Source organism: Paenibacillus sp. UASWS1643 (genome assembly GCF_008693195.1).
GTDB lineage: Bacteria > Bacillota > Bacilli > Paenibacillales > Paenibacillaceae > Paenibacillus > Paenibacillus amylolyticus_B.
In genome coordinates this window covers 115,344-230,686 of record NZ_VXKZ01000108.1, presented here as the reverse complement: position 1 = coordinate 230,686, position 115,343 = coordinate 115,344, and the positions used below count along the sequence as shown (strand labels likewise).

General features: G+C 44.9%; 110 protein-coding genes (2 of these 110 cut by a window edge). 32 read left to right on the top strand and 78 right to left on the bottom strand.

Annotated elements, in window-relative coordinates:
- The 3 genes from FE296_RS15530 to licT all read right to left on the bottom strand — a co-directional run.
- Positions 1–926, bottom strand: the 5' portion of a protein-coding gene (locus tag FE296_RS15530; protein ID WP_150365525.1) for a glycoside hydrolase family 1 protein. The gene continues 538 nt to the left of window position 1, outside the view; only the first 926 of its 1,464 coding nucleotides appear in the window; it begins with the start codon at positions 924–926; its stop codon lies off the left edge, out of view.
- Between the two features lie 49 nt (positions 927–975).
- Positions 976–2,895 (bottom strand): beta-glucoside-specific PTS transporter subunit IIABC, encoded by a 1,920-nt coding sequence (locus FE296_RS15525; RefSeq protein ID WP_150365524.1) that lies wholly within the window; start codon positions 2,893–2,895, stop codon positions 976–978.
- A gap of 131 nt (positions 2,896–3,026) precedes the next feature.
- Entirely contained in the window at positions 3,027–3,881 is an 855-nt protein-coding gene (gene licT, locus FE296_RS15520) for a BglG family transcription antiterminator LicT (protein WP_124116337.1), read from the bottom strand.
- A 271-nt stretch (positions 3,882–4,152) separates the two neighbouring features.
- Between licT and FE296_RS15515 the strand changes: the two genes are divergently transcribed.
- Positions 4,153–5,175 carry a hypothetical protein gene (locus FE296_RS15515; RefSeq protein WP_150365523.1) on the top strand — a complete coding sequence of 341 codons (1,023 nt, stop codon included), beginning with the start codon at positions 4,153–4,155 and terminating at the stop codon, positions 5,173–5,175.
- Between the two features lie 232 nt (positions 5,176–5,407).
- Here the strand turns inward: FE296_RS15515 and FE296_RS15510 are convergent, their stop codons facing one another.
- From FE296_RS15510 to zwf, 4 genes are all read right to left on the bottom strand, one after another.
- Entirely contained in the window at positions 5,408–6,508 is a 1,101-nt protein-coding gene (locus tag FE296_RS15510) for a metallophosphoesterase (protein ID WP_150365522.1), read from the bottom strand.
- Between the two features lie 245 nt (positions 6,509–6,753).
- Positions 6,754–8,172 (bottom strand): NADP-dependent phosphogluconate dehydrogenase, encoded by a 1,419-nt coding sequence (gene gndA, locus FE296_RS15505; RefSeq protein ID WP_124116334.1) that lies wholly within the window; start codon positions 8,170–8,172, stop codon positions 6,754–6,756.
- Between the two features lie 60 nt (positions 8,173–8,232).
- The gene (gene fsa, locus FE296_RS15500) at positions 8,233–8,898 is read right to left on the bottom strand and encodes a fructose-6-phosphate aldolase (protein WP_091020607.1); all 666 of its coding nucleotides are present in this window, start codon (positions 8,896–8,898) and stop codon (positions 8,233–8,235) included.
- A gap of 35 nt (positions 8,899–8,933) precedes the next feature.
- Positions 8,934–10,457, bottom strand: a complete 1,524-nt coding sequence (gene zwf, locus FE296_RS15495) for a glucose-6-phosphate dehydrogenase (RefSeq protein WP_150365521.1) — start codon at positions 10,455–10,457, stop codon at positions 8,934–8,936.
- A gap of 112 nt (positions 10,458–10,569) precedes the next feature.
- Between zwf and FE296_RS15490 the strand changes: the two genes are divergently transcribed.
- Positions 10,570–11,454, top strand: coding sequence for a LysR family transcriptional regulator (locus FE296_RS15490; RefSeq protein WP_076328475.1), 885 nt, complete (start codon positions 10,570–10,572; stop codon positions 11,452–11,454).
- A gap of 97 nt (positions 11,455–11,551) precedes the next feature.
- On the opposite strand, the gene FE296_RS33390 is transcribed toward FE296_RS15490, so the two are convergent.
- The 7 genes from FE296_RS33390 to FE296_RS15465 all read right to left on the bottom strand — a co-directional run bounded on the left by FE296_RS33390 (position 11,552) and on the right by FE296_RS15465 (position 16,272).
- The gene (locus tag FE296_RS33390) at positions 11,552–11,740 is read right to left on the bottom strand and encodes a chemotaxis protein CheW (protein ID WP_223868898.1); all 189 of its coding nucleotides are present in this window, start codon (positions 11,738–11,740) and stop codon (positions 11,552–11,554) included.
- A complete protein-coding gene (locus tag FE296_RS33385) occupies positions 11,734–12,117 on the bottom strand; it encodes an ATP-binding protein (protein WP_223868897.1) in 384 nt (127 codons plus the stop codon). Before FE296_RS33385 ends, FE296_RS33390 begins: the two co-directional genes overlap by 7 nt.
- Complete coding sequence (locus tag FE296_RS33380; protein ID WP_223868896.1) at positions 12,086–12,403, bottom strand: hypothetical protein; 318 nt, start codon at positions 12,401–12,403, stop codon at positions 12,086–12,088. The genes FE296_RS33385 and FE296_RS33380 overlap by 32 nt, the downstream gene beginning before the upstream one ends.
- Positions 12,404–12,819: 416 nt before the next feature.
- Positions 12,820–13,500: a hypothetical protein gene (locus FE296_RS15480; RefSeq protein WP_124116331.1), complete on the bottom strand. Its 681-nt coding sequence runs from the start codon at positions 13,498–13,500 to the stop codon at positions 12,820–12,822.
- 138 nt (positions 13,501–13,638) lie between these two features.
- Entirely contained in the window at positions 13,639–14,235 is a 597-nt protein-coding gene (locus FE296_RS15475; RefSeq protein ID WP_150365520.1) for a cupin domain-containing protein, read from the bottom strand.
- 138 nt (positions 14,236–14,373) lie between these two features.
- Positions 14,374–15,330, bottom strand: a complete 957-nt coding sequence (locus tag FE296_RS15470; RefSeq protein ID WP_223868895.1) for an aldo/keto reductase — start codon at positions 15,328–15,330, stop codon at positions 14,374–14,376.
- 135 nt (positions 15,331–15,465) lie between these two features.
- The gene (locus tag FE296_RS15465) at positions 15,466–16,272 is read right to left on the bottom strand and encodes a helix-turn-helix transcriptional regulator (RefSeq protein WP_223868894.1); all 807 of its coding nucleotides are present in this window, start codon (positions 16,270–16,272) and stop codon (positions 15,466–15,468) included.
- A 394-nt stretch (positions 16,273–16,666) separates the two neighbouring features.
- On the opposite strand from FE296_RS15465, the gene FE296_RS33375 reads away from it, so the two are divergent.
- The 4 genes from FE296_RS33375 (at position 16,667) to FE296_RS33360 (ending at position 17,970) form a co-directional block, all read left to right on the top strand.
- Complete coding sequence (locus FE296_RS33375) at positions 16,667–17,059, top strand: hypothetical protein (RefSeq protein ID WP_223868893.1); 393 nt, start codon at positions 16,667–16,669, stop codon at positions 17,057–17,059.
- Positions 17,056–17,259, top strand: coding sequence for a hypothetical protein (locus tag FE296_RS33370; protein ID WP_223868892.1), 204 nt, complete (start codon positions 17,056–17,058; stop codon positions 17,257–17,259). The genes FE296_RS33375 and FE296_RS33370 overlap by 4 nt, the downstream gene beginning before the upstream one ends.
- A 132-nt stretch (positions 17,260–17,391) precedes the next feature.
- Complete coding sequence (locus FE296_RS33365) at positions 17,392–17,718, top strand: hypothetical protein (RefSeq protein ID WP_223868891.1); 327 nt, start codon at positions 17,392–17,394, stop codon at positions 17,716–17,718.
- A 48-nt stretch (positions 17,719–17,766) separates the two neighbouring features.
- Positions 17,767–17,970, top strand: a complete 204-nt coding sequence (locus tag FE296_RS33360; protein WP_223868890.1) for a hypothetical protein — start codon at positions 17,767–17,769, stop codon at positions 17,968–17,970.
- A gap of 58 nt (positions 17,971–18,028) precedes the next feature.
- Here FE296_RS33360 and FE296_RS15455 read toward each other — a convergent pair whose 3' ends face one another.
- The 5 genes from FE296_RS15455 to FE296_RS15435 are packed head-to-tail and all read right to left on the bottom strand — an operon-like array spanning position 18,029 to position 22,656.
- Positions 18,029–18,775 (bottom strand): GntR family transcriptional regulator, encoded by a 747-nt coding sequence (locus FE296_RS15455; RefSeq protein WP_190945252.1) that lies wholly within the window; start codon positions 18,773–18,775, stop codon positions 18,029–18,031.
- On the bottom strand, positions 18,762–19,775 hold the full coding sequence (locus FE296_RS15450; RefSeq protein WP_124116327.1) for a sugar kinase: 1,014 nt from the start codon (positions 19,773–19,775) through the stop codon (positions 18,762–18,764). The genes FE296_RS15455 and FE296_RS15450 overlap by 14 nt, the downstream gene beginning before the upstream one ends.
- Complete coding sequence (gene dagF / locus FE296_RS15445) at positions 19,768–20,523, bottom strand: 2-dehydro-3-deoxy-phosphogluconate aldolase (protein WP_150365518.1); 756 nt, start codon at positions 20,521–20,523, stop codon at positions 19,768–19,770. Before dagF ends, FE296_RS15450 begins: the two co-directional genes overlap by 8 nt.
- Positions 20,520–21,629 carry a DgaE family pyridoxal phosphate-dependent ammonia lyase gene (locus FE296_RS15440; RefSeq protein WP_150365517.1) on the bottom strand — a complete coding sequence of 370 codons (1,110 nt, stop codon included), beginning with the start codon at positions 21,627–21,629 and terminating at the stop codon, positions 20,520–20,522. The genes dagF and FE296_RS15440 overlap by 4 nt, the downstream gene beginning before the upstream one ends.
- The gene (locus FE296_RS15435; protein WP_263364212.1) at positions 21,607–22,656 is read right to left on the bottom strand and encodes an amidohydrolase/deacetylase family metallohydrolase; all 1,050 of its coding nucleotides are present in this window, start codon (positions 22,654–22,656) and stop codon (positions 21,607–21,609) included. Before FE296_RS15435 ends, FE296_RS15440 begins: the two co-directional genes overlap by 23 nt.
- Before the next feature lie 271 nt (positions 22,657–22,927).
- Here FE296_RS15435 and FE296_RS15430 point away from each other — a divergent pair, with 271 nt between their 5' ends.
- On the top strand, positions 22,928–25,258 hold the full coding sequence (locus tag FE296_RS15430) for a helix-turn-helix domain-containing protein (RefSeq protein WP_150365515.1): 2,331 nt from the start codon (positions 22,928–22,930) through the stop codon (positions 25,256–25,258).
- 74 nt (positions 25,259–25,332) lie between these two features.
- Here FE296_RS15430 and FE296_RS15425 read toward each other — a convergent pair whose 3' ends face one another.
- The 4 genes from FE296_RS15425 to FE296_RS15410 all read right to left on the bottom strand — a co-directional run bounded on the left by FE296_RS15425 (position 25,333) and on the right by FE296_RS15410 (position 29,995).
- Positions 25,333–26,349 (bottom strand): glycoside hydrolase family 130 protein, encoded by a 1,017-nt coding sequence (locus tag FE296_RS15425; protein WP_150365514.1) that lies wholly within the window; start codon positions 26,347–26,349, stop codon positions 25,333–25,335.
- Between the two features lie 91 nt (positions 26,350–26,440).
- Positions 26,441–28,051 carry an extracellular solute-binding protein gene (locus FE296_RS15420; RefSeq protein ID WP_150365513.1) on the bottom strand — a complete coding sequence of 537 codons (1,611 nt, stop codon included), beginning with the start codon at positions 28,049–28,051 and terminating at the stop codon, positions 26,441–26,443.
- Between the two features lie 38 nt (positions 28,052–28,089).
- Positions 28,090–29,001: a carbohydrate ABC transporter permease gene (locus FE296_RS15415; RefSeq protein ID WP_124116320.1), complete on the bottom strand. Its 912-nt coding sequence runs from the start codon at positions 28,999–29,001 to the stop codon at positions 28,090–28,092.
- 16 nt (positions 29,002–29,017) lie between these two features.
- Positions 29,018–29,995 (bottom strand): ABC transporter permease, encoded by a 978-nt coding sequence (locus tag FE296_RS15410; protein ID WP_150365512.1) that lies wholly within the window; start codon positions 29,993–29,995, stop codon positions 29,018–29,020.
- 714 nt (positions 29,996–30,709) lie between these two features.
- Here FE296_RS15410 and FE296_RS34050 point away from each other — a divergent pair.
- Positions 30,710–30,979, top strand: a complete 270-nt coding sequence (locus FE296_RS34050; protein ID WP_150365540.1) for a CPBP family intramembrane glutamic endopeptidase — start codon at positions 30,710–30,712, stop codon at positions 30,977–30,979.
- Between the two features lie 85 nt (positions 30,980–31,064).
- Here the strand turns inward: FE296_RS34050 and FE296_RS34045 are convergent, their stop codons facing one another.
- The 3 genes from FE296_RS34045 to FE296_RS15390 all read right to left on the bottom strand — a co-directional run bounded on the left by FE296_RS34045 (position 31,065) and on the right by FE296_RS15390 (position 34,314).
- Positions 31,065–31,388 carry an FAD-dependent monooxygenase gene (locus tag FE296_RS34045; RefSeq protein ID WP_223868889.1) on the bottom strand — a complete coding sequence of 108 codons (324 nt, stop codon included), beginning with the start codon at positions 31,386–31,388 and terminating at the stop codon, positions 31,065–31,067.
- Positions 31,389–31,486: 98 nt separating this feature from the next.
- Positions 31,487–32,839 carry a glucoamylase family protein gene (locus tag FE296_RS15395; protein ID WP_150365510.1) on the bottom strand — a complete coding sequence of 451 codons (1,353 nt, stop codon included), beginning with the start codon at positions 32,837–32,839 and terminating at the stop codon, positions 31,487–31,489.
- A 407-nt stretch (positions 32,840–33,246) separates the two neighbouring features.
- Positions 33,247–34,314, bottom strand: a complete 1,068-nt coding sequence (locus tag FE296_RS15390; RefSeq protein ID WP_150365509.1) for an ankyrin repeat domain-containing protein — start codon at positions 34,312–34,314, stop codon at positions 33,247–33,249.
- 179 nt (positions 34,315–34,493) lie between these two features.
- On the opposite strand from FE296_RS15390, the gene FE296_RS15385 reads away from it, so the two are divergent.
- The gene (locus FE296_RS15385; RefSeq protein WP_150365508.1) at positions 34,494–37,985 is read left to right on the top strand and encodes an SIR2 family NAD-dependent protein deacylase; all 3,492 of its coding nucleotides are present in this window, start codon (positions 34,494–34,496) and stop codon (positions 37,983–37,985) included.
- Between the two features lie 73 nt (positions 37,986–38,058).
- Here the strand turns inward: FE296_RS15385 and FE296_RS15380 are convergent, their stop codons facing one another.
- The gene (locus tag FE296_RS15380; protein ID WP_105599305.1) at positions 38,059–38,322 is read right to left on the bottom strand and encodes a DUF6809 family protein; all 264 of its coding nucleotides are present in this window, start codon (positions 38,320–38,322) and stop codon (positions 38,059–38,061) included.
- 129 nt (positions 38,323–38,451) lie between these two features.
- Between FE296_RS15380 and FE296_RS15375 the strand changes: the two genes are divergently transcribed.
- Together FE296_RS15375 and FE296_RS15370 are read left to right on the top strand one after the other, a co-directional pair.
- Positions 38,452–38,661 (top strand): helix-turn-helix domain-containing protein, encoded by a 210-nt coding sequence (locus tag FE296_RS15375; RefSeq protein ID WP_105599306.1) that lies wholly within the window; start codon positions 38,452–38,454, stop codon positions 38,659–38,661.
- An 82-nt stretch (positions 38,662–38,743) separates the two neighbouring features.
- Positions 38,744–39,724 (top strand): serine hydrolase domain-containing protein, encoded by a 981-nt coding sequence (locus FE296_RS15370; RefSeq protein ID WP_150365507.1) that lies wholly within the window; start codon positions 38,744–38,746, stop codon positions 39,722–39,724.
- Between the two features lie 98 nt (positions 39,725–39,822).
- On the opposite strand, the gene FE296_RS15365 is transcribed toward FE296_RS15370, so the two are convergent.
- Both FE296_RS15365 and FE296_RS15360 read right to left on the bottom strand, forming a co-directional pair.
- Positions 39,823–40,845, bottom strand: coding sequence for a serine hydrolase domain-containing protein (locus tag FE296_RS15365; RefSeq protein ID WP_150365506.1), 1,023 nt, complete (start codon positions 40,843–40,845; stop codon positions 39,823–39,825).
- A 145-nt stretch (positions 40,846–40,990) separates the two neighbouring features.
- Positions 40,991–41,584, bottom strand: a complete 594-nt coding sequence (locus FE296_RS15360) for a TetR/AcrR family transcriptional regulator (RefSeq protein ID WP_190945250.1) — start codon at positions 41,582–41,584, stop codon at positions 40,991–40,993.
- A gap of 184 nt (positions 41,585–41,768) precedes the next feature.
- Here FE296_RS15360 and FE296_RS15355 point away from each other — a divergent pair, with 184 nt between their 5' ends.
- Positions 41,769–42,707, top strand: coding sequence for an alpha/beta fold hydrolase (locus FE296_RS15355; protein WP_150365504.1), 939 nt, complete (start codon positions 41,769–41,771; stop codon positions 42,705–42,707).
- A 146-nt stretch (positions 42,708–42,853) separates the two neighbouring features.
- Here FE296_RS15355 and FE296_RS15350 read toward each other — a convergent pair whose 3' ends face one another.
- Positions 42,854–43,540, bottom strand: coding sequence for a DUF1361 domain-containing protein (locus FE296_RS15350; RefSeq protein ID WP_223868888.1), 687 nt, complete (start codon positions 43,538–43,540; stop codon positions 42,854–42,856).
- A 72-nt stretch (positions 43,541–43,612) separates the two neighbouring features.
- Entirely contained in the window at positions 43,613–44,167 is a 555-nt protein-coding gene (locus FE296_RS15345; RefSeq protein ID WP_190945248.1) for a hypothetical protein, read from the bottom strand.
- Positions 44,168–44,283: 116 nt separating this feature from the next.
- Between FE296_RS15345 and FE296_RS15340 the strand changes: the two genes are divergently transcribed.
- Both FE296_RS15340 and FE296_RS15335 read left to right on the top strand, forming a co-directional pair.
- A complete protein-coding gene (locus tag FE296_RS15340; RefSeq protein ID WP_411860584.1) occupies positions 44,284–44,925 on the top strand; it encodes a spore coat protein in 642 nt (213 codons plus the stop codon).
- A gap of 242 nt (positions 44,926–45,167) precedes the next feature.
- On the top strand, positions 45,168–46,121 hold the full coding sequence (locus FE296_RS15335; protein WP_150365501.1) for a hypothetical protein: 954 nt from the start codon (positions 45,168–45,170) through the stop codon (positions 46,119–46,121).
- Between the two features lie 99 nt (positions 46,122–46,220).
- On the opposite strand, the gene FE296_RS15330 is transcribed toward FE296_RS15335, so the two are convergent.
- The gene (locus FE296_RS15330) at positions 46,221–47,156 is read right to left on the bottom strand and encodes a sigma-70 family RNA polymerase sigma factor (RefSeq protein WP_150365500.1); all 936 of its coding nucleotides are present in this window, start codon (positions 47,154–47,156) and stop codon (positions 46,221–46,223) included.
- A gap of 33 nt (positions 47,157–47,189) precedes the next feature.
- Positions 47,190–47,636: a carboxymuconolactone decarboxylase family protein gene (locus tag FE296_RS15325; protein ID WP_150365499.1), complete on the bottom strand. Its 447-nt coding sequence runs from the start codon at positions 47,634–47,636 to the stop codon at positions 47,190–47,192.
- A gap of 405 nt (positions 47,637–48,041) precedes the next feature.
- Between FE296_RS15325 and FE296_RS15320 the strand changes: the two genes are divergently transcribed.
- A complete protein-coding gene (locus tag FE296_RS15320; RefSeq protein WP_150365498.1) occupies positions 48,042–49,088 on the top strand; it encodes an aromatic ring-hydroxylating oxygenase subunit alpha in 1,047 nt (348 codons plus the stop codon).
- Positions 49,089–49,639: 551 nt separating this feature from the next.
- On the opposite strand, the gene FE296_RS15315 is transcribed toward FE296_RS15320, so the two are convergent.
- The gene (locus FE296_RS15315) at positions 49,640–50,413 is read right to left on the bottom strand and encodes a cupin domain-containing protein (protein ID WP_150365497.1); all 774 of its coding nucleotides are present in this window, start codon (positions 50,411–50,413) and stop codon (positions 49,640–49,642) included.
- Positions 50,414–50,564: 151 nt separating this feature from the next.
- Entirely contained in the window at positions 50,565–51,614 is a 1,050-nt protein-coding gene (locus FE296_RS15310) for a leucine-rich repeat domain-containing protein (protein ID WP_150365496.1), read from the bottom strand.
- A 108-nt stretch (positions 51,615–51,722) separates the two neighbouring features.
- On the opposite strand from FE296_RS15310, the gene FE296_RS32765 reads away from it, so the two are divergent.
- Positions 51,723–52,028: a hypothetical protein gene (locus FE296_RS32765; protein WP_190945247.1), complete on the top strand. Its 306-nt coding sequence runs from the start codon at positions 51,723–51,725 to the stop codon at positions 52,026–52,028.
- A gap of 96 nt (positions 52,029–52,124) precedes the next feature.
- On the opposite strand, the gene FE296_RS15300 is transcribed toward FE296_RS32765, so the two are convergent.
- From FE296_RS15300 to FE296_RS15270, 7 genes are read right to left on the bottom strand one after another with little or no spacing between them, the layout of a single operon-like run.
- Positions 52,125–52,736, bottom strand: a complete 612-nt coding sequence (locus FE296_RS15300; protein ID WP_124116302.1) for an SMI1/KNR4 family protein — start codon at positions 52,734–52,736, stop codon at positions 52,125–52,127.
- Complete coding sequence (locus tag FE296_RS15295) at positions 52,736–53,179, bottom strand: hypothetical protein (protein WP_150365495.1); 444 nt, start codon at positions 53,177–53,179, stop codon at positions 52,736–52,738. The genes FE296_RS15300 and FE296_RS15295 overlap by 1 nt, the downstream gene beginning before the upstream one ends.
- A gap of 32 nt (positions 53,180–53,211) precedes the next feature.
- Positions 53,212–54,513 carry a PQQ-binding-like beta-propeller repeat protein gene (locus FE296_RS15290; RefSeq protein WP_150365494.1) on the bottom strand — a complete coding sequence of 434 codons (1,302 nt, stop codon included), beginning with the start codon at positions 54,511–54,513 and terminating at the stop codon, positions 53,212–53,214.
- Between the two features lie 21 nt (positions 54,514–54,534).
- On the bottom strand, positions 54,535–55,269 hold the full coding sequence (locus FE296_RS15285; RefSeq protein WP_150365493.1) for an SMI1/KNR4 family protein: 735 nt from the start codon (positions 55,267–55,269) through the stop codon (positions 54,535–54,537).
- Positions 55,270–55,314: 45 nt separating this feature from the next.
- The gene (locus tag FE296_RS15280) at positions 55,315–55,872 is read right to left on the bottom strand and encodes a hypothetical protein (RefSeq protein ID WP_150365539.1); all 558 of its coding nucleotides are present in this window, start codon (positions 55,870–55,872) and stop codon (positions 55,315–55,317) included.
- A complete protein-coding gene (locus FE296_RS15275; protein ID WP_150365492.1) occupies positions 55,872–56,522 on the bottom strand; it encodes a hypothetical protein in 651 nt (216 codons plus the stop codon). Before FE296_RS15275 ends, FE296_RS15280 begins: the two co-directional genes overlap by 1 nt.
- 39 nt (positions 56,523–56,561) lie before the next feature.
- The gene (locus FE296_RS15270) at positions 56,562–57,170 is read right to left on the bottom strand and encodes a hypothetical protein (protein ID WP_150365491.1); all 609 of its coding nucleotides are present in this window, start codon (positions 57,168–57,170) and stop codon (positions 56,562–56,564) included.
- A gap of 290 nt (positions 57,171–57,460) precedes the next feature.
- On the opposite strand from FE296_RS15270, the gene FE296_RS15265 reads away from it, so the two are divergent.
- From FE296_RS15265 to FE296_RS15255, 3 genes are all read left to right on the top strand, one after another.
- Positions 57,461–58,444 (top strand): multicopper oxidase domain-containing protein, encoded by a 984-nt coding sequence (locus FE296_RS15265; RefSeq protein WP_223868887.1) that lies wholly within the window; start codon positions 57,461–57,463, stop codon positions 58,442–58,444.
- A 56-nt stretch (positions 58,445–58,500) separates the two neighbouring features.
- Positions 58,501–59,187 carry a Crp/Fnr family transcriptional regulator gene (locus tag FE296_RS15260; protein ID WP_190945243.1) on the top strand — a complete coding sequence of 229 codons (687 nt, stop codon included), beginning with the start codon at positions 58,501–58,503 and terminating at the stop codon, positions 59,185–59,187.
- A gap of 190 nt (positions 59,188–59,377) precedes the next feature.
- The gene (locus FE296_RS15255) at positions 59,378–59,803 is read left to right on the top strand and encodes a YlbF/YmcA family competence regulator (RefSeq protein WP_150365489.1); all 426 of its coding nucleotides are present in this window, start codon (positions 59,378–59,380) and stop codon (positions 59,801–59,803) included.
- Positions 59,804–59,941: 138 nt separating this feature from the next.
- Here FE296_RS15255 and FE296_RS15250 read toward each other — a convergent pair whose 3' ends face one another.
- Both FE296_RS15250 and FE296_RS15245 read right to left on the bottom strand, forming a co-directional pair.
- On the bottom strand, positions 59,942–60,664 hold the full coding sequence (locus tag FE296_RS15250) for a ZIP family metal transporter (RefSeq protein ID WP_091017873.1): 723 nt from the start codon (positions 60,662–60,664) through the stop codon (positions 59,942–59,944).
- Between the two features lie 138 nt (positions 60,665–60,802).
- The gene (locus FE296_RS15245) at positions 60,803–61,531 is read right to left on the bottom strand and encodes a YwiC-like family protein (protein ID WP_223868886.1); all 729 of its coding nucleotides are present in this window, start codon (positions 61,529–61,531) and stop codon (positions 60,803–60,805) included.
- 71 nt (positions 61,532–61,602) lie between these two features.
- On the opposite strand from FE296_RS15245, the gene FE296_RS15240 reads away from it, so the two are divergent.
- Entirely contained in the window at positions 61,603–62,304 is a 702-nt protein-coding gene (locus FE296_RS15240; RefSeq protein ID WP_124116292.1) for a Crp/Fnr family transcriptional regulator, read from the top strand.
- Positions 62,305–62,426: 122 nt separating this feature from the next.
- On the opposite strand, the gene FE296_RS15235 is transcribed toward FE296_RS15240, so the two are convergent.
- From FE296_RS15235 to moaA, 6 genes are read right to left on the bottom strand one after another with little or no spacing between them, the layout of a single operon-like run.
- Complete coding sequence (locus tag FE296_RS15235; protein WP_124116291.1) at positions 62,427–63,938, bottom strand: nitrate/nitrite transporter; 1,512 nt, start codon at positions 63,936–63,938, stop codon at positions 62,427–62,429.
- A complete protein-coding gene (gene narI / locus FE296_RS15230; RefSeq protein WP_124116290.1) occupies positions 63,939–64,664 on the bottom strand; it encodes a respiratory nitrate reductase subunit gamma in 726 nt (241 codons plus the stop codon). It lies immediately after the preceding gene.
- Positions 64,661–65,323 carry a nitrate reductase molybdenum cofactor assembly chaperone gene (gene narJ / locus FE296_RS15225; protein WP_190945241.1) on the bottom strand — a complete coding sequence of 221 codons (663 nt, stop codon included), beginning with the start codon at positions 65,321–65,323 and terminating at the stop codon, positions 64,661–64,663. The genes narI and narJ overlap by 4 nt, the downstream gene beginning before the upstream one ends.
- A gap of 14 nt (positions 65,324–65,337) precedes the next feature.
- A complete protein-coding gene (gene narH / locus FE296_RS15220) occupies positions 65,338–66,807 on the bottom strand; it encodes a nitrate reductase subunit beta (RefSeq protein ID WP_150365487.1) in 1,470 nt (489 codons plus the stop codon).
- The gene (locus tag FE296_RS15215; protein ID WP_150365486.1) at positions 66,797–70,549 is read right to left on the bottom strand and encodes a nitrate reductase subunit alpha; all 3,753 of its coding nucleotides are present in this window, start codon (positions 70,547–70,549) and stop codon (positions 66,797–66,799) included. The genes narH and FE296_RS15215 overlap by 11 nt, the downstream gene beginning before the upstream one ends.
- A 57-nt stretch (positions 70,550–70,606) precedes the next feature.
- The gene (moaA, locus tag FE296_RS15210; RefSeq protein ID WP_150365485.1) at positions 70,607–71,611 is read right to left on the bottom strand and encodes a GTP 3',8-cyclase MoaA; all 1,005 of its coding nucleotides are present in this window, start codon (positions 71,609–71,611) and stop codon (positions 70,607–70,609) included.
- Between the two features lie 319 nt (positions 71,612–71,930).
- On the opposite strand from moaA, the gene FE296_RS15205 reads away from it, so the two are divergent.
- Genes FE296_RS15205 through FE296_RS15185 form a run of 5 tightly spaced genes read left to right on the top strand, consistent with a single transcriptional unit; the run spans position 71,931 to position 74,725 of the window.
- Positions 71,931–72,164: a DUF2249 domain-containing protein gene (locus FE296_RS15205; RefSeq protein ID WP_036613358.1), complete on the top strand. Its 234-nt coding sequence runs from the start codon at positions 71,931–71,933 to the stop codon at positions 72,162–72,164.
- Positions 72,165–72,181: 17 nt separating this feature from the next.
- Positions 72,182–72,556 carry a hypothetical protein gene (locus tag FE296_RS15200; RefSeq protein WP_124116285.1) on the top strand — a complete coding sequence of 125 codons (375 nt, stop codon included), beginning with the start codon at positions 72,182–72,184 and terminating at the stop codon, positions 72,554–72,556.
- Positions 72,543–73,148 (top strand): DUF2249 domain-containing protein, encoded by a 606-nt coding sequence (locus FE296_RS15195; RefSeq protein ID WP_124116284.1) that lies wholly within the window; start codon positions 72,543–72,545, stop codon positions 73,146–73,148. The genes FE296_RS15200 and FE296_RS15195 overlap by 14 nt, the downstream gene beginning before the upstream one ends.
- Before the next feature lie 13 nt (positions 73,149–73,161).
- Positions 73,162–74,394: a hypothetical protein gene (locus FE296_RS15190; RefSeq protein ID WP_150365483.1), complete on the top strand. Its 1,233-nt coding sequence runs from the start codon at positions 73,162–73,164 to the stop codon at positions 74,392–74,394.
- 31 nt (positions 74,395–74,425) lie between these two features.
- The gene (locus FE296_RS15185; protein WP_036613395.1) at positions 74,426–74,725 is read left to right on the top strand and encodes a metal-sulfur cluster assembly factor; all 300 of its coding nucleotides are present in this window, start codon (positions 74,426–74,428) and stop codon (positions 74,723–74,725) included.
- A 221-nt stretch (positions 74,726–74,946) separates the two neighbouring features.
- Here the strand turns inward: FE296_RS15185 and FE296_RS15180 are convergent, their stop codons facing one another.
- The 9 genes from FE296_RS15180 to FE296_RS15140 form a co-directional block, all read right to left on the bottom strand.
- Complete coding sequence (locus FE296_RS15180; protein ID WP_150365538.1) at positions 74,947–75,288, bottom strand: cupin domain-containing protein; 342 nt, start codon at positions 75,286–75,288, stop codon at positions 74,947–74,949.
- Between the two features lie 142 nt (positions 75,289–75,430).
- Complete coding sequence (locus tag FE296_RS15175; protein WP_150365482.1) at positions 75,431–77,389, bottom strand: ABC transporter permease; 1,959 nt, start codon at positions 77,387–77,389, stop codon at positions 75,431–75,433.
- Positions 77,364–78,134, bottom strand: coding sequence for an ABC transporter ATP-binding protein (locus FE296_RS15170; RefSeq protein ID WP_017687815.1), 771 nt, complete (start codon positions 78,132–78,134; stop codon positions 77,364–77,366). Before FE296_RS15170 ends, FE296_RS15175 begins: the two co-directional genes overlap by 26 nt.
- Positions 78,135–78,326: 192 nt before the next feature.
- Complete coding sequence (locus tag FE296_RS15165) at positions 78,327–79,325, bottom strand: sensor histidine kinase (protein WP_124116280.1); 999 nt, start codon at positions 79,323–79,325, stop codon at positions 78,327–78,329.
- The gene (locus tag FE296_RS15160; protein WP_150365481.1) at positions 79,322–80,035 is read right to left on the bottom strand and encodes a response regulator transcription factor; all 714 of its coding nucleotides are present in this window, start codon (positions 80,033–80,035) and stop codon (positions 79,322–79,324) included. The genes FE296_RS15165 and FE296_RS15160 overlap by 4 nt, the downstream gene beginning before the upstream one ends.
- A gap of 83 nt (positions 80,036–80,118) precedes the next feature.
- A complete protein-coding gene (locus tag FE296_RS15155; RefSeq protein ID WP_150365537.1) occupies positions 80,119–81,093 on the bottom strand; it encodes a diacylglycerol kinase catalytic domain-containing protein in 975 nt (324 codons plus the stop codon).
- Positions 81,094–81,164: 71 nt separating this feature from the next.
- Entirely contained in the window at positions 81,165–82,208 is a 1,044-nt protein-coding gene (locus tag FE296_RS15150) for an SPFH domain-containing protein (RefSeq protein ID WP_150365479.1), read from the bottom strand.
- A gap of 198 nt (positions 82,209–82,406) precedes the next feature.
- Positions 82,407–86,783, bottom strand: coding sequence for a glycosyl hydrolase 53 family protein (locus FE296_RS15145; protein ID WP_190945239.1), 4,377 nt, complete (start codon positions 86,781–86,783; stop codon positions 82,407–82,409).
- A 254-nt stretch (positions 86,784–87,037) separates the two neighbouring features.
- A complete protein-coding gene (locus tag FE296_RS15140; protein ID WP_150365477.1) occupies positions 87,038–87,754 on the bottom strand; it encodes a YceI family protein in 717 nt (238 codons plus the stop codon).
- A 192-nt stretch (positions 87,755–87,946) separates the two neighbouring features.
- Between FE296_RS15140 and FE296_RS15135 the strand changes: the two genes are divergently transcribed.
- Positions 87,947–88,633, top strand: a complete 687-nt coding sequence (locus tag FE296_RS15135) for a response regulator transcription factor (protein WP_036613325.1) — start codon at positions 87,947–87,949, stop codon at positions 88,631–88,633.
- A complete protein-coding gene (locus FE296_RS15130; protein ID WP_150365476.1) occupies positions 88,618–90,084 on the top strand; it encodes a HAMP domain-containing sensor histidine kinase in 1,467 nt (488 codons plus the stop codon). The genes FE296_RS15135 and FE296_RS15130 overlap by 16 nt, the downstream gene beginning before the upstream one ends.
- Positions 90,085–90,180: 96 nt before the next feature.
- Here the strand turns inward: FE296_RS15130 and FE296_RS15125 are convergent, their stop codons facing one another.
- Positions 90,181–90,993: an AAA family ATPase gene (locus FE296_RS15125; RefSeq protein WP_124116273.1), complete on the bottom strand. Its 813-nt coding sequence runs from the start codon at positions 90,991–90,993 to the stop codon at positions 90,181–90,183.
- 343 nt (positions 90,994–91,336) lie between these two features.
- Here FE296_RS15125 and FE296_RS15120 point away from each other — a divergent pair, with 343 nt between their 5' ends.
- Positions 91,337–91,489, top strand: a complete 153-nt coding sequence (locus FE296_RS15120; RefSeq protein WP_074095586.1) for a DUF1540 domain-containing protein — start codon at positions 91,337–91,339, stop codon at positions 91,487–91,489.
- Positions 91,490–91,689: 200 nt separating this feature from the next.
- Positions 91,690–93,147: a 4-hydroxyphenylacetate 3-hydroxylase N-terminal domain-containing protein gene (locus FE296_RS15115; RefSeq protein ID WP_150365474.1), complete on the top strand. Its 1,458-nt coding sequence runs from the start codon at positions 91,690–91,692 to the stop codon at positions 93,145–93,147.
- 16 nt (positions 93,148–93,163) lie between these two features.
- On the opposite strand, the gene FE296_RS15110 is transcribed toward FE296_RS15115, so the two are convergent.
- From FE296_RS15110 to FE296_RS15100, 3 genes are read right to left on the bottom strand one after another with little or no spacing between them, the layout of a single operon-like run.
- Positions 93,164–93,730 carry a nitroreductase family protein gene (locus FE296_RS15110; protein ID WP_150365473.1) on the bottom strand — a complete coding sequence of 189 codons (567 nt, stop codon included), beginning with the start codon at positions 93,728–93,730 and terminating at the stop codon, positions 93,164–93,166.
- A gap of 52 nt (positions 93,731–93,782) precedes the next feature.
- On the bottom strand, positions 93,783–94,589 hold the full coding sequence (locus FE296_RS15105) for a hypothetical protein (RefSeq protein ID WP_150365472.1): 807 nt from the start codon (positions 94,587–94,589) through the stop codon (positions 93,783–93,785).
- Between the two features lie 5 nt (positions 94,590–94,594).
- Positions 94,595–95,047 carry a flavodoxin gene (locus FE296_RS15100; RefSeq protein ID WP_150365471.1) on the bottom strand — a complete coding sequence of 151 codons (453 nt, stop codon included), beginning with the start codon at positions 95,045–95,047 and terminating at the stop codon, positions 94,595–94,597.
- A 293-nt stretch (positions 95,048–95,340) separates the two neighbouring features.
- On the opposite strand from FE296_RS15100, the gene FE296_RS15095 reads away from it, so the two are divergent.
- From FE296_RS15095 to FE296_RS15085, 3 genes are all read left to right on the top strand, one after another.
- Positions 95,341–96,204, top strand: coding sequence for a class I SAM-dependent methyltransferase (locus FE296_RS15095; RefSeq protein ID WP_017687801.1), 864 nt, complete (start codon positions 95,341–95,343; stop codon positions 96,202–96,204).
- A 2-nt stretch (positions 96,205–96,206) separates the two neighbouring features.
- The gene (locus FE296_RS15090) at positions 96,207–96,938 is read left to right on the top strand and encodes an RluA family pseudouridine synthase (protein WP_150365469.1); all 732 of its coding nucleotides are present in this window, start codon (positions 96,207–96,209) and stop codon (positions 96,936–96,938) included.
- A gap of 336 nt (positions 96,939–97,274) precedes the next feature.
- Positions 97,275–97,619, top strand: coding sequence for an MGMT family protein (locus tag FE296_RS15085; RefSeq protein ID WP_124116454.1), 345 nt, complete (start codon positions 97,275–97,277; stop codon positions 97,617–97,619).
- Positions 97,620–97,729: 110 nt separating this feature from the next.
- On the opposite strand, the gene FE296_RS15080 is transcribed toward FE296_RS15085, so the two are convergent.
- The 15 genes from FE296_RS15080 to FE296_RS15010 form a co-directional block, all read right to left on the bottom strand.
- Entirely contained in the window at positions 97,730–99,241 is a 1,512-nt protein-coding gene (locus FE296_RS15080) for a DHA2 family efflux MFS transporter permease subunit (RefSeq protein ID WP_124116268.1), read from the bottom strand.
- Entirely contained in the window at positions 99,238–99,684 is a 447-nt protein-coding gene (locus tag FE296_RS15075) for a MarR family winged helix-turn-helix transcriptional regulator (protein ID WP_036613308.1), read from the bottom strand. The genes FE296_RS15080 and FE296_RS15075 overlap by 4 nt, the downstream gene beginning before the upstream one ends.
- 275 nt (positions 99,685–99,959) lie before the next feature.
- Positions 99,960–100,400: a MarR family winged helix-turn-helix transcriptional regulator gene (locus FE296_RS15070; RefSeq protein ID WP_124116267.1), complete on the bottom strand. Its 441-nt coding sequence runs from the start codon at positions 100,398–100,400 to the stop codon at positions 99,960–99,962.
- Positions 100,401–100,628: 228 nt separating this feature from the next.
- The gene (gyrA, locus tag FE296_RS15065; protein WP_150365468.1) at positions 100,629–103,091 is read right to left on the bottom strand and encodes a DNA gyrase subunit A; all 2,463 of its coding nucleotides are present in this window, start codon (positions 103,089–103,091) and stop codon (positions 100,629–100,631) included.
- A 12-nt stretch (positions 103,092–103,103) separates the two neighbouring features.
- Positions 103,104–105,083, bottom strand: coding sequence for a DNA topoisomerase IV subunit B (gene parE / locus FE296_RS15060; protein WP_091029012.1), 1,980 nt, complete (start codon positions 105,081–105,083; stop codon positions 103,104–103,106).
- A 76-nt stretch (positions 105,084–105,159) separates the two neighbouring features.
- Entirely contained in the window at positions 105,160–106,149 is a 990-nt protein-coding gene (locus FE296_RS15055) for an ABC transporter permease (protein WP_150365466.1), read from the bottom strand.
- Positions 106,142–107,107, bottom strand: a complete 966-nt coding sequence (locus FE296_RS15050) for an ABC transporter ATP-binding protein (RefSeq protein WP_124116265.1) — start codon at positions 107,105–107,107, stop codon at positions 106,142–106,144. The genes FE296_RS15055 and FE296_RS15050 overlap by 8 nt, the downstream gene beginning before the upstream one ends.
- Positions 107,108–107,977, bottom strand: a complete 870-nt coding sequence (locus FE296_RS15045) for a GDSL-type esterase/lipase family protein (RefSeq protein WP_150365536.1) — start codon at positions 107,975–107,977, stop codon at positions 107,108–107,110. It lies immediately after the preceding gene.
- A gap of 295 nt (positions 107,978–108,272) precedes the next feature.
- Positions 108,273–109,079, bottom strand: a complete 807-nt coding sequence (locus tag FE296_RS15040) for a CAP domain-containing protein (RefSeq protein ID WP_150365464.1) — start codon at positions 109,077–109,079, stop codon at positions 108,273–108,275.
- A gap of 317 nt (positions 109,080–109,396) precedes the next feature.
- Positions 109,397–109,855, bottom strand: a complete 459-nt coding sequence (locus FE296_RS15035) for a GNAT family N-acetyltransferase (protein ID WP_017687788.1) — start codon at positions 109,853–109,855, stop codon at positions 109,397–109,399.
- Positions 109,845–111,032, bottom strand: coding sequence for a formate-dependent phosphoribosylglycinamide formyltransferase (gene purT / locus FE296_RS15030; RefSeq protein ID WP_150365463.1), 1,188 nt, complete (start codon positions 111,030–111,032; stop codon positions 109,845–109,847). Before purT ends, FE296_RS15035 begins: the two co-directional genes overlap by 11 nt.
- Before the next feature lie 252 nt (positions 111,033–111,284).
- On the bottom strand, positions 111,285–112,307 hold the full coding sequence (locus FE296_RS15025; protein ID WP_150365461.1) for an NAD(P)/FAD-dependent oxidoreductase: 1,023 nt from the start codon (positions 112,305–112,307) through the stop codon (positions 111,285–111,287).
- Positions 112,308–112,369: 62 nt separating this feature from the next.
- On the bottom strand, positions 112,370–113,359 hold the full coding sequence (locus FE296_RS15020) for an ABC transporter substrate-binding protein (RefSeq protein ID WP_150365459.1): 990 nt from the start codon (positions 113,357–113,359) through the stop codon (positions 112,370–112,372).
- Positions 113,360–113,478: 119 nt separating this feature from the next.
- Positions 113,479–114,993 carry an AraC family transcriptional regulator gene (locus FE296_RS15015; RefSeq protein WP_190945237.1) on the bottom strand — a complete coding sequence of 505 codons (1,515 nt, stop codon included), beginning with the start codon at positions 114,991–114,993 and terminating at the stop codon, positions 113,479–113,481.
- A 349-nt stretch (positions 114,994–115,342) separates the two neighbouring features.
- Position 115,343, bottom strand: a 1-nt sliver of a protein-coding gene (locus tag FE296_RS15010; RefSeq protein WP_124116258.1) for an ABC transporter ATP-binding protein. 1,850 nt of this gene lie beyond the right edge of the window; a 1-nt sliver of its 1,851-nt coding sequence is all that appears in the window; its start codon lies beyond the right edge, outside the window; its stop codon straddles the right edge of the window (only 1 of its three bases is visible, at position 115,343).

Genomic DNA, 115,343 nt, shown 5'->3' with positions numbered 1-115,343 from the left:
TGTTCATCCCCCGGTTCCATGGCAATGGTAATCCCGTTCTCTGCCCAGTACCGAGCCATGAATGTTGGGTAACTACCACGAACTTGTACATCCGTATGCAGCAGGTTCAGCTGGTTATCGATCTGTGCTTGCAGCACATCCTCTGGCTTCGATGTCGCCGGGTAGTGAATCATGCGTGCAAGCATACATCCGATCTGGAAGTTCGGGTTAATCTGGCGTGCTTTTTCTGTTACCAGGCTGCTGGCTACAAATTGATGGTGAAGTGCCTGATAGGAAGCCTGCATCGTATTCTCCACCCGGTCTTCAATAATACCTCCGCCTGTGAACGGTTCAATAATGGTCGTGTTAATCTCATTAAACGTCAACCAGTATTTTACTTTGTCTTTGTACCGGGTCATTACGGTTTCCGCATATCTCACAAAATGTCCAATCACTTCACGGCCAGCCCAGCCGTTATATTTCAGTACAAGTGCCATAGGCATCTCATAATGCGAGAGGGTTACCAGTGGTTCGATATCGTATTTCCGGAGTTCATCGAACACTTCGTCATAGAAACGCAATCCCTCTTCATTTGGCTCGGCATCATAACCATTCGGGAAAATACGCGGCCAGTTGATGGACAGTCGGAATGTCTTGAAGCCCAGCTCGGCGAACAATGCAATATCCTCTTTGAAACGGTGATAAAAATCAATCCCGTAACGCTTCGGATAACCTTCCGCGCTATGATGTGCCATTGCTTTCTCAACCGTCGCACTGGTAACATGCATCAGTTCTCTAAGGTTGGTGTAGTCCTTTTTCTCAAAATAAGGAACCATGTCGGCCGTCGACCATCCTTTGCCGCCAGCGTCGAATCCACCTTCAGCCTGGTTGGCGGCAATAGCGCCGCCCCATAGAAAACCTTCCGGAAACCCTTGTCGATTAATCATTCGTATCTCTCCTTCTTTAGTTGATATTGTTAGTCCTAAGACGGACAGTCTAGATTTCAGCTTTCAAGACGTCTTCACCCATTGTGATTTCGCCCAATTTCACAGGTAGAACCTGCTTGTAATCTGCCGTATTGGTAACAACCATAGCGGTTGTAATATCGTATTCTTTTGCAATCTCGGCCAGTTCAAATGTGAGTAACTTGTCTCCTGCTTGTACACGTGCTCCTGTAGCAACATGTGCATCGAAGTACTGCCCACGCAGCTTCACCGTGTTAATTCCAACATGAATCAACAATTCCATTCCGTTATCACTGCGGACAACGATCGCATGTTTTGTTTTGAACACATTCATGATGGTACCTGTCACTGGAGATACCAATTCGCCCACCGTTGGAACAAATGCCACACCTTTCCCCATCAATTCATCACCGAATGTTGGATCGTTGACTTCTTTGAGCGGGATGGATTTACCTGTCATCGGTGCAACAGCTACTGCATCACTCGTTGGTGTTGGATCGCCCATGTCTTCCACGTTCACGGTTGCGGCGTTATTGGAAGTTACTTTCGCTGGTGCAGAAGAAGCACCTGGTGAGAATTGAGCTAACGCCTCTGCGTCTCCTTCTTCTTCCTTAATACCAAATATCGTAGACATGATTGCACCCACGATAAAGGCCAAAATCATCCCCCCAAAGGAATACCAGAATGTCTGTCCGATCAGGGAAGGAAGTCCTGGGAGACCACCGTTACCCGCAAGTACATACGCTTTCGCGCCAAAAGCAAGGGCGAATCCGCCACCCACTGCACTACCAATCATGGCTGCGGCAAATGGTTTTTTATACTTCATGTTAACCCCGTACATAGCCGGCTCCGTTACACCCATGAGTGCCGTGAAGCTCGTTGATAATGCCACGGTTTTGAGTTTTTTATCTTTTGCCCGGAAGAATACGCCGAGTGTCGCACCAGCCTGACCCATATTGGAGATAAAGGTCAGTGGCAAGAATTTATCAAAGCCCAGTGTAGCGATATTACTCAGGATGATCGGCACAAGTGCATAGTGCATTCCTGTCATAATAATGAGCGCCATCGCACCGCCAAGAACAATACCTGCAATCAATCCGCCTTCATTCAACAGCCAGTTGATGCCGCCAGACAATCCGCTACCTACAAATGTACCCAATGGACCGATCGCAATCAGCGTTACCGGAACCATAACAAGTAAGGTAATCAGCGGCACAAGCAATAGCTTGAGTGCAGCAGGGATAACGCGGTCAACCCATTTCTCAACATAGGACATCAACCATACTGCAAGAAGAATCGGGATAACCGATGAAGCATAACTTACTGCTGTAACCGGGATTCCCAAGAATCCAACCGATTCACCGCTAGATAACAATGCTGTCATGTCTGGATACATGAGTGCTGTACCTAGTGCAATCGCAACAAACGGGTTACTGCCAAATTTACGAGCAGCGCTGACTGCTATCAGTAAAGGCAGGTAATGGAATACGCCGTCACCGATGGCTGAAAGAATACGATACGTATCCGTTCCGGCGGACATCCAACCTACGGACACGAATAGTGCAAGTAATCCTTTGAGCATACCTGCCGCAGTAATCGCTGGAAGCATTGGGGCAAAGACACCTGCGATTGTTTCAAAAATTTTCAGCACGACATTTTGTTTTTTATCCGACTTTGGCTCTTTGTTTTCTGCACTTTGCTGGATTGCCGGATTTTCCTTCACCATGGCATCGAATACTTTTGCCACATCATTACCGATAATGACTTGGAATTGATCGCCGGAAATATTCGTGCCCATGACCTTATCCAGTTTCTTGAGTGAGCCGTTGTCAACTTTCTCGTTGTCTTTTAGATCAAAGCGCAAACGTGTGACGCAGTGATAAACTGAGTTAATATTGTTTGTTCCCCCAACGGCTTTAATAATTTCCTGCGCCGTTTCCTGATGTTTCATGATGTTTTCCTCCTCATTTTTCCAATAAAAAATACCCGAACGAATATAGCGCAAAATGTGGCGCCATCTCATTCGGGTATTGCCTGATTGAACAGTAACAAGCCCATAGGGTATACAGTTGTAATTTCATACTATCGCGTGGACTTCTCGTCCCGCTTGGTTTTCATCAGACGTTCCAAATGGAGCGTTAGATATAACTGCTCCGAGTGAGTCATGTCATACTGATAGTTCTTATGGATAAAAGTCTCGATCTTGCCAATACACTTGAATGTCTCCGGATAGTTTTTCCGAACCACTTCATATAAATACTCCTCAGCATCATCATGTGAAGAATGTGTAATGACACGCTGACAGAAATATTTCAAATGGGTGATGAAGCGGAAATAGTTGACGCTATCTTCATCCAATTCGACGTTGAAGTGATACTTGATGATATTCATAATCTCCTGCAACAGCTGCATCAGATGAGTGACATCGTTCATGGAATCATTGACTTCCGCATTGATGAAATGCAAGGCAATATTACAGATTTCATCTTTGGGAAACTCAATATCCAGTCTTTCCTTCAGCAAGGTCAGTGCTTCTCTGGCCACATCATACTCCGCCTTATAGAAGTGCTGAACTTCCCAAGAAAGTGGATTACGAGTAATCATTCCTTTTTCCAAGCGCTGAACAGCAAAGTGAATGTGATCAGACAGCGAGACGTAGATCCCGTCACTGATGGTTTTGTTCAATTGCGTTCGTGCCAGTGTCACAATATCATCTGTTGCCTGCAGAATCTCAATCGGCACTTCAGCTACGATGGATTTGAATTTCTCATAGATCGATGCATCCTGAAGACGAAATACCTTCTCAATCCGCTCTTCATCAATCTCATCGCCTGCTTTGAACTTAAATCCGATACCCCGGCCGAGGATCAGCAGTTCCTGATTTTTGTCATCCACGGTACTGACAATATTGTTATTAAATATCTGTTTAATAATCATTATGGACCCACCTGGTTTTTTTTGAGGAATAAAAAAGGGCAAAACCAAAACAGAAATAATAAAATCATTTCCATAGTGGTTTTGCCCGCATTACCGGTAACAAGCCTCGGATATAATTTATCATAACCTGAAAACGGTGTCAACCCAAAATACTACCGCTCTATTCCACTTTTTTAGAACATATGCAACATTTACCTTCTATGTTATGTTGAAATGAGATATATCCTTTGATATTTAATAATATGACCCATACTATTCAGGAGGATTCACTTTGAAAAAAATCACTTCGTTTACCGCCGTCATTGCTGCCATCTCGCTATTGTTATCAGCTCCGCCCACCTTGGCCGCAAAATCCAATGAACTCTCGTTAATAGAGAATTACAAGTCCGCTGACCAGCTGGATCGGAAGACACAACAACTTTTGAGTGATGAACTAGTTAAACTCGTGGGGAAACAGAACATTCAATTCACCACAATAGACACATCATTTGATCCATGGGTCATTAACGGAACTATTGATGGAACCGGGTTCGCCTATTTCACACAAACATACGATCCTGATACAAATCGTGTCGCGTCCACCCATATCATGTATGATAACGCTGATCTGAATAAAGTCATGGATAATGCGCTGCGCCTGAAGCTTGATGCCTTCCTAAAAACATTTGAAGATGAAGATATCTTCATTAAAGGTGGTTTCTGGCGTTTCAAAGCCAATGATCCGGAACATGGACATTTACTTCAAAACTACTGGGTCATCTTTGGACCAAGTCAACAACTTTACATCGATGTGGATAAAGGTAATCAAATGTCGGCAATTCTGCAATATAAAATCGATGATTCCTATGCCTGGATGACAAACATAGCACGAAATTCACTCAAAACACTTGGAATACCCTCAGTAAAAGCTTTTGATTACACCTTATTTACCGTAGAAGGAAAAGATATGTTATGGCAGTATAGGGATGACGACAATCTAAATTACGTGCATATCGGCAGCAAGACCGGAAAGGTATGGAAAGTCACCAACGAACTAGGTATCAACTGGAAAAATGATGCTGATTTCAAAAAGTCTTTTGCGAAGCCCAAGCTCAGCAAAAACAAAGCACTATCCATCGCTGTACCTACAGTCAGATCTATATTTGGTATTGAGCTAAAAGGTTATTCCGTTCGTATCCAAGAAAACGAATACACCTTCACGAAAAAAGGAGCCACAACGCTTATCGGTAAAATCAATACAAAAGGCGCATTTTATTCGTTTGAAGCTATTCCTTCAAAAGGGGTAAGAGACTAACTTACATAATAAAAAACAGGCGGCTTGAAGCTCCGATTTCCGGGACATCGAGCTGCCTTATGTTAATATGAACTCCTTAATCATTCAGCACCCATTTAAAATTGCATAAGAAATACTCCGCTTTTATGACGACAGTCGATTTGATCTTGTCATCATATAAGCGGAGCCGGTATCATCAATCTACGCTTGACGTGCTTATAAGGCAGCCCTTCTCTCGAAGGGCTTTTCATCATTATTGGAAGGTCACATTAATTTGTACAATCTCCGAACGGCTACTAGTACGAATTGGAGGTCCCCAGAAGCCAAATCCTGAGGTTACGATGGAGTGCATAGAACCTTTTTGCAGATAACCCCAATCATTCTCGTAAATCGCCTGTGTGATGAACTGAGCAGGCGCAATCTGTCCACGGTGGGTGTGACCAGATACGACCAGATCTACATTGTTTTGCTCCGCAATATCCAGATCATACGGCTGATGATCCATCATTAGTACCGGTTGGCTCAAGTCAGTACCTTGCATTAACGTAGCTACTTCTGCGCGATCCTTCTCTGTTCGGTCTTTCCGTCCAATCAGAGTGATCTTGTCATCCAAAACGATTTTGTTATCGTACAGAACTTGCATGTTGCTCTTCTCCAGCGCAGCAATCAGATCTTCAATCGGACCATCGAACTTATCGTGATTCCCGAGAGAAGCATAGACGCCGTATGGGGCCTGAATATCACTGATAATATCGGCAATTCCGCTATTGAGGTACATATCCAGATTGTCATCAATAATATCTCCAGGATACAGCACCAGGTCCGGCTTCAATGCATTAATCTCCTCCACCATGCGTTTGGCATGTGCAGGACCAGACAGAAGTCCGAAGTGCATATCGGCAGCCATGACAATGTTGAGCTTGTCTACACCTTCTACTTTTTTATCAATCTGGATATTATATGTTCTGACTACCGGGCTGTAAGCGTTATAAATTCCATAACCTAATGTGGACACTAATAACACCAGCGTAACGACTCCCGCCCATTTCTGTGTGTGATGTCTAGGAATACGGGTTAATCTCAGCAACCACATCATAAGGTGAACGACGGGCAGGATCAGTAATAACAACGAAAAGATCGCCAGCCAGTAAGAACCGATGATACCGAGGAACGAGATGCTTCCAAATACCCGTGCCAGAATGAAGGAAACGGCAAGGAATACAAGCGCTATAATATACAACCATCGAAATCTGGCGGACACAACTGGTTTCATCCAACTCCAACCGCTCCAGCCTATGTAGAACACTAATAAACCGTATACGACCAAAAACAATATACCTGCTAATACAAACATGCCCGGTCTAACCTCCACGTCAATAAGTTGTATTCTGAATTTTCATCACGGACACAGGTCCGTCTGAACAAGTATAACGTAGTTGATGAGTCAGATCATCTGTTTGCCAAACCCAGATTCGTACATTTTATTACAATTTGATGATATTCAAATTCGAACCAAAACGAGAAAAAGCATTCCCGCAGCCGCCCTGAATAGTTAAATTCAAGGACAACTGCAGGAATGCTATATTTTCGGAATTAAAATTACTCGTTTGTGTCCATCCACTGGAAGTGGAATGAACCTTCTTTGTCCACACGTTTGAATGTGTGAGCACCGAAGTAGTCACGTTGTGCTTGCAGCAAGTTTGCTGGCAAACGCTCTGTACGGTAACTGTCATAATAAGACAGTGCGCTGGAGAATCCAGGTACTGGAATACCTTGTTTTACAGCAGCCGCTATAACTTCACGCCATGCGCCTTGATAAGATTCAACGATGTTTTGGAAGTAAGGATCCAAGAGCAGGTTTTTGAGTTCTGCATCTTTGTCATATGCTTCTTTAATGTTTTGCAAGAACTGCGAACGGATGATGCAGCCGCCACGGAAGATCATGGCAATGTTACCGTATTTCAGATCCCAGCCGTATTCATCGGAAGCTGCACGCATTTGTGCAAATCCTTGTGCATAGGATACGATTTTACTTGCAAACAATGCTTTACGCACGTTCTCGATGAACGCTTTTTTGTCGCCAGAGAATGCTTCAGTTGCTGGTCCACTCAGGATTTTGCTAGCTGCTACACGCTCGTCCTTCATGGCAGACAGGAAACGGGAGAATACGGATTCCGTAATCATGGACAATGGAACGCCGAGATCCAGCGCACTTTGGCTTGTCCATTTACCTGTTCCTTTTTGTCCAGCCGCGTCCAGAATAACGTCAACCATTGGTTTTCCTGTTTCTGGATCGTATTTGGAGAAGATATCTGCCGTGATTTCGATCAGGTAGCTGTCCAGCTCCCCTTGATTCCACTCCGTAAAGATCTCATGTAACTCTTCAACGGAAACGTTCAATACGGATTTGAGCAAGTGATAAGCTTCACCAATCAACTGCATGTCTCCGTACTCGATACCGTTATGCACCATTTTCACATAGTGTCCGGCACCGTCTGGTCCGATGTATGTGCTGCAAGCGTCATCGCCGACTTTAGCGGAGATAGCTGTCAGAATCGGTTCTACCAACTGATAAGCACTTTCTTGTCCACCTGGCATGATTGCCGGGCCTTTCAGGGCGCCTTCTTCACCACCGGATACACCTGCTCCGATGAAGCGGAAACCTTTTTCTTCCAGTTCTTTACTGCGACGTTGCGTGTCAGGGAAGTAAGCATTACCTCCATCGATAATAATGTCGCCTTGATCCAGATGAGGAAGCAGTTGTTCGATCGTTGCATCTGTTGCTTTACCTGCTTGCACCATGATCAGAATTTTACGCGGAGACTCCAGGGATTCCACGAATTCTTCAATAGTGAACGCACCTGTTAGGTTTTTACCTTCTGCTTCTTTCAGAAGATCGTTCGTTTTCTCCGGGGAACGGTTAAATACCGATACCGAGAAACCTTTGCTTTCAATATTCAAAGCTAGGTTTTTACCCATTACTGCCAATCCAATAACACCGATCTGTTGTTTACTCATTATGTCCTCCCAATACTCCATTATTTATATAGTAAGTTAAAACGAATGAATGGTTATAGTTTATTGTACTGTTTTTTTCCAGTCAGCGGCAAATTTGTCCATACCTTGATCTGTCAGCGGGTGTTTGGAGATTTGTTCAATGACGGAGAATGGAACGGTTGCGATATGTGCTCCCGCCATTGCTACACGTGTAACGTGATCCGGATGTCTTACGGAAGCCGCAATAATCTGTGCATCTAGGTTATGTGTACGGAACAATTCAGCAATTTTGGTAACCAATTGTACGCCATCCTCAGAGATATCATCAAGACGTCCCAGGAATGGAGATACATATGTCGCACCAGCACGAGCAGCCAGAAGCGCCTGATTCACAGTGAAGATCAACGTTACGTTGGTTTTCACACCTTTTTTGGTCAAGTAACGGCAAGCTTCAAGTCCTGCAAGTGTCATTGGCAATTTGATCGTAATGTTTTTGTCGCTGTTGTTAATTTTGATCAATTCGTTCGCTTGTGCAATCATATCTTCAGCAGTAAGGGCATCTGGTGTCACTTCCGCAGAAACAGACTCCACTTCAGGTACCAAACGCAAGATTTCTTCAATACGATCTTCGAATTTCACGCCTTCTTTGGCTACCAAAGATGGGTTTGTTGTTACACCAGACAATACACCGATTTTGTATGCTTTTTGGATATCTTCCACGTTAGCTGTATCGATAAAAAATTTCATGATTTAATTACCTCCAGATATAATTTTTTTATGGTTTAGAGATTCGCATTAACCGCCAAGGGTATGCTATTTGTAACTACAGACTCCTGATCCGCCGGCTCATCAAACCACCAGTGGTGACCATCTTCTTCAAGCATAACATCTGATTCTGTCGGTCCATAACTTCCTGCAGGATACAGGTGAAGTGGCAGCAGATTTTCCTGGAATGCATCCAGAATGGGTTGCACCCATGCCCATGACAATTCTACTTCATCCCAGTGGGCAAAGAAAGTAGGATCTCCCAGCAAAGCATCACGAATCAGATTCTCGTAAGCTTCCGCAAGGTCACCTTTATCCGGAGAAAGATCGATATGAACCGGTTTGAATTCACCTTTATTCTCAGGATCACTTGCATTCAGTTGCAATGTCATACTCTGATCCGGACTCATCTCAATGACGAGCAGGTTTGGCTTGGAACCCTTGTTTTTCAGCACATTTGTCTGTCCTGAAGGTTCTTTGAATTCAATCACGATACGTGTTGATTTCTCCTTCATTCTTTTACCCGTGCGAATGTAAAACGGAACACCACGCCAGAAGAAATCATCAATTTGCAATTTGGCAGCAATAAATGTGTCATTCATCGTATTCTCGGCTACACCCGGTTCAGCAGTATAAGCATTTACCGGTTTACCTTGAATGCTGCCTTCTGCATACTGTCCACGGATGATGTTTGCGCCCACAGTTTGCTTTTGTAACGGCTGGATCGATTCCATGATGTGCTTTTTCTTCAATCCAACTTTTTCGGAAGAACTGTTGTATGGAAGCTGAATCGCCATCATCATGAGCAATTGCAACATATGATTCTGGAACATGTCTCGCACTGCACCTACATGATCATAATAGGATGCACGTTCTTCGACACCTACAGTCTCATTCGCCGTAATTTGCACATTGGAGATGTAACGGTTGTTCCATAACGCCTTCATGATTGGGTTACTCTGATGTAACGTCTCCAGGCGCTGTACCATCGGTTTGCCCAAATAATGGTCAATCCGATAAATCTCTTCCTCCGTGAACGATTCGCTTAATTTGCGATTAAGGTCTCTAGCTGACTGCAGGTCGTGACCAAATGGCTTCTCAATGACGAGACGTTTCCAGCCCTCTGTGGAACCCAGCCCACTTTGTTGAATGTTCTCGGCAATCGGTTCGAAGAATTCCGGACCAACCGAGAGATAAAACAAGCGGTTGGACGGAATGCCAAGCTCAGCTTCTCTTTGTTCAACTAATCCCAACAGCTTTATATAATCTTCCTTATGGCTTATATTCAATACACTGTAGCGGAAAGCTTTCACAAATGACTTCACAACTTCAGGATCAGCTTGGCGTCTGGAAAATTCATTTAATGATTTTTCCACTTGTGCCTGAAAGAATTCATCAGACCACTCTCTACGCCCCAGACCAATCAATGAGAAGGTTTCAGGAAGCTTCTGCTCAAGATATAAGTTATATAAGGCAGGATATATTTTTCTTTTGGCTAAATCGCCAGTAGCACCAAATAAAACAATGGTAGTTGGTTCCATCTCACCGTTCTCCTTCCAAGTAACTCTGGTTTCTTTGTTGTAGTTACACTATAATACGTTTTATAGCTATACAAGTAATTAATATATTTCACAGGAGCTATAGACCACATCTATGACAACAAATTACGAACTATATAAAGTCTTTTATTGGGCCGCCAAAACGGGAAGTTTGACACAGGCTGCGAAAGCACTGTATATCACTCAACCCAGCGTCAGTCATGCCATTAAGCAATTGGAAGAGAGCTTTGGTCTTACCTTGTTTTATCGAAATTCCAAGGGTGTAGCGTTGACACAGGAAGGTGCCAGTCTATACTCCTATATTGAACAATCCCAGATTCTGATCTCACTTGCGGAAGAAAAAATGGCCGCACTGAAGAATCTAGATAATGGTGAACTCCGGATTGGTGGCAGTGACTCCCTGTTCAAGCATTACATGCTGGCGTATCTAGAGGAATTCCACACTTTGTACCCTAACATCAAGCTACATCTGAGTCATGGAACTACGCCGGAAGTGATTACCTTTCTGAAAGAAGGCAAGATTGATCTCGGTGTTGTTCGGATGCCCATTGTTGATCCACAGCTTGAAGTCAGGGAAAGTATTCAGTTAAAAGATTGTTTTGTAGCTGGAGAACGTTATGCTCAGTTGAAGGGTAAAGTCATGACACTTGAGATGCTTCTGGAGCATCAACTGATCCTCTTCTCCCGGAACAGCCGTGTTCGAATGGCTATAACCGAGTTGTTTAACAGCTATAATTACACGTTGAAACCTGAGATTGAGGTTGGTAGCGTTGATCTGTTGATTGAGTTTGCGCGTCGAGGACTGGGGATTTCCTATGTCACACGTGAATTTATATCCAAAGAGCTGGAGGAAGGTTCTCTTTTCGAAATTCAGCTTGATGTCCCGCTCCCCCCTTCCCATGTGGGGATTATGACCAAACGAAATATGCCGATCTCTCTGGCTGCCAACCGGTTTATGGATCTCATTTTCAAAGCCTGAGTGGCCACAATGTCAAAAGGTACAACAAAGAGCCCCACCATCCAGTCATGGATGATGAGGCTCTTTGGCCTGCATAATGTTTGTGTTTATCTAACGATTAAAGACTCACCAGATAGGACGCGTCCAATATAAGGGCAACCTTACCATTACCGAGGATCGTTGCTCCAGATAGATGGTTCATCGCTCCCAGATACGTACCAAGCGTCTTAATAACGACTTCCTGATTTCCTATAATCTCATCTACCGCGTAAGCTGCAATTTTATCAACGGAACGCACAATCACCATCTGAATACTTCAGGTGAAATTCGAACAATCTCAGCAACATTATACATCGGCAAGATTAGCACACGACCTGATACTTTAACTAACAAACCTTTAATAATCGCCAATGTGAGTGGTAGACGAATCGTAAACGTGGTGCCCACACCAACCTCCGTATCAATATCAATGATACCGTTGAGCCGCCCGATCTGACTACGCACGATGTCCATTCCAACACCGCGCCCCGATACTTCACTAACAGAAGAAGCTGTGGAGAAACCGGGCTCAAATATGAGATGGACAGCTTCCTGTGTTGTTAGGCGTGCAGCCTGTTCCTCACTAATGATACCTTTGCCCAAGGCGGAAGCTTTAATCTTCTCGCCATTCGATACCTTTGCCATCATCCGAATAACGAATGACAACATGATTTTCTTCATGAAACGAAGTTAAGGTAATACGTCCTTTGGACGGCTTATCGTTCTCCGCCCGAACCTCTGCACTTTCAATGCCATGATCAGCACTGTTACGGATGAGATGGATCAGTGGGTCACTCAATTCTTCAATAATCATCCGGTCAAGCTCAGTCTCTCCACCTTGAATAACTAGTTCCAGATCCTTACCAAGCTTCTGCGATAGGTCACGAACCAATCTCGGGAAGCGACTGAATAGTTGAGCAATAGGTAACATCCGGGCCAGTTGTATTCACGTTAGGCAAGCTTTGTTTCGTTTGCTCTGTTTCAGAGGTCTGCCTTAAGCTGTTGTGTGTCCTTTGACGTTTTACACTTACATATATACGTATATTCAACATTCTGCATTGACTTTCACATACATCTTCATACAAAATTTCATGTAATATGGTCTTCTTATATTTACATAAGAAGTTGTATAGGTCTTACGTCTAACAAATATCATTTTCCAGCGTAAAAATTATGTATTTCGCTGTACACACTCAACATTTCAAGACTTAAGTCTAATAAATACTTACACATACTGAGTCCATTTTCCCATAAAAAAAAAAAAACCAAAACCAAATCAACAAAGTTTGGTTTTGAAGCGAAAAAACACACTTAAAATTAACATAAAACCCGTTTAAAACTAATTACTTATATGTTATATAACTGCTCCAGTTCCATTAAGCGGTCCTTAATCCTGTGCGGAATAATATCAAACAGATTAGCCCACGTCATGAACATCTCCGGTTTTAGTAAATATTCTTCGAACTCCATGGTAGGTACAAACGCTTTGGTCTGCAGATAACGCTCCACCTGAGCATCGATCTGTTCATTCGTTTCAAAATAATCTTGAAACAACTCATTCACAAGTAGCCCATCACATCCAGCTTCGGCACCTGCTGCACTATACAGGTTTGGCAATAACTCAAATACAACTGGAAGTGGTGAGAAAGCATGTTTGCCAGGCTGAGAGTACAGACATACATGATGTCCAACCACATTGACCCGTTCCTTCAATAATCCGCGCAGCACTTTCCCATGAAAGCTGGCTTCACAGTCTACTACCTCTCCGTCATGGCCCACATAAACCCATACATGCTCCATTTCATACAGATGTCCAATCTCATAATCCCACCAGATTGCATATTCAATTACGTATTGTACTGCTTCGGTCGGAAACTTAATATCCCTTCTGAACGATGGTGAAGGCCCAGATTGATGCAACACAGAAATACCAACAAAATCAGGATAAAAAGGTTCGGCTATGTCAAACATCAAAATAGGTGCATAACTCATTGCAGTTTCAAGCGTTTTCATTTCTGACATGTTCATTCATGAGTCCTCCGTTTTTGTTGGATGTTCATACTATTACTATACTAACGATTATTACATCAACACGTCAAAAAACCTGCAACTGTTATTCTCCAGTTACAGGCTCTGTACTTATTATAATGAATAAGGAATTTTGAATTATGATTTCAGCTTATCGGATGGTGAAACAGACGTCTTGGAAGGTGAAGTCGATTGATCAGAAACCTGCGTATCACACCCTATTGGAGGGCCCAAAATGGCATCATTTTTAATAGATGCAACAGCTCTCGCATATGCCTCTTCATCTAAACAGTACGCGCGGTGAGCCACCTCCGGCGGTGTAGCTGCCAAGAAATCCGCTCCAAACACAATATCAGGCGTTGGTTGATCAAAAATAGTTAATAAATATACATCTTCTGTCTCAGCGACAAACCAGTGAAACCAGCCTTTAGGAAATACCACAACCTGACCTGGTTTCAGGCGATATGTCAATCGTTCACGCGTAAACGGATTGAAGACTGACGCTGTAATTTCACCGCTGATAACTACAACCATCTCCGTGACATTGGTGTGCCAGTGTGGCTGTACAATAATTCCTTTGCTTAAGTACACGTTGAAGAAACCATTTGCAATGGTCGGCAGCTGTTCTCCAAACAACTGGGTTACATAGTTGCGTGCATCCCTCTGATAATTGACAACCGCATTGGAATCGGCAGCTAGCGGAACATTTGGAGCTTGCAAAATCGGATTCATCATACGATCATTTCTCCTCCTTGAGCATACATCTCATTGTTGTACTGTATGCCGGAGAATAGAAAGATAATACCGTTGACACATGTTATATATTGTTTTTAATCCTGAACATTAGGTTTCTTAGAATCATGTATAAACAAACTAGACTTGACCAGGGAATCTGCCTCCGGCTGCAATGCCCTGGGGTGATATGCGATCGATCTGGTTCATCTCATCATCCGTAAGCGAAACCTGTAGCGCTCCTAAGTTCTCGTGAACTCTTTCCAAGTTCCGAGTCCCCGGGATCGGAACGATATGTTCTCCCTTTCCAAGCAACCAGGCCAGAGCAAGTTGAGAGACCGTGCATCCTTTTTGCTTAGCCATCTCTTGGATCAATCCAACAACCTCCAAATTTTTCTGAAAGTTCTCACCTTGAAAACGCGGATAGTGACGACGATAATCATCTTCCGCCAAATCGTCTATAGATCGGATCTGACCAGTCAGGAAGCCACGTCCCAATGGACTGTATGGAACCAAGCCAATGTTCAATTCATGCAGGACAGGCATAATCTCATCCTCAAGTTCTCGACTCCACAATGAATATTCCGTCTGCAACGCTGTAATCGGATGAACAGCATGTGCACGCCGAATGATCTCTACCGGTGCCTCGGACAAACCAATATATCGAATCTTCCCCTGTTGAACCAGATCGGCAAGGGTGCCTACCGTCTCTTCAATGGGTGTATTCGGATCAGGACGATGCTGATAATACAGATCGATATAATCCATTCCCAGATTGTAGAGACTCGCATCTACTGATTTTTTGATGTAGGCTGGATCTCCCTTTGGGCCCTGCGTGTGTGTTATACCAAATTTGGTGGCAACAATTGCCTTGGATCTTCGACCTTGAAGCGCGCGTCCAAGCAGCTTTTCATTCCCTCCAAATCGCTGTTTTTCATACTCTCCGTACAGATCCGCCGTATCAAACATGGTAACTCCTGCATCCAGCGCACCCTGAATGGTATGTACCGATTCGTCATTATCCGGCATCATCATCACACCCAGGCCGAGCCCAGATATACGTAATTTGTCATTGCCTAACGTTCTTGTCTTGAGCATGAGGCTCCCTCTTTTCATATTAAAATAGAAACGATAAATAGATACGTTTGAGCTTAAGTTCATTCTATTTCAATACCAAGAACCCAACCACACTCTGTTTATGCTAGTAAAGAAAGTACCAGTTTGATTAACTTTCTATATGGCAACAGGAACGTAAATACAACAATGAATGCCTGATTGGCTGTTCAGATTATTCATGGAAAAGATATCGTATGCATGCACAACACCATCTGCCCGATCCGTCGTTTCAAGCAGGACACGATTGACTTGTTTTAATTCAACCTGGTGCAGGTTCCAGATCGTTCGGAAGTCTACACTTTCTTCACTCAATTGTTTCACGATTCTGCTAAATTCGGGGTCACTCGGATACTTGTCATAATACGTACGGAATACGGCTACCGAGTGCCGCGCGAATTCCTCCCAGTTGTGCATACGCTCCCTGAGCACTGTATCCAGAAATAAAATCCGCATCATTAGACGCTCATTCATATTCATCGACGAGAAGTTGAAAAGGTTCGTATCTGCAGCTTCATTCCAGGCAAGTACCTCAGAACGTTCATTGGTAATAAAGGAAGGCTGAGTCAACTGGCCAATAATGCTCTGCCACCCTGGCTCCAGTTGCGAATACGAAGCAAGGAATTCATGTTCCGTATTAGGGTCCCATAAGTCAAATAGATGACTCTTCTCTTCCAGGGTTAAACGGAGCGCATTCGCTATACTCTGCATCACTTCTCGTGAAGCTGCCAACTCCCTACCTTGTTCAAGCCACGTGTAATACGTTGCACTGACACCAGCCAATACCGCTACTTCTTCCCGCCGTAGACCAGGTGTTCTTCGCTGTCCATAAGATCCTGACAATCCAACTTGTTCCGGTTGAATGCGGCTTCTCCGTGATTTCAAAAACTCACCCAGTTTTTTGTTACGGCTCATACTTGTATCCATAGACATCGTTCCTTTTTATAAAAGTATTCAAGCCTATTCGACTCTATCCCAAAATGGTAGTCTCTGAATGACTTTGATATATTTCATCTATTATTAGTTCTACAGAATACTTGGTTTACAAGTAGCTTAGCATCGAATGGTGCAGAACGAAAGGAGCATAACATGATCCCCAATGTTGGAGATGTGTACTGCGTGTACGCCGAAAAATCACAACAATATACAGCCTGCCAGGTAGCTGGACTGAAAGAAACGAGGGTAAAACTTCCGACACGCTTGCCTCTGTTCTTCAGTTGGATTGGACTGGTGATCAACTGCCTATTGAAATGCAGCTTCATCAGATGAAACCGCTGATCTGTAACTTCTATTTCTGGCATGATCGCTTGCCCATAGTTTCGTGAGTGCTCATGTTCCTTCACAGTATGTGCTTGCATGCAACATCCCTCCTCTCTACACCGAGGAAACGAATACTTATCGCGGAGGCTGGCCGATCGGAGAAAGTCTCTATCTCCAGCGCGAATGGGAACGTATCGATGCGATCCGAAGAGCACAGTTCAAACAAGCTGCGGATGATGACAAAGAAATCATGTTTGGCGATCGTGTAATGCGGCGCAGTACGAGTACACTCCATGATTTCAGCCCTAAATCTTCTGAAGATGTAGTCGAACTCGCAAAACTACCTTGTCTGACACATATTGAAATGGATGGATATACGGAATCAATCTTTCCATTTATAGAGACAACCCGTTCATTAATGAACTTCATATCATACATCATGGTCAAACGATGATCGATATCAGCAACAGTCACCTGACCAAATTTATTGTGGATGTCAGCGGGTTGAAGGAGTTAATTTTGAACACAAAGATGAAGAACCTGAATTTTACAGGTGAGGTGTCTCCTGATCTGCGTATCGCGGCTTATGAAGACGGTAAATGCCTCACTCTCAATGTTCCATCGGGCCTGCCACAGGTTACGGGTATCTCATGACTTGCAGGTCTGTATATCAGAGATATCACGGAACTCAATCTGGAGCCACTTGTGCAGTATTATCCTGAGCTTTCAGAGTTACGATTGTGGGGTAAACCCGGCAATGTATCCCATATAGATTCGATTCAGCATTTGGCAAATTTGCAAACCTTCACTACATATGACCTGTTCGGTTTTAATGGGGAACAATCCCCTGATCCAGATCAACTTCCGAAGTTGGCTACGCTGTGGCTAACCAGCCTGCCAGCGAATGCAGCCAAATCGATCAAAACAAGATATAAAAAATTCGCTGCTGCCGGACTTAATATGGAAATCACCAAAGCACGCAAACCCGAATGGCTTGCGGAGAACCTGAACAATCCGTTTCGGGATTGGGATGGGCTGGACCACATTAAGGCAGCTCACGCCAAAAAAGCAGCTCAATTGTACAAGCAGTGCTTGAAGGAAATACGTCAGTAAAGTCAAGATTTTAACAATCAGGAAGCTGTGCACAAACAGCTCGTCTCCATGGCTGAGAACTACACACAGACCTTCAACAAGATGGATGCCAAGGCCGGCTTTATTGAAACTGTTGAGCGGGAAGAAATTTATGTTGTTCTAGCAGAGTTACTGAATCAGTTACAGGAGAATTTGGAACTGCATCAAGATGATTTGATTAAGGTCAATCACGAGGAATTATATGAGGTATTTGATCGTTTGAGGGATTTCTAGTTTACGCAAAAAGGGTCCTGTTATGAACATTACAGGACCCTTTTTTGCACCGCCGACCTCAAGTGTCGTAACTGACCAGATAATGATGAAGTTCCGTGTTATAACAGCCGATACTGTGCTCAATTAATCTGCCTTCTCCGTCGAAGGAGTTACGGAGGCGCTTAAGCACATGCGTCCCCGGGGGGATCTTCAGTAGCTGGCATACCTCAGGAGCTGCCAGCTCCACAAAGAAACGGTCTTTGAAGTTCTCCAGCAAAATGTCGTTCTCCTCCAGTGAGTCATACAGAGATTGAATGTCTCCATTCATCTCTTCCATGCCTCCGCCGGGCAATGCAGCTGCTGCCAAGAAGTGTATCAGATGAATATAAGGTTGTCCGTTAAGAATGTAGAGCCTTTCAATCCGCTGGCAATACGGCCTGTAGCGACCATATTCCTCCGTTCCGGTATCATTGGTGAGTAAACGGGAATTCAGAACTTTCTTTTCCAGCTTATGGCCCTCTTCTACGAGCAGCTCCGTAAACCGTTTGCCCTTTGAGAGCTTCTGATGAGAGGTATTGCGCAACACAATCGTTCCAACACCGCTTTTTTTCTGCACGTAACCTTCCTGGGACAGCTCTTGGACCGCACCGCGGACTGTCATTTTGCTGACGCCAAATTCTTTCTCCAGCTGCGGTTCGGAGGGGATGATGCTTCCGAGAGGATATACGCCATGTAGAATCCGATCTTTGAGAATTTTTTGGATTTGCTGATATAAAGGACCTTGCTTGCGCTTCAGAGACACTCGCTGTTCACTACCTTTCAACATCTGAGGTATGGTCCGACAGCGCCCGGAGCACCTCATTCTCGGTAAAAAGCGCTGTATCACCTTGAGTGGTATGGGCCAGCATCGCTGCCGCCACTGCCATATTAACCGTATGTTCCTGTGGATATTGCTGCAATTCCCCATGGATGATGGTGCTAGCAAACACATCGCCGGCACCAATCCGGTCGTACACCGGGAACGTCAACTTGCGGGAAAATACGAACGTACCTTGATGATAGATATATCCTGTCAAGGAATGCGTATGGTCAGCGTTAATCTCACGGTGAGTTCCTGCTACCGTTCCGATTCCGAAGCGCTGTGCAACTTCAGGAATCGCTTGCTTCATCTGTGTTATTCTATCATATTCTCCGGTTCCGATGCCAAGAATACACTTCGCATCCTTCTCATTCATTAACACCAGATCTGCCAGCCCCAGCAGTTCCTCATAATGCGGGCGGGCCTTGACATAACCATCTGTCCCCCATAACGCAGGACGGTAATTACAATCAAACACAACCTTGCCTCCAGCACTTTTCACTTCCTCCGCAAGCTGTTTCATCTGCTTGCGCACGCCATCATTCATAGCCAGCGTAATGCCACATAAATGAAGAACGTCGATCCGGGACGCAAGATCTCTCATATCATAATTGGCCGCCTCCGCAGTATTGAAACTGCTGCCCAGGCGGTCTGTGTAAGTGACTCTGCCTGGACGGGCTCCAAAACCATTCTCCAGAAAATACATCCCAAGGTGTCTACCGCCCTGTCTAATAAGAGAGGTATCCACCCCAAGCTTGCGCAGATAAGCGAGAGCCGCTTCGCCCACCGGAGTTTCCGGCAAAGTCGTAATAAGAGCGCCGTTATGGCCGTATCTGGCTAATGCTGCCGTTACATTCACCCCGCTGCCGGAAAAAGTATATTCCAGCCTGCTGCTCTGGACCAGCGTTTCGTATCCTGGAACCTGCAGCCGCATCATCACTTCACCAAAAGCAGCAACCCTAGGCATATCGGTCCACCAGCGATTTCATTGTTTCGAGCAGTCTGCGGACATCCTGTACGTTCGTATTCCCGGTCTGCGTCTCAATAATTGAAGAATAGACATGTGGTATAACCTGAGGTACGCCTGCCTGAAGTGCAATCTCTAGAATGGGTCCAAAGTTGTCCAGATCGATTCCGCCTGTAGGCTCCAGAGCAAAAGCCGCTTCTCCACAAGCCTTGGCAACAGCACGATACTCCTCTTCCAGCTTTAACCCCTGCATCGGATAATATTTGAGCGCGTTCCCTCCCATGTCACGAACCAGTGCAATGGCGGCATGAACGGGAACAATGGCCTGCGGAGTGGTTACTGAACTGATGGGGCCAGTCGATATATTTACATAGCCTGGCTGCCCGCACGGAGATACCAGGCAGTTAATCCAACTATCTTTAGGTCCCAGACTGGCACGGGTTGCCCCGACTGCCGGGAATACCTGATTGATATGGCTTCCCGGATAACTCGCTGCAATCTCCGCCACAACTGCAGCCTGACGGCTATCTCCGGCCCCGAGTCCGATAGATACGGCATCTTGAATAGCCTGACCATATTCAGTCATGGCAACTACAGCTTCTTCCGACGTAGCATAATTTTTGGAGAGCACACCAATAAGTACATATCCTTCCGCAGCCTCGTACACATCCTTGGCGTTCCCGATACTCCCGGCCAATACATTAATTGCGGCCCTGTTCTTATACAGACACTGCTGAATATGACTCATTCTGGTTTACCTCCCACGATTTCATGTATTCTGCTGACGATGACCTGCATATCATCCCCTTGTAGCGACCTTGGATCAATATCGAAATAACCCTGCTTGACGCCATAGTCTCGGGTATATACCGCAATTGCACCTTCACGTAGCTGGTCATTCACTTTCTTCGCATCCACCCCAGCAAGAGAGGAATCAATCTGGACACGCCCCCGGAAAATCGATCTACCGGCTTCATCCTGCACGATGCTGACCGAAACACCAGGAAGTCTATCCAGTGGCTGAAGAGCCTCCAGTGTCTGCTTCTCTCGTTCACTATTATCCGCTTTGTCCTGGTATTCCTCTAGCGCTTGAAGTAAGCCAAAAATGGTCTCTTTACCAACCTTCATGCTGCGGCCAATCCCGTGTAGCTGTAACTTAAGCCACTCCACGTATTTATTTTTGCCGACGACAATGCCGGAAGTAGGGCCTTCAATAGCTTTCGACCCGCTGTAAATGGCCAGATCCGAAAGTTGGATATATTTGTACAGATCCTCTTCCGCTGCCGCATCAACAATCAGCGGCACCCCTCTACGCTGCGCAACCTCCCATGCCTCTTCCACAGAAATCATGTTCTTCTGGACAGCGTGATGGGATTTAACATAAAAAATGGCTGCAGTGTGTTCACCGATCGCCTGATCAATATGTTCCTTACGGCCTTCATTGGCATACCCGACTTCTACTACCCGGCCGCCGCCAAGGAATATCATGGTTTCGACCGGCGCTCCATATTGCACATTATGGCCCTTTAGCATAATAATTTCATTTTTCAATATCGGCTCCTGGTGCAGACGAAGGCTGAGACGTGGATCTCCGGCAGTCACAATGGCTGCCACTGACAGCGCTATACCACTGGATGCGGAGTTCACCACAACCGTGCTTTCCGAACCAAGTAACTGTGCAATATATTCTCCGGATTTGTCCACAAGATCCGCAATTTCCACGTACTGCTGTCCGCCCTGTTTCATCGCATCCATGACTGAATCCGTTGGTGCGGAAACGCCAAGGATGCTCATCCTTCCACTGGCATTAATAACACGCTTCAATCCATATTTAGCCTGTAATGAGTGACCCATTAGCAAAGACTCCTTTAGCCTCAATATAGTGTTGCGTGACCCGGACATCACCTTCCGAGTCCTTAAGTTGCTTTTCGCCTGCTTCCAATGAAAATAAAGTCAGGTTCGCCTGTTGTCCCACCCTAATCTGCCCGAGCTCCGGCTTACCGAGCCACTCCGCTGGACTTCTTGTAACCGCACGGATCACCTCTTCCAGACTGTAGCCGAGGTACAGAAATTTCGTCAGCACATTCGACATACTGTATACCGGACCATTCATACGGTTGCCTCGGTAAATGTCAGTACTGATTGTATTCAGCGCAATTCCTGCAACCTTGGCCTGTTCTGCAATCCGGAAGGAGAAGCTCGCTGTGCCATGCCCCACATCCAGATGAACTCCCCGAGCAGTTGCATCCAGTAGTTCTTGCAGCGGTGTGCCGTCCGCATGAAACAGATTGTTGGACTTGCCATTAAGGTAATGGGTGATTACATCGCCAGACTGTAGTAGCTCCAGCACATCAGAAATCGCGGGCGGAGCAGAACCGATGTGAACCATGAGTGGAAGCTTCGTTTCTTCCGAGAGTGTGCGTGCCAACTTGAGTGGCTGTATGCCGCTGTCTTTGACGACACTTTGGCTGATGCGGGCCTTCAGACCAACAATGAAATCAGGATAAGCCGCTGCCGCCTCCAGGACCTTGCCCCGGTCAATCCATTCCAACTGCGACAGTTCATCCGTCCGTTCGAGCCCGATGCTTGAAATGTTCAACAGAGCAAATACTTGTGTAGCAGCCTGTAGTCTTGCGGTATAAAAAGCCCCAATTCGATCTGCACCGCAGCTTCCGGCATCTACAAGCGTTGTTACCCCCTGCTTCACACCAATTTCGTCGATATCATCGCCATAGGGATCAAGCTCCTGGACGGCATGCACATGCAGATCAATCCACCCACTAGACACATATAACCCTGAACAATCCAGCTCATTTTCTCCTTCAACCTGTCCTGGCGGTGTAATGGCGGTGATGATCCCGTCCTGAATGGCGATATCCATAATTCGCCCATCAACAAGCTGCAGATTGCGCAGCACATTCTCTGTGCCCACTCATCCCATCTCCTTTTTCAACCCCGGTATACAGGCAAAATCCAAAAAATGATTCATGAAATCTGTACTTCCAAATAGGCAAAAATAAGCCTGATGAGCTACTTTATTCTAAAGATTATAATGTTATAATGTTTATACTAGCACAAGTGTAATCCAGAAGAGAACACTATTTTTAATTCAAAATTTTTAATTCGAATATCTAACATTGGGGGACTGCTTCATGGCAAATTCGGCACTCAAGCCATCCTTGCTCCACAGATTCAGGCTCAGCTGGAATCATTTCAAATCAAGGCTTCTGCTGAAATATGCCTTTTCTTACATTCTCATATTTCTTATTCCTCTGACAGGTGTAACTATTTTTGTATATGAAAACGCTGTCAAAGGATTGCGAGTGGAGATTGAACAATCAAATGTCAATCAGCTTAACCAGGTGAAGAGCACTATAGATAACCGGATGAATGAACTTCAGGAAATAGCGGGGAGAATCGCCTATGACAAACACCTGACCCCTTATATGGTACAGCATCCCTATTACAGCTTGGAGGCGATTCAGGCGCTGGCCAATTACAAAGCTAGCAGCAGCATTGCAGAGGATCTGCTCCTCTATTTCCATAACGATTCCAACATCTATTCATACCGCGGTCTGGCTAATCTTGATGTCACCTTTGATAGTCTCTATCAGTTCGAGCATTGGAATCCGGAAGAATTGCGGCAGGACTTGAATGAGACCAGGCAGCCCCTGGTCCGTCCCGCTGAGAACGTGAAGGTTAATTCCCGAATAGAGTCAATGCTTGTCATGCTTGTGCCTGTTAAACCGAATGACCCGTTTCCCTATGGGACCGTTGTTTATTTAATGAAAGAATCCAACCTTACGGGGGTCATGGATTCGATTTTGAGTGATTTCTCAGGAAGCAGTTATATTTTCAGTTCCTCCGGAGAGGTGTTGACCGCGAACAGCCATGGCATCAGCCTTCCCCAGGACGAAATTGAGCATTTAGCTACACTTGAGCCCGGTATTCATAATTTGAAGATGGATGGAGAACAATACTCCGTTGTTTCTGTACAATCTGAAGAAAATGGCTGGACCTATGTGACCACAATGCCAAGCTTCCAATTCTTCAGCCGTGTCGCCCATGTCCAGACCCTGATCTTGATCGTCTTCTGTATTACAGTCATTACCGGCATAGCTGCTGCGCTGCTGTTAGCCAAACGGCAGTACCATCCGATCAGGGATTTGATGGACAAGATGAGAGGCAGCGGCGATGATGCTTCCAAGCTGCGCAATGAATGGGAATGGATACGACAGACGCTCCACAATTACAGTGCAAAAATTGATTTTCAGGAGCCCTTCGTCCGTAATCAGTGCATGTTGCTGTTACTCAAGCACGGCAAGCCGGATGATCCGGAGATTGAGCAAATGATCCTGAGCGCCGGATTCCGGCATCCTCAAGGACAAGGGCTCTATTTCTCGGCTATATTGTCTTGGGATGATACGTTGTCTGACGACATGTCCTGGCAGGAACGGCATCTGTTGCAGGATATACTCAGCAATGTGTGTCTTCCAGGTACCGGTGCTCAGATCTTTGGTGTAGAATTTTCGGTCAAGGACCAGTTTGCCCTGATTATTTCACTTCCCGGCGATGCGGACAAGCCGATTCAAAGCCAACTGGAACAGGTCATTGAAGCCATTCAGACGGTGATCCGCGAGCACTCGCAGCTATCTCTGAGTATAGGTGTCGGCATGGCCTATGGGGACTTGGCCCGGCTTAACCAATCCTTCATTGAAGCCGCTGCAGCTCTGGAGCACCGGATCATCCGGCGCAGCGGTCAGGTGACTTATTTCGAGCAGCTTGCAGAGCTGAATTCTTCTACTTCCGAGAGCTTTTGGATTCCGCGCAAATCCATGCTGAAACTGGAGCAGAGTCTAAAGCAGGGCAACGAATCAGTAGCTGTCCAAATGATTACCGATGCCATTCATACGATCCAAGACGAGCCGTTGCAGGTTCATCTACTGCGCTGCATCTGTTTCGATCTGCTGAACGCTTTTCTACGCACCGCCTCCGAGCTTGGTATGAACGAAGTGTTCGCCAATATACCGGAGTTAACTTCCTTTGAAACACTTGAAGAGTTGGAGAGTCGTTTGCTCTGTCTGGCCGCTGACATTTGCGCGAAGGTGGAGCTGAATACGAAGACAAACGAGTCTACGTTAATGGATGACATTCTCGCTTACGTGGATCAACAGTTTGCAGATTACACACTCAGCCTGGAGCATGTGGCACTTAAGTTTGCCATTTCAACTTCTTATTTAAGCCGGAGCTTCAAAGAGAAGACCGGCCGCAATTTCTCACAATACATCTGGCAGCGACGTGTGGATGAAGTCATGCGGCTGCTGGAGAACACTAGCGCACCGCTCAAAGAAATTATCGAACAGGTCGGTTACATGGATACGCCAAATTTCATCCGCAAGTTCAAAAAAGAAATCGGTCTGACGCCAGGGCAGTATCGCAAAGAACATGCCTTAAGAGGAGCTACTATTAAAGGACCTGTTTAAATTGGCGGAGCTTCCGCCCCTTCTGTACTACATTCTTGTATTTGAAGATACCGCTTCATTTATGGTTTATTTAGCTACTGCCCTTCCTGGAGGATGTGCCCTACCAGCTCGTCCAGCGGAACAGTTGCAAGGGCAATCGCCGTATCTGTTACCCCGTAATAAATATAGAGCAGTCCATCTTTGACCACATTTCCGGTCGGGAAGATGACATTTGGGATCTGGAACCCAAATTTCTCATAGTACGTCTCTGGCTCCATAATAAAATGATGTGTCCGGGCAATGATTTTCTCAGGCTGCTCCAAATCCAGCAGCATGGCCCCCACACGGTAGACAATGTCCTCATCGACGCCATGATAGAGTACCAGCCAGCCCTTGTCCGTACGGATCGGGGGCGTAGAGCCCCCAATCTTCCGCGATTCCCAGGACAGGTTCTGCGCGGTAGCTAACAGCTTGGGCTCTTCCCAGTTCACGAGATCCTCGGAGTAGGTAATCCACATGGCCGCCTTATCCGTACCGTAGGCTTCTCCCACATATTCCTCAGGGCGGCGCAGCAGTACGAATTTACCGCCTATTTTCTCAGGGAACAGAATGTTGTCCCGGTCATTAATATCAAGAGGTGTCGTGTCCGCTACATACTCCCAATCCAGCAGATTATCTGATTTCAAAATGGAGGACCGGGTTAGCCAATGTCCCTCCTCGTCTCCCCACCCGTCCGGATATTCCGGAATAGAGCGAAGAGGGACGCCTGCCCCGGTAGGGTAATAACTCATGGCACAGGGGCGAAGGGCGTAGTTCAGGTAGAAGGTTCCGTCAATTTTGACAATCCGCGGGTCCTGTACACTACCATAAGGGAATCCCAGCATGTCTGGCGTCACAATTGGCTCATCCTTCACGTGGGTAAAGTTCACCCCGTCTTCACTCTCTAGCAGACCCAAGTAATTTTTGCATGGAGTTAGGGAACCAGCAGTGCGCTCAATCATATAAAATTTACCGTTATCGATGATGACCGCAGGGTTGAAAACCGTAACCTTACGCCATTCATAGTCGCCCGGGACAACAATGGGATTATTCGGATGTCTCGTGATTTGCATGTCTATTCCTCCTGCATCTGCATGAATGTTCAGGGACGCGTTGTATCCTTATATCTCATTTTTAACAGCAACTTTCTTCGCATGGACCTGATTAGTTGGATTTCCAACGATCATAGGCAGCCTGATTGATTTCAACCATACGCTCTCCGCCCATTTTTTTGACGGTCGCCACATAATTGTCCCAACCCGTAAGCGGCTCGGCTCCAGTGATGAATTTCGCCTCCATCTGATTCACATATGTCTTCAAATCAGAATTCAGGCTGCTGATTTCGGTCTGTTCTTCCACGGTAAGGAACAGAGTGGGAAACGGAATCCGTGCGCCTTTATCGAGAAGCTTCTGCTTGGTCTCCTGCTCTACCCAAAGGTCAAAGTCTGTCTTCAGCCCCTTATTAATATCATCCATGGACAGGGTTGGAGCGGGAATGCCGTAGTTAGGTGTCAGCGTTGCCCGATAATCTTCCATTTCCTTACCATCAGGTACCGGCAAGTAACGTTTGACCCGGTTATCTTTGTCAGTGTACTCCCAGAGAGTGCCCTCTGGACCTTTATTGAAGAACATGGCACCTTCATACGAATAGAGATAATCCACCCAGCGCATAGAGGCTTCCGGCGCAGGATTACTCTGCGTGATAGCAAAGGCGCCGCTTGTAATCCCCCTGTTCTTTGCAATCGCTGGAGCAGCAACTGATTCACTGTGGACAGGTGCAAACATCGGATCCGCCGTCGAAGGTTCTCCACCTTTGCTCATGTAGGCATGCCAGTCCGAAAAGAGGGCGATTTGATTGTTCTGTGCTTTGGCCTTCTTTTGCTCCGCTGTTTGTGAAAAGCTCTCATGATCCAGCAGATCTTCAGACCACAGGCGGTTCATATAAGTTAAATACTCCTTGTAACCTTCTTCAAGTGGTGTATAATGCACCTTGTCCGCATCGTCCACATAAATTTCTTCTTCATAAATGCCGAAGGCACCAAGCAGCCATGTACGGATATCGCGGAGGTTCGCAGCGGGTGTTGTCACCGAGGAAATCGGAATTTCATCGGCTATACCATTGCCGTTGGGATCTTCCTCTTTCACACGTTTCAGATAGGTATACAGCTCCTCTGTCGTTTCGGGAAGTTTATCGATATTTAGTGCCTTCAGGAAGTCCCCGTTATACCACATCGGATTGCGATACCAGTGCTGGCTAAGTTCTACTACCGGCAAGGAATAGATGTGCCCGTCCGGTGCAGTGATTGATTTGCGGACATCTGGATTCTCCTCCAACAGCGCCTTGAAATTCGGAGCATACTCTTCGATCAGATCCTCCAGTGGAATGAGGATACCCTGCTCTCCATAATTCATCTGCTCTGCAGTTGTCAAACCGGCAGCATAGAGGATATCCGGGTAATCCCCACTGGCGAGCACCAGATTTTTCTTCGTTTCGAAGCTATCCTTCGGTGCATTCTTGTATTCCAGCGTAATACCGGTCTTCTCCTGCATCTGCTGGAGCACAGCCATGTTCTCCCAGTTCTGAATCCCTACATCTGGCGCCATAAGCGACAAAGTAACGGGTTCATTAACAATCGGGAAACCTTCATTGTTCACAGCGACTTTTCCGAGATTGTTGTTCGCTTCACCTTCGTTTGAACTGCTGCAGCCTGCCAGTAATGTAATAACTAAAGCCGAAGATAGCAAAAGCTTCCATGACTTGCGCGTGGTTGGCATTTATAATTCCTCCCTTGATTTCATCCCATTTTAACTGTTTAGCCTTTAACAGAACCTATCATGACCCCTTGGACAAAGTAACGCTGCAGGAATGGATAGATTGCCACAATGGGCAGTGTGGAGACAACAATGACTCCATATTTAATCAGGGATGCCGTTTCTGCCTTATTATTCATGGCGGTCGCCACCTCGCCGTTAATGGATGAGCCCGTCGTTTCCGCTGTCATTTCCTGAAGAACAAGGATCTGACGCAGAACCATCTGCAGCGGATACTTCGCTTCATCATTTAAATAGATCAGGGACGGGAAGTAGCTGTTCCAGTGGCTAACCCCATAGAACAGGGCCATAACTGCTACGATCGGTGCCGACAGTGGTAGAACAATGCGAATGAACAGCTTTAGGTTCGTACAGCCGTCAATGTGCGCTGCTTCCTGAAGTTCTTTCGGAATGGTCGTCTGAAAAAAGGTGCGGGCCACGACGATATTCCAGACCGAAGCGGCCACCGGCAGAATCAATGCCCACATGCTGTTCATGAGTCCAAGGTTCTTAACCAGCAGATACGTCGGCACTATTCCGCCACTGAAGAACATCGTGAACAGAATGAGGCCCATGAACAACTGGCGCCCGACAAAATCAGATCTGCTGAGCGCATACGAGGCCGGTAGCGTGACGGCGAGATTGAGCAGAGTGCCTACAACTGTGTAAATAATGGTGTTCCAGTAACCACTCCATATCTTCGGGTTCTCAAATACTAGCTTGTAGCCGTCCAGTGTTACATTCTTCGGAAACAACCACATCGCTCCCGAATTGACGTCCTGCGGCGAACTGATTGAAGCGCTGAGAATATAGATGAGCGGATAGAGAACAACCAGCAGTGAAAGACCTAAATAAATATAAGTGCTGATCAGAAAAAGCTTGTCCCCCCTGGATTCTTTCATCGCAGTAACCAAAGACTTCAACTCCTTTCTACCAGAGGCTGTTCTCACTGGTGCGTTTGGCGATCTGGTTGACTGTAACAAGCAAAATAACGTTGACTACCGAGTTGAACAATCCGACAGCCGTAGAGAAGCTATACTGAGCGTTCACCAATCCGGCGCGGTATACATAGGTGGAAATTACATCGGATGCTTCCATATTGAGTGAATTCTGCAGCAGCAGAATCTTCTCGAAGCCAAGACCCAGTATATTACCCATATTCAAGATCAGCATGATCGTAATCGTGGGTAATATCGTCGGCAGATTGATATGCAGCACCCGTTTAATTCGGCTTGCTCCATCCATAATGGCTGCTTCATGGAGCTGGGGATCTACGCCAGACAGGGCTGCGAGATAAATAATGGTTCCCCACCCGGTGCTCTGCCAAACGCCGGAGAATACATACACCGTCTTGAACCATGCAGGATCAGTCAGAAACTGTGCTGGTTCAAGACCAATGAATTCGATGAACCTGACAATCATTCCGCTTGAGGGTGATAAAAAGGTAATGATCATACCTGCCATGACAACTACAGAAATGAAATGGGGTGCATAGGTGACCGTCTGGACCGATTTCTTGAACGGGCCGTTGCGGACTTCATTGAAGGCCAGCGCCAATATGATAGGCAGCGGAAATCCGATGGCAAGTTCATAGAAGCTGATACTGAATGTGTTCCAGAGCAGATCCCAGAAAAAATAAGAATTGAAGAACCGTTCAAAATGATCAAAACCAACCCATTGGCTGCCTGTAATTCCTTTTGAAGGTACGAAATTCTTAAAAGCAATCTGAATGCCGTACATCGGACCATAATGAAAAACAAGGAAATACAACAATGCGGGAAGCATGAACAGATAAAGCTCCCAGTTTTTCCAAATTCTCTTGCCAAGGGAGTTCTTCTTCAATGAAGGATTTACGGATACTACTGTGTGACTCTCCTTCACTCTCTCACTCCTTTCTATGTCTTTCATTACCTACGGTTATGTTGCTGCTTTGCATTCTTGCTGACTCCCTTTTTGGTAACGCTTACAATCCGAAGTATAGTTAAACGAAGATGACACGGTAAATATGTAGGTTCTGCATTGTCACGAATAGGGTGTGTAAAACCGCGCTACTGCGGCACTTTCCGTCCAGCCCTGATGTGGATGGTTGCAGATGGAGCAAGGCTGTACATATGTGAATTACGAACCTCCTCCACGTTGCAAAAGAAACATATTGTGATCACCGAGCAAGAATTCAAACGTTTGTTATGAGTAACTGATCAATACTTTGATAAAAAAAAGCTGTTGCGGAGGACGCTACGTCACAATCTACAATGAAAAAAATGTGATAAAGGAGTTTTCATTATGTCTGAGACCCATGCAAAGGAACATTACAAAATACTGTTGATCGCATTACTAACGCAATCAGCTTTTCTATTTATTGGATTTATTTTTATTGGTTTATTTAAGTGGGGAGAAATGTTGCCATTTATAGCTTCCTTATTCATGCCAAACAAGATTAGTATATTATCCGTAATCATCTTTGGTCTTATTTTCAGTTTTTTTATTACTTCGATTGTTCTAATTACATTTATCAGAACAAGAACTGAACTCCCTAAAACCGAGGGGTCAGATATGATTAAAAAAATAATGATCCAACCCAAGTGGTATAGCTTTAACGGCGATAGGTGGTATATTTGAAGAATTCTTTTTAGAGGTGTCCTGATCGGATTATTTATTGGAAATTCATTGTTCGTGGATTGGCTCGTCATTCTAATAAGCACTTTTCTATTCTGGATAATACACATTCCTCAATATAGAGGAGCTACGGGTGTCCTTATAGTTGTGTTTGTGAATGGTTTGATTTTTGCACTGCTCTTTTATTTTACGGGGTCGTTAATTCCCCCAATCCTTGCACATGTCATTTATAATATTTCTATTGGAATTATTCTGGCACGAAAATACAAGAACTGATTATTTGAAAAGAGGGACGTTAGATGCGATTAACAGTGAGTAAATTTGCAAAGCTGGCGGACACAACAGTTCGTACGTTAAGACATTAATTACCAGAATCGTATGGAAAAGTGCCCACGGTGTTTATAAGACGACGTGACTCGTACATGACAAGTGCTCTCTCACAATTTATGGAGCTAGCGGGCATCACTGATTGAGCCACTGGACGGCGCTCCTCATTGTACGTGTCGAATAAGGCGGTGTCCGCTCCGTTTAGGATGGCCGCCAGCTTCCAGCCGAGGTTGTACAATACCTTTTCTTTTTCCGGATACACTGTCGGTGATCGGGGGATCACCCTGCCTTCACCACTACCTGTAACGTAAATTCCATAATCTAATCGATACGACTTCATTATCAATGGTAAACGCAAAAACGGAACGAAGCATGCTGATAACCTGCTTCGTTCCGCCCATCTTTTTATCTTCGTCCCATTTCGTTAGTGAACTTGCTCTAATCTAAAGCAACCCTTTATTGAATGGAAAAAACTTCTTTTTTCAATAATTCTTCTGGCGTCTGCCCTATCACATCACTGTGAAAATAATCGCGTATAACGCCATCTTGAAGATAGTTGGCGATCGACACCATAATCATCCCTTGATCCAGTGCCAGATAAGCTTTTGCGAGTTCTCCCGTTTCAACATTGACTGAGTCATAGAACCCATACTTGCCAAACATTTTGAAGTTTTTTAAAGCTTTAATGTTCTTTCGAACAGCTTCAGGGGCATAATCCAGGGCAAGGAATGTTGCGTGTGCTGTAACCGTTGCTCCATCTTTGTAACCCGAGGTTCCTAACGGCGTTGCTGCAAACTCACTGTAACCTGTCGGAGTTGCAGAAGGTGAAAAGCCCCATGCGGCATAGCCTTTTTCTTTGGCATATTCGATCTGCAATTCGACATGACGCTGGTTGTTCAATCCCAAAGCTTGAGTACCCAACTCTTTTTCCTTTATGACCATACCGGGCATAAGAGCTTCAAACATGCTACCTCCCCAGCTTGGCACGAACTTTTTATCCTTGTATACATAACTTCCTTCAAACACATCCACTCCATCGTACTTAACAGATTTGCCTTGAGGAATCTGAGCTTGCCAATCCCATTCTTGAGGTAATGTGCGATACATCTTCCACCAATGCTCTTGGGGAACATCACCTTTCCCAATGGCAATATAGCTGCCTACACGTGGTTCCGTGTAAAACATTCCATAATGGTGATCCGTCAGTGCGCCTTTAGCCACATCATAGCCTCCGCGGAATTGACCGACTTCAGGATCATATAACGGAGTATAATTCATATTTTCGACCAACTCGCTTGTTGCCCCATGAAGTTCTTCATAGGCTTGCCCAACAACAATTAAACCAGCGGATAACCAGCCATTATCGACTTGGGATATAAATTGCCCCCAATCTTTCTTCACTGAACCGTCATCTGTGTTATACCAATTATAAAATAGGCCGTTCCACTTTTCTAACTTTTCGAGGGAATTAATAGTCGTTTGCAGGCGAAGTACTGCTTCTTTCTTCGAAATGATACCCAATTGTTGCGCTGAAACGGTGCTCATCATATACATGGCGATGTTCGTGGGCGAGGTACGTTTAGCTTCTTCTGTCCCGTTTTCAGTGAGCCGAACTTCATCGTAAGTCAAGCCGGTGTTCTGATCCGTATAGTCCTCAAAAAACGAATAAGTTTTATATGCAATCGCTTTCAGTTCTGCTCGAAATCCAATTAAATTGCTTGAGTCACCTGCTGAGGCCATAGGAGTTAAAGCTAAATTAGCGAACAGACAAAAAGTTAAAATGAAGCTGAATTGTTTTACTTTTTTCATGATTTTCTCCCCTTCAAATGGATTCGAAACGTTTCGTGTATATGTTATCATAATTTTCCCATTTCCGTAAACAAGAAAAGTAAAACGCTTACAAACACTGATTACCATAAAGAGAATTTATAAATATAAATTCGAAACGTTTCATTAAGTAAGCCAATCTCATTTTCATTGGAACTGAGTTGGTCTGGTTCAGGATGGGGATGGGTGAGATAATATCAAAGCAGCATACATGGTATTTGTCGCCGCGGTTATAACATAATTCGGTATTTACCATTTAAAACTTTATCACACACTATCATACTTTTTTTCATATGATATTTTTTCTATATTAGAATGTTCATAATAGTAAAAACCTCTTCCACATGTTAATAGGAAAGAGGTTAATAGAATTTCCGTATACAATCCATCTATTTCAGGGTACCTTCTATAGCTGCAACAGGATCTGCCAAGAATTCTTCAAATGTAGCTATCGTTCCATGTTCTTGATGTTCAATATCCGCATATCCCATCATTTTTTTGCTCGGACTCCAGACAATCAGCATATGTGAGTATTGATCGATGTCCGAGGAAATACGCAGTAGCTTCTGCCTGCCCATTTTCATCTCCACGGTATCGATCAGATGAAAGAATTCTATATATCGGATGCCTGATTCATTATCTGGCAAATCCATTCTTCGGGGTCCACTAGTTAGAAAATCAATAAGTTGCTGTGGAAGTTTATAGGACTTCAATGCATGCAATTTGTTGCTCATATCATGAAATTCTTGAGGTTCATGCCCCTTTAGGTATTCAGCCATTTCTTCATTTTTCTGACTCACTGCAATCGTGTACGCTCGCTCTCCATCCTTCTCCTGAATGGTCACATCTGCTCCCTGGTCCACCAGATATCGAACCATCTTCATGTTATTAAGTCTTGCAGCTACCGTGAGAGGTGTCGCCTTATACGGGTATACCATATCCGGTTCATTGTAATTGACGTCCACTCCTTGATCCAGCAAGTACTGGATTGTCTTCATATCGTGATCAGCTACCGCTTTGCGTAACGTTTTCCCTCCATATTTACGAATACCCAACCCCAGTTCATTTAGCACGGTTATATTCTTTTTGTTACCATAGTAGGCTTCATCATATGCACTGGATTTGACCCGATTAAGGCCATTTAACTTGGCTCCTTGCTGGTACAGGTATCGCACCATTTCTTCTCCACAGTATCTAACTGCCTTCAGGATCGCCGGATTATTTTTGACATTCAGATTAACTCCATGCTCGACCAACAACTTAACCACTTCCAGTTGATTGCAGATTAAGGCAAGGTCTAACGGCGTTAATGCTATGTATTTGCTGAGTGTGATCTCTTCTTCGAGACCCATGCCCTGCTTAATGAATTGTTCTACAGCACCGGTATCTCCCTCATATATTGCCCTAGCTTGATCAGGAAGCGTTTCGAACGATCCTTGATTTCCGATTTTGAACAAAGGTGCACCCTCCTACTACTAATCAATTTTATATTTAGTTGAATTTATGAATGGGATATAATATAAAATAGTATTATTATAACCTATCACTAATTTAAGAGAATTGTCGAATTCTCATATTAGAAATATAAATTTTCATTTAAATATTTTTAAAAAATACATATTCTAGGAGAATAACTATGACCAAGGATGTTGAAGAATTCTTTCAAGAAAATCTTGATATGTATCCTCATTTCAAAAAAATAAGAGATAGATTGTGGTCAGATGATGGAAAAAGCAGAGTTACAGTAATGGTTGGTGCTGGGTTTAGCTTAAATGCTAAAAAGATTGAAGATTCTTTTAATGGCATGGCCCTCTGGCATGATATTAAAGATGAACTAACTAAAAGTTTGAGCCACAAAGGAGACCTTAGCAATGTAGATGTATTAGAGATAGGTCAGTTATATGTTAAAGAGTACGGTAGAACCAGTCTAGATGAAGCTCTTAAAAATGCTATACCAGATAACAATTACGAACCTGATAGCCTCCATTTTGATTTATTAAAACTACCTTGGAGCGATATTTATACAACTAATTACGATACTCTTTTAGAACGTGCTAAAAGCCATGTACATGAGAGAAATTATCAAACTATCTATGATATAAGTGACATTCCAAATTCAGTTCAACCTCGTATCATTAAGCTTCATGGTAGTTTCCCTGCAAATAGACCTTTTATTTTCACGAAATCGGATTATGATAATTATCCTGTAAAATTTAGTCCATTTGTAAATATGGTTCAGCAGTCAATTATGGAAACAACTTTTGTATTAATAGGTTTTTCAGGAGATGATCCTAACTTTAGTAACTGGACATCATGGGTGTCGGAGAATTTAGGCGAGCACATGCCTAAAGTATACATGCTTGGTTATGATCAAGAGCATCGTGGAGTTGAATTGGAGAAGAAGGGGATAACATTAATCGACTTTACAAGATTATACTCAAGCAGTTCAAATCCTTTTAATGATATGTATACAGATATATTCCGTTTCCTAATGAACGAATCAAAAAAGAAAAAAAATGAATGGCCACATCGTATATTAGATGGAAGTCTTAATAATTTTATTTACAATCGTAAAAATTATCCTGGCTGGGTAGTATTACCGGATAGCATACGAAGATCAAATGCCCTCAAGTTGCATAATCTCAGCAATCATTTTTTCAGTAACTTTAATGAAGACAATATTAGCCAAAAAAAAATAAATTTAATAAATGAATTTCTCTGGTATTTTAACATATTTTCAATACCTCTTGATTTTAATAAACATCGAATTCTCGAAAGTATCATAGGAAATTTTGTCTCATCTAACGATTCAGATATTAACCTAAATGAAATAAAACTTGTTCTCCTTAGAGAAGCTAGATTGGATTTTGATCAAGGTAAGTTCAATCAGTATTTTGATATCTTAAAAGACAGTAAACTGAATTCGGAGCAACGACACCTTCTTCAGTACGAAACCATTCTCAATTTGTTAGCACTAAATAAGGTCAGTGAAGTACTAATTGAATTAAACAATTGGCAGGTCACGGATAATGATTATGAATGGAATATCAAAAAAGCTGTGATTTATTCTAATATAAAGCAATTGCAAGTTGCAGAAAATTTACTCGAACTCAGTTTATTAAAAATAAAAAAATTATTAACAATTGATAATGAAAATTATAGATTACTATCTCTTGAAAGTGTAGTGCTCCATAATTTAGAACGCATTACTAATAAACGTGGTTACTACTCAAAGAGATTACGTGAAATTAATTCTCATAGCTGCAATTCAAACAGTGAACTTGAAAGAACATGGTTATCTGTTAAAGATTATAATTATGATTTAGGTAACAAAGAGACTTTTGGATTTGATCCCAGAACTAGAAAGTCTAGTTCAAAATTTGGTGATTTTATGAGTCAAGAAATTTTAGACTCTTATGCGGCTTTAATTTTACAGGAAGAACTTGGACTCTACTATATACGTAAAAGATTTGAAATTGCACATAAAAACATTAGCATTATTCTTCCCAACTTCTCACTGACAAAGGGATTATATTATGCAAACAATAAAGATATTGGAGATATTTTCACTAGACAATTTGTTTATTACCTTAAATCTCCTCAGTTAGTAATAATCGAGTCTATACTAATTAATTCCCTTATAGAATCTTCTCCACTAGTTCCAGTTGAACATGCAATAGAGATTTTATCACGTGTATATTTTGCATTCTCTTCAGAAAAACAAATACTTTTTGATGAAATGATTTTCGAGCTAATTGAAAACAAAAAAATTTATAGTATATCTGAGGTTGAGCTTTATTCGAACTTAATTCAAAGATTAACTTTCTCGAAAACATACCATTTAAAGAAAACTTTCTTTGAAAAATTACTAGTGGCTCTTGATAATAATTTCGTTGAAAATAGCTTAAATTATTTCTTCGATCCTTTTCTTATATTTTTATCAATTAATGACTTAACACCAATTAAATTAGAAATAAAAGAGGAAATAAAATCTAATCTACTCGAAAATGCTAATGAAGAGAGCGCACTAATAAGGTTAGTTTTTCTTTATCAAACGCAAAACCTGACAACAGAACAAGAGCATCAACTAGCATTAATTATTAACTCATTGCCCTCTAATCGTTCTTTCGGTTTTAGTAATTTTGTATTTCAAAGTACTTTTGAATTTATTTTTGACTCCATTAATTTAAAACAAAGAGAACCACTTCTGATTATTCAAGATTTTATCATTAATAAAGAGATCCCGAAGTTTACAAATAATGGGGTGATAAGTGACGGTTCAGCATTTGATAATTATTTTAAAGAATTCTCATCAATTATAAATAAAACTTTAGAAAAAAATAAAGAGATCCCAATGGAAATACTCGCGGAATGGCTAAGTAAATTCTTTTATTGGTGGGACTCTCAAAAAGCATTTTTATTAGGAACAGAGAATGAAAGAAATTGGTTAATTCGTTCACCAGATTACTTAATATTATTAGTTCAATATCTCAGTTACACTATTCTGAAAACAATTCCTTTGGATTATTTAGATAGTAAGCTTAAAGAAAAATTAAGCTCCCTTATTAATGAGATATATCACTGTAAAATTTATTGTTTTGTCTACCTTCTTCCACAAGCAAAGAGGCTACATTTAGATTTGAATTTTACAACAAGTTATGCTGATTTGATTTGGAAATTTCCCGATGATTCAATTAAACATGCTCTACGTGCATTACCTAGCTATTTAGAGTTAATTATAGAAGGCCATATTGATGAAGAACCTACTACTCTCTTAAATCAATTATTTGAAATATTAAAATACGGATCACATACAATGAAACTAGCAGCTTGTGATGCTATCCTTCAAACTATAAAATCAAAACCATTGATTTTTTCTAAAGAAGATTGCGTGTTTTTGATTGAATTCTCCAACAATAACATTGATTTTATTATCGAGAACGATGATTTAATCTTGTCTCAAGATGAGTTCGAACTACATGCAAGTATTTCATCTTTAGTCACTCAATTGATTATTATGAAAAGTGAAGACGTTGGTACCGAACTGGATCATTGGAAAGAAATCATTAAAAATCATCGTTTACCGGAGATTAGAATAAACTCTGATCACTTTATTAAAACAAGTTGATCCCATAAAAGCCTACTCTATGCGAGTAGGCTTTTTATATAAGTATTGATTTCTAGCTAATTCTTACCTACTCTCATTGAAAAACTTCGTTCGTAACTAATGTCCCTATTTTAAATCCTGTCACAAATGCCTCACAAGAATTAGTGGAATTAATATTATCTATCATGTCTAATAGTTCCTCCAACTGTTTAAAGTCACCCTCCGAAAGCTTTTTCTGAAATTTTTCGATGTAACCTGTAATCTCCTTATTAATAGATCGATACTCCGAACCTTTAGGAACAATATTCTCTTCTGGTCTCAGATTACCATAATAGATTTCTTCTAATATGCTTTTCATTTCAATCCCTCCCTAATAATCTTTTCACAGTAAAAACTCATTAATTAGCTCGGTTTAATTTTATGCGAAAATTGCATAAAAATCAATATGCAGTTTCCGCATAGAGTAAGCTGATCAAGGGTGATATCTATGTATATAAGAATTCGTGATCTAAGAGAAGATAAAGATCTGACTCAACAACAAATGGCTAAGATGCTGAAAATTTCTCAAACAACATATTCTCGTTATGAAACTGGCGCTTTAGATATTCCAAGCTTTGTTCTTATCAAGCTGTCTGAATTCCATAATGTGAGTGTAGACTACATACTGGGACAAACTAACAATCCCAAACGATGTTAAGTCTACATCCTTCAAATGCTCTAGAGCGATAACGTGCTATCACAAAATCTCTATTACAAATCAACCGTACAGAAAGGACACTATGAATCCTTCATCACTGTCATCCAAGTTACAACTTATCATTCCGCAGCTGGATCTGCGAAGCTGCCTCGTCAGTGTACGCGGTGAGCTTATGTACGAACACTACCGCAACCAAGAGGCTGCGACCGATATTGCAAAAATCAATTCCTGTACCAAGAGTGTGCTATCCGCACTCATCTGTATAGCGATGGATAAAGGCTTGTTGCCTGAGGCATCAGCCCCAATCTCTACCTTTTTCCCGCAGTTGACATCCGATCCTGACCCGCGTAAACCAGCAATCACACTGGAACAACTGCTCACCATGACAGCCGGATTCAACTGGGATGAGTTCGGCGGGCAGAATTCATTTCCTCGCATGACCCGTACCGATCATTGGGTGGATTTTGCGTTGGAACAACGGTTAAGTCATGTACCGGGTACACATATGGAGTACAACTCAGGAGTGTCACAGATCCTATCCGCCATCCTGATGCAAAATGCAGGTATGAATGTAGCCGAGTTCGCAGAACGTTATCTTTTTGAGCCGCTGGAAATTAAGGACTATGAATGGGAAAGCGACCCCCAAGGTGTACACACCGGCGGATTCGGACTTAAGATGTTACCCGTAGATTTGCTAAAATTCGGTCAGTTGTTCTTACAGCAAGGGATGTGGGAAGGGGAGTCTCTCATTTCCAGTCAGCTCGTTACCCGTTCAACGCAGCCATTCATTACAGTCAGCCCACCTAATTACGGCAGTTATGCTTGGCATTGGTGGGTCGATGTCTATCCGAATGAAAGGTCTGTTGCCGAAGATATTGATGCTGAAAACGACAGACCCAATCTCCATTATTATTACGCGCGAGGATTTGGGGGGCAGTATGTATATATTGTCCCCGAGCTGGAACTTGTTACGGTGTTAACCAATGACAGACGAAAGAAAGAGAAACCTCCGCTGGATGTTTTCCCTCGATTAATCGCCCCTGAGCTATGGAAAATGTTATAAATGCAGGCCGCTCTTTTATGTTGTTCGACCACTGGTTAGACCAATGAACCCTCAACCTGTTGTAGGATAACCAATCCATAGGCTGAGGGTTTATTTTGTTATGCCAATGCTTCTTCGATGGCAACCGTGATTGGATACGGACCAGACTCTTGATTCGAGAGCACAACCAGTTGTAGATCATAGTCCGGATACACGGAAGACATGAACGACACCCCTGGATCAAACCCCATGACATGAAATTTGAAAATCCCTTCCCCCTTGCGGTCAATCCAGATCCCCTGTCCATAATACTCTTCATCCTCTTGATGAGCATGTGGAGTTAATAACTGCCGTGTTGTCTCAGCATTCAACAATTGGTGACCCAGCAAAGCATCCCAAAATCGAACCATATCCGGCGCTGTAACATAGGCCCCACCATCTGATCCGCCTTTGACAGGAATGGAGAACATATTGTTGTTCCAAGAGCCATCTTCATGATCGATATATCCTAAAGCGGTGTTACGCGGAAGCTGATCTGTTACGAAATAACCGGAGTCCTTCATGCCAGACCTTTTGAAAATGTATTCTTCCACATAATCTGTAAACGACAGTCCTGAATGCTGTTCCGCGATTAGCCCTAGCACAATGAAACCCGCATTGTTGTAGTGAAAACGTTCACCTGGAGCAGACTTCATCGGTAACTGCTGAAACATGGGCAGAAAGTCACTTAATCGCCGCATCGCGTAGACGGGTCTGTCTTTCCACAATTCTGAAAAGTCTTCCATCACTTCTTCATCAAAATAATCCGGAATGCCTGACATGTGTGTTAACAATTGATGAATGGTAATTCCTTCGTCCCACAGCGGAAATTCCACATTCAACACATCCGTAAGCTTGGAATCAGCAAATAACTTACCCGCTTCAATTAGCTGGCATACACTCACTGCCGTGAAGATCTTACATCCTGATGCAATTCCGAACCGTGTGTCCACCTGATTGGCAAGCTCTTCACTGCGATTCGCATAACCACGTTTCATATTCAAAAGGGTTTTCCCGCCTTGTTGGAGTAATACAACACCCGAAAAATTAACGCGTTCCATAACTTCTTCTACTTTTGTTGTCAGCTCTAATACATTTAACATTTTGTTGTTCACCTACTTGTCTATGTATTCATTACATTCTCATTCTTAATTCTTCGTCATATCCTGCATACCTGCCAAATTTCCATAAAAAAGAAGGGCTACTCCCTTATAAAGAGAAATACCCCTTCTTCAGACAACGTAAGGATTAAATTTCACAAAGCATGCTCAAATGCTGTTCAATCACCTGTTCCACTCGTTTTACCGTAAGTCTATCTGGCTGCATTAACATATGAATGGCGAGTCCATCCACAAGAGCATATAACTTCTCTATCTCCATCTCGGCATCCAGTTCAGGATGTGTCATCCCCCGCTTCTGCAACTCCTGTATTACCCATTGAACCGATCGATACATCCCTTGATGCATCTGATCACTTAACTTTTTTAATTCGGGGTACACCAATAATTTGGCTGTAAACGAAAACCAGACCTCCATTTCCATCATTCTGTCTTCATCCAACGGGAGAAATTGCAAGAGCAGATTCTTCATATCCTGCAGTTCAGATCCACTCATCTGTAACGCCTCCACCCTTTTCTGTACCCGTTCCGCAAAAAGGTTCATGCAAAAGGTGAACAATTCAGCCTGTGTGGCAAAATAATGACGCATGGAACCTACAGAAAGTCCCGCTTCCTTCGCTATATTCCGAACTGTAGCATGCTCCAGTCCGTGCACTTGAATGACCCGGATTGCTGCATCAGCAACGATTTTCCTTTGAGCTTCATGATCTACGATTTTTGGCATGACAACATTATACAACAAACTTCTCTTTTTGTAATACACTGTGCTATAATCTTTTTAATACATTGTACTAAAATATAAAAACATCTGTAGGAGAGGAATTCATAAGATCATGCATACAACTACCCCAGCCTCAACTCGCAAGAAATTCAGAGTTTTCACCTTCATAGTAAGGTTATTCTGCACAATGCTACTACTGATAGGTGCCGCTTTCCTCTATGAGTGGTTTGCTTCGTCGCAGGCCAAAAAGGACTTTCCACCTCCAGGTACACTCGTTCAAGTCGGCGGTTACCAACTGCACATTCATAAACAAGGCAATGGCTCGCCGACCATACTTATGGAGGCTGGAAGTGGTGAGACGAGTTTGTCGTGGAGAGACATTCCTGCGGCACTCGCCCAACATGCAACGGTGGTCACATATGATCGTACAGGATATGCCTGGAGTGAATCTGCCCCTACAGAACGTACAGGTTCGAATATCGTCAAAGAGCTACATGCAGCTCTGGAGAAGGAGAATATTCAGGGACCTTACGTTATGGTAGGTCATTCCCTTGGTGGTATGTATGCCAGACTCTTTGCACAGACCTATACAAGTGAGGTTCAGAGCCTTGTCCTCATTGACGCGAGACCTGAAGATGATGAACAGAATACAAAGGCTTTGTTGGAACAGGCTCAGTTTCAGGGAAACCCGTCTGCCTCCTTCCTATCCTTACTGAAGTTATCCGGCGCTTTCAGATTATTTCCAGACTTTTTGCTGGATGGTCTGGTTGCCAAGCAAGATCGGGATACTTTTGTTAATGTGATTGCCACCCCCTCCTTTTTTCATGCCAAAGAAGAAGAAGCCTTACTCGCCCATTTAACAGAAGATGCCATTCGTGGCCAAAATCTTGGATCAATCCCTGTGCGTATCATTGCACGCGGACGTCCTCAAAACTATGCTAGTGCAGGGATTCCAGTTGAAATTGGGCAGAGGCTCGAATCCATATGGCAATCGGGACAGCGTAACATGTTGAATATATCGAAGGATAGTCAGCTCATTGTGGCCAACCGCAGTGGACATATGATTATTCACGATGAACCTGAACTGGTTGTGAAAACAATCCTAGCGTTAATCTCTGGTAAGTAAAAGTAAGATGTTTTTTCTCAGTAGATCCAGGTCTCGTTATAATGTTAAAGGGCTGTTCCAATAGCCATGTGTATGACTTGGAACAGCCCTTTAAGCAATATATTAAGATTAGTTCTATTTGGTTGCATGCCTCAAGGCAACAAAATTTAGCGCAACGCTTGTAGGTCAACCTCAGGACTTCCTGCACTTTTCTGCGTTTCACGGGAAGACCTCGTATTAACCAGGTAATACAGTGTGGCGTAGATTGTAATGATAAACGTGCCAAAGAATAGGCAAAACGCAAGAGACGGACGGCTTACACTTTCGCGCATCAGTTCAATCAGCGTCTCGCGATTCGTCAGTGCATCCCAGCTATTCAGTCGATATACACGTCCAAGCAATACCCCGTAACTTCCCAAAGCACAGCCAGCCAGTACAAAGATCCAGGATGTCCAGCGTCCAATTCGGTGATAGATCACTTCCTGAAGCTGATACATCGACAGGAATCCAAGTAGAAGTCCAGTCCAGACAAACATTAATACAACACTCAAGTCGTACCAATACGTGTAGTCCACTCCGTTCCCACCATAATACCGGGAACTTCTTGCTGTCAGATGAACCAAATCCGTAACAATGTAAGAAGAGTTCGGGAAAAATAACAACCACAGCAGCCCACTTGCGACTGCAAGCCATGCGGACCCTTTCCATTTCACATCAGATAGCAGATAGGATGCATAAGAGAACACAAAAGGAATCCAGCCCAAGAACAGATTCCAGATCAGGAAGCGGAAATAACGCTGATCCAGCCAATCTGCGGCTACATAGTACAATCCAAGCGTTACTATTGTGACCACACTAAGGAAAATAAATATGTGAATATAATTCAGTTTTCTCAATGATTCTGACCTCACTTGATAAAATTCAAATTAATTTCGAAAATAGCGGATGATTTCTTCCTTGTTCTTTTCAACACGTAAATTCAATCCACGTTTATCCTTTAATCCATACTGCTGTAGTTCATGGCCTGGATCAAGCACCAACGGTTTAGTCGCCACATCGACAAGCAAGTCCATCGTCAATTGATAGGTTTCCCGTAACTTGTCCATCGGCAGAGAAGATTCATACCGTTTAATGAGCTCAATAAGACGTTCAGCATACACGAGACGAACCATACTGTCCGCACTCTTCAATTGTCTTGAGGAAAATTCTGTAATTGCCTTAATTATATTGGGTTCTGTCCGATGTTTGGCAATCAACGCAAGTTCATCCACCGCATCCCAATTCATGATAGACAGCTCGGAGCTTAATTGTTGAATTCGCTCCCCTATCCATTGTTCCTCTAACTCTTGGGGTACGTCCCATCGCTTATATTCTGCATACACACCTTCTCGATGCATTTGTATAGCGCTTCCGTAATGTTTGAAGAACAAATCCTTTGCTACACCCCAATCGGTCTCTTCCATCTTTAACCACCACCACACCTGTTCCTATTTGTGCGTATACTCCTAACACATTACATAAGTTTACTACTTTCCAAGCATACTAGAATCATACCATTTACCAAAGGAGAATCAAATTACCAATGAATCCGAATTCGATGAACCCACAGAATTTAGTACAACCTACTTTAAACGCAAATCCCAATGTTACGCCTAACATGAATCATGGCGGTCATGAGATGTTCGATGTGCATGAGATCCTGTCCTCCACCATTAATGTGCTGGATCAATATATGATCTTCCGTACATTCGTGCAGAGCCAGGAACTGATTGGCATTCTGGATCGGCAGTATAACTTCATTTTATCCCAGTACAATCTGACAGCAGAGTGTTTTGCATCCGGACAGAAGCCTCATCAAGAGACAGCTACCTATATGATCCCCAACATGGTACCACCGGTATATGGCCTTAAGCCATCAGCACCGAAAAAACCAAACCAGAGCTTGGCCGATGTAAAGGATGCCGGGATTAGCGGTCATATGCTGGGACTGATCAAGTCACATGCGAGTCTGCTCGGCATGTCCTGTAGCGAGATCACAAATGGAACGGTTCGCCGAGTCATCGCTTCTCAGATCCAGCATTTTATCGAGATGGCCTATGAAATTTTCATGTTCCAGAATAAAAACGCCTATTACCAAGTACCTCAACTCACCCCAAGTGATACACAACAGATGCTTCAGGCATACATTCCAGCAACCGGAGCACCTCAGATGCCTAACAGCAATAAACCACTTCATTAAGTTAGAAAATAAAGTCTGAACACCTAGAACAGTCTCTTCAACCCATTTGGGTTTTAGGGGCTGTTTTTTGGTTATTTACAATTATTTTCCTACTGAAGACTCTTGATTCGGTTACCAGAAACTGGTTTAATCAATGACAAACCCGTACTTAGTCCACATACGGATCATACATATAAAAAACGGTGAAATGCCGTTAAACGAGAATTCAAATGGCTTTTTCTTCATTATGGGGAGGTATACGAATGAGATGGAAGCAACCTGCTAAACTTGGTTTACTGGCTATGGCTCTCGGCTGTACTGCCATCGGCTCAACACTTACGACTTCAACAACGCTCGCTGCACCTGTTCCCGCTTCCAAAGCGGTGTATCATCAATTCCAAACGTTTCGAACGGAAGCAGTGAAATCCACAGCGAGTGTGGCTAAAGCACGTAAATACCTGATGAATCATATCGACAAAGTCGGTCCTTGGCAGGCAACATTAATGACCCTGCAATTGGAGAACATGCAGAACGTGAAATTGGCTGATATGGATTACCAAATGTATACGGAACAATTTCAACAGGCCATATCTCAAGCCCATGAACAACTTGGTTACGAACAGAAGCTTACATATAGTCGTCTGCTCAAAGAAATTAAAGATCCGACAGCGAAGAAACTTCTGCAGGAAGCTTCTGATCTCGGGTTCAAACTGGAAACCAGTGAAGGTTTGTATTACCCCATCATCAATTATGAGATATACAAAAAGTTCAAACCTTTTGTTAAGGCTGATATTGCTGAGTACATTGATATTATGGCTACCGAGTCCAACCAAATGACGACTTCAGATGGTGGCATTATCATCTCTTGGAACGAATTAATCCAGCGTGCATTGGAGAAAGAAGCCTTTTTGAACAACTTCCCGAATTCCAATCGCACATCAGCAGTGAAGCAAGGGTTATTTGTGGATTATCTGTTCTACGGAAGTGACAACACGCCTGCTTATGATTGGTACACGGACGAAGAAATCCGCACCATGGACCCTGAGGTGAAACAAGCTTACGAGAAAGCTTTGGCTAAGCGTGAGCCCAATACGGATAGTGTTATTCTGGACACTATGGAAAAGATTTTACTGGTTCTCAATCAGAACAGTGATGAGCTTACACCTGAAGTCAGAGCAATCATTGAACCTGTTCAACAACAATTTGCCCGGGAATAATTGGATGCTGAATCGCAAAATGTGAATGCAAAAAAAGCGGCAGTCCTCGAGAAAGAGGTTGCCGCTTTTAAGTTTACATATCAAGTCCTTACGTTTGGATCAAAGAGTTGAAGTGTCTATTGATGTAAGTTTGTTCGGATTTACGACGAGATACACGCCCTCAATCCTCTCTCTGGAAGCGTCCAACTCCAAACAGAGTACCTCGGACAACTGCCCTTCTTTCATCAAAGCGAGTTGAAGCTCGCCATTGATCCACATGGGCACCCATTCTCTTTCACGCAATCGCGTAAGGACTCGCCGTGAGGTCAGGAGTGCAAGCACACCTTTGTGAACGTTCATTGTTCTCATAACCGTATGCACAACGCCACCGCCATCTGCTGTAAACACAGGCTGATCTGCCAGTAACTCCAGCATGGCAGAGACGTCATGACGAAGGAAAGCCGTTGTAAAACGGCTCAGCAATTCACCCTTGGCTATCATATCCGCATCACTCTGCTCGATCAGTGGAAGTTTTTCAGGCAAGTTTCGTCTGGCGCGGCTAAAGATTTGACGGCAGTTGCTCTCCGTTTTGCCCAGCCAATCCGCTATTTCGGAATAATCATATCGGAACGCTTCACGAAGGACAAAAACAGCCCGTTCCATGGGCGATAGACGCTCCAACATGACCAGATAGGCGTAGGAGATCAGCTCTTTTTTCTCCATCGTTTCCTCCGGCATGTTCGCCTCTTCACTGTCACCCATCGGCTCTGGCAGCCACTCACCAACATAACTTTCCCGCTGATTACGGGCGGAATTTAGCAGATTCAAGCTTCGGTTCACAACCAATCTGGCGATGTAGGACTTGGGATTACGAATATCCTGAGCAGACGTGCTCTGAATCCCCGCAAAGCAATCCTGCACAATATCTTCAGCTTCTACCACACTGCCCAACATGCGGTAGGCTATTGAAAATGCATATTTTTTATAACGAATATACAACTCACCAACATCCAGAGAAGACACATCTGGCTCATTGGCGTGGAGATTGGAATTCATAAGAATGGCCCCCTCTGGCATGGTGCGTGTATTTTAGTTAAAGCAACCCGGATACATCCCTGTTGTAATCGCAATCCGGTTCCAGTTGTTAATCGTGTTAATGGCCAGGATCAGATCCACCAGTTCGGATTCACTGAAATGTTCACGGACCTTATCGTACAACGCAATTGGTACACCGTGTTCCGAGATACGGGTCACCGCTTCAGCCAGCTCCAGCATAACACGTTCTTGATCCGTGAAGAAAGACACTTCACGCCACACACTCAGCAGGAGAATATGATCCGCATAATCTCCCAGTTTCATCAGATCTTTGGCATGCATATCGAGACAAAAGGCGCAACCATTAATCTGGGACACGCGGATTTTTAACAGCTCATACAATACTTTATTTTCAAATTGCCCGGATATATATTGCTCCATCGCCATCATCGCTTTAAAAGCGCCTGGACTCACTGCTCTGTAATTCGTTCTTAAATTCATTTCTCATTCGCCTCCGTCATTTGGTTTACATACTGTAGACAAATGACGGCCGGGATCTGTGACATTCTTTGCGAAAATCTTTTTATGCCACAAGAATGGTTGCTCAACTAACGAATATTCACACTGCAAATTCTAAACAGTAAACCTCCATAAAGCCATCAATCAGTAAAAGAAATAACATACTGAATGTCTGTCCTCATTCTATAAAATTAACATCTACCTTAAGAAAAATCCGCGTTTTTCCGTATTCATGTACGTTTTTTACTGTACTGTTTGTGATTTCAACCAAAAGTAGGTTGGAATTATTGATATTTTGACCAAAAGAGTAGTAACATACGGCTAACCAAGTTAACTTTTCTGACATGAGAAGAGAAACGTTAATCATATCGGCAAGGAGTGTTTCCTATGATAACTTCCAACGCAAACCTTAATGTGACGTCCGAATTGCCTAGAGGCTGTACCTTCACCGCTGAAGACTGGCATGTATTATCCCAATATTGGTATCCGGTAGCCCAAGCAACCGAAGTAACAGACAAACCCCTGGCTGCTCAATTACTCGATGTGAAGCTTGTTCTTTATCGCAGTAATGATCAGGTTGTGGTAGCCAAGGATCTTTGTTTTCACCGCGGGGCTCCACTTAGCAAAGGCTGGGTAGAAAATGGCGAGATTGTCTGCCCTTATCACGGTTTCCGTTATAATTGTGAAGGAAAATGTACCGCAGTGCCTGCGCACCCAAGCTCCAAGATCTCGCCCAAGCTCAAACTCATTGTGTACCCGGCAGTTGAACGTTATGGCTTAATATGGGCCACTTTGGCAGGAACGGAAGAACAGATCCCCTCCTTCCCTGGATGGGATGATCCGGATTATATCAATATTTTGCCACCCAACTTTGACATTGCTGGTTCCTCTGGACGACAAATGGAGGGATTCCTGGATGTATCCCATTTTGCCTATGTACATACCGAAACGTTTGGTGACCGAAACAACACAGAAGTTCCCCAATACAAAGTGAAAACCGAAGGTAATGAGTTACTGGTCGAGTATTGGAGTACGGTGAGTAACTATGGCAAAGGGCAAGATCTTGTGGCACCTGAAGGTTTCCAATGGCTGCGCGAGTTTCGAGTGTTCCCACCTTTTGCGGCTTCTCTTACGGTACATTTCCCAGGTGAGGACAAGCTGAATATTCTGAATTGTGCTTCGCCGATCTCTGCCCGTTATACACGTCTATTCTGTCCAATCACACGCAACTTTGACAAAGATGCTCCGATTGAAGACACAATCAAGTTCAACTTGCAGGTATTCGAAGAGGACCGCGAGATGGTCGAGTCACAGAAACCGGAGGATCTGCCCCTTGATTTGCATGCCGAGGCCCACATTCCCGCAGACCGTACTTCGATTGCTTATCGTCAATTGTTAACGGAGCTTGGCTTGGGACGAAATTACACATCGTAAATTAAATCATATATAAGTTCAACTAATGAATATATTTACACTGGCAGTCCGATGGAAAAATAACTCTCCGTTATCGTGTAAATGTTTAGTTGAACTTATATAGGTGTTCTTCAACCTCAGGCAATCTATCGATGATGGATGTCAGCGCCTAAAAAGTCTTGAAGTACCATCCTGCGGACTCTGGGGGAATGGGTTGAAAATTTTCTAAGGAACTCAGGACATCTTATTTGGCCTCTAGGTCCTCATTTAAAGGAACTCCAGACATGTTATTTCCCATAATCCCCGATATAAACACCTCAAACGGCTGTTTATTCTGATATAAGGTGTCTCAGATTCTTTAGATTTCTGGGCACGCTTCTAATCCTTGATTAAGACGCCTACGATTCGTTAACACTCCATGCTCCGGACATGTTCAGGTATGCATCGGCTTTCAGCAGGTTTGAAGACATCCTTAATCAAAAAAAGAAGCGTTCCTTTGCGGACGCCTCTTTTGCTTTACCTAATTCAACTGAAGTACCTATGTGTATTTGATAAACGTTGCCTAATAAACGTCATCTTTCCTCTTGAATATTCGTATTCACAGGAAGCTCTCTATAATACGGGCAACCCGGTTCGTGGATAATACGTGGATCAACCCAAGTGCCCCAGTAAGGAAGACGGTTTACGTAAGGTTGCATATTGGGCTGAGTATTTGGTTGCATGTTTGGTTGCATATTTGGCTGTACATTAGGCATTACGTACGGCTGATGATTCACATTCGGAGCACTGTTAGAGATGGGGGCAGTGGAAGTCATACAATCTGCCGGCGGGCCAATAATCACTGTTTTTTGAATGGGAGCCAGCGCTTCTTGAACTTTTTTCTCATCTAGACAGTACGTATAAGCCAGAAGTTTGGTAGGTGTAAGTCGCAAGATGTCTGAGCCAAATATCGCTTCAGGCACCGGTGCATCGAAGATCGCCAGTAGATGCGTTTGATCTGCAGTAGCCACTTCATAATGCCACCAGCCTTGGGGTACATTCGCCACTTGCCCCGGAGTAATCGGGAAATGAAGCAACTCATTGGTAAACGGATTGATGAGGGACACGACGGCAGAACCGCTGATGCAATACACCAGTTCGGTTGCATTCTGATGAATATGTGGTTCAACCACATTGCCCGTGTTAAGGAAAATATCCAGTAAAGAAGTATTGCCCAGTGTGTTTAACTGGTTGATGGAAAGAGAGTTTATATAGTTATCCTCATCCTTCTTGAATAACGGGTTATTGCTCAAATCGTAAGTAAATTCGGTGGTGGGTAAAATGTAATCCATGGTTGAGGTTGCCAAAATAAAACGCCTGCCCTTCGCTCTCGGTTTAGGTCATAACCTATATGCCAGCTTATGCCCAGCGCCCAGATACGTGAGCCCATTTCCGCCAATTTTTCATCGCACAACAAATATCCCTGACTCAGATACACGGAGCAGGGATATTTGGCTATTATAATTCTTCTTCGTCGGAGATGTCCTCCCAACTGATCCCTAATGGAGTACTGTTCAAATTTACACTCTGAAGCCAGGTCATTCGCTTGACTATGTCCGGCATTCCTTCGATTAAACTATTCGTTATACTCAGATAACGCAGTTTCTTCAACTGCTCCAGTTCGGGTGGGATTTCACGAATGCCAGAGTAACTTATATCCAGATTCACAAGTTCACTCAATTGGCCAATCTCGGCTGGAATATGTTTCAGACCAAGATCCGACTTCTCCTTTGGCTTCCACCCGGTAGGAACATGATAAGAACTACCGCAATAAATTCTTAGCTCTCGAAGTTGTTTCAATTTTCCAATGTCTTGGTGAATACCTTCCAAATCCGCCGTCATGATCTCCAATTCTTCCAAAGATGCCAGTTCAAAAAGGGCTGGAGGAAGGGTGTAAACATCCTGCTCAAAAATCGTCAAACGTTTCAAGTGCTTCAATTCCCGAATTCGTTCCGGAATCTCTTTCAAGAAATGTGAACTAATATTAAGCACATCGGTCTGATGCCTGATTGCATCCTCCAACAGTCGATGAATATCTTTCTGACGATCTAACTCGAAGAACAAACCTGGAATACGCTCCATTAGCTCAATTGCTTCTTCTTGTGTAATGTGCATGCCATACATATGCTCATGAGCAACCGTGTAGAAGTAATCGCTCCCATCCTCTTTCAGAAAACAAAGATCGTCCGGCAATGACGGATATAACCAGTCATGAAAGCGATTGGCTTCCTTCTTAAGGACCTGCCCGGAATCAGGCGTGCAACGATATATGTAATAGATGCCCTCTGAGTACATAGCGCCACTTTGCATCATCATTTCTTCCATCGTACTCTTTTCAATCAGATACGGCTCAAGTCTCTGTAACACTTTGGCAACACTCTCAGGTGTATCTCCCTCGACATACTTTCGGTCAACCAGCATAAAACGATCTGTCTTCTCGATCAATTCGTCAATCAACAGTTCATAGGCAGTTCCTCTTGGATCGGTGTGAAAAGCTACGGCTACCATATGCTCCCCCTCATGACTCTATATTCATTATTCTTCAATCTGCTGTATCACCTGCAACCACTGTGGCATAGGCTGATATCATCAATCCAGTTATTGGAGGCTTGTTACATGGCATACGGCCCTGGTTCAGTATCATCCCCGCAACCTGCGGGTTATCCTTACCCTTATTATCCACCACCGCCACCGTACCCTTATCCTTACCCCTATCCATACCCGCCCATCGTTCCTGTTCCACTTCCATTTCCGATCGGTGGCCCTTGGTGGCATGGTGGCTATCCCGGCGGTGGTTACCCCGGTGGACACCCTGGTCATTTCCCAGGAGGTGGCTATCCCGGTGGACCTCACGGCGGTCCAGGTGGACACGGAGGACCTCCTGGCGGAGGATTTCACGGACATCGTTTTTTTCAGTGGTAAACAAGTGATTCATTCAAAGTCCAGGTTCAGATCAGATGAAGAAGCTGCTTCAGCAGCTTCTTTATTCATCTAGAACTATCCTCTAATCGTTTAGATTTAATATGTGATCTCATCCATCACCTTCAGATTTCGGTTCGACATGTGGAGGAGATCCGTGAAGGTAGGTGTAAGGTAATAAACAAAGTCCGGATCATGCACGTACATAATAATCTGTCCATACGTCCCTTCCTCCGTTGGATCAAAATCGAGCATCAGATACAGTGAACCTCCCGCGATCGTTGCAAATGGAATCCATGGTTTGTGGAACAGGTACGGCTTAATCTCAGGGTCCAACTGGCTGATCTCTTCCGCAGAATAATACTCTTCCAGCTTCTCATCCACTTCACAGAAGTATTGTTTGGTCTCTCGAATCTCTTCCAATGACATCATATAAAATGGCGTACAACGCCCAGCCTCAGCATCACCCGGGTACAGCACATGCAACCCATAGCCACTGCCGTCTTTGCCTTGGTAAAAGGTACGAAAATCGCCAGGCAGCCGGACGCCATACTCCTTTTCGAATACTTCGAGGCTTTCCTCGGATGCACCTTCCCCATGTTGATATTGTTCAAACAATTGGCGAATCTCTTGATCCTGTATTTTCTCATCCAGCAAGCGATTCAGCTCGTCAATAAGTACGTTTAATGTTACATTCGATTCCGGTTTCACTAGACCTCCCCTTTCTTAGCTCCGCCATTCTCTTCTTGCACATATTGATGATAGCCCCAAAACGCTTCTTCTTCTCCGCCACCTTCGATCAGAATCATAACTGCATAAGATAACAAATTAAGCCATTGTTCCATCAATGCCACCTGTTCGTCCGAAATGAGGTTGTTGCTGCGAAGCATACCCTCAGGTTCAATAGCCCAAGCACGTGCCATATGAGTAATTCCCCATAGACATGCCATGACTTCCCGATCCAATGAAGGCCGTGCAAGTTCTGGTGCCAGAACCCGCAGTATCTCCATCAACTCATGAAAATTCTCTTCAATTAAATGTCCACGAAAGGGCCGCAGACTGCGAAGAAAACCGTTCTCCATCTTGGGATGACTCAGATCATCATAGGAAAAAGCATGACATTTTAATAACATTACTGCCTCTTCACGTTCCATTCCTTCACCCCTAACTAGGTCAAAATGCTAACTCACCAGCGCAGAGGTTCTTCTCCACGCCACAATACATACCGCTCCAACTCACGAAGAGTGCCTGTACCGATCCCGTACTCGTCCATTTCTTTGGAACGAAGATCGAGCACATGCAGCATGCCACCATACGTGCCAACTGCAAGTTTGGACTGCCCTGGCGATACGGCGAGAGAATAGATGGTACTTCCCACAAAATGACGCCATACTTCCTTACCCTCGCCATTTACACAATATAGATAACCATATGCATCCCCCAGCACCATGCCTGCCTCTATTTCCACCGCTGCATACACTCGTGCATTCTCATCCATGACCGGCCAATCTTCCTTCGTTTCGTTACCTGCGATTGATTCCAGCAGAACCTGTATCGTGACCCCGTTATAGAAATGACATGCGTTAAACCAGACGGTCTGGTTATCACTGGTGAATGCCGCATAATGAGGATAGCTTGATTCCGGATAGAGGGAGTATGTCTTGTTCAGCTGGCGGTCCATCACCATATGATTGCTCCCTTGGCTACCATATGCAATCCATCGACCATCCCGAGAGACCGCTACATGTCCCATGTCTAACTGTGTATCCTCTAGCTCATATTCTTCGATCTCTGCCAGATCGGGATGAAGCAAGGTCACTTGATCTTGCGTTACCAGATATATCCCGTATCGTGAATGTATGAGTAGTGCTCTGCCTTCATCCATAGGTATAAGTCCTTCAAGTGTCCGTTCGGGATGCTCACAGTCTGCAAGTGATTCAATCCGAGGTAATGACGACTGTATCCGGGCTTGAATATCTTCCCATCGATATGTCGCTATCTCCTGCCCTTCCAACCTGCGATCTGGCTGACGAATGACACGAATTCCATCCGGTCCTGCAAGCGCATAGTCCAATCCGTCTGATGAGCAACCTGCAAAAGTATATGGAAAGATCAACTGCCATCCGTGTTGATCCATCGTATATATCTGACTATTCTCCGTGAAGATACCCGTATTACATACACACGTTTCCTCATTCAGATAACCTACAACTTTGACCGCCTGCATGGAAGCCTGAAACGCCTCATTCAGTGGCCACGTCGCTGCTGGCAGCTCACGTCGGAGCACCTCCAAGTCACCGTGGAGATTGGCCTGTCTCACCATATGGAATACTTTAATACTCATTCCGTTTCTGGAGTCTCCCTCCAGCTCGGATTCATCCGGTTGCTCTCCCTCCATGCTTCTCTGGACAAATGCATTGACATCCCTTGCATAACGCTTGCCTTCATTGCGCCATTGTTCCGCGATGTCTTCCTTTAACCAACTCATCTGTTCCCCTCCACTCTGCATCTATTCATATGCCGTACAATGATGTGCCTGCAAGAACAAACTGATTTCGTTATCCGTCGCCTCCTCCGCACCATTCTTTTCTTCATAGAACAGGGCAACTTCTCTCCCCGTTGCATAGTTAAATCGTAAATATCCTCCCATCGACACCATGAACATCTTGCAAATGTACTCATTCTCCAACACAGCATCCCACTTAAATTCTGTTTTGCATGTATCGGCGAGCTCCTTCATGGAGCTTCCCTGTTCCGTCCCTGAAAAATGGTAAAACGTATGTTTCCGAAGCTCATTCCACGGTTCAAAGTATAGTGGCGTTATTGGTTTATCCTGATGGTAATACCCACAATAGATCCGGTCCAGCGTTTCGCCAAATTCAGTCTCCGAGCATGTCCATAAGGTGATATTCTCATCATGACGCGGTAGCCACAACAGCCCCTCAACTTCCGGATGAACAGCAAGGAAATCTCCATCTACAGAACTGCCGATGGAGATGCACTGCTCAAGTTGATGCTGACTTATAGGCGAATCATCCGTATGTATCCAAAAATCATATTCAACAAAAGGCTTCAGCACTTCCGGGTCCGGCCTCTGCACATTCATCCATCCCGTGTATGTACCCTCTCCGTATTGTTCAATCCAGGTCCGGTATGACAAAGGCAGCGAGATGGCGTGCTGTTGTTCAAAGTGATCCAGTTCCTCTGTTGGAACCGGCTTAAGTACACGGGATACCATATACATTTGTCGACATCTCCCATCTCAGGTTGGTTCATTCGTTTTCAGAATCTAAGCCAGTTCTTCCTGTACAATTTCAGTCCATACGCCTTTACGATTCAGAATGCGAATGGCAAAGGCATCATATCCATCACGCTTGACCTGATCAAAATCCATGCGCTCTCCCGTAATCAGTTCATACGTACCATGCTCATCTACATCTTCGCCAAACTCTTCATCCCAAGGCACATTGTAGTAAGCCGTCAACTCTACTTCAAATATGTCCTCTCCTTCAACATCCAGGTAAGGACGAAGGGGTCTGTCATGTAGTGCGTCTTCCGAATAGGTCTCACATAACATGGCATCATATCCGTGCTTGGCAGTATCAATGAGCAGATAACGCTCACCCGTGACCGTATGCTCCGCATATACAAGAAGCGGTGTCGAATCATGCCAAGTAATCACATCATCTTCGGTTAAGTCACCATAATAAAAAATATGGAATTTATCATGACCATCACTCGTTTGAAGTTTGCCTTTCCACTCCACTTCATCGGACTTTTTGTCCTCTTCCTTCCTAATTAATCCTTCCAGATAAACAGGTCCGTGTTGTACACCGTACTCATTCATCATCTCGCCTCCGATTTGTTCATTCGAATAGTAACTACTTTGTGCTCCTCATCCACGTTCAGTTTCACATCGATGTTTAGCTTGTCACGGAATAGCGCCGTAATATTGATATAAGGATCGCGAGCAGCTTCGCTGCCACTCCCACTGGTACGGCTCATTCCCTGATGAATAATGGATTGTACGAGCAGTTTATCTCCCTTGCCAGTGTTATCGTAGGAGTAAATCACCTGCCCATCCTGATCATACAGATTCAGAACGGTTCTAAAATCATTGGCGTTCTCGTACTTTTTCTCGGTCTGTACATAGGCGTGGTCCGTGTGTTCATAGTTTACAGTACCTTCCAGATACGGATTATCCCCACCGGGCTTCACTTCATACTCCCGATAGGCCAGATTAAACAGGTATTGGATATGACTCATATCGATCCGGTAATAAAACTGACGGTTATCCTCTTGTTTATCCATCGCTGCAAAACTGTTAATCAGCGGCCAGGCTTCATAGGACTTCCCTTTAACATCAACCGCGAGAGCATAGTCAGATAAGACTGTCTGTTTTTGAAATATGCCATAAGTCTGTAAAATAAAATAAGCAGGAATCATCAACATACCCAGAATGATTGCAAAAATAGTTAATTTAAATCGTAGTTTCATGTCTTCTCTCCTTGCGGCTTTAACTCTTCAATTTCATTCTCATCCAGTCTTGTGCTGAAGCTTTGACAGTATACGCACAACCACATCCCTGTTCTTCGCATCCTTGATATAAGCCGGAATACTATGTGAAGCCGTTCGTATAGGCATATTTCCGTATTTCACACGCAGATCTGCGGAGACATAAGCGATAAGATAATTCAGATGCTCCCTATTCACAGCCCATATTATTTTTCCTCTAAAATCATCCAGGAAGTATAATTCCAGCTCAAATACAGGATCCTTCCCTGCACGAATCTCGGAAAAACACCTTTGGTATGTCGGCTTGGCGTGTAATTCAACCTGATTAACAGAACCACAATGCGGACATTCTACATGCGTTGATCGGTGAGACGTCTTCTTCTCGTCTGTGACTTCCACGTTGAACCAGCGTTCACATACAGCACAATTCCCCTTGGCTTTATATTGATACACTGGTTCTTCAAAAGCTTGAACGTAACATTCGAAACACTTCCATCCCAGTTGATCATTCTGTTGTTCAATCGTAGCGTGCCCACCGCATTTGGGACATTTCACATCAATCCGCTCTCCCCGTCGAAGAACCGAATAGAAACTGTACTTATACGCACCTTCATCTTCGAAACGTTTCATCCTGTATCCACCCTTCTCCTGGACTATGACACACACCGCGTCAGAATACTCAACATTTACCAATCCATCTCTCTAAAATTATATGAAACTCCGTTCCTCAGCACAAGAATTGAAGGAACAATGTTGGAAATACGTCTAATACGACATACCCAAGTGTGTGCCTCATCACACCCGTCCCCACCTCAATAACGTAATCTATAACTAAATAACTACTGAAATGAAAGAAAAACTGCTTTTTAGATTGTGAAAAACATCACTTGAGTAAAGGTTGTGCAACTATGTTCTCCTTAATGAATGTATATAAATGGTCACTCGTATTCGCTATATTCACAGCAACTCTCTCTCACTGTAGTTCCACTGATACGGTTAAACCTGTTCACGAAGAAGTTTCCTCCTCCTCCTCCTCTGCGGTCAGTCAATCCCCGGTGGACCCTATCATTCGCAGAGAAGGTACTACGGTATATATTGAAATGACGGCCCAGGTTACAGATGTCGAAATCTCCGAAGGAGTGATCTACAACGCTTGGACATTTAATGGTACCGTGCCTGGCCCCATACTTCGTGTGACAGAGGGTGACACACTGGTGTTCACTCTAAAAAATAAAGACTCCAGCCTGCCTCACTCCATGGACTTTCACGCTGTACATGCGGCTCCCAGCAGCAAATTTATCGATGTTATGCCAGGCGAGGAAGGCACGTTCACCTATCCCACCTCCTCACCCGGTGTATTCATGTATCACTGTGGAACCAAACCGGTTCTTGCCCATATCGCAAACGGGATGTACGGCATGATTATTGTGGAACCCAAGGCTGGATACCCTTCTGATCACTTGGTTGATCGTGAGTATACCCTTGTTCAGAGTGAATGGTACAAAGAACATGATTATGAAGCTTTTTTGAACGGAGAACCGGATTATGTCGTATTTAACGGCAATGATTATGGATTAGTTAAACATCCCCTGTTAGCCAAAGTAGGAGATACGGTGCGGATCTATGTCAGTAATGCCGGCCCCAATGAAGTCTCATCCTTCCACGTTGTAGGTACAATTATGGACCGTGTATATACCGATGGGAATCCTCGCAACATCCAATATGGAATACAGACGGTTATGCTTCCTGCAAGCGGTGGAGCTGTCGTAGAGTTCACCGTGACGGAAGAAGGCGATTATGCGATTGTAACCCATCAGTTCAACCATGTAGCCAAAGGCGCTGCCGCTGTTCTGCGTGTGACCAAGGATGGTACTGATCATGGTGGACCCGCGATGTCTCACTGAGACATGACAATAAATAATGGCTATACCTATCCTGAACAATTCGAGGTGATTAAATGATGATCTGTACACACGAAGCGAAGGATGCCTGTTTCTCCAAAGTATCTCTGTTCCAGCATCTTGATCCAGCCGAAGCTGCATTGCTGACCTCCCTTTTGCATACCCGCAAATATAACAAAGGCGAAGTTGTCGTCCAGGAGGGAGAACGCTCAGATACGCTTTATGTGGTTCATCAGGGATGTGTGAAGTTATCCAAATACAATGAAAATGGCAAGGAACATATTATCCGGTTTCTGTTTCCCGGAGATTTCTTCGGACAAGATTCCCTGTTACACCAAAAACCACATGCCGCGAACGCCGAAGTTCTGGAGCCTTCGGCCATCTGCTCCATCAGCAAGCATGACTTTGACCAGTTACTGGAACATGATCCGAAGCTTGCTTATCATTTCCTGCTTGCCATTTCCAATCTTCTCCGTGAAACAGATGAATGGAACAGCTCACTCAGTGCGATGACAACGGAACAGAAGATTGCCAAGTTGCTTTTGTATTTTCATACCCGAAATCATGCAAGGCATGAGATCCGTTTGCCTGTTTTCAAAAAAGATATGGCACTGTTGCTCGGTATCACCCCCGAAACACTTAGTCGTAAACTCGCCACGATGCAGACCCAGGGACTGCTTCAGGTTACAGGAAACTGCATTCTTATTCTTCAATTGGAGCAGCTCAGGGAAATGGTTCCGTTCTGAACTAAAGATTATTTGCACTAACACCACGAGAGCAGAATGACCTTCCCATCAATGTTAACGTGTGAATGATTAGTTCAGCTTATATAGCTTTGGGACAAGTATTATATTTCACATTGGATGTGAGTATCGTCACAGTGAAGCTTAGCGTTACAGTATACAGTTAAGAAAAGATCTACAGGAGGTTTATACGATGAATACGGTTGTTAAATTGGACAAACAGATCATTATGCACAAAATGCAGGAGCTATGTTCACTGCTATTACAAGATGAAGGCTACAAAGAGATGCGGGACATGATTGATCAGTTTGCAGCAGATGAGCAAGCCACAGCCCAGTATGAGCGTTTTATGGAAAAACACCAGGCACTGGAGGAAAAAGAACGGCAGAATATTGAGTTGCTTGCCTCTGAAATTCAGGTGTATGAAGAGGAAGAACGTGCTCTTTATGATCATCCCCTCATTCGTCGGTTTATCTATGCTCAACGGGAATTCAGTCAGCTACATCAGCAGATCAGTCACTATTTCACGAAATCTGTGGAGTTGAATCGCCTGCCCGAATCCAATGAACTAGGTAAGGAAGCTTGCGGGTGCGGAGGCAGCTGTTCCAGCAACCACTAAGAACGTCCTTTGTTTAATAATAAAAAGAGTATCCGATCAGAAACCACTCTGTTCGAATACTCTTTTTATATAAATCAACTAATATCTACACGACAATGTAGGTATGTAGAGGACAGTGACTAGCAACTGGTTCTGTCTCTACAGATCCAACAACAGCGATACGAGCAATCCCATGGATGCAATCAAACCCACAACTGGCCCGCCCTCTTCAAAGGCTTCAGGCATCATCGTCGAGCAAATCATGGCAATGATTCCGCCACCTGCAAATGCACCAATTGCTGCACCCATCTCCTCAGGAAGCTGCTCGAGAAACAGATATCCACCTAGAGCTGCAAGCGCGGAGATCAATAGTACACTCAGCCACATTAGTATAATTTTGCCACGACTGTACTTGCCCTGTAGTCCAACCGTACTGGACAGACCTTCAGGAATGTTGCTGACAAAGATCGATACCACCAGCACCACACTGACACCGTTGCCAGCCAGCAAGCTGGCTCCAAGCATAATGGATTCCGGAATAGCATCCATCACCGTGCCTGCAAAGATACCCAGGCCGCTTTGATTCGAGTCTCCTGACCTTCCCGAGCGTTTACGCCCTGCCCCTCCCTTTGCAGAAACGAGCAAGTCAAACAAGGTATATACGACGGCACCCGCCGTAAATCCAATGGCTGTAGGGATAATCCCTCCATCATTCAGCGCATCTCCGAGTAGTTCAAAGGTAGCTGCGCCGATTAATGTACCTGTCCCAAAAGCCATAATCCAGCCAATGACTCGTTTGGGAATCTTCAGAAACAATGCTGCGAGTGCGCCTATGACAACCGCTGAGGCAGAGATGCCGCCCCACATGAATGCAGTCCACATCTGGGCCGACCCCTCTCAAGTTCAATTATGTTCTATCATTCCATTAACCTTGGCTGACGAATCAAAAACATTCCTGCGACGTTGTGACCTATATCACCTGCTGTGTTCAAAAATCACGCTATGATGAAATGATGCGAATTACAATAGAATAGACCACAGCAAGAACTGAACGGCTCCAATAATTTCGATGATACCAACCTTCATAGGGCGGAGTGTCCTGCCTGCATAGATGAAGGTTCGCACAGCGGAGTAGACATACGCCAAAGACATCCATGGATATCCTATCGCCATCGGTATGATGATTAGAAGGATATGTACCATGCGAGTTAGCATCAGCCAACGCTTATTCGTTCGCTCTCGAAAGACCGATTTCACAAAGAACGTACTTCCTGTAAAATGTAAGAAAGAAAACAAAACTACGATCGCCATTCCATAGTCCCAGTGCCCGCTTCCTACGAGATAAGCAGCTGCTCCCCCTAGAGAAAATACGAGCATGGCACACAGGTCATTGGTAAGCGAGCGTTCTACTTTGTGTCTAACATGCCAGATGTTCACCAGCAACAAGCCAGCCAGTACCGGGCCAAAGAATAACAGTGAGGTATGGCCAAGAACGGGCGGAATCAGGCAGATGAGAGCCACTGTACCGTAAATGGCAGCCCATTTGTAGAGACGCTGCCGATTGGCATTTTTTTTCAAAGACTGCAGTAAAGGATACGCAGTTAGATATAGTCCAAGCCAGGCTACAAATAAGGGCACATGCAGCCATTGCGGCCCACTTGCAACCATACCTACCAGAAAAGGTACACTAACCATGGCCCAGCCGCCATGTTCATGGGGGATAACGATTGAATGCGTATTGGTTTTCACTTCACAGTTAACCTCCTAGGATTGAATGATGTCGAAGTTCAGAAATATGAACACAGAGAGGAAAGATTCTCATGAGCAGGGTAAACAAAGATTCAGCAGCTGAGTTTTTACAACAGTTCCCCATCTTTCAGGACCTTAGTCCAGAAGAATTAAAGCAGGTCGAAGATATCGCCATTTCCAGAAGCATTCATAAGAAAACGGTCATTTTTAGCGAAGGTAGCGAAAAAGAAGCTGTTTTTTTCATTCGTACCGGCATTGTAAAAGCATATAAAACGGATGAGAACGGACATGAACAGATTGTCTCTTTCCTCAAAACAGGGGATATGTTCCCGCACACCGGCTTTTTTAACGCACACCCCTATCCGGCTACCGCTGAAGCGATTACCCCTACTGAACTACTGGCCATACCTGTCCGATTGTTCGAACGATTAATGCTGGGCACTCCATCGATTGCGATCAAAATCATGCGTGTACTCGGAGACAAAATACGAGAATTACAGGATAAATTGCAGGTACTCTCTGGTCAGGATGTGCGTAACCGCGTGCTTTCCTTCCTTCTCATGCTTTCAGAACAGCATGGACAGATACATGGAGACCAAATTATCATCAACCTTCCCATGACACACCAGGAGTTTGCCAATTCCATTGGTACAACAAGGGAGACAGCGAATCGGCTTCTAAATCAGCTTACTAAAGAGCATTTGATCGAAGTGGATCGCAGCCGAATTATCATTCTTGATTTACAAGCATTGAAACAACAAAAGGATGCATGATCATCAAGCTCCACTGGGGTTACCCCAATTCCTTACACCAATCTCTGTGTGCAAAAAGAGACCTTAACGCCTGCAATCGATGTTAAGGTCTCTTGCTGTATGCACAATTACCGATACATGTATCAGGCGATTGTGAGCTCTGGCTTGCCCATGTCACTGAACATGCCCGCATAATATTTGACTTCGCCTGCTTCATTACGGATTGCCGTAATACTTAGCCATTCCTGATAGATGTCTCCATTTTTCTTCCGATTCCAGATCTCGCCCTGCCAATATCCTTTTTCACGTAATTCCAGCCATAATTGGTCATAGAAACGTTTATCCTGCTTACCGGATTTCAGCAGACTTGGCTTCTGTCCAACCGCCTCTTCAGCACTATAACCAGTGACCGCAGTAAAGGCCGGGTTCACGGATGTAATAACACTGTTCGTATCTGTGATCAGAATGGCTTCAATGGTACTCTCCAGAATGCTGGCAGATAACTGAAGCTTCTCCTGGTAGAACATCCAGATCACAAGTACCAGGCTGACCAACGCAATCTGAGACAAAGCCATGAAACCAATGGCATAATGACCCGTCATGCTGTACAACAAAGTCAACATCAACGGAGGGAAGAATCCACCCAGTCCCCCCATAGCGGAGATCACCCCATTCGCTACACCTGGTTGTTTGACGAAATACATTGGCACTAATTTGAAAATGGTTCCGTTACCTGTCCCTGCGCATAATGCCACAGTCAGACATCCAATCGTATAGATATAGAATGATGGCGCGAAGGATAATACAATCGCTGCAATCGTTAATCCGCCGAACACAAACATTAATATTTTGAACGGATTAAATCGATCTCCAAGCCAACCTCCTACGGGCCTCATAATGGTTGCAACGAGAATGAATCCCGCTGTACGAATACCTGCATCGACTTTATCCATCTGAAAGTGACTAACCAGAAAATTCGGCAAATAGACCGTAAACGCCACGAACGAGCCAAATGTCAGAAAATAAAACAAGCAGAGCAACCATAGTTTATTGTTGCGTGATATGGCCTTCAGTTGCTGCATAAGCGGAACATTAACACGTGTTTCCTTTTTGTCTCCCAGAGCAAAATTCAGCGCTGCCATTCCTAGTAGCAGAATACTGTAGAGCAGAACCGTCGTAGACCATCCCATACGATCAGCGATCAGCGGGGCTCCGAATGCAGACAGTGCTGTACCCAGGTTACCAATTCCGTAGATCCCGTTAACAAATCCATGTCGCTCTTTCGGATAATATTTGGGCAGTGAAGTTACACCGACGGAGAAGACAGCTCCACCAATACCGAGGAACAGTCCACCAATCACCAGATCACTGAACGACGTCGCTCGGCTAATCCACCATACCGGGGCCAGCAACAGGACAAAGCTGATCATGAAAATATTGCGTGCTCCATATCGATTCGTCCAATAACCAATCGGAATACGGGCAATCGATCCGATCAATACGGGAATCGCTGTCGCCCATGCAAGCTGGGAAGAAGTAAGCGCAATATCCTCTTTAATGAATGGCATGAGAGAGGACAGGATAACCCATACCATGAACCCAAGAACGAGACTTGCCGTTTGCAAGGGCAGTTGAATCTTTCCTTTATCTTGCATTTACATCGCCCTTTCCTTTTTTTGTTCCTGACCTGGATGCACAGCTCCATCTCTTCTGCGATACAACACATAACTGCGTTTCAAGTACCCCAGTGGCATACTCAGCATGTGAACCAGACGTGTAAATGGAAACACGCAGTACAGGACAAAGGTAAGCAGAATGTGTACTTTGAAGTTCATCGGTACCGTCTGCATCAGAACCGGATCAGGCTGAAATGCGATCAGACCGCGCAACCACGGATTAATCGTTGTTCGATAGTCGAAACCTGTGTGATTTACCGCATTAGCCGAGGTCGCCAGTATTCCGGTGACAATGACAATGATCAACATGGCAAGTGCCATCCAGTCCCCGATGCTGCTTGTTGCCCGCACTCTGCGAGCAACATAACGGCGAACCAGCAAAATGACAGCACCTGCAAATGCAATGATTCCCGCAGGCAGTCCTCCTGCAATAGCCATCAAGTGATATCCTTCATCACTCAGGCCAATCCAGCGATAGAACTCCACTGGAACAAGCAAACCGGCAATATGTCCGCAGATTACGGCGAATATCCCGATATGAAAGAGTAAACTGCCCCATTTTAGCATGCGTTTCTCCAGCATCTCACTGGACTTGGACGTCCAACTAAAAGGATTCGTCACATAACGCCAGATTGTCGCCGTAATACAGAAAACAATGACCATATAGGGAAGAGCGCCCCATAACAACAATTCCAGTGTACTCACCGATTCCCCCTCCTCATCTGGGCAGCGATCTGCATAAGATCTGCTGGTTGTTGGTTAACTGCTTCTTCTTGTTCTGGCACATCAGGGGCAGGAGGCTCAGGAATGACCTGTAATATCAGGCTGAGTAATGGTCCATAGGGGCTGTTCTGCCCCGTAATGCTTTCGCTCATTGTGACCAACGCCTTATGGCAACTGGAGAGCACCCCTAAGGCATCTTCCTCTGGAGCCTCAGCTACAAATTCAAGCACCACAGGCAGATAGTCCGGCAACTCACTTACTTCCATGTAAAATCCCGCAGCTTCGTATCTGCGCTTCAATTCAATCAAAGCCGGACCTCGATCCCGCTCATCGCCATGAAGAGCATATGTGAGATAGAGATTAGACTTTTTATCAAAATCGAATGTACGAACATAGGCATCCTGCCATTCAATCGAGCTTACCGCCTGTGCTTCATCCACAAATGTCAACAGAATCTGCTTCACCGTCTCATCCGAAATGGACTGTGCAGCTTCCTTAACACCTTGTAGTCCTTCTCTCCATTCTGTATCAGGATATTGCAGCAGATAGGAGATCAGTTTACAGACCATTCTTCTCGTATCCGTATCGTAATCAAGAGCCTGACCTGTTCCTTCATTGGTATCGGTCGTCATCGTTGTCATTGTCCCCTCTCCCATCAGAATACCCCGCAAGAACCTGGACCACCTGCAAAATCAAGTCCGCAGCTGCCCTGTTCGCTGAAGAGATCTTCCACTTCCTCACGGTGAGCTGGCGGGATGACAAAACGGTCATTGTATTTCGCAATAGCGAGCAGTCGGTACATGTCCTCCACTTCCTGAGCATCCATGCCTACTCTTTCCAGTAATTCCGATTCACTGGTCTTGCCCGTCTGCTGGTTACGCATGTGAATGCGCATAACTGCCATTTTCCGCAGTACTTCACGGATTCGATCCGTATCTCCTGCCGTAAGCAGATTTGCCAAATATTCCACGGGAATACGCATGTTATCAATCGCCGGGAAAATATCATTGGCCTCCAGTGAACTTCCCTGTCCCTCTACCCGATTGGTAATCGGGCTAAGTGGTGGAATGTACCACACCATTGGCATGGTGCGGTATTCAGGGTGAAGCGGGAGCGCAATTTTCCAGTCGATAACCATTTTATAAATAGGGGACTGCTGCGCTGCAATAATCCAATCCTCTGGAATTCCGGCCTCGCGGGCTTCACGAATCACCTCAGGGTCATTCGGATCAAGGAAAATATCCATCTGGGATTCATAGAGATCCTGATCATTTTCAACTGAAGCAGCGGCTTCAACACGGTCCGCATCATACAGCATCAAGCCGATATAACGGATCCGTCCTACACAGGTTTCGGAACAGATCGTTGGCAGACCCGCTTCAATCCGTGGGAAACAAAGAGTACATTTCTCGGCTTTGTTTGTCTGCCAGTTGAAATAGACTTTTTTGTAAGGACAGCTCGATACACAGAATCTCCATGCGCGGCATGCATTTTGGTCGACCAGTACAATGCCGTCTTCTTCCCGTTTGTACATCGCTCCGGAAGGACAGGAGGATACACATGCCGGGTTGAGACAGTGTTCACAGATTCGTGGCAGGTACATCATGAATACCTGTTCAAAATCCATTTTGATTGAATCTTCTACCCCCTTCATATTGGGATCTTCCATTCCGGTTATATGGGCACCTGCCAGATCATCTTCCCAGTTCGGACCCCACTCCAGATTCATATATTCACCCGTAATCTGGGATTTGGGTCTTGCTACAGGCTGATGTTTCTTCTCCGGACTGTTCGTCAGTTTCTCATACTCGTATGTCCATGGTTCATAATAATCATCAATCGTTGGTTGATCCGGGTTATGGAAAATGTTAAGCAAGCGTCTTGCACGTGTGCCGGACTTCAATTCCAGTTTGCCATTCTTCATCTCCCAGCCACCGCGATAACGCTCCTGATCCTCCCATTGTTTCGGATAACCGACCCCTGGCTTGGTCTCTACATTGTTCCAGTACATATACTCTGCACCTGGGCGATTGGTCCAGGTGTTCTTGCACGTTACACTACATGTATGGCACCCTATACATTTGTCCAGATTCATGACCATGCTGACTTGTGCTTTAATCTTCAAGCCAATCCACCTCCTGCAGTTTTCTAATGATGACGTTGAGGTCACGCTGGTTGCCTGTCGGGCCATAGTAGTTGAAGCCATAACTTAACTGGGCATAACCGCCAATCATATGTGTCGGCTTCACATGAATACGTGTCGGACTGTTATGTGTACCTCCACGTGTCTGTGATATGTTGGTGCCCGGAACGTTAATGTGACGGTCCTGAGCGTGATACATGAATGCCATGCCGCGAGGAATACGGTGCGTTACTACGGCTCTGGCAACGACTACCCCGTTACGGTTGAAACATTCGATCCAGTCGTTGTCAACGAGTCCCGCTTCTTCTGCATCTTCGTGGTTCATCCAGATTGTCGGGCCACCTCGGAACAGGGTCAGCATCGGCAGCGCATCATAGTACATACTATGGATCGACCACTTGTTATGCGGTGTCAGGTAGTTCAGGACGATTTCCTTGCCACCCTCAATCGGACGTTTGCTGTTGGGATGAAACGGCGTATGCTTCAGCACAGGTTTAAATGTCGCCAATGTCTCTCCGAACTCACGGAGCATCGCATGATCAATGTAGAACTGCTGTCTGCCTGTCAATGTACGCCACGGAATGAGGCGCTCCACATTGGTAGTGAATGGCGAATATCGACGTCCACCTTTTTCCGATCCGCTGAATGCAGGCGAGGTAATGACCGTTTTCGGTTTGGAAGTGATCTCGTCAAACGTAAAACATTCCTCCGACCGTTCCTCAGCCAAATCTTTCAGATGTAATGCTGTTTTCTGTTCAAGCGCCTCCCACGCACGCACAGCCATCTTACCGTTCGTTGTACTGGACAAGGTCAGAATGGCCTCCGCAACGTTACGGTCTGTGCTCAGATCCGGACATCCTTGTCCAATGCCATCTTTACGGTGCACACCCAGAATGCCCTTGAGTTTTTCATACTCTTCACTAGCTGACCAAGATATGCCTTTGGTGCCGATTGGTTTATCTTTCACCACAGGTCCAAGGCTGATCATTTTGTTATATACGGCAGAATAGTCACGTTCCACGACCTGAATATGTGGCATCGTTTTACCCGGGATTGCTTCACATTCTCCCGCACTCCAGTCTTTGATCTCTCCGTACGGTTGAGCAAGCTCATCCGGTGAATCATGCAAGAGCGGTGTAGCAATGATCTCCTTCTGCGGCCCATCGAATTGCTGCGTAGCCATCTCGGAGAATACACGTGCGATTTCCTTGAAAGTATCCCAGTCGGAACGGGATTCCCACTGCGTGGCTACCGCCGGGTTGAACGGATGAACGAACGGATGCATATCCGTACTGCTCAGATCGCTTTTCTCATACCAGGTCGCTGCTGGCAGCACAATATCGGAATACATCGCTGTACCTGCCATACGGAAATCCATGTTGATCATCAGGTCAAGCTTGCCTTCCGGTGCTTCATCCACCCACTCCACATGCTCTGGGCGCAGTCCATGATCGTCATCGTTCAGCAATCCGTTCGTTGCACCGAGCAAATGTTTCAGAAAATACTCATGCCCTTTGCCAGAACTTGAGATCAGATTCGCTCTCCAGACAAATAGTACACGCGGGAAGTTCGCCGGATCATCCGGTTGTTCGATCGAGAACTTCAGATTTTTGTTCTGTAGCTCGGAAGCAACATAAGCGCCAATCTCTTCCTTCGTCGTTGCTCCGGCCTGTAGTGCATCCTGATGCAGATCAATCGAGTTACGATTGAACTGTGGATAGGATGGAAGCCAGCCCATACGCGCAGCCATCACATTATAATCAGCCACATGCTGGAACCGCGGTTCACCTTCAAGCGCCGAAGTCAACTCTCCGACTTGGGTCTCCTCGTATCTCCATTGATCTGTTGCAAAGTAGAAGAAGGATGTTCCGTTCTGCAGACGTGCAGGTCCGGTCCAGTCACGAGCAAAGGCAATCGTCTGCCAGCCTTCAGCCGGACGCAGTTTCTCTTGACCGACATAATGGGCCCAGCCTCCACCGTTCACACCCTGACAACCTGTCATCAGAATTAAGTTAATGATGGCGCGATAGATGACGTCGGAGTTGTACCAGTGATTAATACCGGCTCCCATGATGATCATGGAACGACCTTTGGTATCAATCGCATTCTGTGCGAACTCACGTGCAATCTGTACGACTGTCTTTTGGTCCACACCAGTAATTTTCTCTTGCCACTCTGGAGTGAATGGTTTTACTTGTGTTGCATGCAAGATGTCGTCTCCATGGTTAACACGTACACTCAACTGTTCCACACCAGTGACTACTTCTGCTGAATCCGCTGAACGCGTCATTTCACGTTCAATTCCGTATTTGGCAAGTACCAGATCGTATACGGCTGTTACTGTAATCCATTTGTCTCCTAACCATATCTGACGTACAGGAATCTGCCGCTCCATGACGTGTTTTCCCTCATCATCAAAGTACGGCAGTTGAATGGTTACGAGGTCATGATGAACGCCGAGCATGGATAGTCTTGGATCAATCGGCTCACCGCTCTCCACCTGTTCCATTTTGAGATTCCATGTGCCTTCTTCACCCCAACGGAAGCCCAAACTTCCTTTGGGCATCGCATAGGTTCCACTGTTCTCATCGTATACAAGCGTTTTCCAAGCCATGTTATTACCTGTGATGCCCAGATCTTCCCCAACGAGAAATCTGCCTGCTGTGTGTATGCCGTCCTTTTCTTCCACAATCAGCAGATTTGGAAAGTCCGTATACTGTTTGGCATATTGCATGAAATAGTCCGTAGGCTTTTCAATATAAAACTCTTTCAGGATGACATGGCCCATAGCCATCGCCAGAGCGCCGTCCGTTCCTTGTTTTACCGACATCCACGTATCTGCGAATTTCACATACTCCGCATAATCCGGGCTGATCGACACCACTTTTGTTCCCCGATAACGTGCCTCAGCCAAGAAGTGTGCATCCGGTGTCCGCGTCATTGGCAGATTCGAGCCCCAAACCAGAATGTATCCCGAGTTGTACCAGTCACTGCTCTCTGGCACATCCGTTTGATCACCCCAGATCTGAGGTGAAGCCGGTGGCAGATCCGCATACCAGTCGTAGAAACTGAGCAATGGCGATCCCATCAGGGATAAAAACCGTGATCCTGCTGCATAACTGACCATCGACATGGCCGGAATCGGAGAGAAACCAATAATCCGGTCCGGTCCGTATTCTTTGATCGTATGAATTAGCGAAGCGGCAATAATCTGTGTCACTTCACCCCATGACGCGCGAATCAATCCACCTTTACCACGTACCGATTTGTATCTTTTCACTTTGGCCGGATCATCCGCAATGCTGGACCATGCTTGAACCGGGTCACCATGTGTCTGAAGCGCATCACGCCATAAGTCCAGCAGCGCACCACGTACGTAAGGATGTTTGACACGCAGCGGGCTGTACAGATACCATGAGAAACTCGCTCCACGTGGACAACCTCGTGGCTCAAATTCCGGCATATCCGGTCCAGTTGAAGGATAATCAGTAGCCTGCGTTTCCCAAGTGACAATGCCGTCTTTCACATAGATCTGCCAGCTGCATGATCCGGTACAATTGACGCCGTGTGTGGAACGCACCACTTTGTCATGCTGCCAGCGGCGGCGGTAGACATCTTCCCAATCCCGGTTAACCGGGGACATCTCACTCCAGCCCTCCGCACTTTTTTCACGTTTGGCAAAATATTTGAGTTTGCCCATCCAGGGCATGCTTTTGTTACTCATTGTTGTCCTCCCACATATATGACCTGTTGATGCAAGTTGAATCCTGAACTGCTGTTGCTACCCTCCGATTTGCGACATATGTCGCAGCGTTGGCGTGCCGTCAATCTGTTGCCCGTTTAAGGCTTTTAACATGTCATGTGTTTCGGGTTTGGCTCCGAGCGCCTTGTAAAATAAATCCTGCACCGCCTTGTCATCACCTACGAGCGGACGAACATTGAACTCATCTGACCAGTAGAGACAAGGTTTGATATTTCCGTCTGCTGTCAGCCTGAGCCGATTGCAATTTCCGCAGAAATGGCTGCTCACCGGGTGAATCAGACCAAAGGTTCCGGCAGCTCCCACAATGCGATAACTATCTGCCGGGCCATTGCCGTAAACTTCACCACAGCTTTTTTCGTAGTTCCATGATGCTCCGCATGTTTCCAGCACTTGTTCGAGTGGTAGATATCCTGATCTCCAGCCATCACCACTGTCACCTATGGGCATGTACTCAATAAAACGAATATCAATTCGATCATCCAGGGTCATACGCAGAAAATCTTCCACCTCATCGTCGTTCACGCCTTTCATGAGTACGACATTTAGCTTGATCGGATGAAATCCTGCTTGTTGGCTGGCTTTGATGCCGTCCAGCACACGTTGCACTTTACCGCCTCGTGTAATGCTTGCGAATCGCTCCGGCTTCAAGGAGTCGAGGCTAATGTTCACCCGGTTTAGTCCCGCAGCCTTCAGCAGATCCGCATAAGCTGCCAGATATATACCGTTCGTTGTCAATGCGATATCTTCAATTCCTGGAATGGCGGACAACATGGCAATCAGTTGATCCAGCCCCTTGCGAACAAGAGGCTCCCCTCCAGTTAAACGCAATTTCCTAATGCCTAATGGAGCAAGCGCCTTAACGATGGACGTGATTTCTTCATAGGACAGGATTCGTTCTGTCGGTTCAAACTGCATTCCTTCCTCCGGCATACAATACACACAGCGGAGATTACAGCGATCCGTAACCGAAATTCTTAAGTAATCATGTATTCTTCCAAACGGATCCATTAATTTCGATTCCATACACGTACCTCCCTTCTCTAGGGTGCTGTCTTCACATCAGCCGAAGGAGAAACCTGCTTCCTCTCATCGAGTGTCATCTTGACGCTAAATATAAGGATGTCTCGTTCGCTCAACTGTGCAAAATATCACAAGAAGTGAAACATAGCGCACAGTTGCACATCTATATATGCTCCGCAACCCTTTTCCAAACAGGATTTTGGTCTAAATAAGGCAAAATTATGGCAAAAGGAAATGTGTGAGCAGGCTCACAAAGACCCCTCTTCACATTTTCTATAATCAAATTGCAACACCACACTATCCCTATTTGGAGGAATGACACATGAACACATACGCAGCAACCATTAATGCCACAGAGTATCCACCGCATTTGAAACATAAAGTTATTTTCGAAACGTTTGATCAGTTGCAACCACAGGAATCCATGCTGCTCATTAACGATCACGATCCTAAGCCACTTCGATTCCAATTCCAGTCCACACATCCCGATGGCTTCAACTGGGAGTATATTGAGCAGGGTCCTACAACCTTCCAGGTCAAAATCAGCAAACTATAGATTGGAGCTGAACCGCTATGGCCCACGTTGAAATCATTGACGATACTACACTTCGCATCACGCTGAGGTTGGAAGATGCCCTAACCATGGTACAGATAGCACAGCGTGAGCAGGCCGAATATGCGCAAGAGATTATCACCATCTACGAAAAAATGTCTGTGTTCGAATACACTCATTTCTGTTTTTACGCCTATGACAGTGCAAGACTTTTTGAGCGTATGCTCGGGATGGACCCCAAAGCCTATCTGTCCTTCTCCCTCGATGCGCCGGAGTCATTCTTCTATGCGCTGTACGGTGGAATGGCCGCCCTGTATGAATCATCTCTGCAGTTGGTACAGCAGGCGGATGTAGCTAGTGCAGGATCGGATGTGAACGCACATGTCTCCATCTGACGTCCATATTGTTGAATTGGATGTGCGTCCTCATCTGAGTAAAAAGTTGGAGCCGTTTCAACTGATCATGGACACGGTCAAAGGCCTTCAGCATGAAGATGTATTTGTACTACATGCTCCATTTAAACCAACGCCACTACTCGGTATTCTCAAGATGAAAGGATACTCCAGCACATCGGAACGAAAAGGTTCAGATCACTGGGTTACCACGTTTGTGCACAAAAAAAACAAAACCGGTGCAAAAGCATTATCTGCAATGGTTTTATCTGGATCAGAAGTTAATTGGGAACCCCATTCAGATGAAGAATCAGCTTCATGCAAAGGACATTCAGAGGAGCAAGCTGTTGCGATTGAAAAATTTGAATCCCTACAGGCGCCCACCGTTATACTGGACAATCGCGGATTGGAACCGCCACAGCCAATGATGCGAACACTTGCCGCACTGGAACGTTGCAAACCTGGGGAAGTCGTACTGATTCACAATGACCGTGTGCCAGTTTTCTTGATTGAAGAGTTAAATAATCTCGGTTGCCCCTTCACGGTTGAGGATCAAGCCGATGGTACGGCCAAAGTGAGAATTGAAAAAGGGTAAGGAGGCAAAAGCCATGTCCAGGTTGCCGTTTCTTTTTATCATCACGGGCATCTTTGGATTTGTAATGTATCACGCATTCTCCCTGCTCTCGCTGACAGGCTGGCTTGGTGATGAACTCAGAGGACCCGAAGGCTGGTTTCATGCCCATCTGTTTGTGCTCGGGTGGGCAACCATGCTGGCTATGGGTGCCGTTTATCAGTTGAAACATGTTATTTTGCAATCCAATATTTACAGTCTGTTTCTTGGTTATTGTCATTATTTCTTGTTCAGTATCGGAATCGTGGGCATGTTATACGGCTTCATCCGTGCAGATGTCATCTGGATTGCCGGTTCTGCTACACTCGCGCTCTCGGGCATTCTGTTGTTTGCATGGAATATGGCCGTTACCCTCTTGCGTGCCTCACAGTGGAATCCGGTAACGATCAGTGCAGCTTGTTCCTGTCTTTATCTGGTTCTAACAGGGCTTTCCGGTATGCTGATGGGTCTGAATTTTGCCTTTGGTGATTGGAACGGTCTGCATGAACGCTTATTCGGTGCACATATCTGGATGGGAACACTTGGCTGGTTTGGCATGCTGATTACCGGCTTCAGTTACAAAATGCTTCCGATGTTCTACTTGTCCCACGATTATTCCATTCGACTGCAAAAAGTGGTCCTGGTTCTGTGGAATGCAGCTGTAGTTACAGGTGTTGTCGCATTTCTGACAGGTATCAAGGGAGGCCTGCTCTGGCTCGCGCTCCTACTTCTAACCGCAGCCCTTCTCTTCTATGTGTATCACTTGGAGCAAATTCAGGAGAAACGGCACAAAAGTAACCCAGGTCCGGGCATCCGCTGGTCTGTGTATGTAAGCCGTGCGTTTGCTGTATATGCTGTTGCCCTACTGATCTATTCCTCACAAGGAACTGAACTGCTGCTCCATCCACGTGTTGTTCTGCTGTCTGGATGGGTATATCTCGGGGGCTGGGTGTCTCTCACCATACTTGGCTATGCCTCCAAAATTGTGCCTTTTCTATGGTGGACCCACAAATATGGCAAGCAGGCAGGCAGACCGGGAACACCGTTGATGGCAGGTATGTTGAGTGAACGGTATGTCAATTGGGGTATGCTCGCCATGGTGGCTGGAAGCCTTTTGCTTGTCAGTGGAATTCTGATTAATCTGGCAGAGGTCATGATGGTTGGAGGGACGATTTTGTCTCTTGTCTCCATCGTTTATATAACAAATATTGCTCTGGTATTCAGACGTTAACATAAATAAGGTGGACTGGAGAGTGAACATGATGGAACAAACCACGCATTTGCTGGAATGTCTCAAGGAAGTATATGACCCTGAATTAGGTGTCAATATCGTTGACCTGGGTCTGGTGTATGAAGTAAGGGAAGAACCTGAACGGGTACATGTACGGATGACGCTGACTACGCCAGGTTGTCCGCTGCACGATACCATTGTTGGTGCGGTGAAATGGGTTTTGCAGGAAAATACGAATAAGACTGATATTGATGTTCAAGTGGTGTGGGAGCCACAATGGTCTCCACAGCTGATGTCGAATGAAGCCAAGGAAATGTTGGGATACTTCTAGACATAATGACAATACTCCGAATCAATGAACAAGTTGGCAGCAGAATACGAAGAAGCATACTTAAGATCTGATGTTCTCAGACCCAGGTATGCTTTTTATTTTGCGATGGAACAGAATCAAGGTATTTTTGAATAAAAATAAATAAGGAAACTCCAGAATAGAGTTTCCCTTATATTAGTGCCGTTCAGTGAATCATTCTATCGATTCCTTGATATTAGATGTTAGATGTCCTTGGCATACGATGCTGCTGGTACTTTATTTAACACCACGAACAAACGAACCTCCTGATCTCCTGTATTATGGAATGCGAACTCCACCTCACCGCCACAATGGATCACATCCTCTTGTTTCACCTCTTGTTCTTCACCATCCAAAATAAGTGTGCCTGTGCCTTCGACCACCAGCAAAATAACGTCTGTGCCCGGATGTTTATGAACGGGAAGCTGCTGACCTGGCAGGAAATGAAGTACAAAGGTCACTCCACCACCCTGTTGGAATAAAACCCGTTTCGTAAAACGGTCCTCACTGAATGCTTTGACTTCTTGCAGTGACGTAATACTCATCATAATCGTCCTCCTCGATAATATAATCTGTGAATACATTCATCTTATCGCAAGAAAACCCACATTTCCTTGATCTGAATCAAGGAATGCGGGCAATGAACAGATCGTGGTCGGTCCCTATGACCGTTTGTTTCTAAGATGGTTACACCATCATTTTGCGCAGAGAAGCGATATATCTCGAACGTATAACGATGAAATAAAACGTCTGTGCAAGTACAAAGGCACCAAATACAGTCAACACCGGCATCGTATAATTGGTAATCCCGAATTCAGTAAGAAATGGCTTAACCACGACCAAAGTTTCAATGATAGCTACTCCGATCGGTAAAAAGAACAAAATGGCAATCTGAACGGTGGATGATCGTTTCATCTCCTGGAAACTGAGACCCATTTTCGAAAGAGAATGCACCATCTTTCCATCCGCTTCAAGATCGGTATGCAGTCTGAAATACAAAAAGCTTGCGGAAGAGATCGAGAAGATTAACCCGATAAATATGCCCAGGAAGGTAAAGAGTGCTGTACCCTGTCTGTATCTCTCAAAATCACCGTACCGCGTACTCAGATATCCAGAGTGGTTATCCGTTGAAGCGTTGCTGCTTCGAATGGAATCCGCAGAGAATAGAAGTTGATCGCTGACCATGGCTTCCGAGGAGTGGCGGTCAGGTACCGCATGACCCCATGCAGGGATCTGATACAGATATTTACCAGATATCATATTCTCTTTGATCTGTTGGGCAATCTCTTCATACTTCTCATCCGGTAGGACAACTACACCTGTAGCATAAAGTAGGGTTCCAAACTTTGGATCGATATCTGTATCCGTAACCCGAGCTTCAAGTGCGCTATCATTCAGACTCAACGTCAACTTGTCTCCCTTCGCATAATTACGAAATCTGTTGCGCTCTATCTGAGCCTGATCCTTCTCATTGCGGGTATCCACAAATAAGACGGATCCAGCATCCAATTGGAACGTCTTTCTCCCTTGTGTCAGATTATATTGGTTGTAGTGACTAAGCGGCATAACCGAGACAGCACTCTGATCTGCAGCGGACCAGAAATATTCCAGATATATCTGTTGATAATCCAAGGCTCCAGCTTCAAGCATCGAATCAATAGCGCTCATATCCAATTGCTCCGCTGGTCTGAAGACATTGTATTGAATTGGAAAATCGTTGTTTGTAAACTGCTCCCGGTTCTCCTGATCCAGTGACAAAATTACAACTGCACTCATTGAAGCAATCGCAATGACCACGGTCACCATAAACAGCATGCGGGCATTATCCTTCATTTTATAGCTCATCTCTGAGATCCATAACAGACGTGTACCATGCCATACCGTTTTACGATTACGCTTCAATAAACGGATGATGAGCACGGAAAGTTGTGAATAGAAAAAATATGTTCCTGCTATCCCTGTTACTGCTGCAAGCATGATTGTTCCGCCATTTAACTCGCTACGGAGTACCATAAAACCTACTGTAAGTAAGGCAAAACCCAGAAGTGAGAAGAACCACGAAGCTTTGGGCTCTTTTTTAGGTTTGCTGGTCCCCGTCAAAAGTTCTAACGTCCGTTTGTTTCCGATAAAAACCAATGTGAAGAGTGAAATGCAGAAAAATAATAACAGAAAGGCCCCGATCGTAATCAGAATCGCTTTCACCGGAAAATAAAAGGACAGATCATCCATCCCGATAAAACGAGTAGTTAACATCAGGAACAGCTTGGACAACAACATACCTCCGCCGATACCGGCAATAATGGACAGACAGCCGATCAACATATTTTCCAATATGACCAATTTCCGAATCTGTCCAGGCTCCGCACCAAGTATGGTCAGAATGCCAAACTCTTTATTCCGTGATTTGAGAAAAGCACTGATGGAATACATGACAAAGAAAAAAGCAAACACGTACACGATAATTGAAGCGATCTGCATCCCCGTAGCAGTTGTGTCACCCATTGGCAACTCTGCCACATATGGATGATAGATAAATACTGCATAAGCGAAAAATATCATGACCATAAACACACTGCTTAGAAAAAAAGCAATATACGCTCGCCCATTGCGGCGAATGTTATTAAACGCGAACTGAGGAAAGCTCATGTGAATTCCCTCCCCAGAAGGATAAAGTATCAATGATCCGCTGGAAGAACGTCTGTCGATTATCTCCGCGGTGTACCTCGGCTGCCAGTTTTCCGTCCTTGATGAACACAATTCGGTTGCAATAACTTGCAGCAAGGGGATCATGTGTAACCAGCATAATGGTCGTTTTCTCTTGTTGATTAATCTGTTCAAGCGACTCCATGACGGCCTGAGATGAAGTAGAATCCAATGCGCCAGTAGGTTCATCCGCCAATACAATCGAAGGCATATTAATCATGGATCTGGCAATGGCTGTGCGCTGTCGCTGTCCGCCCGAGATTTCATACACTCGTTTATCCAGAATATGATCAATCCCAAGCTTGGCTGTAATACGGTGTAGTCTGCTCTCCATCTCCTTCAGTTTGACCTTGTCCAGTGTCAATGGAAGTACAATATTCTCGGCAACCGTCAGCGTGTCCAATAGATTGAAATCCTGAAAAACAAACCCGAGTTCCCGACGTCGGAACATGGCAAGTTCTTTCTTTTTCATATCAAACGGATTCATGCCATTAATCAGCACCTTGCCTGAGCTGGGTTCATCAATGGTGGAGACCATGTTTAACAAAGTTGTTTTGCCACTGCCCGACGGGCCCATAATACCCACAAACTCACCTTGCTTGATTGTCAGATGAATATCACTAAGGGCTTGAGTCTGCACTTTGCCCTGATATACTTTGTTCAGTCCCGATACTTGTAACATTTCCATGCATAATTCCCTCCTAATCCATCATTCTTTATACGTTAATTCTATTCTTATCCTAACTGACCTCCCATAACGGTGCTATCGAATTACCTTAAACTTCCCTTACAGTACGTTTAAGGTTCTGTTCCCCTGCCTCCATAACTTATTGTATCTATAAAAAAAACACCTCACCCATGGCTGTGGGCAAAGCGCTCTTTATTGCGGATATTTCGAATGAATCCAGCTAAATCTGACCAATGTTCCCTTATTCAGCTCCGAAAACAACTCTACCCGGTTATCCAGACGTGCACTGATCTCACGAACCAGATATAACCCCATCCCTGTGGATTCGTGGTATTGCCTGCCACGTTCACCTGTAAAATAGGGATTGAACACACGATGAATATCCTCGGACGAGATGCCGATTCCCTCATCCTGAATGTCCAGGATTGTACGCTCTTCCTGTTTATAGCCGGTAATGATCACTTTTTTGCCTGATTTGCTATCGGAATAGTTCACGGCATTGGTTAAAATCTGGGTGAACATGAACCGTAGCCACTTGGAATCACTGTATATCTGAAGGTCGCCCTCCATCCGGATATCCGGCGTAATGCCTCTGCGAATAAACAAACGTCGGTTCTCTGCAATGCTACTCCGAAGCACCTCATGCAGAGACAGCAGCTCTACACGAAAATCCCCTTCGAACTGTTCAAGCCGTGATGAATGCAAGACCATCTCAAGTCCTTTGCGCATTTTATCCAGCTCATCCTGAATACTGCCAGCCGTCTCATCGTCCACATCCTCCAAGGTCAGTTGGATAATGGACAACGGGGTCTTCATCTGATGAACCCAGCGATTCATGAATACCACCTGCTGTTCCTTACTGGTACGTAATTGACTTATCTCATTCTGCCGATTACGCTCCAGTTCATGTAACAATTCCTGGATGGCTTCCGGCACGACCGAATTTCCAAGCGTTTGGAAAGGCTCGTTTACCAGTTTACGTGGTTGTTCAAGTAGACGATAATACGCTCGCAGCTGGAGGTAACGTATGACCAGATAGATCAACAGCACAACAGTACTGATCAGCATGCCATAGAGAACAATCTTCATCGGACGACCCTCACCAGAGAGCCAGTAGACACACGGAACCAGCAGCATCTGTAACACATAAAATCCGACTAACATCAGGTGGTCTTTCAGGAAAAGTCTCATTTCCCTTTTCCCTGTGCGGTTGAACCCAGATCCAACACACGATAACCCGCTCCGCGAACCGTCTCCAAAATCTCTTCTGCACCCAGCTCCTTCAACTTCCGGCGAACACGTGTAATATAGACATTCAACGTATTATCATCGATAAAATGTTGATCTTCCCACATTTGTTCTAACAATTTTTCTCGGCTGACAACTCGCCCTGCCTTCGCCATTAGTGCTTCCACCAGTATCGCTTCCTTCTGTGTCAGCTCTATTGAACGTTGATCATATTCCAGTACAAATCGCTCAGGATAGAGGATCATGGGACCATTCGTAACTGTTACTTCCTGCTGAACAGCAGCGTAAGAACCATAGGCTCGGCGCAGCTGACTACGGACTTTGGCAAGAACGACTTCATATTGAAAGGGTTTTGTAATATAATCATCCGCTCCATGTTCCAACGCCATAATCTGATCCATACCACTATCACGAGCCGATATGAATAGAATGGGACATATGGAATGTGTGCGTATCTGCCTGCACCAGTAGTACCCATCATATTGAGGCAGATTCACATCCATCAGCACAAGATCCGGATTCACTTCCACAAATTCATCCAGTACATGACGAAAATCATCTGTGACCTGTACCTGGAATCCATTTCGGGTCAGATAAGCCGCCAGCAATCCTGCTAGCTTGGCATCATCTTCAACCAACAATATCGACTGCATCGTTAACCCTCTTTCCGTTTCCTGACGTCAGTGTATCACATCTAGTTACCCATTCTAGTCGGAAACGGCTTGAAAATAAAGGGTTAGACCACGAGACGCCCTCTCTTCTCTGCCAAACCAATGATAGCTTCCACTCCTGAATTAAACTCAAGAAAGTCCTGCTCGACCCCATCGCTGAAAATAACACCATCCTCTGGCATCTGGGATACAATGTGCAGTGGTTGCTTCGAATGGATCTGTCCAAACACCAGATTGGCAGCTGTCGTTCGGCTCGGAAAAGGTTCACGTACTGAAAAATATAAGTACGGCGCATCCCAGTTAAAATGATTCAGCTCCTGCCTGCTTCCATGAATGGATGAGGATGCAACAGCAAACTCAGCTTCAGAATTCATGTGCTTCCATGCCGCCGATCCTACAATTCCGGTGGCTCCGGCCAGCACACTTTTGAACCAGCCTGTCGATCCCATGCCTGTGGATACAATAATCCCACTAGAGGATTGTTGTTCAGTCGATGTACCCAAACGCACTTCATAACGAGCCGATACATGTGTCTTCCGACCAATGAACAGATCATTGACACCATATAGATACTGTCCATCATTTAGTTCCACTTTGGCGAGAGTGACTTCTTTCAATGTTCGTTGCTTTCGAATGACATCAGGAACAATGAAGCTCAGATCTTCCACGGTAAAAGGTAATAACACGCCATCCCACCGCATCGGGTCCGGGTTCACACCTATGAGCGGCTGCTCGGTAACGTATTTGAGGGTGTTGGCTACAAGCCCATCCTGTCCAACCACGACCACAATATCTTGCTCTCCAAAGATAAAATTGGGCACATGTTCCCGATCTATCGTTTGAACCCGTCCCAATTGACCCAGTTGCTGCTGTGCCTGCTGCACAGATAACCGATAACGACGGTCTTCCTCCATATAATCACTGAAGTCGGCGCCCAGACGTTCAATATAAAACTGAGCTTGCTGCACCGTGTTATATCGAACCATCAGCTCTTCCAGTCGGGTCCGGCGCTTCACCAGAATCAGCTTGTGTTCGCTCATTCGATCGTCCGGCGTAGCCTCATGACGTACTGATTTCCCTGCTTGTTCTGCCTGCTCTCTTCTTCCTAATCTCATCGTGCTCGACCTCCCTGATCTCTGCCCGGCGCGGGAGACATCAATCCCTGCAACAGATCCGGCGAGATATTAAGCTGTCCGATCTTGCCTGCATTTTCGGCCAGTTCCTGGAATGCTAGTGCGATCAGCTTATCAGAATTCATGCCCATGTTTGCCATCGCTTGCAGTACATTTGGCTGTACATGTTGCAACGAATTCATCACGGCAGCAATCTCATACGCTTTGGCATCGGCTTCCGCATTGTGATTGGCAATGGTTAATTCAATCAGTTGCTGCTTGCGTTCCTCCATCGCTGTATTGAACTGAAGCTGCTCCTGCTCCATCTCGTTTTGTTTCTGTTTCACCGAGCGTTCTGCCTGCAATTGGGTCTCACGAATTTGCTGTTTCTTTGTCTCCACGGCAATTTCGGTGTTCAGTTCGTTCTCCTTCACTCGTCTCTCCTGTTCAATCGATGCATTGCGACGCACATACAGCGCTTCATCTGCTTGACGTAAAATCTCTTCCCGCGCTTGTGCTTCCAATGCACGCATCGTCTCTTTATTGGGCAGAATGGCCAGGATGGATAGACTCATCAGCTCAACGCCCAGTTTCTCCAACTCTTCACTTTGCACAACTTCGCGTTTCATGCTGCTTGCCAGCCGTTCACTGGATTGAATGGCCTCCTTCAAGGGCACTTTTTCCAGATATTTCTTGGTTAGTACTTTCGCTGTGGTGATTACCCGTTGGTCCAGTTTGCCGGGGTCGTCGGAAATATACCGATTCTTGCGCAAATTGTATGTGTAATTCAGGCTCTGAGTTATTTTCAAATAATCTACAATGCGATAGCTTAGTTGTCCCTGCACTGTAACGGTCTGATAGTCCGCCGTAATCTCTTCGAACATGAATGGTACATCCACCGAGGACACGGGTAGGACTACTACCGATGTGGTCGGCTCATAGTAATAAAAGGACAATCCAACACCCTGACGTTTTACCTCACCATTTTTCACTTTCATTACATATTCACTGGGTTGAAACTTCGCAAATCGGAATCCAAACATGGCTCATTCCCCATTTCTTGATATTGTCGTTTTGATATTATCGAAATGATAACAAATGAATTTGATATTGTCAATACGACATTAACAAATGATTCATATGCCTATGTAGAGAAAGGGATGAAGTCTAAACCTCTTTTTTTCGAAAAAAGCAAAGAGACCGAATCAGTTGATCCGATCTCCTTACCTGCTTTGTTATTTCTAATACAGTAGTTCCATCAATCTGGCGACTGCAACAGCCCCTTGTGCGCGGTTCGCCGTTTCTTTCGGAGCAAACGTGCCATCAGGCATGCCATTCAGCAGTCCAAGTTGTTGCATCGAGGCTACAGCCTCTTTGGCGTATGCCGCGATCTCGGCGTTGTCTACAAACACCATATTTCCTTGTACAGAATGGGTCGCATCCTCACGCTGCACAAATTTCATTGCTCTGTTGAGCATAACGGCCATATCTTCTCGCGAAATACGTTCATTCGCTCCAAAGCTTCCATCTGCCCGGCCTTGAATAATGTCCATTTCAATTCCAAGTCGTACTGAATCGGCATACCATTGCCCTTCCTTCACATCCGTTGGGGTTGAAATAGATGGATCGGACTGGCGTGTATCACCAATGCCTTTAATTATCATTTGCAAAAATTGTGCTCTGGTCAGATCACCTTGTGGGGCAAAACGAGTTGCGCTCATCCCCTTAACAATCCCTTTACCGTAAAGGTTCTGCACTTCTTGGAGAGCCCAGTTGTGATTTTGCAGATCATGTAATGGTACTTCAACTTCTGTAATGACATAACTGCCGGATTCCAGCGGTTTGAACGCCATCGTTTTGGTCTTGTCATCGTACTTGGAATACGTAACAGGTTTCATTTCTCCACTTGGAGATATGGAATGTACAACCATAACTACATCATTTTTTTTAGGTTGCTCCACATTGGATAGAGCAACTTCAACCGCTCTGTTTGTCCATTGCAATGGCTTATTGTTCATTAACAAATTCACATCAACAATCGCATGATTACCGATCGCTGCTTTTTGAGAGGTGGACAGTGTATCTGTCGATCCTTTTGCCACTACGATGTCGAACGTTCCCGCAGACTCCGCAATAGTTAGCGGGAGTGATTTTAGAGGAACACGAACGGTAGTCTGTCCTACAACTACATCCAGGGATTTCACTTCCTGGGAACGAATCCATGCTGCCAGTTGACTTGCACCCAATTGGAATGTGACTGTCTTGGCTGTGTCAGGCACATCTGCAATCAGTTTCAACGTACGATTTCCTGCATCCATGGATTGCATTGCCTGAGTTAATTGAGATGCATCTGGACGAATCGAATACTTGTCATCCCCAGTTGCTGTTCCTTTTACCGTTATTAAACCCTTCGCTGGCGGATTACCAGGTTCAGTCGGTGTTGTTACAGCCGGATTCCCCGTTGAAGGGGCTGTTCCCGGGTTGGACGGTTGTGATGGTTCACTTGGTTGGGATGGCTGGCCAGGGCCAGGTGTTACATCTTGACGTACAAGTTTACTCACAGCATCTTGTAACGCACGATCCGCATTGCTCACATCTTGCGTTGAAGATTCAACATCCAGAATGAATGCCTTCGCTTCAGAAAGCGCCTTACTGAACACATTCCAGCTTGAAGTCGTGTATTCGGTTTGCTTTAATTTCTCAGCCGTATCTACCGTAGCTTGCAGTACAGATTTGTCCGCCGGGAATGTACCGTAGGCTTCAAAATCCATAAATCCTACCCAGGTGGGACCTGTTTTAATCGTTACCCGAATGTAACGTCCCTCCGTGCCTTTTGGAAGTACATGGCTAGGTGCGGTCGATACAACAACATCACTTGTGGTGTCCACTACTTTCACAAAATTTTTGTTATCGTTGGACACTTCGATCGTATATTTGATGCCGCCACTCCACATCGACATTTCGATTTTGCGGAGGTTAGCAACCTGACCCAAATCCACTTGCCACCAGCTATCCTTACTCTGGTCTGTTCCCCATGAAGTGTTCGGATTGTTGTCAATTGCACCTTCAGGAGCGTTGGCTTGATTGCCTCCTGTCCCTGCACTACTTGAAGCTGTTGCCGTTTTGCCCGTTGTTAAAGCCTCCAGAGAGACCAGACTAGTAAAGGCTTGTTTCAACGTATTCAGTGCTGAATTCACCTCAGACTGAACAACAGCATTGTTATCTCGGACCTGAATCGCTGCCTGCAAAGACTGTTCCAATACAGACCAGCTCCAGCGTGTATAGGAAGATTTAGTCTGCTGCTGCATTTGTTGAATGTACTGGTGCAGCTGTGTTTTGTCCACATTGGATAGACCATCAATGGCATCATCCAAACGTTTAACCGCTGTATTCGCATCCGTCTGTGTTGCTCTTGGATCATTCAAGACCTGCTCAGCGCCTTCCAGCGCTTTGGTCAATACCGCCCAAGTGGCCGTAGACCAGTCAGCCTGCTGATACGTACGCGCTTCCGCTATTTTGGCTCTGAGCTCGTCAAGCTGCGGAGCGATAACCTGCATCAGCTGCATCACACGTTCCAATGCTGTTGTCGCTGCATCTGTATCTGATTGAGTTACCCCACCCGGCGTGTATGCCTGTTGGTATACATCATTCGCTGCCGAGATTGCCGGAGCCAGAGTCACCCAGCTATCCAGAGTAAAATCATTCTGTACCAATGATTTGGCTCGTGTAAGTGCCGCATCCAGTTGCTGGCGGTCTGCGGGCAGAATACCCAATCCACGTTTGTACACATTCAGTGATGGCAAGGCACGTCCTTCGTAGGAGTATCCACCATTCTCAGGAAATTCATCATAGTCGAACATGGCGTGATTTTCCCATGCATCTCCCTCGGAATCAATCCAGCCTACATTGGCGGCAATCCATGCGGGCTCCCAATAGAAGAAGCCTGCTCCGCGGTTTTCCGGCACGTCAGCAATCATATCCATAATACCGGCAATAGCATCATATTGCCCCTGTACCGTTGCAGGGAATGTTGCTCCCCCAACATGAAGCGCTTCATCCGATCCAATGATATTACCGTGTGCATCCCCGTTTTTATATGAAAATGGATACGAAGTCTCGGCAATAATCACGTCTTTTTTGAATTTGTCAGATACTTTATTCATGGTCTTCTGCACATCTGCAAATGTTCCATGCCAGAACGGATAATAGGAAAGTCCGATGATATCGTACTCCAGTTCGCCTTTCTCCAGCTCACTGAAATACCAGTCGAACGTATCCGCCTTGCCGCCTTCTGCGAGATGAATCATGATTTGAACCTTATCAGCGTTATTGGTGATCTCTCCTTCTACTGCACGTACAGCATCAATTCCGCTTTTCAGCAATGCAACATTTTGCTTAAAATCCACGTCGCTGCTCAAGCCGTTCAGAACACCACTGTTGATCTCATTACCGATCTGCACCATATCAGGCATGGCGTCCTCTGCTTTCATGTCTCTCACAACTTCAAATGTATAGTCGTATACGGCCTGTTTCAACTCATCAAATGACAGACCTTCCCATGCCTTTGGACGAAGCTGCTGTCCTGGATGAGCCCATTCGTCAGAATAATGGAAATCAAGCAGCACTTTCATGCCTTTTGCTTTCACCCGTGCGGCTAACTCAATTACATCTTTCTTATCGTTGTAGCCCCCTGATTTCTGTGGATCATTCCACAGACGAAGACGTACATAATTGACACCGCGATCCTTCAGTATATCGAGCAAGTCCCTTTCTGTGCCATTACTATCCAGATACTTCCCTCCATTAGCCTCAATGGCAGTTAATGTGGAAATATCAACACCTCTAACATAGTCTTCACGATATCCCTCAACAATTACTGTGGCCTCCGGTTGAACAGGAGCTCCATATACTGCACCTGTTACGGTAAAGCTGCCCGCATGTGCGTACTCTGAAGGGCTGATACTATTCCATTCCACTGGAACAGAACCCGACTTTTCGATCGGATACTGCGCTGTCACTTTTGTCGGTAGAACGGGAGCAACCCCAGCCACTGTTTTGACCTGTATAGCATCATAGCCCGTAATGGTTGACGGATCAATTTCTTCCTCTTCGCCCCAGACTTTAAGCTCGGATATCCCGGGCCACCAAGTTGCTCCCGCATAGTACGGAATCGTAACCTTCACATACTGGGCAGATGTACTGGTCTGGAATTCTTCACTGGCCACAGTCTGTTTTATTTCGTTAGTCGTTTGGTCCACAACAGTTGACCAGTTGTTACCATCATCAGATACTTCAATCAAATATTTTACAACTTGGTCTTTGTCCTTCCAAGTCAACTCCGCTCCGGAAAGCTCATATGGCGCACCTAGGTCTATAGTCAACCAATGAGGATTACTCTCAGAAGTAGGTGAGCTCGCACTCCAGTGAGTATTCACATCACCATCCACCGCCTTTTCTTTTTGTCCCTCATACAATAGATCTTGCTCACTTACCGTAACCGCCTTGTTAAGTGCCACGTTCACTTTTGCATCTTCTGCAGCCGCTGGACGAACCATCAACCCCAGATCACAGAACAACATTAGTAATACCAGACACCCGCTTATGTACCTTTTGTTCACTCTTGATCTCCCCCTTTTTGTGTTTGATTGTGCATGGATCAATGAATGTGATGAATCCTCCTCATTGTAAGCGCTTAATAGTGGTGGGTAACACGGCATTTTCCAAAGGAAACAGCAGTTATTTTAACAATATGATCCTGTAAAAGTTACATTTGAGCTATAAGAATCCACGATTTGTAAGAAACAAAAAAATCTGTCCGTCCACCGGAAGGCGGAAGCAGAACAGATTTTTAGGTATATGATCGTCGCTACACTTATTTGGAGAGTTTTAATTCAAGCTGTACCTGAATATCATTTTCTGTCGAAAGCACAACCGAGTGTGGATTTTCCATTCCGAAATCTTCGAATGTTACCATGGATGTTGCCGACAACAATACTGCTTTATTCTCATAAGCAGCTTTTGCATCAAAAGTTACTTCTTTTTCAATACCTTTAACCGTAATCGTACCATTCATTTTGATATCAACTGTTTGACCGACAGGCCATTCCGCAGGTACCCCTTCAAATGAAGTCGCTGTAAATGTAGCTTGCGGATATGTAGCAATGTCGAAGAAATCCGCTTGCTTCACGTGACCATCACGCTGTCCATTCCCCGAATCAATTCCATCCATTTCGATCTGTCCTTCTGCCTTCATCTGAGCAGCATCGTCTACATTAATTGTCCAATTGCCTGTTACATGCTCGTCCACAAAGTTAACTGTCTCCTGTGATGTGGTTACGGAGAAGTATACTTTGGAACCTTCGCTGATGCTCCAGTCTCCGTTCAGTTGCTCTGCTCCTGCAGTTTCATTGGCTACAGGTGTTCCTGTGCTATCTACAGCTGTTGTGGAAGTCGCTGTGCTCGCAGGAAGCACCTGCTCAATCTCCACGTTGTTCCCCAAGTAGCTATTTGCGATATAGTAACCACCGCCACCAATTACGGCAACCGCCGCTACACCTGTAATAAGCCATGCTTTTGCTTTATTGTTCATCTCTATGTTTCCTCCAGTACATGATTGTTTAGGTTGCTTGTTGGAGTGAATCATATCAATTGAATGTGTCAGGAAGAAGTCAAGATAAGACAAGTCCCATATTTTTTTCGAATCCGTAATACAGGATTGGCTTTACGCTCTTGCTCATGTAAAATCAGTACAAGTTTACAAAGCGAAAGGAGAACGCTTTTCTTGAAATCCATACTTATCGTCGAGGATGAACAAGCTATTGCACGAGTATTGGCTGCTTATCTGAGAAAAGCAGAATTTGAAGTTCATCATGCAGCAGATGGACCGACTGCACTTACCCTTTTTGATACCGTAACGCCTTCCCTTGTATTACTTGATGTGATGCTGCCAGGAATGGACGGATGGGATCTGCTGCGGATTATTCGTGAAAAAAGTGCTTGTCCCGTGATCATGCTAACTGCACTGGATGACATTTCAGACCGTCTCAACGGACTAAATGCCGGTGCTGACGATTATATGAGCAAACCTTTTGTACCGGAAGAAGTGGTCGCCAGAGTGAATGCGGTGTTGCGCCGTAATCCACATTGGACCTCTGGTGGCGAAGAGAAGCGTTCCTTTGGAAATCTCGTCATTGATCTTGCTGCCAAGCAGGTATTGCTGAACGGAGCAGAGGTTGCTCTCACACCTCGTGACCTGTCGTTACTGTTCTTCCTGTCCGATTATCCGAATCGTACATTTACCAGAGATCATCTTATTGAACAGGTATGGGGGATGGACTATGATGGCAGTGACCGTGCTGTGGATCTATCGATTAAACGACTACGTCAAGCCCTCTCCCACTGGTCGCCAGAGACGGGAGAAATTCGGACGTTGCGAGGAATGGGGTATCAATTTTGGATCGCCAACTGAAACAGAAGAAACCCAAACGAACGATATCCATTCTGTCACACTGGACACTGCGATATTTTCTCATTTTATGTATTGGATTCACGATTATTGCGGCAGGGGCACTCTACTGGATTCGAACAACTTCCATTGAGAAAAGCCTAAAAACCGCAGAACTGCTTGGTCTGGAGATTGCCGATCATGTGACCAGTGAAAATAATATGCTTCGGGTTCCACCCGATCTTGACAGACTGGTAACCAAGCGAGAGAAACTATTCAACACAGATCATTATTTTTGTGTCATGATCTTGGACAATAACAATCAATTGATCTTTTCCCAGCCTAAAATGGAACAAAAAGATGTGCATTATCGACTGTCAGACGACTATCTTGAACCTCGAAACAACAAATATGCAGGTGTGACGGTCAACATATCCGAGGGTGATCAAACCTTGGGCAAAGTGTGGGTCATGCAGTCCAAACAATCCATTACATTTGGTCCAGAGACGATAGGGCTCGTGGCTCTAATCCTCGGAGGACTAATCCTCTGTGGATGGTTTACAATCTATCTCCTGTCCAAAAAGTTATCCAGACCGATTCGTCAGGTCGCCTATGCCGCTGAACAGATCCGAGGTGGCAATTATGATGTGAGTCTTGACTTGGATACACGAGAACGTGAGATCAATGAACTTGTAAATTCATTTCGCGATATGGCCACTCGTCTCCAACAACTTGAAGAATGGCGTACACTTTCGCTGGCAGGGGTAAGTCATGAACTCAAGACACCGGTAACTTCCATCAAGGGGCTCGTTATGGCAGTACGTGACGATGTCGTGAGTCCACAGGAAGGTAAAGAATTTTTGGATATCGCTTTGAAGGAATCCGAACGCATGGAGCGTATGGTCGCAGATTTGCTTGACTATAATGCCATGGCTGCAGGAAGTGTTGCCGTTCGCAAGGAACGGACGGATCTGAAGCTGTTGGTCGGTGAGATCATCTATCAGTGGAAGATTGCGTATGAGGACAAAATGCCAGAGGTTCAGCTGCACGCCCCTCCAATTAACTTCTTTACCATGGGGGATGCTCTCCGCATTCAGCAGATCATTGTCAATTTGCTCAATAACGCACTTCATGCCACAGCTCCTGAACAGAAGGCTGTCTTCGATATTTATCTTAGTACAGAAGAACAGATGCTGTACGTTGATGTCAAGGACAACGGCACAGGCATCGCAGCTGAAGAACAACCCAAAATCTTCGAACGTTTCTATCGTGGAGAACTCAAAAAACGTCGTAACCGCGGCCTGGGTCTAGGATTAACATATAGCCGCCTACTCGCTCAGGAACAGGGCGGTGAACTGACACTTGTCTCCAGCAGTCCTGAAGGCAGCATGTTCAGATTAAGCCTGCCACGCTGGACTGCAACACAAGAAGCCCTAAATACAGAAAAAGCATACGGAGCAGCCGTTAAGGTGTAACGCACCACACTAACATGACAACTAGCCCAGAACTCCATTCAGGAGACTGGGCTAGTTCAACGTTGTTACTTGTTGCTTTATCCAGAATAAAAGCAATCAACACTCTAATACACGTGGTCTGTATTCATCGTAAGCATCCGAGATCAATTGCTTATGAAGTACACTACTGGCAATGATTGCTTTCCGTTTTGCTTTCAAAACGATCTGCTCTATATCCGCATAACTGCATCCGGTCAAGCGTTCACATATGTAATCTTCCACCTGGGTCTCCTGTTCAAATGATCCCACCAACTTACTGATATACAATCTGCGACTTGTATCATCAGGCATACCATAGGTCATCTTCGTATCAAACCGCCGCCAGATGGCGTGATCCAGTTGGGTTTCCAGATTCGTCGCAGCTACCAGGATACTGTCCCCATCGAATTCGTCCAGACACTGCAACAACGTATTGACGACACGAGCCATCTCTTTCACTTCATCATTGCTCTCACGCGTCCGGCCTATGGCATCAAATTCATCCAGAAATAACACACAGGGATTCATTCGTGCATATTCGAATAACTTACGTACGTTACTCCCCGTCTCCCCAAGATGGCTATGAATGATCGCATCTAATCTCACAAGAACCAATGGCAGATCGAGGCGCTCCGCCAGATGTGATGCCGTTAATGTTTTTCCCGTGCCGGGAGGCCCGAACATGACCATTTTGTTGGGGATTGATACATCATGCTCTCTGAACTTCTCTTTCATGCCCAGAATGGTGACAAATTCATTAATGATGCGTTCATTTTCAGCGGAAAATACAATATGCTGGGCTTTATGTCTACACTCTTTCGGCGTGTAAAAAGCAGCCATATCGATCCCTTTCGCTCGGGGAATCCGGTTCATATGGTTTATTTTGCTCATGTATACACATGCTCCTTCATTTATGGTTTCGTGTAAATGCTTGGTTCAAGTTATATAGAATCAATTAGACTTTTAATCGTAATTATTACTATTAAATAATAACATACTACTGCCTTTTTGCAAATATAACCACAGCACGTCCACTATTTTGCCACAGATGGGGGCATTTGGTTGCAAGCTTCAATAAAATTTGCTATTCTAAGTGTGCATCGTTGTGTATAACGCAAAAAAGCCCTCTGAATTTCATGAGAGGAAAAATTTTCCAGATTGGCAAGCGGCAACTTGTTATATCCGGATCTTTATACCAACGACTGTAATCCAAATTAAAGTGAGGTTAACAATCATGGCAAAAGACGTATTGTGTGAAGTTAATTCCTGTCGTCACTGGGCTCAAGAGAACAAATGTAACGCATCTTCGATCTACATTGTGAGTCACAGTTCCAAAGAAGCAAGTCAGTCTGCTGAAACAGACTGTAAGACATTTGAAGTAAAATAAGTAATTTCATGTGATCCACTTAAAGGAGCCCTTACCGGTTCCTTTTTCTTTTTCTATTGTAACAAGAATGATAATTATTATCAAGCCTATTCTGTAAAAATCCTTCTCACCTCTTAAATGCACATTGGACAGATGACCTACGTACACTACGTAAGAAGTCAGTATGCCCATGAACGATTAGAACCAAGAGGTGAATAACAATGCCTGTTAAAAGTGGCACACAGTATCGCGAACGAATTGATGCACAGTCCGTCCCTTGCTGGTACAAAGGTAACCTTATTACTGGAAAACGCTCTGAACATGTAGCATTTGCTGGCTTAATGGAGACTCAGATGTACATGTATGATCTGCAATCTGATCCTAAATTTGCAGAAACGATGACGTATGCCTCCCCGGCAGACGGCAAACCTGTGGGCATATCCTTCCTGCCTCCAACCAGTGCAGACGACCTCCGTAAACGCCGGGAAGGGATGAATATCTGGGCAAATGTGCATCATGGCTTTCTTGGTCGCTCACCCGATTACATGAATACAGCCATAATGTCCTTTTACACAGGTGCCGATCTCCTGAACGAACTATCTCCCCAATATGCAGAAAATCTCAAGAATTATTATGCGTACTGCCGTGATCATGATATTACGCTATCCCATGCCTTTATTCAGCCATATGCTAGCAAAATTTCAGGACAATTGGATGCCACTGAGGATGCTATTGCCGCAAAGGTCGTAGATCGCACCGAGGAAGGTCTCATTATAAGCGGAGCATTCATGATGGCTACACAAGCTGCCACTTCGGATGAGATTTTTGTCTATCCGTCACCTTCGCCTGCCCCATTTGATGACGAAAATCCATTTGCATTCTCTTTTGCTGTCCCCAATGATCTTCCGGGAATCAGTCTGGTATGCAGGGATACCTATGCAGCCGAATCTCACACTAATTATCCCCTGAGTTCCAGATATGAAGAAATGGACAATATCGTCATCTTTGACCGGGTGCTCGTTCCGCATGAACGGATATTTTTTGCAGGAAGTGAGGAAATATCCTCGCGTCTCTTCAGTGGTAGCAACTTTCATATTCACGCAGGTCATCAGGTATTGTGTCGTTATATTGCCAAGACGGAATTTGTTCTCGGTACACTCCAGCTTCTCACGGATACTCTCGATCTCAATAAGGAAGCACATGTTATTGAGAAAACTGCACGAGTGTTCGCAGGTCTTGAATCGTTAAAAGCATTGGCTTTGGCCGCAGAGGCAGGCGCCATACCAGACGGAAGAGGATTTGTATTACCTGCACCCAAACCATTGATGGCAGCCAATCTGCTTTTTCCGAAACTTTATCCTGAGATGATTGAAATTCTGCAACTTTTGGGTTCGAGCGGGGTAATTATGATCCCTCAGGAAGAAGAGTTTCAATCCGATATCGCTCCTTCACTGAATATATATCTGAAAGGGAACAATATGGCTTCTTATGAACGCAACGCTCTGTTCCGCCTGATCTGGGAGCTTGGGGCTGGATCATTCGGGGGCAGACAGACCCAATTCGAACGATTCTTTTTTGGCAATGTCCTTACAGTATCCAATCGATTATACTCCGTATATAACAAAGATCAGACGAATCGTCAGCTCGTTCGTGATTTTCTATCCAACACCAGCAAATAAAAACTAAAGAATCGTTTTATACCAGATGGTCATAGACCGTCATCAGTTCAGAGGCTGGTCTGCTTGCATCCACATCCCGCAATCCAGGCTGGTCTCCGTAACCGATATGGAATACCCCCAGCACCTTCTCTGCACTTGTCAAACCCATCAAATTCATAAACACAGGATGTTGTTGATAATCATTGATCTTCCAGACCGCATTCAAACCCTGTTCCGCAGCCAGAATACTAAAGCGTTTGCTCCAGGCTTTGGCCGGCAGAAGATCATCCTCACGGGCATTTCTAGGTGCCACGACAACCAGATGGGTTGGAATTGCTTCCGTGTATTGATATGTAGCCCAATCGCCGTAGCGATCAGCTAGATGGGGTGGATAGCTCTGTCTGACCGCTTCCAGATAAAGCTGTCGCCCTTCGCCTGCAAACAACATAAACCTCCAGGGTTCTGAACTCATCACATATAATGAAGGATCTGCTTCATCAAGCAACTTTCGTATAACCGACTGGGGTACTGGCAACGGACTGAATTCGCAAGTTCCTGCACGTCTCTTGCCGCTGCTTATATCTTGACTTAGACCGGTAGACATGGCAACTTCCCCTCCACTATGTGCATGATATATCGTTATCCTTCAATCGCCTTCACATCAACCATGTTTTCTTCGGTTCAACGGCTTCCGTTTTCCAGCGATCTACCTCTTCATGTATGCGCGCTTTATCACGCGTCGTAAACTGTTCTGACTCCACCACTTCTGCTTGGGGCATGCTGTCACGTATCAAGAGAATGTAGTCCATGGAACGTATCAGAGACTGGCGTCCAGGGATGTACCTAATTTTGCGTCCTTCCAACAAGCAGTATATCTCGATCATACCCGGTAATTTTCCGAAGGCTTCCCAGCAGAATACACTGACCATATGCTGAAACGCTTCAACTACGTTTGGATCATGGACAACCATATATTTCTGAATAAGCAACGAATCCCAGCCTTCTGGTTGCCAGGCCGCCTGAAATATCATCGACAAATGCATGGATAATGAAGGTAACTCCGTTCTCCACTGTTCAAAAAGAATGGCTGGATGCTTCAGATCATCGTTCATTGCAATGGCGAGTGACAATTCATCCGTAATCTTGTTCTTCACATCCCAGTAATGGAGAACAGATTCGAAACCATCCGCCTTTCTGGGCCACCATTTCTCAAGTAAATACTGTACGGGTACCTCTTTGCGAACATCGGGGTCGAGACTGTAAAAGGCATTGATCGCATGGCTCACCGCATATTGTACACGGTGCCTCCATTGCAGTGGAAGACGCTGCTCAGACACGGGTTCAGGGCGGATGAATCGGTGTGGGCTGCGCAGCATTTCTTCCAATCTGTAATCTTCAAGCAGACGTCCAGAAAGATCATTTCTTCCGACTGGCATCGATGCCTGAACATTATGTTTTAACATGATCTTTAGGATACCTGTAATCCGGCAGCAGCGAAGCGTTTGCCAAAATCACGGCATGTTTCTTTCTCCTGCTCAAGCGGACTGTATTCAATTTTCAACATCTCTGGAGATACCTCCGCCCCACGCTCTTGCAGCTTGGCAGCCGCGAGATCAACTGCACCGCAGAACTGCTCATACGAGGTGTCACCACTACCAAACACCGCAGCTCTCTTACCACTCAGGTCAAGCTCATCCAACTCCTCATAGAAATCAAGGAATTCATCTGGCAACTCCCCATCTCCCCAGGTGTACACACCGATCATGAATCCGTCATAGTCCAATACATCAGATGCATTACAATCCGTTACGGATTTCAGGTCTGCCTCGTGGCCTCCCTTTTTAATTCCCTCCACAATCAGTTCTGCAATTTCTTCTGTATTTCCTGTCATGCTCGCATAAGCAACTAACAATTTAGCCATCTATTTTTCCCTCACTTTAATTTGATCATGTTATATTCTCTCTATGAAGAAAGAATGAATTTTGGATTAACAAAATCATATGTGATAATGATTATCATTGTCAAATTAAATTTTTGGTTATCTTTGTTTTTCAGTATATGGGGCATGCTGGATTTCAACACAGCTAAAATACTTCATCCTTTAAGGTCAGTTGTAATACCTTCCTCCAATGATCCCGTCCCCCAACTGGCGTACAAGCCCTTTTTTGTTGTACAATAGTATCCAAATGACTTTTGAAGGATGGATAAATCATTATGTACGTAGCTAAGAATTGGAAGGACTATGAAGTAATCGATACAGGAGGCGGCGAGAAACTGGAGCGTTGGGGAGATGTGATTTTACGCAGACCTGATCCACAGATTATCTGGCCCCTCGAGCAAGAAACCAATGAATGGCGTCAGGTGCATGGTCACTACCATCGCAGCTCTTCTGGTGGCGGTAACTGGGATATGAAAAAGCCTATTCCCGAGCGCTGGACGATCGGATACGAAAACCTGAAATTCCACATTAAACCTACCAGCTTCAAGCACACTGGTCTGTTCCCTGAACAAGCTGCCAACTGGAGCTGGATGATGGATAAAATCTCCAATGCAGGACGCCCGATCTCTGTCTTGAACCTGTTTGCCTATACAGGCGGAGCAACGGTAGCCGCAGCTTACGCAGGCGCTTCTGTCGTGCATGTGGATGCAGCTAAAGGCATGGTTCAATGGGCCAAGGAAAATGTTCAATTATCCGGACTGGCTGATCGCCCTGTTCGTTTTATTACAGATGATGTATTCAAATTCGTACAACGGGAACAACGGCGTGGAAATCGTTATGACGCCATTATTATGGACCCTCCTTCTTATGGCCGCGGTCCGAATGGCGAGACATGGAAACTGGAAGAGAACCTTTATCCATTCTTGAAGTCATGTATGACGATCTTGTCGGATAATCCATTATTCATGTTGGTTAACTCCTACACTACGGGCATTTCCTCTACGGTTCTGCGCAACATGTTGACCATGACGATGTCTGCTCAGTACGGTGGTGACATTACTGCAGGTGAAATTGGTCTGCCGATCACACGCAGTGGTCTGGATCTGCCTTGTGGCATTCTGGGCCGTTGGGAGTCTTAATCATGTCAGAACATCGGCATAATCACGATGCAATTCCGATTTTGTTCGAAGACAACCATCTGTTAGGCATTACGAAGCCGGTCAATGTACCTACACAGGAAGATTCATCAGGTGATCCGGATTTGCTTACATTGCTGAAGCAGGATCTGAAAGAACGATACAATAAACCTGGCAATGTTTATCTCGGGTTAGTACACCGACTTGATCGTCCTGTTGGAGGGGCAATGATTTTTGCCAAGACTTCTAAAGCAGCTTCGAGATTGTCCGAGACTGTGCGGGGACGTCATTTCCGTAAAATATATGCAGCTGTTGTACATGGCAAGTTGCCTGCACAGCAGGGAACGTTAAAACACACGCTCCTGAAAGATGCACGTACAAATACCGTTACTGTTGTACCTAAAGGTACGGCTGGCGGTAAGGATGCCGTTCTGGATTACCGTGTTATCGGCGAGACAGAACGTTACAGCCTCGTCCATATCGAACTGCACACCGGCAGATCTCATCAGATTCGGGTGCAAATGAAAGAAATTGGCTGCCCTCTGTACGGGGATCAGAAGTACGGCGCAAGCGTGAATAAACCCGGGCAACAGATTTCTCTATGGTCTGCGATTGCTGCTTTTCCTCATCCAGTTACCAAGGAAGAAGTTATTCTGCAATCTTTGCCTGCAAGAGAATTCCCCTGGGCAGAATGGCCCGCTGCCGTGTACCAAAAAGCTTTTGGACAACCTCTATAATACGTGTTCAAAAAGACTGTTTTTAGTACCGAGAAGATGAATGAAGCTAGAAATGGAGTAGCGGAGCGTAGAAAAGCTACGTGAGCAACTACAATGTTTCCGCAGGAAACATACTTCGTAAGCCTCCCGCTTATTTCGGCTGAATTCCTTATTCGATGCTGATGATGTCGATAGGCATCATTCGTAATCAAAAGTGGTTTTTTTGAACAACCTCTATAAGTGCACAGGATCAGGTTAGATCTGTCCATATTACGTGTCGTTCAGATTCTGTATCTGAACGACACGTTTTTTCATATTTTCAGCTATATACCTAAGATACAGAGAGGAGACATCATGATGACCCCATTTACCAAACAAGTCATTGCGATCATCGCGGCGATTCCCGAAGGTAAAGTGATGACTTACGGTCAGATTGCAGCCCATGCTGGAAGTCCAAGAGCGGCGAGACAAGTCGTCCGTATTCTACACTCGTTGAGCCGAAAGGAACGTCTGCCCTGGCACCGTGTTGTCAACGCAAAAGGCGAAATCTCCATACCGGACGAACACTCGCGCATGATGCAGGAAACAGAACTGATTAGCGAAGGTGTGGAGTTTCAGCTGAACGGAACCATTAATCTAAAACGGTTCGGACATGAGCCCGATCCTGTATTTCTTATCGATCCAACGATCCAGCCCGAATAATAAAAGTACTCTCCTCCTATCACGCACACCAAAAAAAAAAGAGAACTCAGGCAGTTAGGGTTACCCCTTCGACTGCTAGAGTTCTCTTTTTTGGTTTTATCTAATATTCGTTATGCAGTAGCAGTCGCTTTTTCCTGTTCTACAGTAACAGGCTCAACAGCTGGTTTTGTTTTCCGAATAAAGAACGCCATGATCAAAGCAACCACAGTCATTCCGGTAGCCACAATGAATGCATAGTTAACACCGTAAATCGTTGCATCTGCTGTAGCAGCTATCATTGCTGTCTTATCAGTAGGATCAACCTGACCCGCAGCCACTGCATCCGCCAGATGTGTTTTGAGCTTGCTGCTCATGATGGTAACGAGTATAGCTGTACCAATCGCTCCGGCAACAGTACGCAATGTGTTAGACATGGCGGTACCATGCGCGTTCAGACGTTGTGGCAGTTGATTCAGACCTGCTGTCTGGATCGGCATCATCAGCATCGACATACCGAACATACGAGCCGTGTAGATAAACATCATGTAGCCGTACGTAGTATCGATTGCCAGGCGACTCAGTCCAAATGTTGTGATCGCCGTAATAGCAAGACCCGCAACTGAAAGCCAGCGAGCGCCTACCTTATCAAATATGCGACCCGTGATCGGAGACATGATCCCCATCAATATCGCACCAGGCATCATCAGAAGTCCTGACTCAATCGGTGAGAAACCACGAATGTTTTGTAAGAAAATAGGAAGCAGGATCATACCTGCAAACATCGCCATCGTCACAAGCATATTGATAATTGTCGTTAATGAATACATATTGTACTTGAAAATACGGAACTCAAGGAGCGGATGATCTGTTGTCAGTTGACGAATAACGAACAGAATCAGGGATATCGCACCTACGACGAGGCATCCAATGACAATTGCACTGCCCCATCCATCGGTACCCGCATCACTAAATCCGTAGAGCAAACTACCAAAACCAAGTGTAGATAAAATAACGCCTGGATAATCCAGTTTAGGTCTGGATTGACGTGTTACGTTTTTAACAAAAGCAATACCAATTGCCGTTGCAATAATAGAGAATGGCAAGATGATGTAGAACAACAATCTCCAGGAATAATGCTCAACCACATAACCTGAAAGTGTAGGCCCAATCGCAGGGGCCAGAATCATCGCGATCCCCATGGTTCCCATGGCCTGACCGCGTTTCTCAATCGGGAAGATGGTCAGGAATACAACGGTCATCAGTGGCATCAGGATACCTGCACCTGCCGCTTGAATAACACGACCTACCATCAGAATGGTGAAGGTTGGACTAAGACCACAGACTAATGTACCTATGGTAAATAGAGTCATGGCTGTAATAAAAATTTGACGCGTTGAAAATTTGGCAATCAGATATGCCGTAACCGGAATCAGTACACCGTTCACAAGCATGTAACCCGTCGTTAACCATTGGGCTTTGTTTGCATTGATCGCGAGGTCTTCCATGATTTTAGGAAGCGCTACGTTCATCAGGGTTTGGTTCAGGAATGCCACAAAGGCACCAATTAACAATGCCGCTACAATCGGGCCTTTCTTGATGTTGTCCATCGCTGAGGATGGAGCTGCAGCAGTAGTCGTACTCATATGTTGTTCATCTCTCTTCCTTCTAACTTTTCAATCATTTGACTATGAATTCTAAGTAGGTGCTCAAGGTCTTCCTTCGATATATCCAGAATGGGTGACACTCTTTCCATCCACAAATGGTGCGTTTCCTGTTGGGCCTGTTCCCCTTTGTCCGTAATCTGAAGCTTAACGGAGCGGCGGTCAGCATCTGAACGTGTCCGAACGATATACTCGCCTTTGACCAGTCGCTCCACAACAGCGCTCATGGAACTGCTGCCCATATGGCATAGCTCAGCCACTTCGTTGATGCCAATGGAAGGACGCTCCCTCAGAATGGATAACACCATAAACTGGATCGAAGTCAGCTCGATCTCCTTGTTTTCATTCCAAAATGCTCGAAAAAGCATTTGATTAACTTGGCGGAACGAATTAATAATATAGAATACTTCATACGTATCAGTCATTGATTCACCCTTTTACTTTTGGAATATAATATTTCGTACACGAAATATCAGGGGAACAATTACTTATTATAACAAAAATATTTACATAGTCAACTCTTTACATATGAATTCACAAAAATAATATTAGGACATACTAACTGTGTTACATCCTTGTCTTTACTCAACCAACCTGGACACAGTGTGTATCATATGTAATTTGTAAATAAAATAACCATAGGGCTCCTGCATGAAACGAGCAGGCACTCCTATGGTTATTCAGAAAAATCAGCATGGTATCATACCGAAGTAGATAAAGCAGGCTCTTTGGTCTTGGGTGTAGTCATTTTGCCTAACAGATATACCAGCAATTGTTGATTGTGCATCGAAATGTTACTGAGAACAGAGTTCATGAATTCATTACGGATGGTGATTCCCCGCTCTGTCTCCATTCTTCCTTTCTCTGACAGAGATACCCACACAATGCGTCGATCCTGATTATCCCGATTCCTGCGAATCAGATCATTCTTCTCCATTCGATCGAGCAGCATGGTTACGGCAGCTGGCGTAGTCGCCAGATAAGGAATCAGATCCGAAGGTTTCATCTTCTGATGGTCTTCGAGTACCTCCAGAACAGCCAGCTGAGCCTCCGTTAATGAGGGTGCCAGCTCTTGATCCATATGCAATTTATAATCTTTCGTTAACCTGGACCAGCACTTGGCAAAATCGGAATTATACATCTTCCATCGCTCCTCTCTGCAACCGGTTATCACTTCACCTGCTTAAGTTTTCGCGCTCCAAAGCCGCATTCCTGCTGCCTTTTTTCAATTTCCTAGCGATCGACCGTAATCGACGAAGGTTGTTAAACTTCGCATGGATGACCTCTTCTAATCCGCCTTCGAACAACAAAAAAAGACTCTTCGCATGACAGGATTAGCTGTTCTGCGAAAAGTCTCGTTTGTTTGTTTTTATGAAGATGCTGCTGGTTGATTCTCATTAAAGTCCCTCAGAAGTTCAACGATCTCGTCCTGTTTATCCACAGGAACAATCAGTTTGCCAATATGTTTGCGCTCAGTAATCGGAACACCTTCCGAAGAGATCTGATGCACGTGGCCTTCCTTGGTCATTACAGTGATCTTACGTTGCTCTTTGCAATAAAACGCTCCAACAATACGGCTGCCATTCGGTTTCACACGTTTGCCTTCTTTGAACTCGAATGTGGCAAGTCCCTTGCCTCCACGGCTCTGGACAGCATAATCCAGGAGTAATGAACGTTTACCATATCCCAGATCGGACAACACGGCAACTTCACCTTCATCTCCTTCTACCCATAGAGCGGATACAACTTCATCTGTATCTCTCAACTGAATACCACGAACACCACCGGATACACGTCCCATTGGATTGACCTCATCCTCTCGGAAACGAATCGCCATGGCTTCTTTTGTAATCAGCATAATATCTTGACCGCCTGTACTTAGATGTACAGATAACACTTCATCGTCCTTGCCCACTTTACAAGCCGCAACTGCACCGGAACGTTTGGTCACGTAATCCTTCAGTTCCGTTCGTTTCACCTGTCCTCTTCGTGTGACAAAGACCAGACTGTGATTCGGCTCTTCAAAGGATTTCACAGCAAGCACACTTGCAATACGGTCATCTTTCGCAAGGGGAATCACGTTCACAATGGCTGTGCCCGGGTCTTTCCACTTGAATTCAGGTACCTGATGAACAGGTAACAAGAAATACTGACCTTTCCTCGTAAAGACAAGCAGATTCTCAAGTGTGTTTACTTCCAGAACCTGAGCGATATAATCGCCATCTTTTACTCCACTTCCGCTCCGTTCACCACCAGAACGTGTAAAGGACTGCATGCCTGTACGTTTCACGTATCCTTCTTTGGATAACGTAACAAATACATCTTCCGCATTCACAAGTACTTCGAGATTAACCTTGAGTTCTTCCACTTCACCCTGAATCGCAGAACGACGGTCTATGCCGTATTTCTCACGAATCTCCATCAATTCTTTGCGAATGACTCCGATGAGCTTGCGGTCACTATCCAGAATGGATCGTAATTGCGCAATCTTTTTCATCAGTTCACCGAGTTCCTTCTCCAGAGAATTAATCTCCAGATTCGTCAAACGGTATAATTGCAAAGTAAGGATGGAATCCGCTTGACGTTCCGTGAATCCAAACATCCACATCAGGTTATTCTGAGCATCCTGCCGGTTCTTCGACGCTTTGATCGCTGCAATGACCTCGTCAAGGATGTTAAGAGCTTTAACCAAGCCCTCCAGCACATGTGCACGGTCTTCCGCTTTCTCCAGCTCAAACCGGGTACGGAATGTCACAACTTCCCGCTGGTGGGCAATGTAAGCCTCCAGAATTGATTTCAATCCCATTTGTTGTGGTGCTTTATTCACAATCGCAACCATATTGAAGTTGTAAGTGACCTGCAGGTCGGTTTTCTTCAGCAAATAAGCCAAAATACCTTGTGCGTCAGCTTCTTTTTTCAACTCAACCACGATCCGCAGACCTTCACGTCCGCTCTCATCACGCACTTCGGCAATACCTTCAACCTTCTTCTCAAGTCGGATGTTCTCCATCGCTGTAACCAGACGAGATTTCACGACCTGATAAGGAATTTCGGTAATGACGATTTGCTGTTTGCCACCGCGCATGTTTTCAATCTCGGTTTTGGACCGGATATAGATCCGTCCCTTACCTGTGCGATAAGCATCCAGAATGCCGTCACCGCCCATAATCAATCCGCCTGTTGGAAAGTCAGGACCCTTCATAAACATCATAATTTCGTCCAGCTCAATTGACGGTTTCTCCATCACAGCGATCGAAGCATCAATGACTTCACGCAAATTGTGTGGAGGAATCTCCGTTGCAAATCCGGAGGAAATACCGCTGACACCATTAACCAGCAAGTTCGGATAACGGGATGGCAATACAACCGGTTCTTTGGCCGTATTATCAAAATTATCCTTAAACAGAACCGTCCGTTTCTCGATATCGCGAAGCATCTCCATCGCGATGGGCGACAAACGGGCCTCCGTATACCGCATCGCCGCTGCCGGGTCATCATCCTGTGATCCCCAGTTACCATGACCGTCCACGAGCATATGGCCCATTTTCCATGGCTGAGCCATCCGCACCATGCCCTCATAGATGGATGAGTCACCATGTGGATGATAATTACCCATTACGTCCCCAACGGTTTTGGCAGACTTGCGGTAAGTCTTGTCAGGCGTATTACCTGAATCGTACATGGCATACAGAATACGCCGTTGTACTGGCTTCAACCCATCCCGGACATCCGGAATGGCTCGATCCTGAATAATATATTTGGAGTAGCGACCGAAACGGTCCCCAACGACCTCTTCGAGAAAGGCCGGCATAAATTGTTCTGATGGACTCATTCCAAGCACCTTCTATTCTTCGTACTCTGTAAAGTCGACGTTCTCTACAATCCAGCGTTTCCGCGGATCAACCTTATCACCCATGAGCGTAGATACACGACGTTCTGCTTTTGCTGCATCAACAATCTGTACCTTCAGCATCGCACGAGTTTCCGGATTCATTGTTGTCTCCCACAGTTGATCCGGATTCATCTCACCAAGACCCTTATAACGTTGAAGCTCAACATTATTACCGAATTCCTTCATATAATTCGCCAGTTCTTCATCCGTCCATGCATATCGAACACTCGCAAGCTTACCAGACTTACGAGTAAGTTTGTACAATGGCGGCTGAGCAATATATACTTTGCCTGCATCAATTAAAGGCTTCATATAACGATAAAAGAAGGTCAACAGCAGCACCTGAATATGTGCGCCGTCCGTATCCGCATCGGTCATAATGATAATTTTGGAATAATTGCTGTCTTCAACTGCAAATTCGGTTCCTATGCCCGCCCCAATCGCCGCTGTAATGGCACGGTATTCTTCATTTTTGAGAATGTCGGCCAGCTTCGATTTTTCTGGATTGAGCGGTTTTCCCTTAAGCGGCAGAATAGCCTGAATCTTCGAGTCACGTCCCTGTTTGGCAGAACCACCTGCGGAATCACCTTCAACAATAAACAACTCATTTCGGGTAAAATCCTTTGATTGCGCCGGCGTCAGTTTGCCGTTCAGGTTGGAACTCTCACTGCGTTTCTTGCCTGTACGCATATCATCACGTGCTTTGCGAGCTGCTTCTCTGGCTCTGGAGGCTTGTACCGCTTTGCGAATTAACGTTTGAGCTACCTGCGGGTTTTCTTCCAGAAACCTTTGAATATTTTCGGACACGACCGAATCCACTGCACTTCGAGCGGAAGCACTGCCGAGCTGATCCTTCGTCTGACCTACGAACTCAACATCTGACATTTTGACACTGATGACAGCCATCATACCTTCACGCAGGTCATTACCTTCGAGGTTTTTGTCTTTTTCCTTAATCATGCTGGTACGCCGTGCGTAATCATTCATTACTCGGGTATACGCAGCCCTGAATCCGGTCTCATGAGTACCGCCGCCCCGAGTAGGGATCGAGTTCACGAACGAAGCCAGTGTCTCCGTATAACCCGCGTTATACTGGATTGCCACTTCGACTTCAATGTCATCCTTCTCCGCATAGAAGTGAATAACATCATGCAGGACATCTTTATTTTCGTTAAGAAAAGCAACAAACTGGCTTGCTCCGCCTTCATACATGTATTCATCCTGATTGCCCGAACGTTCGTCCTTGAGCACAATTCTCAGACCCGAATTCAGAAAAGCAATCTCCTGAAGGCGTTCTGCCAATGTATCATAATTAAATTGAATGCCATTCTGGAACACACGAATATCCGGTTTAAATGTAACTTTTGTACCTGTCCGATTGGTATTGCCCAACACTTCGAGACCGGAGACCGGTTCACCGACATGTTCAATCCCTTTTTTGTCCTTCCAATACTCGAATCGCTGACGATGAATCTTGCCATCACGGAAAATCTCGACTTCAAGCCACTCGGACAATGCGTTTGTAACTGACGCACCTACACCGTGCAAACCGCCTGATTTTTTGTATCCTGATCCACCGAACTTTCCGCCTGCGTGCAAAATCGTAAACACGACCTGGGGAGTAGGAATCCCTGTTTTATGTATACCTGTCGGAATTCCCCTTCCGTTATCCTGAACCGTAATAGAACCGTCCTTATGCAGCGTGATATCGATTTTGGAGCAGAATTTGGCGAGATGTTCGTCGACAGCGTTGTCGACAATTTCCCATACCAAATGATGTAGACCCGAAGTGCTGGTGCTGCCGATGTACATCCCCGGCCGTTTCCGTACCGCTACCAACCCTTCAAGTACTTGAATGTCGTCCGCGTCGTAGCCTGAAGACCCCTGTCCTCCGCCTGTCGAACCTGCCGACATATCGATTTGCTCGACCATTCATGCTCCCCCTTCTTAACTTGCAACTAAAAAAATGCCTAAAATGCAAACAGATGTTTTCTTATCCTTGTCCATTTTAATTCAAGATATCCCGTTTCGTAAAGACAAGGAATGACACAATGAGTGAAGCAATGCCCCAAACACTAAGCACAATAAGGGAAAAACCTAAATTCATACCCTCGATTGGAGGTAATCCGCCAGACAAATAATTCGGAAGTTCGAGGTTAACCATGAACAGATACTTCGCTGTCTGCCAGGATGCTGCCATACTGGTCAGGATTGTTCCTGCAATCAGCGCGGCCATCATGATAACAATACTCGCAGCAGTACTGCGCACAAGCACGGATACCATAAATGCAAGCATAGCCACAATTACACTCACAAACCAGATCAGTCCTGCCTGCATAAGCATATACAGCCACTGGTCTACAGCATGCACTGCCGACATATCGACATCTGTTCCCACAACTTTGAATCCTGTGAAGATTGGCATGTTGAAACCTTTATAACCAAAGACCGCACCCGATATGGCATAACATATAATGTAGGCTGATACCACTATGATCGAAACAAACATAATCAGCGTAATTAATTTACTCAGAAGCACTTTCCAGCGTCTAACCGGACGCGTTAAAAGCATTTTAATCGTACCTGTCGTACGTTCACCTGAAACAAGATCTGAAGCAATAGCCATGATTAACAGTGGAATAAACAGACCAACCGCGTTGTTCATGAACTCCCGCGTAAAGGTAACACCACCTGGTTCTTTGGGATTGATGTCATTTTCAAGATAGTACTGCATCTGCTGGATATATACTGTTCTATATTTTTTGTACTCTTCAGGTACCCGATCGCTACCGAGCGAATTTTGATTGTCTGTGATGGCCTGTTGCAGTTCAAGACGCCAATCACCGCCAAACTTGTCGCGATTATTCTCCGCAGATTTCATCTGGGCATACGTAAACATCGGTACGAGGACCGCAAGTACAATAAATATAATATAAAGCCGTTTTTTCTTCACCATCTTAATCGTTTCATTACGGATCAGCGGCATGATATTACTCAATGGATTCACCTTCTGTCATTTTTAAGAATAGTTGTTCAAGCGTAGGCTGAATCCGCTGTACACCTTCAACCTGAATACCTGCTTGAACCATCTGCTGCACCAGATCAGGGATTCGATCCTCATGCATCTCGGCAACCACAGCGTTGGGACCAAGGCCCGCAACAATGGTATCATCCATCACATCCGCAGGTCGACCTACCAGAGCAATGCCTGCATCCTGTAACATCTTTTTGCCTAGCTCCAGTGGTGAAACATGCCAAATGGCCAACTTGGAATGATCTTCAATCAGTTCGCTTACACCTCCAACAGCAAGCACACGCCCAGCACTGATAATGGCTACTCTGTCACAGAGAAGCTGGATCTCACTTAACAAGTGACTGCTGACAAATACAGCCATGCCTTCACTGGCAAGTTGCTTAATAAAGACACGAAGTTCCTTAATGCCTTTTGGATCAAGGCCATTCGTCGGTTCATCCAGAATGAGCAGACGCGGTCGCCCAAGCAGCGCTTGTGCAATACCGAGCCGTTGACGCATACCCAATGAGTAGGTTCTGACTTTATCGTGAATCCGCTGATCCAGACGCACAATATCCACAACTTCCTGAATGCGCTCGTTGTCCACACCTGGTTGCATGCGGGCAAAATGCTCCAGGTTCTCCCATCCTGTCAGATATGTATATACCTCCGGATTTTCAACAATGGAACCTACATACTTCAATGCACGCTCAGGGTCCCGATTCACATCATAACCACAGACTTTAATTTTTCCTTCTGTTGGTTTGATCAGATCCACCAGCATCCGTATCGTTGTTGTTTTTCCGGCACCGTTGGGACCGAGAAATCCAAAGATTTCACCAGGTTTCACGTCAAATGTAACGTCCTTAATGATCCACTTGCGTCCGATCCGCTTCTTCAGATGCTGTACAGACAAGACGGAATCATACTGCTGCTCTGCCATTTAATTTCCGCTCCCTTCTGCCGGTGTATCTGCCTGGTATTCCTGTGTAATCCGAACTGCAATTTGCTCATAACCTTGTCCGTTGGGATGGAAATGATCTGACGAGAGATACTCCCCCAGATGATTTTCAAATAAATCGAATGTAGGCACCAGTGTCATCTTGTCCTCATTGTTCAAAATAGCCAGTGCAGCATCGTTCCATGCAGCAACCACTGCATTACCTGGCTTCTCCAGTTCCTTCACATCGCCAAATGGATTGTACAACCCTATGTACGCAATCTGTGCATCGGGATTAATTTCTTTAACTTTCTTCAATATCTCTTGAAGGCGCTTCGACGTTTCCGGCAAAGCCGCTGCCAGCTGCTCTGCTGTGGGCGGATCTTCCCCCTGTAGAACTTGCCCTCCCTGGAACAAATCATTTGCGCCGATCGAGAGCAAAATAAAATTGGACTGTTGGAGGACGTAACGCACGCCTTGCTCATCGAGTTTTTCCAATAAAGCATCTGTTCTCAAACCGTTTACACCCAGATTATTAAGAACCTGAACATCATATCCTTTATCTTTAAGCAGGTTCCCTGCACGTCTCACAAAACCGAGTCCTTCATCATCCCCCGTGCCTCTTGCCAGGGAATCGCCGATGACGGCCATCCGAATCTTGCCATCTTCCACGACAGCCGGTTCCCCCTCGATATCCTTGGATGGAGCAGTTGCCTCCTGGCCTGTAGTTAACGCTGTATCTCCCTCGGGGAAAATCACGTCTTTTATAGCGTATCCAAATCCAAATAACAACAACAAGGTTGCCAAGATGGATACTGTACTGACGGTTCTCCAGATCCATGGTGCTGAATCAAGGCTTTTTTTCTTTTTCATCATCACATCTCCGCTCAAGTACACCAATCCGGGTGCTTAATAATTTATAATGACTTTACATTAAGGCGTGTCTGAAAATCCGCTTCCTTCGGAGTTTTCAGACACGCCCTGATGATGTTATTCCTAAATAACATAAATGTTCTGTCGTTAATTTGCAAATTTTGCCGCTACATTTGCAGAATTCATTTTCCTTATGTCATTTTACGGAAAAAAGGTTATGCCATACACAGATTTGAACTGCGTGCTGGCATAACCTTGTGGAAAAGAAATTCATACTTTCTTCATTATAAATCGATTATTTACCGATAAACTCTTGTGCCCAGTATCCGTTGTAGAAACCTACACCGATATGCGTAAAGTTTTTGCTCAGAATATTGGCACGGTGACCTTCACTATTCATCCAAGCTGTAACAACTTCCTGAGGTGTTTTTTGCCCCTTGGCAATGTTCTCACCTGCATAGCTGTAAGTTACCCCGAATTGTTTCATCATATCAAACGGAGAACCATACGTAGGTGACTGATGATCAAAATAGTTGTTGTTGCTCATATCTTTTACTTTGGCTACTGCCACTTTGTCCAGAAGTGCGTCTGAAGTCAGGGCGTTCAGACCTGCTTTGGCACGCTCAGCGTTCACAAGTTTTACAACTTGAGTAGCAAAGTCGGATTGTGTGCTTTTGCTACCATTATTACTTGTATTGTTACCTGTATTACCTGTGTTTGAAGGATCTTTAGCCGGAGTAGTTTCCGGTTTTTCTTCTTGAGCTGGTTGTGTTGGTTTAGTCGGTTGCTCAGGCTTAGTTGTAGGCTCAGCAGGTTTTGTTGTTGGTTGAGTTGGTTTTGTTGTCGGCTCAGCAGGTTTCGTTGTTTGATCAGGCTGCGTAGCAGGCTTCTCTACAATTTGCCCCTCGGATACGGTATATCCATTTTGTTTGAGCCATTTCTCAATATAAGCTTTCAAGCTGTCTGTACTTGTAATTTTGTAAGTGGTGATAGTCTTATATGTTGAATCTGCAGCAGACGCGGAAGCAGGAAGCATTACCCCTACGGCCAGTACGGCTGTCAGACTACTCGTTACGACAGTTTTCATCCATTTCTTTTTCAAATTCATTCATCTCCTTAAGATTAGTTATTACAATTTTGTAATTAATACTCTAGCAGTATATCAATTCAACAGGAGATTGTGAACCTATAAAATATGGAAAAGTAACTTTTTTGTCATTTTTTAGAATGTTTCAGATTTGTCCTAAGGGCTTATCCTGTAAGGCTCTACCTCCATTGACAAAAGCATAAAAAAAAGACATTCGGACTAAAAATGCTAGTCGAATGTCGCTTCACCATCTATTTATCATTCACCACACCAGAATGTGCAGATCAGGATATCATGAGAATTTCCATGCAATAGAAGAAACTTTTTTTATACTATAGAAGAACTTTACTGAACCGATAGCCTCTCTTCTGAAAACCAATGTGCTCATAAAAAGAGTACGTTGTTGAAGTCACTTCACGGTTAGCACCCGTGACAAACAGTTGTTTACCACCTTGCTGTCTGCCCCAATCTTCGGCACGAGCCATCAAACGACGGCCAATCCCACCACCACGATGTTCTTGACCTACAATCAGGGAAGTAATTTGTGCGGCAGGTTCTGGATAGGCATGACTTTGCACACACTGCAAGCCAATCACACCAATAATTTGTTCATCCACTTCGGCAACAAGCATGCATGCGTTTGGATTGGTTTCCAAACATTCAATGCGTTCTTTCATGACATTGGTTGTTGTCGGATAGCTGACCTCTCGCATCAGTCCCGTTACCGCTTCAGCATCTCGCAGCTCACACTCTCGGATCATCAGTACAGGGGCCTCAACATTATTGGACATGATTTACCTCCACTTTCAGCATATTAGCGGCTTGCACCGCTGTTTTACGAGCTTCTTCCACATCTTGGCCAGCACTTAAGGCTACAGCCATTCGGCGTCCTACTTTTGTCTCAGGTTTGCCAAATACACGAATCTGAGTACGAGGAATAGCCAGTGCTTCTTCTATCCCGCCTACAGTAAAGTCAGATGTTTCATCATTAGCCTTCAGCGTTGCTGAAGCTCCCGGTGTCAACAGATGTACACCTGTGACCGGAAAACCAAGAATTGCACGTACATGCAGCGCAAACTCGGAACTGTCTTGCGTCACCATTGTAACCATTCCTGTGTCATGTGGACGAGGAGATACCTCGCTGAACACAACACCATCCGGAGTCAGGAACAATTCCACTCCAAACAGTCCATGACCGCCAAGTTCATCCGTGACGGATTTGGCAATATGACAAGCCTGCTCCCATTGTTCAGGAGTCATTGCATGAGGTTGCCAGGATTCGACATAATCCCCATCCTTCTGAATGTGGCCGATCGGAGGACAGAATACGGTGCCTGATACAGACCTAACGGTAAGTAATGTAATCTCACTGTCAAATTGCACAAAGCTCTCCACGATAACACGAACGGATTTGCCACGAGCTCCCGAAAGAGCAATGTTCCAGCAATCCTCCATGTCGCCCGGTGTACGGCATACACTCTGCCCTTTGCCGGAAGAACTCATCAATGGTTTAATGACACAAGGTGTGCCAAGCTCACGTACGGCTTCCTGAAGTTGTTCCAGGTTGTCCGCAAAAAGGTAGTCAGCTGTCGGAAGTTTCAATTGTTCGGCTGCAAGCCGACGGATGCCTTCGCGATCCATCGTTAAACGTGCAGCTCGGGCAGTAGGTACTACACAAAATCCCTCTTCCTCAAGCTCCAGTAAAGCTTCTGTTGCAATAGCTTCAATCTCAGGTACGATGTAATGAGGTTTTTCTTTACGGATCAATTGTTTCAAAGCTTCGGCATCCAGCATGTCGATGCAGTAAGACCGGTGCGCGACCTGCATTGCAGGTGCGTTCTCATAACGATCAACAGCGATCGTCTCTACTCCCAGTCGTTGGGCCTCAATAACGACCTCTTTTCCCAATTCTCCACTGCCTAGTAGCAGCATTTTTTTGGCTTGAGCCGTAAAAGGAGCACCCCACATGTTCTTTCCAATCCTCCCAAAGAGAAATCTTCTATATCTGTCTCTCTATTTTCGGGGTTTTGGTTAAAGATTGCAAGAGTGCTCCCTATTTTTCTTGTGAATTTTACAAGATTTTTTGTGTTTTTTCGATCAAATTTTACAATTACCGCTTACAGATTCGATACTCCTTCCATTCCTCCCAAAATTAAGGAAATGTTAAAAGAGCAGACTTTAATACTCCAACGAATCGAAATGCGCAAACAAATCCCAAGTTTAAAGACTTGGGATTTGTCGATTTTTTTCTCTGAAGATTTCATTATGGGAAGAAACATAAGCCATCTGGGGGGCGTCTGGCGTCATATATTGTTTCGCACTATTAACTGCCACGATCGCATCATTGAAGGCTCCTGCAATGAGTCTAACTTTGCTCTCGTGGGTCGCACAGTCCCCTGCTGCAAAAACACCCGGAAGACTCGTCTGTGCATGGTGGCTCATTAGAACCATTCCATCGTCCATTTCTAAGCCACAACTGGCAAGATCACTTAAATTGCTTTTATATCCGTGACTAATGACGACTTCATCCACTTCCAACACGACATTGTCCTGACTTTCCATATGCGTAATCACAACCTGCTGGATTCGCTTGCCATTATTATGAAGCTGCGTGATGCTGTATGGTGTTCTCACATCCGTTATATTGTTCATCTCGCTTACATTTCGTTCCATTGCACGGAACTCATTATTCCTGTGAATTACGACTACACTGTGTGCAAGTTTAGCAAGTTCAATTGCCCAGTCTACTGCACTGTTGCCTCCTCCTGAAATAAGCACACGTTTCCCTGAAAAATGTTCTGGATTTTGGACGGTGTAATGAAGATTCTCTTGCTCATATTCAATCGGCTCCTGAAGCTCCAGCTTCTGAATCTCTGCGATACCACGGCCTACCGCGACAATAATCGTACGTGTATAATGGATATCCCCTTCAGTGGTATACATACTCCATATTCCGTTATTCAGTCGAGTGAACCTTTCTACTTTGCAATTCAATACAATCCTTGGATTAAACGTATTGGCCTGCTGGACAAGCCACTCGATCAACTTCGAACATTTCATAGGCGGTAGACCACCTACATCCCAAATTGTTTTTTCCGCATAGGTATGCAGAAAACCACCAAGCTGGTCTTTACCTTCGATGATTTTAACTTTCATGTCACGCATCCCTGCATAAAAAGCCGCATACATGCCGGCAGGTCCGCCTCCAATGATGGTTACATCGTAGATATCTTCTTCATTCATCTTGAACACACCCTGTTAATTTAGTTATGAATTCGAGATACAAGTAACATTCCCAGTTTGCTTTATTTGTTTTTTGCTTCAAAAGCAGCAACAATATCATCAATGACATATTCATCGGCAAGTGGGGACATTCCCAGATTGAACCATTCCTTCCCACCCACCATGTAGACGTGGTCCTGCTTGACTGCTTTCAGATTTTTCCATAAAGATGAAGATAACATATCTTCAAATTTCTTTTTAATTTCAGGATTAGTCTCATCATCCAGCTGAACGATCAGATGATCTGCGTCGTATTCAGGCAGTACTTCCAAGGATACGGACATGGCCGTTTGATCTTTCGGGAAATTAGGAAGTGGATTCATTCCCAATCGTTTGTGGACAAAGTTTCCTCGGTCAAGGTTCTCCCCATGAAGTACGATTTCTTTTTCCATCACTCTAATGTAGAGAACAGTCTCCTCACCAATCAGCTTGTGCAATTGGTCAGCAGCTACCTTCTCCTTAGCGACCAAATCCTGAATGACCTTTTCGGCCTGTTCTTCTTTGTCCAGAATTTTGGCAATATCCCGCAGTTCATCGCGCCAATCATCACGCTGTGGCAAAAGTACGGTAGGTGCAATCAGAGTAAGCTGATCATAGTCCTTTTTGGACCACCAGTCAGGAGCGATAATTAAATCCGGATCTGCCTCCATGAGGGCTTCAAAGTTAGGCGTTCTTCCTATTCCCATTTTCATCGTGTTTGCAAATGGCTCTTGCAAGTAAGAAGGAAACTCCTCATGGTAGTTCTGTACAGCAATCGGTACGATGCCAAGTGAATATAAAAATTCTGGATATACAACGGACAGACCAACTATTTTTTGCGGGTTTACCGGGATTTCAACTTCACCCATTTCCGTGTTCACCTGTTTCACCTGACTTGCTTCTGTTGTTGACGAATTGGTGGTGCCCGCTTTTTGTCCCTCGCTCGGGGACGCTTCTTTGCCTGCTGCTCCACAAGCCGAAATAACGAGCATCAACATCATCGTGCATATTACGGTTAACCGTCTGAATCTCATTCTGTATGTACCCCCTATAGGTCATTAATATATGACAATGTCTAATCAATAATAATTATCATTATCACTAAGATATAGGAGTAGTATAATCAAATATGTACAGGCATGATATTGACTATTCAGACTTTTTGCTGTGGACGATCTTGCCATAGCTTTAAAATTTCATCCAACATAAGCTCATGGGTAAACGCCGTGTAGTCCAGCAGGACGCTCGACAACAGGATATCCATTCTGCCATTCTGTACCGCTGACAACTCAAGCCATTCTTCAGACTTACGCACAGCAGACCATGTCTGCCTGGATGACTCGTCATCACCCACAATCAGTAATATTCTCTCAACGTTGAGAACAGATAACTCCTTAATGGTCACTGTGTCCCGTTCCCAATAAGTCTCAACTCCTTCGGGACCCTCCATTTGCATATCAACGTAAAAAACGGAAGCAATGCTCCTTGGGCCTAACATCTGCAACGCTTCACCCTGAACTTTGAGTACAACTAGCTTATCTTTTCGTATAAAATCCGCAAGCTGATTCTTAATGATTTTTGCTTTCTCTTCATATCTTTGAAGCCAAACCTCTGCAATATCCGACCTGTCCAAAAAGCTTGCAACATATCTCAAATGTGCTCTCCAATCCCCTTTTTCCCACGGGAGGTCACACACAGGAGCAATGGATTGAAGCTGACATTGCAAAACCTCAGACTCTGTCCCAATCGTAATAATATAATCAGGTTTAACTAATCGAAGCTGTTCCAGCCAGGTGGCCTCACTCTCTGCGAGTGGCATAACTTTGTCCGTTTCATATTTACGTCTATAATAGTATGTCCACGGATGACTTGCCGGCGCGGCACATGGAATGATCTGCAACGCAAGCAGTATACCAATGCTCAAAGAATGAACTGCAGCAATTTTTTGTTTGCTATTACGTATAAACGCTGCTGGTGGAATGCCAGAGATTTGCTTGAATTTACGCCGGAAATACGTCTCATCCTGATAACCCACGTACGATGCCACATCCTTGAGTCGATAACTATGATCATTTCTCATTAAGATCTGGGCTTGTTTGATTCGATATAGCGTTAAATAGTCCACTGGACTGGAACCATACCTTTTCTTGAATAAACGCATGAAATGTCGAGGGCTCATTCGTGCCACATTTGCTAATTCCTCAATGGTTAATCTCTTCGAATAATTCTGCTCCATGTAGCCTTTAACATGTTCTATTGGTGAAACCAGATCCGTCTTTTCGGCACAGGCCACGTCGTAAAACATGGTATACAATAGTTCCTGAAAACGAATCTGACCATAGTACCTTTGCAAACCATCCTTCTTCAATGTGTGGTGGTAAATCATCTGACAGATCACGCCAACAGCAACGGGCGAAGATGAGCTGACCTCGCCATTCACTTCATTACGTAAAAGTTGCTTCATCATTTCAAGGGCTGTCCCACCCTCCTGCTCCAGTGCGTACATGACATCAAAACTCATGTGATACAAACCTCGTTCATCCAATGAATGCACATTTGCCTCAACCAGTTGCCCCGGGAAGCCTACATACAGTCCGCCCGCCTTTAATTCAATGAAACTGCCATCTATCTTTAACCACCCTTGTCCACTGGCTACAAATAATAACATGTATGTTTCAATGAAGTGTTTCCTCAGAAGCCACTCCTTCGCAGGATCACTCGTATAATTCACGTGAAGGAGCCTAAAATTCATATGATCCAGATGATCCAAATGCTTTGAATTTATTTCGTTGTTGTCCATCTGCATTGATCTCCCTCCAGCCATGAACGATTGTATTGATTTCATTCTTCAAAAATATAACATACCACACTAACGAATAAAAAAAACACTCCGGCTATCCTCTAACCTATCTTCAATGAATAAGATGCACTTATTATTGAAGGATCAGGCTAAAAAACACCAGAGTGTTATAAGTTCATATGTGTTCAGAGCGCTTCACAGGCGTCCAAAGGTTTCAT

Bases quoted from the DNA above. Each gene is read 5' to 3' on its own strand.
- FE296_RS15480 (WP_124116331.1), bottom strand. From the start codon at position 13,500: ATGAACATGTCAGAAATGAAAACGCTTGAAACTGCAATGAGTTATGCA.
- FE296_RS15100 (WP_150365471.1), bottom strand. From the start codon at position 95,047: ATGGCTAAATTGTTAGTTGCTTATGCGAGCATGACAGGAAATACAGAA.
- moaA (WP_150365485.1), bottom strand. From the start codon at position 71,611: ATGGAATCGAAATTAATGGATCCGTTTGGAAGAATACATGATTACTTA.
- licT (WP_124116337.1), bottom strand. From the start codon at position 3,881: ATGATTATTAAACAGATATTTAATAACAATATTGTCAGTACCGTGGAT.
- FE296_RS15070 (WP_124116267.1), bottom strand. From the start codon at position 100,400: ATGTATAATTCCGATTTTGCCAAGTGCTGGTCCAGGTTAACGAAAGAT.
- FE296_RS15050 (WP_124116265.1), bottom strand. From the start codon at position 107,107: ATGGCAGAGCAGCAGTATGATTCCGTCTTGTCTGTACAGCATCTGAAG.
- FE296_RS15045 (WP_150365536.1), bottom strand. From the start codon at position 107,977: ATGAAAAAGAAAAAAAGCCTTGATTCAGCACCATGGATCTGGAGAACC.
- FE296_RS15260 (WP_190945243.1), top strand. From the start codon at position 58,501: ATGATCTGTACACACGAAGCGAAGGATGCCTGTTTCTCCAAAGTATCT.
- FE296_RS15275 (WP_150365492.1), bottom strand. From the start codon at position 56,522: ATGAAACTACGATTTAAATTAACTATTTTTGCAATCATTCTGGGTATG.
- FE296_RS15450 (WP_124116327.1), bottom strand. From the start codon at position 19,775: ATGCCTAGGGTTGCTGCTTTTGGTGAAGTGATGATGCGGCTGCAGGTT.
- FE296_RS15385 (WP_150365508.1), top strand. From the start codon at position 34,494: ATGACCAAGGATGTTGAAGAATTCTTTCAAGAAAATCTTGATATGTAT.
- FE296_RS33360 (WP_223868890.1), top strand. From the start codon at position 17,767: ATGGCTGAGAACTACACACAGACCTTCAACAAGATGGATGCCAAGGCC.
- FE296_RS15185 (WP_036613395.1), top strand. From the start codon at position 74,426: ATGGAACAAACCACGCATTTGCTGGAATGTCTCAAGGAAGTATATGAC.
- FE296_RS15420 (WP_150365513.1), bottom strand. From the start codon at position 28,051: ATGCCAACCACGCGCAAGTCATGGAAGCTTTTGCTATCTTCGGCTTTA.
- FE296_RS15455 (WP_190945252.1), bottom strand. From the start codon at position 18,775: ATGTTGAAAGGTAGTGAACAGCGAGTGTCTCTGAAGCGCAAGCAAGGT.
- FE296_RS15295 (WP_150365495.1), bottom strand. From the start codon at position 53,179: ATGGAACGTGAAGAGGCAGTAATGTTATTAAAATGTCATGCTTTTTCC.
- FE296_RS15085 (WP_124116454.1), top strand. From the start codon at position 97,275: ATGACCCCATTTACCAAACAAGTCATTGCGATCATCGCGGCGATTCCC.
- FE296_RS15255 (WP_150365489.1), top strand. From the start codon at position 59,378: ATGAATACGGTTGTTAAATTGGACAAACAGATCATTATGCACAAAATG.
- FE296_RS15370 (WP_150365507.1), top strand. From the start codon at position 38,744: ATGAATCCTTCATCACTGTCATCCAAGTTACAACTTATCATTCCGCAG.
- FE296_RS15215 (WP_150365486.1), bottom strand. From the start codon at position 70,549: ATGAGTAACAAAAGCATGCCCTGGATGGGCAAACTCAAATATTTTGCC.
- gndA (WP_124116334.1), bottom strand. From the start codon at position 8,172: ATGAGTAAACAACAGATCGGTGTTATTGGATTGGCAGTAATGGGTAAA.
- FE296_RS15525 (WP_150365524.1), bottom strand. From the start codon at position 2,895: ATGAAACATCAGGAAACGGCGCAGGAAATTATTAAAGCCGTTGGGGGA.
- FE296_RS15475 (WP_150365520.1), bottom strand. From the start codon at position 14,235: ATGATGAATCCGATTTTGCAAGCTCCAAATGTTCCGCTAGCTGCCGAT.
- zwf (WP_150365521.1), bottom strand. From the start codon at position 10,457: ATGGAACCAACTACCATTGTTTTATTTGGTGCTACTGGCGATTTAGCC.
- FE296_RS15490 (WP_076328475.1), top strand. From the start codon at position 10,570: ATGACAACAAATTACGAACTATATAAAGTCTTTTATTGGGCCGCCAAA.
- FE296_RS33385 (WP_223868897.1), bottom strand. From the start codon at position 12,117: ATGGCAAAGGTATCGAATGGCGAGAAGATTAAAGCTTCCGCCTTGGGC.
- FE296_RS15205 (WP_036613358.1), top strand. From the start codon at position 71,931: ATGAACACATACGCAGCAACCATTAATGCCACAGAGTATCCACCGCAT.
- FE296_RS15340 (WP_411860584.1), top strand. From the start codon at position 44,284: ATGAACCCACAGAATTTAGTACAACCTACTTTAAACGCAAATCCCAAT.
- FE296_RS33370 (WP_223868892.1), top strand. From the start codon at position 17,056: ATGATCGATATCAGCAACAGTCACCTGACCAAATTTATTGTGGATGTC.
- FE296_RS15335 (WP_150365501.1), top strand. From the start codon at position 45,168: ATGAGATGGAAGCAACCTGCTAAACTTGGTTTACTGGCTATGGCTCTC.
- FE296_RS33380 (WP_223868896.1), bottom strand. From the start codon at position 12,403: ATGTTACCTATTGCTCAACTATTCAGTCGCTTCCCGAGATTGGTTCGT.
- FE296_RS15025 (WP_150365461.1), bottom strand. From the start codon at position 112,307: ATGAATGAAGAAGATATCTACGATGTAACCATCATTGGAGGCGGACCT.
- FE296_RS15290 (WP_150365494.1), bottom strand. From the start codon at position 54,513: ATGAGTTGGTTAAAGGAAGACATCGCGGAACAATGGCGCAATGAAGGC.
- FE296_RS15410 (WP_150365512.1), bottom strand. From the start codon at position 29,995: ATGAAAGACATAGAAAGGAGTGAGAGAGTGAAGGAGAGTCACACAGTA.
- FE296_RS15140 (WP_150365477.1), bottom strand. From the start codon at position 87,754: ATGAACAATAAAGCAAAAGCATGGCTTATTACAGGTGTAGCGGCGGTT.
- FE296_RS15080 (WP_124116268.1), bottom strand. From the start codon at position 99,241: ATGAGTACGACTACTGCTGCAGCTCCATCCTCAGCGATGGACAACATC.
- FE296_RS15120 (WP_074095586.1), top strand. From the start codon at position 91,337: ATGGCAAAAGACGTATTGTGTGAAGTTAATTCCTGTCGTCACTGGGCT.
- FE296_RS15330 (WP_150365500.1), bottom strand. From the start codon at position 47,156: ATGAATTCCAATCTCCACGCCAATGAGCCAGATGTGTCTTCTCTGGAT.
- gyrA (WP_150365468.1), bottom strand. From the start codon at position 103,091: ATGAGTCCATCAGAACAATTTATGCCGGCCTTTCTCGAAGAGGTCGTT.
- FE296_RS15250 (WP_091017873.1), bottom strand. From the start codon at position 60,664: ATGTGGACTGCATTCATGTGGGGCGGCATCTCTGCCTCAGCGGTTGTC.
- FE296_RS33390 (WP_223868898.1), bottom strand. From the start codon at position 11,740: ATGGTGATTGTGCGTTCCGTTGATAAAATTGCAGCTTACGCGGTAGAT.
- parE (WP_091029012.1), bottom strand. From the start codon at position 105,083: ATGGTCGAGCAAATCGATATGTCGGCAGGTTCGACAGGCGGAGGACAG.
- FE296_RS15470 (WP_223868895.1), bottom strand. From the start codon at position 15,330: ATGCTCAAGACAAGAACGTTAGGCAATGACAAATTACGTATATCTGGG.
- FE296_RS15310 (WP_150365496.1), bottom strand. From the start codon at position 51,614: ATGGTAGCCGTAGCTTTTCACACCGATCCAAGAGGAACTGCCTATGAA.
- FE296_RS15235 (WP_124116291.1), bottom strand. From the start codon at position 63,938: ATGCAAGATAAAGGAAAGATTCAACTGCCCTTGCAAACGGCAAGTCTC.
- FE296_RS15105 (WP_150365472.1), bottom strand. From the start codon at position 94,589: ATGTTAAAACATAATGTTCAGGCATCGATGCCAGTCGGAAGAAATGAT.
- FE296_RS15270 (WP_150365491.1), bottom strand. From the start codon at position 57,170: ATGAAACGTTTCGAAGATGAAGGTGCGTATAAGTACAGTTTCTATTCG.
- FE296_RS15190 (WP_150365483.1), top strand. From the start codon at position 73,162: ATGTCCAGGTTGCCGTTTCTTTTTATCATCACGGGCATCTTTGGATTT.
- FE296_RS15195 (WP_124116284.1), top strand. From the start codon at position 72,543: ATGTCTCCATCTGACGTCCATATTGTTGAATTGGATGTGCGTCCTCAT.
- FE296_RS15265 (WP_223868887.1), top strand. From the start codon at position 57,461: ATGAATGTATATAAATGGTCACTCGTATTCGCTATATTCACAGCAACT.
- FE296_RS15035 (WP_017687788.1), bottom strand. From the start codon at position 109,855: ATGTCCAATAATGTTGAGGCCCCTGTACTGATGATCCGAGAGTGTGAG.
- FE296_RS15465 (WP_223868894.1), bottom strand. From the start codon at position 16,272: ATGGATACAAGTATGAGCCGTAACAAAAAACTGGGTGAGTTTTTGAAA.
- FE296_RS15200 (WP_124116285.1), top strand. From the start codon at position 72,182: ATGGCCCACGTTGAAATCATTGACGATACTACACTTCGCATCACGCTG.
- FE296_RS15090 (WP_150365469.1), top strand. From the start codon at position 96,207: ATGTCAGAACATCGGCATAATCACGATGCAATTCCGATTTTGTTCGAA.
- FE296_RS15110 (WP_150365473.1), bottom strand. From the start codon at position 93,730: ATGTCTACCGGTCTAAGTCAAGATATAAGCAGCGGCAAGAGACGTGCA.
- FE296_RS15125 (WP_124116273.1), bottom strand. From the start codon at position 90,993: ATGAGCAAAATAAACCATATGAACCGGATTCCCCGAGCGAAAGGGATC.
- FE296_RS15165 (WP_124116280.1), bottom strand. From the start codon at position 79,325: ATGAGACTTTTCCTGAAAGACCACCTGATGTTAGTCGGATTTTATGTG.
- FE296_RS15095 (WP_017687801.1), top strand. From the start codon at position 95,341: ATGTACGTAGCTAAGAATTGGAAGGACTATGAAGTAATCGATACAGGA.
- FE296_RS15365 (WP_150365506.1), bottom strand. From the start codon at position 40,845: ATGTTAAATGTATTAGAGCTGACAACAAAAGTAGAAGAAGTTATGGAA.
- FE296_RS15180 (WP_150365538.1), bottom strand. From the start codon at position 75,288: ATGAGTATTACGTCACTGCAAGAAGTCAAAGCATTCAGTGAGGACCGT.
- FE296_RS15280 (WP_150365539.1), bottom strand. From the start codon at position 55,872: ATGAATGAGTACGGTGTACAACACGGACCTGTTTATCTGGAAGGATTA.
- FE296_RS15510 (WP_150365522.1), bottom strand. From the start codon at position 6,508: ATGTTTGTATTAGCAGGTATATTGTTTTTGGTCGTATACGGTTTATTA.
- FE296_RS15440 (WP_150365517.1), bottom strand. From the start codon at position 21,629: ATGGGTCACTCATTACAGGCTAAATATGGATTGAAGCGTGTTATTAAT.
- FE296_RS15015 (WP_190945237.1), bottom strand. From the start codon at position 114,993: ATGTTATTATTTGTAGCCAGTGGACAAGGGTGGTTAAAGATAGATGGC.
- FE296_RS15380 (WP_105599305.1), bottom strand. From the start codon at position 38,322: ATGAAAAGCATATTAGAAGAAATCTATTATGGTAATCTGAGACCAGAA.
- FE296_RS15150 (WP_150365479.1), bottom strand. From the start codon at position 82,208: ATGTTTGGATTCCGATTTGCGAAGTTTCAACCCAGTGAATATGTAATG.
- FE296_RS32765 (WP_190945247.1), top strand. From the start codon at position 51,723: ATGGCATACGGCCCTGGTTCAGTATCATCCCCGCAACCTGCGGGTTAT.
- FE296_RS15320 (WP_150365498.1), top strand. From the start codon at position 48,042: ATGATAACTTCCAACGCAAACCTTAATGTGACGTCCGAATTGCCTAGA.
- FE296_RS15175 (WP_150365482.1), bottom strand. From the start codon at position 77,389: ATGAGCTTTCCTCAGTTCGCGTTTAATAACATTCGCCGCAATGGGCGA.
- FE296_RS15285 (WP_150365493.1), bottom strand. From the start codon at position 55,269: ATGTATATGGTATCCCGTGTACTTAAGCCGGTTCCAACAGAGGAACTG.
- FE296_RS15425 (WP_150365514.1), bottom strand. From the start codon at position 26,349: ATGCAAATCACGAGACATCCGAATAATCCCATTGTTGTCCCGGGCGAC.
- fsa (WP_091020607.1), bottom strand. From the start codon at position 8,898: ATGAAATTTTTTATCGATACAGCTAACGTGGAAGATATCCAAAAAGCA.
- FE296_RS15160 (WP_150365481.1), bottom strand. From the start codon at position 80,035: ATGCAGTCGATATTGTTGGTTGAAGATGATGCCAAGCTAGCAGGATTG.
- FE296_RS15435 (WP_263364212.1), bottom strand. From the start codon at position 22,656: ATGGATATCGCCATTCAGGACGGGATCATCACCGCCATTACACCGCCA.
- FE296_RS15170 (WP_017687815.1), bottom strand. From the start codon at position 78,134: ATGGAAATGTTACAAGTATCGGGACTGAACAAAGTATATCAGGGCAAA.
- FE296_RS15360 (WP_190945250.1), bottom strand. From the start codon at position 41,584: ATGCCAAAAATCGTAGATCATGAAGCTCAAAGGAAAATCGTTGCTGAT.
- FE296_RS15430 (WP_150365515.1), top strand. From the start codon at position 22,928: ATGGCAAATTCGGCACTCAAGCCATCCTTGCTCCACAGATTCAGGCTC.
- FE296_RS15375 (WP_105599306.1), top strand. From the start codon at position 38,452: ATGTATATAAGAATTCGTGATCTAAGAGAAGATAAAGATCTGACTCAA.
- FE296_RS15020 (WP_150365459.1), bottom strand. From the start codon at position 113,359: ATGAGATTCAGACGGTTAACCGTAATATGCACGATGATGTTGATGCTC.
- FE296_RS15395 (WP_150365510.1), bottom strand. From the start codon at position 32,839: ATGAAAAAAGTAAAACAATTCAGCTTCATTTTAACTTTTTGTCTGTTC.
- FE296_RS15325 (WP_150365499.1), bottom strand. From the start codon at position 47,636: ATGAATTTAAGAACGAATTACAGAGCAGTGAGTCCAGGCGCTTTTAAA.
- FE296_RS15355 (WP_150365504.1), top strand. From the start codon at position 41,769: ATGCTACTACTGATAGGTGCCGCTTTCCTCTATGAGTGGTTTGCTTCG.
- FE296_RS15155 (WP_150365537.1), bottom strand. From the start codon at position 81,093: ATGAGCGAACACAAGCTGATTCTGGTGAAGCGCCGGACCCGACTGGAA.
- purT (WP_150365463.1), bottom strand. From the start codon at position 111,032: ATGTGGGGTGCTCCTTTTACGGCTCAAGCCAAAAAAATGCTGCTACTA.
- dagF (WP_150365518.1), bottom strand. From the start codon at position 20,523: ATGAGTCATATTCAGCAGTGTCTGTATAAGAACAGGGCCGCAATTAAT.
- FE296_RS15075 (WP_036613308.1), bottom strand. From the start codon at position 99,684: ATGACTGATACGTATGAAGTATTCTATATTATTAATTCGTTCCGCCAA.
- FE296_RS15240 (WP_124116292.1), top strand. From the start codon at position 61,603: ATGAGCAGGGTAAACAAAGATTCAGCAGCTGAGTTTTTACAACAGTTC.
- FE296_RS15115 (WP_150365474.1), top strand. From the start codon at position 91,690: ATGCCTGTTAAAAGTGGCACACAGTATCGCGAACGAATTGATGCACAG.
- narJ (WP_190945241.1), bottom strand. From the start codon at position 65,323: ATGACAACGATGACGACCGATACCAATGAAGGAACAGGTCAGGCTCTT.